Origin of the sequence: Cognatiluteimonas telluris (assembly GCF_011320095.1) — a bacterium.
Lineage (GTDB): Bacteria > Pseudomonadota > Gammaproteobacteria > Xanthomonadales > Xanthomonadaceae > Cognatiluteimonas > Cognatiluteimonas telluris.
Genome location: NZ_JAANOY010000005.1, coordinates 1 through 109,740 on the forward strand (window position 1 = coordinate 1; position 109,740 = coordinate 109,740).

Genomic DNA, 109,740 nt, shown 5'->3' on the forward strand with positions numbered 1-109,740 from the left:
CGCTGCCGCCAGCGTGCGCCGAGCCGCCGGCGGCGACGCGCCGGCGCGTGTCCGCGCGCGCATCGGCGCGACTGAGCGTGGCCCGGTCGCGGGCGACGACGTCGAAGCGGCCTTCGGCGGCCGGCTGCAGCACCTCGGCCATGCGGTTGAGCGACAGCGCCGACAGCGCGCCGATGTCCAGGCCTGCGAAGGTCACCGACAGCGCCTCGCGCTTGAGCCGCTTGCCATCGCATACCGGGCAGGTGCTGCCGACCATGTAACGGGCGACGCGTTTTTTCATCAGCGCGCTCTGGGTGGTCGCAAACGTGTGCAGCACGTAGCGGCGCGCGCCCATGAAGGTGCCCATGTAGGCGGGTTCTTCCTTGCGCCGCACGGCCGCGCGCGTCTGCGCCGGGGTGAAGCCGGGATACACCGGCACCGTCGGCTGCTCCTCGGTGAACAGGATCCAGTCGCGCACCTTCTTCGGCAGCGTGCGCCAGGGGCTGTCGACGTCGTAACCGAGCGTCACCAGGATGTCGCGCAGGTTCTGTCCATGCCAGGCCGGCGGCCACGCCGCGATCGCGCGTTCGCGGATCGACAGCGACGGGTCCGGCACCATCGACGCCTCGGTGACTTCGTACACATGGCCCAGGCCATGGCAGTGCGGGCAGGCGCCCTGCGCGGTGTTGGGCGAGAAGTCCTCCGCGTACAGCATCGGTTGTTTCGGCGGATAACTGCCGGCGCGCGAATACAGCATCCGCACCAGGCTCGACAAGGTCGTCACGCTGCCGACCGACGAACGCACGCTGGGCGTGCCACGCTGCTGCTGCAAGGCGACCGCCGGCGGCAGCCCTTCGATCGAATCCACGTCGGGCACGCCGACGTGGTCGATCAGCCGGCGCGCATACGGCGCCACGGATTCGAAATAGCGCCGCTGCGCTTCGGCGTACAGGGTGCCGAACGCCAGCGACGACTTGCCCGATCCGGACACGCCGGAGAACACCACCAGCGCATCGCGCGGGATGTCGACGTCGACATCCTTGAGGTTGTGCTCACGGGCGCCGCGCACGCGCACGTAGCGCTCCAGTGGATGCGCGCTGTCGGCGAGCGCGGACTTGGGCATGCGTTTCAAGCGGTCTGGACCCGGAAGCGGAGACAGTGGTGTAGCCAGGGCGGCCGGCACGGCCGGTGAAGGTTGCGCGGCGCGGCCCGCCGCACCTCAGGGAACGCCCGGCGGTCCCTTGAGTTCGACGAGGTTGCCTTCGGGATCGAACAGGTATTGCGAAGGCCCTTCGCCCTCGGCGCCATAGCGCGAACCGAACTCCCCCAGCCGCACGCCATGGGCCACCAGGTGCGCGGCCAGCCCATCGCGGTCGAATGGCGCGATGCGCAGGCAGAAGTGATCCATGTTGCGTCCCTCGGCGCCTGGCGCCGCGCCGCCGGCGCGCCCGAGCGGGCCATCGACCGCGACCAGGTCGATCAGCGACGTGCCGGCGCGCAGCTGCAGCAGTCCGATCGGCTCCTGCCGCCGCTCGACCGTGCAGCCGAGGACCGTGCAGTAGAACGCCTGCATCGCGTCGACATCGCCCACGCGCAGGACGACGTGGTCGATGCCGTGAAGCGCAAACGGTGGCATGGCAGGGGACCTCCGGGACCATGCGCATCGTAGCGGGCCCGGCGCGGCGGTGGCGCCCTGGTCGCCGCACGGCCGCCTTCGGCCCACGCCCCCCGGGCGCCACTGGCCCCACCGCCCGTCGATGCATTAGGCTCGGGTGCGCGCCGCACCTGCCAACGGGCACGTGATACGCGCGACGGGGGATATCGATCACCGATGGATGCATTGACTGCGGCGGTCGCGCTCGTCATCGCGCAGTCGTGCATCGCGCTGGTGATGACGGGCGCCCATTTCGCCACCCGCCCGGAGCGCTGCACGGCATACTGGGCCCTGTCGACGATCCTCGTCGCCGCCGGCGTGCTGCTGGTGGTGCTGGGCAACAGCACCGGGCATGCCGCGCTGCCATGGCTGGGCAACAGCTGCCTGGTGGCCGGTGCAATCCTGCAGCTTTGGGGCATCCAGGTGTTCTACGGCGCGCGCCGCGGCGTGTCTGGCTGGGTGATCGGCGGCACGTTCGCCATCGCGCTCACGCTGCTGCACCTGCTCGATGCCTCGATCTACAACCGCATGCTCCTGCTGTCGGCCACGCTGATGCTGTTGCTGCTGCTGAGCTGTCGCGCCCTGCTGATGGGCATCGGCTCGCGCTGGAGCTTCGGCAGCGTGCTCACGCTGGGCGCCCTCGCGCTGCTCATGCTCAACAACCTGGTCCGCATCGGGGCATCCATCGCGCTGGCACCCGACTTCCTGCCGATGACCCGGTCGCCGGGCGTGGTCTCGATCCTCTACCTGGTCCCGCTCGGCGGGATCTTCCTGTACACGACCGGCTTGTTGTTGCTGTACTTCGAGCGCCTGGTCGAGCGCAAGAACCACCTCGCCATGCACGACGACCTGACCGGCCTGCTGAACCGACGCGCGATCGTCGCTGGCGGGCATCGCGAGGTCGAGGTCGCGATCCGCAATCGCAAGCCGCTGACCGTGGCTTTCGTCGACATCGACTTCTTCAAGCAGGTCAATGACAACCTCGGCCACGAGGCCGGCGACCGCGTGCTCGCCGACGTGGCGCGACGACTCGAGGAAGTCTGCCGCACGGTCGACCTGGTCGGCCGCCAGGGCGGCGAGGAGTTCTGCCTGGTGTTCCCGGGCGCCGGCGCCGACTGCGCGCCGATCCTGGGCGAGCGGCTGCTGACCGCGATCCGCGATCGGCCGTTCGAAGGCAAGCGCCAGCTCACGATAAGCGTCGGTTTCGCCTCGCTTTCCGCCACTACCGGCGAACGCTCGTGGGCGAACCTCGTCCATGGCGCCGATCTCGCGCTTTACCAGGCCAAGCAGCTCGGGCGCGATCGCTTCTGCCTTGCTGCCCAGGCCGAGGGCGCGGATGGATGCGACGGCGCAACCCCGCCCGCACGCCCGCCGACCTCCGCGCGCTGAGCCGGCGCACTGGCCCGCTGCGGGTCGCGCCCGCTCAGCGTCGCGCCATGCAGTGTTCGAAGCGCGCTTCGACCCGGCCGGTGTACCACGCGGTCGACAGCTTCCGGCTGAGCTTGGGCCCATGCAGGGTGATGTCGGGGATGCGTGCACGCGCCAGTGGGCCATGCGCCCGTGCTTCGGCCAATGCAAAGACGCTGCGATAAAGGTCGGTGTCCTCGAAGCCGATGCGGTCGCTCGCCTGCAGGTCGTGGCGGATCACCGCATCATCCATGCCCAGCACCGGCCCCAGTCGGCGCAGCGCGGCTTCGGTCGCGCCGGGCGCGTCGATGGGCGCGCGCGGACGCACCAGGTCGCCATCCAGCGCCAGCGTGGTTCGGTCCGCGATCGCGACCGCGCGCTGGAACGCGGCATTGCGGCTGGCGTACCAGCCGGCATTGAAATCGGCGAAGCGATAGCGCATGCGGTTGTAATGGGTCGGATAGCCCAGCAGGTGCGCGATGCCGAAATACAGGCCGCCGCGACGGGTGAACACTTCCTGCCGGATCGAGCCTGCGACCGGATACGGATACCCGCGCGCGTGGGCCTGTGCGAAGGCGATGCCCACCTGCATCGGCCCGGCGGTATGCACCGGGTTCAAGCCGGCGAGCAGGTGCCGGCCCAGCGGGACGCGGTCGATCATCTCCTCGAACAGCGCGCTCAGGTCCTTCTCGGTACGGACCCGTTGCAGGTGTTCGGCATACGTCCTGCCATCGGGCGCGTGCACGCGCAGCGCGGCGTCGACCACGAAGGCGGGCACGTGCAGCGACGCCGCGCGCCGTTCGATCTCCGCACGCGCGATGCGCGGGAGGCCGGGCACGGGCGGATCGGCGCGATAGGTGGATTCCTGCTCGATCACCGCAAGCACGGCACAGACATGCGCGATGGTCGGATCGATCCGCTGGGTCGCGAAGGCTGCCTGGATGTCCCGTGCCCAGCCGGCACGGTCGGCGACGGTCGCCGGGATCCTGCGCGCGACCCGCGCACGCACCTCGGCCGGCGTCGGCCCATGCTGCGGATGGCAACCGAACACCGAGGCCAGCAGCAGGCCCACCAGCAGGTGGCGATGCGGCTTCATCCGGCGTGGCGCCCGCGTGCAGGCGCCATCGCCATCGCGGGAACCGTCACCGCGGGCCTGCGTCCGCGGCACCGTCCGTGGCCGCCGCGATCCGGCGCAGTGCCTGCTCGAAGACCTCGACCGGCTGGCCGCCGGAGATCAGGTGCTTGCGATCGATGATCACCGCGGGGACGCCCTGGATGCCGTGCTGCAGGAAGAACTGCTCGATCGCGCGCACCTCGTCGGCATGGGTGCCGGACGCGAGGACCGCGCGTGCGCCGTCCGCGGACAGGCCGGCGCCGGCGGCGATGTCGACCAGCGTGGCATGGTCGGAGACATCGCGCCCTTCGGTGAAATAGGCGCGCAGCAGCGCATGCTTGAGTGCGCGCTGGCGGCCTTCGCCTTCGCCTTCGGCCCAGTGCAGCAGCCGATGCGCGTCGAAGGTGTTGTGGATCCGGCGCCGGCGCTGCATGTCGAAGGTGAAGCCCAAGGCAGCCCCGCGCTGGCGGATCGCCTCTTGGTTGGCCGCGACCTGGTCGGCGGACATCCCGTACTTCTGCTGCAGGTGCGCAACCGCATCGTCGCCCCGGAGGCCGAGCTGCGGATTCAATTCGAACGGCTGGAAATGGATCTCCGCCTCGACCTCGCCGCGCGTCCGGTCCAGCGCCTGCTCCAACGCCGCCAGCCCGATCGCGCACCACGGGCACATCACGTCCGACACGAAGTCGATGCGAAGGCGGGTCGGCGTTGGCGCATGTTCGGTCATGTCGGTCCGTCACGGCGGTGGGCGGACTTCGACTCCGATCGCAGTCCCGCGGCCGCCACGCGGTCGGGGTCGCGGCGGGCTGCAAGCATAGGCCACCCGTGGGTTGCGCGGCGTCGATCCACCGGCTGCCGCCGTCGGCTTGCACGCCGCCGCAGCTGGCCTGGCTGGCGCTGTCCACCGGTGCCTCGGTGCTCCGCGGCCTGGCGCCGTCGCCGTGGATCCTGGTGGCCGCCCGCGCGGCGCAGGGGGCCAGGGCGGCGGTGCTCATGGCACTGACCCTGGCATTCGTCGGCGCCCCCGGGGCGCACGGGACCGGACGGCTGGCCGCCGGCGGCAGCACCATCGCGATAGCCAGGCCGCTCGCGATCGCGCGCCGCGTGCAGGCGACCTGCCCGGTCGCCACCGTGCTCGATGCTGGGGGCGCTCATGCTCGCGTTCGCCGCCAGGGATCCACGTCCATGCCTGCTGCCGGCGCCGTCATGATGACCCGCGCGCGGATATCGCGTTGACGCCTTCGCCCGGGCGAAGCCATGACCTGGCGCATGCCTGCCGCGCCCGCCCGCCCGCCGGCCGAGCCACGGCCGCGGCCGATCGGCCAGAAAACGCATGCGGGCGCCCGTCTGGCATCATCGGCGGATTCCTTCCGACCAGGAGAGCGCCATGGCGATCCGTCCCCGTTGGCTGTTGATGCTGTCGTTGCTGGCCTGCGTCGCCTGCAAACCGAACCAGCCCGAAGCCGTCGCAACCACGCCTGCCGGACAACCCGCCGTCGCCGCGCCATCCGGCGACACCCCCCGTGCCACGCCGGACAGCGGTTTCGTGCTGACCATGGACAAGGTCGATGCGTATTACGCGACCATCGCCAAGCTCTCCACGATGGCTGGCAGCGACGACGACGCCGACGATGTCACCGCCATGGACGCCGATGAGAGCGTCGACCAGTACATCGCCCGCATCCAGGCCGATCCGAAGGCCGCCGCGCTGATCACGTCGGCCGGCATGTCGGTCAGCGATTACGCGCATACCAACGAAGCGATGCTCGCCGGAACCATGACCGCGGGCGCGCTGGAGTCGGGCGCCCTGAAGAAGATCCCCGACGGCGTCAACCCGCAGTACGTCGAGTTCGTCCAGGCCCACAAGGCCCAGCTCGCCGCGAAAATCGCCGCATTGCAGAAGCAGTTCGGCGGATAGAGCGTGGGCAACGCCGGGGAGCAGCGGTGGCGCCTTTCGCTGCGCCGCCTTCCCGGTGACACGTCCGGCGCCAGACCCGCGCGTAACGAGATCGCCCGGACAATGGGGCGAGCCGCCCTCGCCGCCCACCCAGGAGCCACCGATGCCGACCCATGCCTACGGCGCCAACGCCGCCGACCAGGCCCTGCAGGCGATGCAGATCGAGCGCCGGACGCCGGGTCCGCACGATGTGCAGATCGACATCGCGTTCTGCGGCGTCTGCCACTCGGACCTGCACACGGTGCGCTCGGAATGGGGCGGCACCAGGTACCCCTGCGTGCCGGGCCATGAAATCGTCGGCCATGTCAGCGCGGTCGGCTCCGATGTCACCGGCTTCCGCATCGGCGACACCGTCGGCGTCGGCTGCATGGTCGACAGCTGCCAGCACTGCAGCGCCTGCGCCGAGGGCCTCGAGCAGTACTGCCAGAACGGCTTCGTCGGCACCTACAACGGCAAGACCGCCGATCCGCCGGGGCACACGCTCGGCGGCTATTCGCAACGGATCGTCGTCGACGACAGGTTCGTGCTGAAGATCCATCATCCCGAAGACCAGCTCGCGGCGGTGGCGCCATTGCTGTGCGCCGGCATCACCACGTATTCGCCGCTGCGGCACTGGAACATCGGACCGGGCAAGAAGGTGGGCATCGTCGGCATCGGCGGGCTCGGCCACATGGGCATCAAGCTGGCGCATGCAATGGGTGCGCACGTGGTTGCGTTCACGACCTCGCAGGGCAAGCGCCAGGACGCGCGCGACCTCGGCGCCGACGAGGTCGTCGTCTCGCGCATCCCGGCCGAGATGCATGCCCACGGGGGCAGCTTCGATTTCATCCTCAACACCGTCGCCGCGCCGCACGACCTGGACGCCTTCACCGCCCTGCTCAAGCGCGACGGCACCATGTGCCTGGTGGGGGTGCCGGCCAGCCCGCATCCCAGTCCCAACATCGGCCAGCTCATCTTCGGCCGCCGCTCGATCGCCGGCTCGCTGATCGGCGGCATCGCCGAAACCCAGGAGATGCTCGACTTCTGCGCAGGACACGGCATCGTGTCGGACATCGAGATGATCCCGGTGCAGCACATCGACCAGGCCTACGAGCGCATGCTGCGCAGCGACGTGAAGTACCGCTTCGTGATCGACAGCGCGTCGCTGGCCTGAGCGCGGCGCGACCAGCCTGCGGAAACCCGCACAACGAACATCTTCGGGAAGCTGTCCGCGGCCGCGCCGGCCCGCCGTTCCATCCGACGGACACAGGAGCCGTGCATGTCGAGCCAGTCCGAACCCATCGTCTCGATCCGCAACGTCGGCAAGACCTACGCCTCCGGCTTCCAGGCGCTCAAGGACGTCAGCCTGGACATCCGTCGCGGCGAAATCTTCGCGCTGCTCGGGCCCAACGGCGCCGGCAAGACCACCCTGATCAACATTGTCTGCGGGATCGTGAATGCGAGTTCCGGCACCGTCGTGGCCGACGGCCACGACATCGTCCGCGAGTCGCGGGCGGCGCGCAGCAAGATCGGGCTGGTGCCGCAGGAGCTGTCGACCGATGCCTTCGAAAGCGTGTGGGCGACGGTGCGTTTCAGCCGCGGCCTGTTCGGGCGGCCCCCGGATCCGGCGCACCTGGAAAAGGTCCTGCGTGCGCTCTCGCTGTGGGACAAGCGCGACAGTCGGATCATGGCCCTGTCCGGCGGCATGAAGCGCCGCGTGCTGATCGCCAAGGCGCTGGCGCACGAGCCCCGGATCCTGTTCCTCGACGAGCCGACGGCCGGCGTCGACGTCGAGCTGCGGCGCGACATGTGGCAGATGGTGCGCGAGCTGCGCGACGGCGGCGTCACCATCATCCTGACCACGCATTACATCGAAGAGGCCGAGGAGATGGCCGATCGCATCGGCGTCATCCGCAAGGGCGAACTGGTCGTGGTCGAGGACAAGCACGTGTTGATGCGCAAGCTCGGCAAGAAGCAATTGACCCTGCAGCTGCAGGCCCCGCTCGAGCGTATTCCCGAAGCGCTGGCCGGTGAACCGCTGGCGCTGGCCGACGACGGCCACGCGCTGGTCTATACCTTCAATACCCAGTCCGATCGCACCGGCATCGCCGCCCTGCTGCGACGACTGGCCGAGCACGGCATCGACTTCAAGGACCTGCACTCGAGCGAGAGTTCGCTGGAGGACATCTTCGTCAGCCTGGTGCATTCCGATGCGCCGGCTCCCGCCCAGGTGCGCGCATGAACGTCCCAGCCTTCAACATCCATGGCATCGGCGCGATCTACCGCTTCGAGATGGCGCGTACCTTCCGCACCCTCACCCAGAGCATCGCCTCGCCGGTGCTGTCGACGTCGCTGTACTTCGTGGTGTTCGGCGCGGCGATCGGTTCGCGCATGGGCCAGGTCGACGGCGTGAGCTACGGCGCCTTCATCATCCCCGGCCTGCTGATGCTATCGCTGCTCAACGAGAGTATCTCCAACGCGTCCTTCGGCATCTACATGCCCAAGTGGGCCGGCACCATCTACGAGCTGCTGTCCGCGCCGGTGTCGCCGCTGGAGGTCGTCATCGGCTACGTCGGGGCCGCGGCCACCAAGTCGGTGCTGCTGGGCGCGCTGATCCTGGTCACCGCGCGGCTGTTCGTGCCGTACCACATCGCGCATCCGGTGTGGATGCTGTGCTTCCTGTTGCTGACCGCGGTGAGCTTCAGCCTGTTCGGTTTCATCATCGGCCTGTGGGCGGATGACTTCCAGAAGCTGCAGGTGGTGCCGTTGATGGTCGTCACCCCGCTGACCTTCCTCGGCGGCGCGTTCTATTCGATCAGCATGCTGCCGCCGCTGTGGCAGAAGATCACGCTGTTCAACCCGGTCGTGTATCTCATCAGCGGGTTCCGCTGGAGCTTCTACGGCATCTCCGACGTCGATGTCGTGGTCAGCGCCGGGATGACGCTCGGCTTCCTGCTGCTGTGCCTGTTGGCGGTGTGGTGGATCTTCCGGACCGGTTACAAGCTCAAGGCCTGATCCAGGCGACCTTCCGCGGCCCCATGCAGGAACCCTGGCATGGCTGTTCAGGCCGCCACGGGCGGCGGATGACCAACCGATACCCTGACGATGGTCATTTGTCGGCCCCACCGGTCGTCGCTAGTATCACTGCGCACACCTTCGCAATGGCGCCATGCGCCTTGGGAGCGGATGCCAACAATTCGGCTCAACCCGCGCCAGGCTTGCGTTCCCGGTGCGGCGAGGTCGCCATCGGGACCAACCAGAGCAAGGAGTGCTTCAATGAACCGCCCAATTTCCCGCCTCGTGCTGGTGTTCTGCCTGGTCGCGGGCGGCGCCGCGTTGACCACGTTTTCCAGCGCGGCCTCGTCATCGAACGACGCCAGGGTCCTGATCGATGCGCTCGAAGACCGGGGCGTCGCTGCCGTGGCGAAGCTGGTGCATAAGGGAGCCGACATCAATGCCGCCTCCTCAGGCGATGGCACGGTACTGATCGTTGCGGCCAAGCGGGGCGATCTGGCCGCGGTCGAGCAGCTGCTCGCGCTGGGCGCCGACGTCAACATCATCGCTGACAACGACGGCACCGCCTTGATCGCCGCCGCGGGGCGAGGGCACCTGTCCGTGGTCGAACGCCTGGTGGCGGCCGGTGCGAACGTCGATGCGGTCACCCCGCATGACGAAACCGCGCTGATCACAGCGTCGCGCAAGGGCCAACTGGACGTTGTCCGGTTCCTCGTCGGACACAAGGCCAACGTCAACCTGGGCGTCAGCACCTGGACCGGTCAATGGCGCACCCCGCTCAACCAGGCGCGCACGTCGTCCATCAAGGCGTACCTGAGCGCTCACGGCGCAAGCGACACGCGCGGCTGAGTCAATCCGCGGGGCAGGCTGCAGCGGGACGCCGCCCGGCAACGGCTGCGCAAACGAGGAAGCGTCGCACCGCCAGTGCATGGCTGTCTGCCTATTGCAACGCGAATTCCACCTGCTCGTGCTCGAGCTGTCGGGCGTCGACCCAGTACATGCTGCTGCTTGGCGTCTGCGCCGCGCGCAAGGCGAGCGCCGGGGAGAATCCCGCATCCAGGAAGGTGCGTACGTTGGCCCGGTCGTTGCGGCGTTCCACCCACGCACGCAGGGGCCCTGGCAGGTGCACTGCCCATTTGCTGCGATGCAAGCCCAGCCTGGCGCCAGTGGCCAGTTCGCGCCGTTGCGTCGCCGCCCACATCACGGCGCACGCGCTGGCGCAGCGATCCTCGGCGCGCAGCTTGATTCCGCGCGCATTGAGCACGACGGCAAGCTTGCGCGCTTCATGCAACAGCCCGCCGCGGCTGCGCACGATGAGCACGTCGACCTGCGGATGGGTCGCCAGGGCTGCCCGTACCGTGTCGGCGAAACCGGCTTCGATGGAACCGCGCACCAGCAGCGCATGCCCGTCGCGCTCCAGCGTGATCCGCAACGACTCGCCGGCGTTGGCCGTGCCGAGCGCCATTGCAACTGCCAGCACCAGTCCCCACCACCCACGCCACGCCATTATTGCGAACTCCCCCGTGCATCGGGCCAGCACCCAGCGCGCGGCACCGGATCGAACCTTCCCCATGCAGCGACGTTAGCCGCGGCAGGCCGACCGGCGCTGTGACGCCCACCGAGTTGTCGGGTCGTCCCTTGCAGATGAATGCGACACCAGAAACGTCTTCCGTGCGACCACGACCAACACGAAAGTCGAAGTCGCAGGCGGGCCCCGTTGCGCTCAGGCCATCGCCGACGCCTGCTGCCGATGGCGCTCACTCAACCGGCAGCGACACACCCGCCAGGTCGATCACCCATCGGGGTGTCCGGGGCTCTCCGAAGTAGAACGTCTCCGGCCGGCCTTGCGTCCTGGCCCAGCGGAAGATCCAGCTGGTGCCGAGCGCTCCGGTGTAGCGGTCATCGAGCCGATACGCAGGGTCGGACGTCGCCTCGTCGAGGGTGACGAAACGATATCCGCGCGCACGGAAGGCGGCGAGCAGGTCGGTGCAGCTGTCGGCGTTGATCTCGCTGGCGTGGAGCAGGATCACCTGCGGAATCTCACGGCCCACCAGGGCCACCGAATGCCGCTCGTAGAATGCCAGCTCCGACTTCATGTAGAGGATGTAGGCATCGCGCAGGCGCTGCAGTGTCTTCTCCGGCGCCTGTGCGGCGAGGGCGCGCCGATAGGCCAGCGCGAATACCCATTCGGAGCTGTTGAACGTCACTGGCGCGACGCGATAGCCGTGCCCGGCGAGGAAAGCTTCGACATCCGCCTTGTCGGCGAGCGTCGTCCCCGTGCGCAGGTAGGGATGGCGGAACCACCGCGGCGCGAGTCCACGCTTGGCGAGCAGGGGACGCAGGATGCGTTCGCCATCGACGATGCCCGATTCGAATGCCGCCACGCCCACGGCGTTCAGGTCGCTGTGCCAGCGCGTGTGGTTGCCCAGCTCGAACCCGGCATCGAGCCAGTCCTCCAGCATCCGCACCCGCTGTGGCTGCAACTCGTTCCCCGAGTACAGCAGGCCTTCGTTGACGAAGCCGATCACCGGCACGCCGGCCTGCTTGAGCGAGGCGACCAGGCGCGCCTGCTCCGCGCCCATGCCAGCCGGCGGCGCGTCGCGCAACATCACCCAGGGCAGGTCGTCGAAGGTGATGGCGATGCGGCGATCGACCGTCGTGGTCGATGGCGCGGCAACGCTCGCGACGACGCCCGGCGCATCGCCGGCGGCGCCACGCAGGGGACACATCACCAGCGCAGCCAGCACCAGGCCGGCAAGCCTGCGCGTGATCGGGCCATTGCAGGAGGTCATCGTTGGCGCCTGGGCCGGTGAACCGGCTTCGAGTGAAGACGAATCAAAGGGCAAACCTGCTCGAAACGCAACACGCCCGGTCCGCTCCAAGCATCACCAGTGACTGTGCGCCTGGCCGGTGCTCCGACATCGGGTTAACAGGTCCACGCCCAGAGTGCCCTTCCGCCACTTGGGTGACGCATCAAGGAGCCGCGACGTGAGCACTTACCAGGTCGGATATTTCATCGGAAGCCTGTCTTCCACGTCGATCAACCGCCTGCTTTGCAAGGCGCTGATCAAGCTTGCCCCCAGGGAGCTGGCGTTCACCGAGATCGCCTTCGCCGACCTGCCGCTGTACCGGCCGGAATTCGACGCCGACTATCCGCCGCCGGCGCGCAGGTTCAAGGAAGCGATCGCAGCCGTGGATGCGGTGTTGTTCGTGACGCCGGAATACAACCGGTCGATCCCGGGCGGACTGAAGAACGCGATCGACTTCGCCAGCCGTCCGTATGGCAGCAACTCGTTCACGCGCAAGCCTTCGGCGGTGATCGGCGCCTCGCCCGGCGCGATCGGCACGGCCATTGCCCAGCAGCACCTGCGCAGCCTGCTGGGCTACTGCAACTCGCCGCAGATGAATTCCCCGGAGGCGTACATCCAGTTCAAGCCGGGGATGATCACCGGGGACGGCGACGTCACCAATCCCGATACCGAGGCCTTCCTGCGCAACTACATGCGCGAGCTGCACGCCTTCATCGTGCGGGTGATGACGGTGCATCCGCGCGTGGCGTGAGGGGTGCGGTGCGGACGGGCGGAGACGATGTCGCCAGGCTGCGATGCAGGTGTTCGCCGGGGCTGCGCGGGCGCTGCGATCCTGGCGCCGATTCCGGCGCCGTGCACTCAGCGCTGCAATCCGGCAACGATCTCCGACACGCTGAGTCCGAGCTCCAGCTGGACCCGCACGTATTCGCGCTCCTTGCGCGACAGGCTGCGGCCCACGGCGATGCGGACATCCTCCGCATCCAGGATGCGCATGATCCTGGGCAGCGCCGAGCCGATGGCGTCTTGTCCGTAGCCCGCTTCGCGCAATGCGGCGCTGATGAGCGCTTCGACGTCCATGGCCATCCAGATTGACAGTAGTTGCGACGCATCCTAGCCCGGGTCAGCGAAGCGCACCCGGGGCCTGTCTTCCGCCCCGCGCACCGGCACGCCTGCGCTGGCTCGACGCACCCACCTGAGCGGTCGAGTCCACCGCCGAGCCGCAGGCCCCGCTACGCAGCGCGCCGCGGGATCTGCATGCCGCGCTTGACCGCCGGCCGCGCCATGCCCCGGTCCAGCCACGCAACGACGTGGCGGAAGCCGTCGAACGCCACCAGCTCGCGCGCCTCGTAGAACGTCACCAGGTTGTCGACCCAGCCGAGCGTGGCGATGTCGGCGATGGTGTACTCCGCGCCCATGATCCAGTCGCGACCGGCGAGCCGCTCGTCCAGCACGCCGAGCAGGCGCTTCGACTGGTCGACGTAGTGCTGCAGCGGGCGCTTGTCCTCGATCTGCGTGCCGGCGTATTTGTTGAAATACCCGACCTGCCCGAACATCGGGCCGATCGACGCCATCTGGAAGAACACCCACTGGATCGTCTCCCAGCGGCGCGTGGGATCCGACGGCAGGCCGAAGCCGGTCTTCCCGGCGAGGTACAGCAGGATCGCCCCCGATTCGAACAGCGCCAGCGGCCTGCCATCCGGCCCGTCGGGATCGAGGATCGCCGGGATCCTGCCGTTGGGATTGAGCGACAGGAATTCGGGCGTGCGCTGCTCGCCCTTGCGCAGGTCGACGGCATGCGCCTCGTACGGCAGCCCGGACTCCTCCAGCAGGATCGACACCTTCACCCCGTTGGGCGTATCGAGCGAATACAGCTGCAGGCGATCGGGATGTGCTGGCGGCCAGCGCCGCGTGATCGGGAAAGCGGAAAGATCGGTCATGTCGCACCCGTGCGAGCGGAATGCGCAACGTAGTGCGTGGTCCGGAACGGGTCAACGCAGATGCTGGCGTGCTGCCCTGTCGGCCCCGGCTGCGGCCGTTGGCTTGAACCGACCATTCGGGCTGCGCTCCCAACGCGCGACATCAATGCCTGCGCGGGACGTTCTTTCGCCGGACGCCGGCATCGCGTCCAACGGAAGAGCCTGGTACCCGGCAAGCGACACCCGGCTACGGCTCGTGCGCCGTGTGCGGTGCCGTCCAGCGAATCTCCACCACAACGTGGCCGTCGTCCCGCCTGCGGCGCGTTCCAACACTCGCCGGGTGCCCACCCGGCGGCGTGCCACCGGGGATGGCCGCCTGGTGACAACAGGAGCGCACCATGTCCACGTCCAAGACCCTCTCCACCACCCTGACCGCCGTGTTCGCACTAGTGGCAGCCCATGCCGGCATCGCCGCCGACAAGCCCGCGCCGCCGGCCGACGAAGCCAAAGCGACCCGGAACGATCCGCAGCTGATCGCCAGCGCGATGCAGGCCGCGCCCGAGCGGGTGGCGGCCACGGCCACCATCGTCGAGCCGCAGGCCGACGGCAGCATGCGTACCGTCCGCGCCGGCAGCAACGGATTCACATGCATGGCCGACAACCCGACCACGCCCGGCCCCGACCCGATGTGCATGGACGCCGCCGCCGCGCAGTGGGCGGGCGCCTGGATGGGGCACAAGGTCCCGACCACCGGCAAGGTGGGATTGATGTACATGCTGGCCGGCGGTACCGACGCCAGCAACACCGATCCCTACGCGACCGCGCCGACCGGTGGCAACCACTGGATCAAGACCGGCCCGCACGTGATGGTGGTCGGTGCCGACGCCGCCTTCTACGACATGTATCCGAAGGCCGCCGATCCCGACACTGCGGCGCCCTATGTGATGTGGCCCGGCACGCCGTACCAGCACCTGATGATCCCGATCAAATAAGGGGCCTGCGGCGCGCGTCGTCCCGCGCCAAAAGGGACCGCCAGAAGGGGACGGAGTAATCAACGAGTCTTAATTACTTCGGTCCCCTTTGTTCCTTGGTCAAGGATCGCGACGAATGGAGTTAACAAAAGAAACGAGTTCGCCTGTTGAAAACTCTGCTTGGCCAAGACTCTTTCTGTTCCAGCGATCAATGAGCTCACTTTCCTTGCCGTTCGGCTGTCGACCGCCTCCCCTGCCGCCACCTGCGCAGCCGCCCGACGAGAGCGAGATGTCGACATCTGCGGTATTGATCCTGACACGAACACAAACTGGGCCTTCGTGCTTCCGCCCATTGAGCTGAGATGCGATCCACGCCGAATCCGCGTCTTTTAATTCCTTCGTGGCGCTGCCGATCGTGATGGTGCTTTCGCTCATCCCAGTCTCCGTCTAGGTGCCGGCGTATTCCGGCACCTAAGAGCCTCGACTTACTGCGTCGCAACAACTGATACCTGGGTCCAGTCGACGGAGCTGGCCGTATGGCGGTAAGGCGGGTTAAAACCCGCCCTACTAGGGAGAGGAATGTCGGACAAACCGGTGGATCGTCGAACACGGCCAGTCCTGCGTGTGGGCGACATGGCCATGCTTCACCGGATTGAAGTGGATGTAAGCCACATGCGCGGCAAGGTCGTTGTCGTCGCGGATCAGGTGTTCCCAATACCGTCTCTGCCAGATTCCGCGTTCGCCCTTCACCAAGCGGCGCGGGGAGCGCCGCTCGTCGGCAGGCAACGATCGCGAGAACGCTGCCTTAATGGCGCTCCAGCGTGTTGCATTATCGGCATCGCCATCCGGCAGTCGCCATACGCAATGCAGATGGTCCGGCAACACCACCGCCGCGATGACCTCGAACGGCCGGGTCGCGCGCGTCTGCGCGAACGCCACGCGCAGACGGTCCACATGCTCCACCAGCAACCACCGGTTCCGCTCGAGCAGGTTGACCGTAAAGAAATACGTGCCACCAGGCACCCATGCGCGGCGATAGTTCGACATCCACCAAGCATGTCGATCGCAGGAGCGACGCCCAGTCGGTCATCTCCGGCGATCGTTGTCGGAAAACCCCAAGGCCGGCGGGTCGAGACCCGCCCTACGTTCCCATCGTCGTAGAGCGGGTTTTAACCCGCCTTACGCGCGTTGCCGCAAGTCACGGCTCCTCCGCTGCACGCATGCAATGCGAAGAATCCATCCGCGCCATTGCGTGCTGGGGACCTGATCCCGTTCCTATCGATGCACGGTCGACACACCGTAGCCCGGGTAAGCGAAGCGCACCCGGGACCTCACGCCCGCTCCGCGAAGGCCAGCGGCCTTGCCTGGAGGATGCCTTCAGATCGCCACGAAATCCCTGCCCGCCAGCGATGCCACGAAGCCCTCGTGCGCTTCATGCACCGCATTCCAGTGCGGCAGCGCCTTCATCCGGCCGATCCAGCCACGGACATTGGGATAGTCCTTCAACGTGCAGCCCACCAGCTCGCCGAGGGTCACCATCTCGATGCCCACGTAATCGGCCAGGGAGATGCTGTCGCCGCAGAGGAACGCGTTGTCGCGGCCGAGCACGTGCGTGTCGAGCACATCCAGCCAACGCAGCGACTGCCTGCGGCCCCACTCGATGGTTTCGGCGTGGCCCGCGTCGGTCGGGCGCCGGTGGTGCGGGAACAGCTGCGGATAGACCAGCCCGTAGGCGTAGTCCTTGTAATAGTTGCCGTAGAACCAGGCCATCGCCTCGTCCACCCGCGCCCGCGGCTGCAGGTCCGTCGGATACGCACGCGATGCGGTCTTGCCTGCCAGGTAGCGCAGGATCGCGCTGCTCTCGGTCAGCACGAAGCCGCCGTCGTCCAGCACCGGCACCAGCGCGTTGGGATTGATCGCCTTGTATGCGGGTTGGTGGTGCGCCCCGGTCATCAGGTCGACGAGCACGTAGTCCAGCGCAATCCCCTCCTCCGCGGCGAACAGCATCACGATGCGGCTGACGGTGGAGGCCGGGTGGTAGTAGAGCTTCATGGCGGGTGCCTCGGGTGTCAGAGCGGACGGGCGCACGATGGTGCTACTGCGAAGGACGACGAGCAAGCGCGGTCGTGTTCCAAACAGGAGAGACGGGATGGGCCTTGATTACCTCTGCCCATTTATTGGCGCGGCGACCCAAGGACGAAACTGTAGAGAAGTGAACCTGACCCCGTTACTAGTGGACCCCGTTACTAGTGCAGCTGGGCGGCGGGGTGCATGGAGGCGATGCGCAGCGCCTCGTCGAGGCTGCCCGCCTCGACGAGGAACAGGCCGCCGACCACTTCCTTCGACTCGGTAAAAGGCCCATCGGTGACGTGCGTCTTGCCGCCGCGCGGGCGCAGCGTCCGCCAGCCCTCCAGATCGCCAAGCGACGCAGACACCAGCATCTTGCCGGTCGCGCGCATCTTCTCGTCGAGTGCCGGGCATTGGCTCACCAAGGCCTTGACGTCGTCTGGCGCCATCGCGGCGAATTTTTCGGGGGTGAAGTAGGCCAGGCCGACGTATTTCATGGGAGCTCCAGGGTGGGATGCCATGACGACGAAGCAGAGGCCAGGAAATCGACAATTGCAGCGACGGCGCCGGTCAGGTCAGGTCAGGTCAGGTCAGGTCAGGATGCCGCCGAAGCGTCGTTGCGAGCCGAACCCGCGCCGCCGAGCGTTTGCATCAGCAGTGGCCGTAGGATGTGGTGAGCGAAGCGAACCGCATCCATCGCGAGCCGCCAACCGGCATGCGCGAGTGATGCGGTTCGCTTCGCTCACCGCATCCTACGGGCCCTTGACGGATGGAGCGCGGGCGCGATCGACCGGCTCAGGGTGTCGTGACCGCCGTTGGTGGCCGGTATTCGAATCGAATTTCCCGCATGCCCTCGGCGACGACCGGCTCGGCGGGCTCGTTGCCTTCACAACCATCGTACATCCGGTCCTGCAGTGCCATGCCAATCAGCGCGGCAGCCTTGGCTCCGGTTGATGTCGGATCCTTCGCAAGGACGCGATCGGCGAACACATACTCGGTGGTGACACCATCGGTCTGCATCGACATGGAGGAGCCTTCCGGAACCGGCTTGCCTGCCTCCAGCTGCTCGATGGGCAGCGGAGACCAGCACGTCCCGTAACTCGAGATTTCGAGCTTGGGTACCAGCGCCTCGGTGAAGTCTTCCAGCTCCTTCCGAGCTTGCGTGCGCTTGCCGTCTTCGGGGATGTCGTAACGCGCCTTCACCATGTAAAGCCGGTCGAACACCACCACCATGGCCGAACTGCGAGGCGCGCCTTTCACGTCGTAGGCGAGGTCCAACGAATAGGCGTGACGCTTGTTGGCGTCGTCGCCACTGCCCCAAGTGATGTCGTAAGGGCGCAGGTCGCCGATGGCGTCCTTGGCTTCGGAATTCTGTAGATGGGCGTCGATCAGGCCTTGGCGCTCAGTGATTGCCTCCGCGTCCAGGTCCTTGTCGCTCAACGCACCAACCGGATAAAAGTAGGCGTCGATCCATCGGCCGCTCCTGTCGTCGGCGTAACGCACTGAGACTCCGGCCTCCTGGCTGTCGTAGCGATGCTCGTCGGCCGCCTTCCAGTGACCGATGGCGAGCGGATACTGGATGCTGGATCCCTTGATGAAGCCGCCGAGGAAAGGCGACGACGCCTCGGCAGCTGGAGCAGCCGTTCCGGCGACAGCTGTTGCCGAGAGCAACAGGCTCGTCGATGCCGCCAAGCAAACTTTGGCGATTGCGTACCCGATGCGGAAATTTTTGTTCATGGGCAAAGCTTATCGGATCCACGTGAGCGCGATTCAATTCCACCGCAGGCCTGTAGGGTCGGTTTCAACCCGCCTGCCCTTCAGCTCCGTGCACGCGGAAGGCGGGTGAATCCCGCCCCACTTCCGAAGCGATCGCATCATCCACCCTACCAATCGTCCGGCTAGGTGCCGTCGCGCACACCGGTGAAACGACGGATTCAGCCAACTACGGTGGCGAGGCTAGTACAAAAAACCTACCGCCGTTCTACGAACCAAGCATTGGAAGGTTGAGCCCCATCTCCCTCGCACACTTCTTCGCTTCCCCATACCCCGCATCCGCATGCCGCATCACGCCGGTGCCGGGGTCGTTCCACAGCACCCGCGCAATCCGCTTGTCGGCTTCGACGCTGCCATCGCACACGATCACCACGCCCGAGTGTTGCGAGTAGCCCATGCCGACGCCGCCGCCGTGGTGCAGCGACACCCAGGTCGCGCCGCCGGCGACGTTCAACATCGCATTGAGCAGCGGCCAGTCGCTGACGGCATCCGAGCCGTCCTTCATCGATTCGGTTTCGCGGTTGGGTGAGGCGACGGAGCCGGAGTCGAGGTGGTCGCGGCCGATCACGATCGGGGCCTTGAGTTCGCCGTTGCGCACCATCTCGTTGAAGGCCAGGCCAAGCTTGTCGCGCAGGCCCAGGCCCACCCAGCAGATGCGCGCGGGCAGGCCCTGGAAGGCGATGCGTTCGGCGGCCATGTCGAGCCAGCGGTGCAGGTGCTTGTCGTCGGGGATGAGTTCCTTGACCTTGGCATCGGTCTTGGAGATGTCCTCGGGATCGCCGCTGAGCGCGACCCAGCGGAACGGGCCGATGCCGCGGCAGAACAGCGGGCGCACGTAGGCGGGGACGAAGCCGGGGAAGTCGAAGGCGTTCTTCAGGCCTTCGTCGAACGCCATCTGGCGGATGTTGTTGCCGTAGTCGAAGGTGGGGATGCCCTGCTCCTCGAACGCCAGCATCGCTTCGACGTGCACGCGCATCGACTTCTTGGCTTCGTCGCGCACGCGCTCGGGATTGGCTTTTTGTTCGGCGAGCCACTGCTCGACGCTCCAGCCGATCGGCAGGTAGCCGTGCACCGGATCGTGCGCGCTGGTCTGGTCGGTGACGGCGTCGGGTCGCACGCCGCGGCGGACGAGTTCGGGGAGGATTTCGGCGGCGTTGCCAAGCAGCGCGATCGATTTCGCCTGCCCTGCCTGGGTGTACTTGGCGATGCGCGCGAGGGCGTCGTCGAGATCGCTCGCCTGCTCGTCGACGTAACGCGTGCGCAGGCGCATGTCGATGCGCGACTGCTGGCATTCGATGGTGAGGCTGCATGCACCGGCGAGCGATGCGGCCAGCGGCTGCGCGCCACCCATGCCGCCCAGCCCCGCGGTGAGGATCCATTTGCCGGTGAGGTCGCCGTTGTAATGCTGGCGGCCCATCTCGACGAAGGTTTCGTAGGTGCCCTGCACGATGCCCTGCGAGCCGATGTAGATCCACGAGCCGGCCGTCATCTGGCCGTACATCATCAAACCTTTCTTATCTAGCTCGTTGAAGTGTTCCCACGTTGCCCAGTGCGGGACGAGGTTGGAGTTGGCGAGCAGCACGCGCGGTGCGTCGGCGTGCGTGGGGAAAATGCCGACCGGCTTGCCGGACTGGATCAGCAGGGTTTCGTCGTCGCGAAGATTCTTCAGCGATTCGAGGATGGCGTCGAAGCATTCCCAGTCGCGCGCGGCGCGGCCAATGCCGCCGTAGACGACGAGCTCGGCGGGGTTCTCGGCCACGTCCGGGTCGAGGTTGTTCTGGATCATCCGGAACGGGGCTTCGGTGAGCCAGGACTTGCAGCTGAGCTGGGTGCCACGCGGGGCGCGGATGGTGCGGCTTGGGTCTTTGCGAGTCGACATGAGGCGGGTCCCGTGAGCGATCGGGGGATTATCGCATCGGGGGTTTTGGCGGGCCGGGGCGCCAAGCCAGGTAGTGGCACGCCGGGGTGGGGCCTGCTAGCGTCGGCGTCCCCTCGCCGTCCACAGGAGTGCGCCATGAAACGGTTCGCCACGTCCGCCCTGAGTTTCGCCATCGCCGGGCTGTTGATGTCTCCCGCATTCGCCCAGGCCCCCGCCAGCCACGACATGGCGTCGATGCCGGGCATGGAAGGCATGCACGACATGCCCGCGCCGCAGGTGCCCGCCGCGATCGCCGCCGCCGTCGCCGATCCGGGCCGCGCCGAGGACGTGAAGATCGATGCGCGCCGCCATGGCGCCGAGCTGGTCGCTTTTTCCGAAGTGAAGCCGGGCGACACGGTGCTCGAGCTGGTGCCGGGCAGCGGCTACTTCACGCGCATCTTCAGCAAGGTGGTCGGCGACACCGGCCACGTGTACGCCATCGTGCCGACGCCGATGGAGAAGTATTCGGACAAGACCAAGCTGCTGCCGCAGAGCTATCCGAACGTCGAGGTGCTGCTGCAGCCGGCCGACAAGCTGACGACGCCGCAGCCGGTGGATGTCGCCTTCACCTCGCAGAACTACCACGACTATCCGGACAAGTTCATGGGGCCGACGGATCCGGCGATTTTGGACAAGGCCGTGTTCGCCGCGCTCAAGCCGGGCGGCACCTACATTGTCATCGACCATGTCGCCGAGGCCGGCTCCGGGGCGCGCGACACCGAAACGCTGCACCGGATCGATCCGGCGCTGGTGAAGCAACAGGTGGAAGCGGCGGGATTCGAATTCGTCGCCGAGAGCCACGTGCTGCACAACGCCGCCGATGACCACAAGGCGAAGGTATTCGACGACGCCATCCGTGGGCATACCGACCAGTTCGTCTACAAGTTCCGCAAGCCCGCCCACCCGCACTGACGGCGCGCGCGCCAAAAAAAGCCCGGCATCGCCGGGCTTTTTTTCGAGCTGGCGGCCGATCAGCGGACCGCGGGATCCAGCCGTCGCAACGCATCGGCCAGGTCGATGGCGCCGGTGCCCTGGATGTCGTCACGGTCGTAGGCGCGGCCGAAGCTGGCGCAATGCACCTCCACCGTCGGGGCCTTGCGGGCCTGGGCCGCGCGCCGCGCGCGCTGGTTCTTGATGCTGGTGATGCGCGACCCGGTATCGCTCAGGCAGGTGTGGTCGCGGATGTCGCGTGCGGTGACGTTCGAATGGACGTCATCATGGGCGGTCGGCTGGGTCGCCACGCCGACGGTGGACTGGGCGGATGCCGCGAATGCAAGGCCCGCGAGCACGCTGGCAAGCAGTAAACGTTTCATGGGCCGCCTCCGAGGGTTCCGACACTGGTTTATACGCCGCGCGGCATGTACCGGCCGCGACCGCCGGGGGCGTGTTTAGGCAGCCGTCAGCCGCGGCCAGACCGGCGTCATTGGGGGCAGATGGCTGTCTGGCCGGTCTTGAAAGCCGCCGCCTCGGCCTCGGTCGCCGCGACCGGGCGCTGGCCGCCGCCGTCGAACATGACCCGCCAGGTCGCATCCGGCCCGCGGTGCCAGACCGAGTGGAAAGTGCCGATGCGGTAGTGCTGCCTGGCCCCCGGCCGGGTGTCCTCGACCAGCACCGGACCGGCCGACGAGGCGATGTCGGCGGTGCCCGCGATGGTGGTGCGGGTGGGATACCAGCTCAGCAGCACGTCTGTGCCGTGGATGATGCCGTCCCACTCGCGGGTAATCGCGTCCCGGCCGCGCAGGGGCTCGGGCGCCTCGACCGAAAACGCGGCATCTGGCTCCAGGTGCGCGGCGAAGGCGGCCGCGTCGTGGTCGGCCACCGATTGGGCGAAACTCAGTTCGCGCGCCCAGACCTCGCATTCGGCGGCGCTCATGCGGGCCTGCGGCGGCGCCGGCGACGGTGGGGCATCGGCGGCCGCGGCCGCGGCCAGCAACGGAGCCGACGCCAGGACGACGGACAGGACGCTCGATCGGATGGGCATGGGTCGCTCCCCGGGCGGAATGCCGGTGCCCGATTTTGCCGCTAGCCTGTGCCCATGCACCAGATCCGGATGGCCTCCCCCGTCGGCAGGTTGCGGCTGGCTTCGAATGGCGCGGCGCTGTGCCTGGTCGAGTTCGAAAACCCGCGCCGTCCGCATCGGGCCGACGGTGACTGGCAGGACGGCGGGGACGCGGTGCTGGACGAGGCGCGCCGGCAGCTGGACGCGTACTTCGATGGCCGGCGGCAGGCGTTCGAACTGCCGCTGGCACCGCGCGGCACCGTCTTCCAGCAACGGGTGTGGCTGGCGCTGCGCGACATCGCCTACGGCGACACCATCAGTTATGGGCAACTGGCCGCCCGGCTCGGGATGCCGACGGCGACGCGCGCGGTCGGCGCCGCCAATGGCCGCAATCCGCTGCCGATCGTGCTGCCCTGCCATCGCGTGGTCGGCGCCGATGGCAGCCTCACCGGGTTCGGTGGCGGCTTGCCGGTCAAGCGCCGGCTGCTTGAACTGGAAGGAGCGTTGCCGGCGAACGACCTGTTCACGGCCGCCGTGCCGCGAGGGCCTGCGGCTGCCGGCGCCTGACGAGGTGCGTGGCAGCGCTTGCGGGTACCGCCGCTCGCGCGAAGCGGCAAGGCTCGCGCCCTAGGCAAGCAGCTTCGACATCGCCCTGCGGTAATCCGCGGCGACGGCTTCGCGATCGCGATGGCGGCCTCCGGCAACGACCTTGATGCCGGCGACGTCGACATCGCGCACGAGGTTCCGATTGCCGCTGAAGATCCAGCGGTCCACCGCGTCATGGGAGGTCATGCCTGCGAATTGCGCCGCGGCGGCATCCAGCGTGACGAGGTCATCGCCGACGGCGGGATTTCCGGTCGCGTTGCGCGCGCTGGAGAGCGCGCCATGCAGCAGCGTTTCGCCGACGCTGTCGCAATCCGGGCGCACGGCGATGTTGCGATGGTGGGTGGCCAGGCGCTGGCCGTATTCGAGCCAGCGCAGTTCCTCGACCGGCGACACCGAGATCTGCGAATCCGAACCGATGCCCCAGGCGCCGCCGGCGTCGAGGTACGCGCGCAACGGGAACAGGCCGTCGCCGAGGTTGGCTTCCGTCGTCGGACAGATCGCCACGGTGGCAACGCTGCGGGCGATGGCCTGCACTTCGGCGTCGTTGAGATGGGTGGCGTGCACCAGCGTCCAGTGCCGGTCGACCGCCGCGTGCCCGAACAGCCATTCGACCGGCCGCGCGCCGCGCAGGTTGAGGCAGTCCTGCACCTCGCCCAGCTGCTCGGCGATGTGGATGTGAATCGGCGACTGCGCCGGCAACGCGGCCAGCACGTCGCCCATCGGGTCGGCCGGCACCGCGCGCAGGCTGTGCAGCGCGCAGCCGATGCGCAGCATGTCGCCCTGTTCCGCGCGCAGGCGCTCGAGCAGCGCGAGGAAACCGTCGACATCGTGGCCGAAGCGGCGTTGTCGCTCGCCCAGCGGGCGGCCGTCGAAGCCACCGCTCATGTACAGCACCGGCAGCAGCGTCAGCCGGATGCCGGTGGCGCGCGCGGCGGCGACCAGTGCCTGCGACATCGCCGCCGGATCCGCGTACGGACGGCCATCGGGTGCGTGGTGCAGGTAATGGAATTCGCAGACGCTGGTGTAGCCGGCCTCCAGCATCTCCACGTACAGCTGCGCGGCGACCGCATGCAGCGTGTCGGGATCGAAGCGCGCGGCGAAACGGTACATGGTCTCGCGCCAGGTCCAGAACGAGTCTTCCGGGTTCGTCTGCCGCTCGGCCAGGCCCGCCATCGCACGCTGGAAGGCATGCGAATGCAGGTTGGCGATGCCGGGCACGCGCCAACCCGCGCCGCTGTCGTCGGCCTGCCAGCCCGAGGGGGTCCACCGCATCGAGGTCGTTTCCATCCGCGCATTCTGCGGCAGGCGCGCGGGCGACGCATGCGAGAATCCGCCGATGGCCCACCACGACGAACCCAAGGCCGGACTGGCGCTGCTGCTGTCGGGCGAACACTGGAAGCGCCGGTTCGCGCTGTGGGGCGGCGGCATCGCGGTGGCCCTGGCGGCGATCGTGTTCGCCAAGGCCAGCGATGCCGCGTTCTCGGTCTTCCGCGGCGTCGTCGCGCATTCGCCTTGGTGGGCGTTGCTGCTGACGCCGGCGATGTTCTCGCTGCTGGCCTGGATCACCACGCGCGGCCTGCAGACCACCCGCGGCAGCGGCATCCCGCAGGTGATCGCGGGCCTGGACCTGCCGGAAGACTGGCGCATGCGCAACCTGTCGCTGCCGGTGGCGGTGTCGAAGATGGCGCTGACGGTGTTCGGCCTGCTGGGCGGCGCGTCGATCGGCCGCGAGGGGCCGACCGTGCACGTGGGCGCGGCGATCATGCATTCGCTGGGCGCGCGTTTCGGCTTCCGCGATCCGGAGCAGAGCGCGCGCTTCCTGCTCGCCGGTGGTGCGGCGGGCATCGCGGCGGCGTTCAACACGCCGCTGGCGGGGGTGGTGTTCGCGATCGAGGAACTCAGCGGTGCGTTCGAACACCGCTTCTCCGGCACGCTGCTGACGGCAGTGATCGTCGGCGGCGTGGTGTCGCTGGGACTGCTGGGCAACTACACCTACTTCGGCACCGTCTCGACCGGGTTGCCACTGGGCCAGGGCTGGCTCGCGGTGCTGGCCTGCGGCGCGCTGTGCGGCCTGGCCGGCGGTATGTTCAGCCGCCTGCTCCTGCTGGCGATGGAAGGCCGCCCGCGTTGGCTGGGACGCCTGCGCCAGCGGCATCCGGTGCTGCTGGCCGCGGCGTGCGGAGTGGTGCTGGCGCTGCTGGGCATCACGCTCGGCGCGGGCGCCTTCGGCACCGGTTATGCGCAGGCGCGCGAACTGCTGCAGGGGCACGCGACGGTCGGCGCTGGCTTTGGCGTGCTCAAGTTCGCCGCCAACCTGGTGTCCTACCTGGCGGGGATTCCCGGCGGCCTGTTCTCGCCGGCACTGGCGGTGGGTGCGGGGCTGGGCCACAACATCGCCGCGTTGCTGCCGGGCGTGGATCCGACGGCGGTGGTGCTGCTGGGCATGTGCGGCTATCTCACTGGCGTGACCCAGGCGCCACTGACGTCCGCCGTGATCACGATGGAACTGACCGACAACAGCGACATGATGCTGCCGATCCTGGCGACGGTGCTGCTCGCGCGCAGCGCGTCGTTGCTGGTGTGCCACACGCCGGTGTACAAGGAGCTCGCGTTGCGGCTGCTCGCCGCTGAAGGCGTGCCCATGCCTGTCGCCGACGACAAGGAAACGAGATGAGCGGGTTCCGCTACGACGGCATCGCGGTGGGGGCCTGCCTGGCGACGGTCGCTGCGGATGACGGTTACGGCGCCATTGAGGACGCGGCGATGGCATGGCGCGATGGGCTGCTCGCTTATGTCGGTCCGCGCAGCGGGCTGCCGGATGCACCTGCAACGCTGGCTGCGGAAGTCGTCGACTGCCATGGCGGCTGGATCACGCCGGGCCTCGTCGATTGCCATACGCACGTGGTGTTTGCGGGCAACCGCGCGGTCGAGTTCGAGCAGCGGCTGCGGGGCGCGAGCTACGAGGAGATCGCACGTGCCGGTGGCGGCATCGTGTCGACCGTGCGCGCGGTGCGTGCCGCGAGCGAGGACGCGTTGCTGGCGCAATCGCTGCCGCGGGCGCAGGCGCTGCTGCGTGACGGCGTCACCACGCTGGAAATCAAATCCGGTTACGGGCTGGACTTCGACAACGAACGCAAGATGCTGCGCGTCGCGCGCCGGATCGGCGAGCAGTTGGGCATCGGCGTGCGCACCACCTTCCTTGGCGCGCATGCGCTGCCGCAGGAATTCGCCGGCGATGCCGACGGCTATATCGCCGCGGTGGTCGACTGGCTGCCGCGGCTGCACGCCGAAGGGCTGGTCGACGCGGTGGATGCCTTCTGCGAAGGCATCGGCTTCACGCCGGCGCAGACGCGGCGGGTGTTCGAGGCCGCGCGCGCGCTCGGACTGCCGGTGAAGCTGCATGCCGACCAGCTGAGCGACCTCGGCGGCGCGGCGCTGGTGGCGGAATTCGGCGGCTTGTCGGCGGACCACATCGAGCACACATCAGAAGCTGGCGTGCGCGCGATGGCGCAGGCGGGCACGGTGGCGGTGCTGCTGCCCGGCGCGTTCCATGTGCTGCGCGAAACGGTGTTGCCGCCGCTGGACCTGCTGCGCGCGCACGGCGTGCCGATGGCGATCGCGACCGATTGCAATCCGGGGACGTCGCCGTTGCTGTCGCTGCGGCAGGCGATGCAACTGGCGTGCACGCATTTCAGGATGACGCCCGAAGACAGCTTGCGCGGCGCCACCCGGCATGCCGCGCGCGCGCTGGGATTGCACGATCGCGGCATGTTGCGCGTGGGCCTGCGCGCGGATTTCGTGCACTGGCGGATCGATGCCCCGGCAGAGCTGGGCTATTGGCTGGGCGGGCAACTGGCGACCACGGTCTTCGCAGGCGGCAGGCGCCTGGTGTGAACGAGCGGCTGATCCGGCAGGAGCCAGGCTGCAATCGGAGTGACCCCCAACAAAAAGCCCCGCGCTGGCGGGGCTTTCGATCACGCCTGGGCGCGATGCTTACTTGGCGGCGGCCTTCTTGGCCACGACCTTCTTTGCCGGTGCCTTGGTGGCGGTCTTGGTCGCGGTCTTCTTCACCGCCGGGGCGGCGTAGCTGCCGGTCGCCTTGGGCGCCGCGTGGGGACGCGCGTTGCCGTAGCTGGAGGTGGCGCGCTTGCCCTTGGCCGTCTTGCTGTCGCCCTTGCCCATCGAACTGACTCCTGGATCATGTGGTCCGCACGCGATGCCGCGTGCGCGAAGTTGCGGATTCTACCGTGGATCGACGCTCGAAGCGGCCGCCCGGACCGCGGCGGCGGCCCGGTCGTTGCCGCTGGACGCTTTCGACCCGTCGCGCTGGCCAATGCGCCGGTGCCGCCTTGGCATCCCTGCCCGTCCGGCGCCGCTCAACGCAGCCGCGCCAGCATCCCGTGCCCGCAGGTGGCGCTGTGGACGTGCCCGTCGCGGCGCGAGAACCGGTTGTTGAGGCGCAGGTTGGCCAGGTGCGCCAGGCCCACCAGCGTGCCGCCGATAGTCATCGTCACGGCATGGGCAAACGTCGCGTGGTGCAGCGGCGCGTACAGCACCCCCAGCCACAGCGCCGCCAGGCCCGGCGCCAGCAGGCCCAGCGCCCGCACCACGCGGTGCCGGCGATAGCCCCAGGCCAGGGTGAACACGCCGAGCAGGGTCGCGAAGGTGACGAACCCGCGTTCGAAATCCTCCCCCAGCCACGCGGCGATGCCGAACGACGGCAGCAGCGCGATCAGCAGCGGCAGCAGCGCGCAATGCACGGCGCAGACCAGCGACCCCGTCGCGCCAAGGCGATCGAGCAGCGGGTGCGGTGCATGTCCGGCAGGCCGGAACCGCGGGCGGACTTCATCCTTCATGCGTTATATTGTAACACTCGACCGCCGCGATTCCGGTGTGAAGGCTCAGGCGTCGAAGACCACTTCCGGCGCGACATGCGCCGGATGCGAGCGCCGCACCACCGGCACCAACTGCGCCAGCAGCGCGCAACCGGCGAGCGTCCACACGATCAGCGCGCCGCTGGGCAGGTCCAGCACCGCCGACAGCACCAGTCCGGTGACATAACCCAGGGCGCCGACGATGTAGGCCGCGGCGAGCCGACCACGCCCACGCATCCCGGCCGTGGCCAACGCCGGCACGATCAGGCTGGCGAACACCAGGTACACCCCGACCAGCTGCACCGAGGCGGTGATTGCCAGCGCGAACAAGCCGTAGAACAGCATCCCGGTCAGCCGCCCCTGCCGCAGCCACAGGAAGCCCAGCAGCACCACCGACAGCACTGCCGCCGGGATCAGCTGCGCATAGCTGACCCAGAGGATCTGCCCGACCAGCAGGTCCTTCAGGTGTTCGCCGCCCTGCGGGTTGTTGGCCAGCAGCAGCAGGCCACCGGTCGCCGCGAGCACGAACAGGGTGCCGATCAGCGGCTCCTGGTATTCGGGCCAGCGACGATCGGTCCACGACAGCAGCGCCGCACCCAGCAGCGCGGCGACCGCGGCCGCCAGTTGCACGGCGTACCCCTGGTCGCCGAAGCCGAGGAACTGCGCGAGGATCACGCCGAGCCCGGCGATCTGGGCGATCGCAAGGTCGATGAAGATGATCCCGCGCGACAGCACCTGCTTGCCCAGCGGCACGTGCGTGGACAGCACGATCAGTCCGGCGACGCAGGCCGGGCCGAGGATGGAGATGTCGAGGCCTTCCCAGTTGAGCGTCACTTCGCCGCTCCCGCATGGGTCGCCGCGAGCAGCTTGGCGATCGTCGAATCGAACAGGCCGAACAGATCCTTCGACTGCGCGTCGCCGCCCACGGTGAAGGGCAACGTCACCGCCGGCACGCCGGTGCGCTCGCTCAGCCATTCGGCGGGCTTGCGGTCCTGGTAGGCGGCGTTGACGATCGCCAGCGTGTTGCTGGCCTTGGTGGTGGCGATCAGGCTCGACATGTGCGCCGCGGTCGGCGGCACGCTCGGCTTGGGTTCCAGCGCGCCGATCTCCTGCATGCCGAGCCAATCCCACAGGTATACCCAGCTGACGTGGTGCACGACGACCTTGCGTCCGCGCAGCGGCGCGGCCTGCGCCTTCCACTTGGTCATGGCCGCCAGCCAGCGCTTGTCGAAGTCGTCCAGCCGCTGCTGGTAGGTGGCGGCATTGGCCGGATCCATCTGCGCGAGGCGGGCTTCGAGCGCCTTGGAAATCACGTAGATGCGGCGCGGATCCATCTGCACGTGCGGATTGCCGTCGGGGTGGACGTCGCCGTTGGCGCGATCGACCGCGGACGGCTTCTCCAGCAGCTTGACCTGCGAATCGGCCATGAAATAGCCCGGTGTGCCCGGCGCGATGTTGGTATTGCCGGCCTGGCGGATCAGCATCGGTAGCCAGCCGATCTCGAGCTCGGCGCCGGTGCAGACGACGAGGTCGGCCGAGCGCACCTGCGCGATCAGGCTCGGCCGCGCTTCGACCACATGCACGTCCTGCAGTGCGGACGTGGCGACCTTGACGTCGACCTTGTCGCCGGCGATCTCATGCACCAGCGAACCCCACTCGGGCTCGCAGGCAAACACCTTGAGTTGCGCATGCGCCGGGGCGGAGAAAACGCCGGCGGCAAGCAGCAGCGCGGGGATGGCGAAGAGCTTCATTTCATTACCTCGTCTCGCGAATCGAATCTGGTTGGTCGTTTGCTTTCGTCAGTCCCGCCTGCGCGGGAGCGAAGCGCCCTAGAACTTGTGCGCCCCGTGCGCACCGATCGCGGTCTGGTATTGCAACGTCACCGCATTGTCACTGTCGACGGGGTTGGGCTTGTCGTGGCTCAGCTGCAGGCGCACCAGGCTGAACTCGCTGTTGCGCCAGGTGATCTCCGCGCTGTGGCGATAGGGATCGAAGCCATCGTTACCCGCGACGAAAGGATTGCCGTCATCCGACCACAGCCGGTCGTAGCGGTAGCCGATGTCCCAGCTGCGGTTGAGGCGATAGACGCTTTCCAGGTAGGCGCCGCGGCGCTGCCCGTTCCACAGCGTGCTCACCGACGGATCGGTCGGATCGGCGAAGGCGCCATCGCGGTTGTCGACGAAATACTCGCCGCGCAGGGTCATGCCGCCATCCTTGGTATTGCCGTTGGGCGCCCACTTCCAGGTGCCGTCGGCGATGTAGAGCGTGGTGTCGCCAGTAAAGCCATCCTCGGCGCCGGCCGCCTGCGTGCGCAGCATCGACACGCCCGCCAGCCACGAATTGTTGGTGCCCACGTCGCCGCCGACGTGGGCGAACAGCGTGCGCGCACCGATGCCGCCGTCCTGCGCGCCGCCACTGGGATAGTTCGCACCGCGGAACATCTCGCCGCCCAGCTCCAGGAACATCGACGTCGGCGCGACCCAGCGCAGCTGCACGCCATCGTCGCCGTACTGGTTGCCGAGGAACGCCTGGTAGGGCAGCGGGCGATCGAAGAAGTTGTCGGTATGCGCGTGGTGGCTGTTGAGGTAGCCGATGTTGGAATAGAAGCGGCCGGCGCGGACGCTGAGGTTGTCCGGCAGCGAGGTCGTCTCGATGAACGCTTCCTCGACGCCGACGTGATCCGCGCCGTCCTCGCTCTCGGCGGTGAAGGTCAGCTGGCCGAAGAATTTGTCGTCGATGTTGGACGCCAGCGACAGTTCGCTTTCGCCCAGTGAAATGCCCTTGGCGCTCGGCGCGCCCTCACCGGCCAGCGGAAAGCCGGTGCGCTGGTAGCCCGCCGGATCCAGCGAGTGGTGCGAGTAACTGCCGTTGAGGATGACGCTGATCGCGGGGTTGAAGGCGTTGGCATTGCTGTCGCCACCGCCCGCGGACGGCGCGGCGACCTGGGCGGTGTCACTGGCGGCCGCGTCCTGCGGACTGGCGGCAAGCGCATCGAGTTCGGCGGCGGTGGAATCGGATCCGGTGGTCTCGGATCCGCTGGTGTCGCCAGCCGGCGCCGTTGCCGCCACGGCGCTGGCGGCGGCCTCCTCGCTGCCTGCGGCCGGGGCCTGGACGACCGTGACGGCCCCCGCCTTCATCGACTCCAGCTCGGTCTGCAAGGCCTGGACCTGGGCTTCCAGCGCCGCGATCCGTTGCGCCTCGGTGCGGGCCGGAGCACCGGCGGCGTAGACGGGGGATGCCAGTGCCGACAGTAGGCACAGGCCAAGCACGGTTCTCTTCATCGGGCCGGATCCATTCAGGAAGGTTATAACATAACACCCAAGAACGCCGCGCTCCACATGACCAATGGCACCCGTGCCGTGGGCCAGGACCGTAAACGCCTGGCGGAAACGGGCATCCTGCGGGCTTCTTCGATCATTGGCGCAGAGCCCCGGGTGCGCTGCGCTTACCCGGGCTACGCAGCCCAGCGGCAGTGGGCGGGGATGACCCGACGGCTCAGGAACGTAGCCGGGGTGAGCAAAGCGCACCGGGGAGCGCCGGGCGGAAATCGGCACCGGCGGGCTTCTCCGTCATTGGCGGAAAGCCCCGGGTGCGCTGCGCTTACCCGGGCTACGTTCGCCGACGTGCTGCGGCGATGGGAACGCCGCGAGCCGGACGGTTCAGCCGCTGCAGCGCGCGCACAGGCCGTGGACTTCTAGCGTCTGCGCCTGCGGCACGAAGCCCAACGCGCGGGCACGTTCGTCGAGTGCGGCGACGACCTGGGCGTCTTCGAGTTCGACCGCCGAATGGCAGCGATCGCAGATCAGGAACGGCACCGAATGCTGCGCGGTGCTCGGATGGTGGCAGGCGACGAAGGCGTTCACCGATTCGAGCTTGTGGATGAAGCCGTTGGCCAGCAGGAAGTCCAGCGCGCGATAGACGGTCGGCGGCGCAGCCGCGCCGGCACCCTCGCCATCGCGCACCTGGTCGAGCAGGTCGTAGGCCTTGAGCGGCCGCCCAGCTTCCGCGATCAGGCCGAGCACGCGCGCGCGGATCGGCGTCAATCGCAGCCCGCGCTCCAGGCTCGCGCGCTCGACGGCCGCCACGAATCCGGAGGCGTCGTGGACGTGGTGCAGGGGATCGATGCAGGCGTGGCCTTTCATGCAGCGATGATGGTGTTTGGCGTACCCAGACTCAAGCGCCGGTTGCCTTTTCTGCGGCAAATCCCGCAAAACGTGGTTGCCGGCGGGTTTGCGATGCGCGTCCGTTCATCGAACACAGCATCGTCCCGCGCAAGGCTGCATGGCGCCGGAGTTCAATCCGGGAAAATCGACCCGGCGCGATCTGGCGGCATCAGGAATAAAGCGCGATCTCGAGCGCGATCAACCTGGAATTCGCGCCAATGCCGCATCGATGCGCTTGAGCGCCTCGCCCTGCCCTGCGAGATAGACGGTCTGCGCGATGTCGGGGCTGACCTGGGTGCCGGTGATCGCCACCCGCAGCGGTTGCGCGACCTTGCCCATGCCCAGCCCCAGCGCTTCGGCGGTCGCGTGCAGGGCGGTGCTGACGTTTTCCGCGGTCCATGCAGCCAGCTGCGCCAAGCGCCCGCGCGCATCGGCCAGCGGCGCCTGCGAGGCCGGCGTCAGGTGCTTGGCGACGGCGACTTCGTCGTAGGTCTGCAACGGCTGGAACCACACCGCCGCGCGTTCGGCCATGTCCTTGAGCGTCTGCACGCGATCGCGCAGCGCGATGACGATGTCCGCAGGCGCCGGGCCCGCGGCCAGGTCGTAGCCGCAGTGCTGCAGGTGCCACACCAGGTGCCTGCCGACTTCGGCCGGGTCGTCGTTCTTCAGGTACTGCTGGTTGAGCCAGCCGAGCTTGGCCGGATCCAGCCGGGATGCTTTCGCGTTGACGTCCTTGAGGTCGAACAGGGACGTCATCTCGGCGATCGAGAATATCTCCTGGTCGCCATGCGACCAGCCCAGCCGCACCAGGTAATTGAGCAGCGCGTGCGGCAGGTAGCCGGCGTCGCGGTACTGCATGACGTCGGCCGCGCCGGTGCGCTTGGACAGCTTCGCGCCTTCGGGGTCGAGGATCATCGGCAGGTGCGCGAACTGCGGGACGTCAGCGCCCAGTGCGCGATAGATGTTGATCTGGCGCGGGGTGTTGTTGACGTGGTCATCGCCGCGCACCACGTCGCTGATGCGCATGTCCAGGTCGTCGACGACGACCGCGAAGTTGTAGGTCGGATAGCCGTCGGAGCGGAAGATGACGAGATCGTCGAGCTCGCTGTTGGCGATCTCGATCCGGCCCTTGACCTTGTCGTCCCAGGCGACCGTGCCGTCGAGCGGATTGCGGAAGCGGATGACGCGATTCGGGTCGTCGCGGAACCCAGCGTTGGCATCGCGATACGCGCCGTTGTAGCGCGGCTTCTCGTTGGCGGCCATCGCCGCCTCGCGCATCGCCTCCAGCTCGGCTTTGGTCTCGTAGGCGTAGTAGGCATTGCCGGCGGCGACCATCTGCTCGGCGACTTCGCGGTAACGCGACAGGCGCTGGGTCTGGTAGACCGGGCCTTCGTCGTAATCCAGCCCCAGCCATTCCATGGCCTGCAGGATGGCGTCGATCGCCGCCTGCGTGCTGCGCTCCTGGTCGGTGTCCTCGATCCGCAGGATGAACTGACCGCCGCGACGGCGCGCTTCCAGCCAGCAGTAAAGCGCCGTGCGCGCACCGCCGATATGCAGGTAGCCGGTAGGACTGGGCGCGAAACGGGTGCGGCAGGACATGCGGTGGGATCCGTCAAAACGCGGATTTTATCGCAGGAAGCGGCGGCGGCCGCGGTGGCCGGCAATCGCGGCCGGCGACCGCTTTACAATGGAGCGATGACGACGCTTTTCATTTCGGACCTGCACCTGGACTCCGAACGTCCGCAGATCACCGAGTTGTTCGGTCGCTTCATCGATGACGAGGGGCATTCGGCCGAGGCGTTGTACATCCTGGGCGACCTGTTCGAAGCCTGGGTGGGTGACGACGATCCCTCGCAGGCCGGGGAATTGGTCGCAGGCAAGCTGCGCGGCCTGGCCGATGCCGGGGTGCCGGTGTACTTCATGCGCGGCAACCGCGACTTCCTGCTCGGTGATGCCTACGCGCGTCGCGCCGGGATGACGATCCTCAACGATCCCGCCGTCGTGACGCTGCATGGCACGCCCACGTTGCTGATGCACGGCGACACCTTGTGCAGCGACGATGTGGCCTACCAGCAGTTCCGCGCACAGACACGCGATCCGGCGTGGCAGCAGCAGTTCCTGGCCCAGCCCTTGCCCGCGCGGCTGGCGTTCGCACAACAGGCACGCGCGGCGAGCCAGGGGCGACAGTCGGAACTGAAGGCGCAGGGCGCGATGGACGCGATCACGGATGTCACCCAGGACACGGTCGAAGCGACGTTCGCGCGCTTTGGCGTGGATCGGATCATCCACGGCCACACGCATCGTCCAGCGGTGCATGCGCACCGGGGCGGGACGCGGATCGTGCTGGGGGACTGGTATGAACAGGGCTCGGTGTTGCGGGTCGATGCGGATGGCGCACGGTTGTCGTCGCTCTAGCGTCCATGGTTCGCAGGCCCGGATCGCGACCCTGCCGTGCAACAGCGCCCGTCCTAGCCCAACCCTTCCAGCATCTCCAGCTCACCCGCGTCGAAGCCCGCTGCAAGCCGGGCATCGCGATTGAATGGCCCACGCAGGCTTCCATGGGCGTACTCGTCCAGTAATTGCCGGAACCGCACGCTGGGGTCGACGCCGGCGCATTCGCAATACCAGCGGAACCAATGCGAGCCCGCAGCGACATGGGCGACTTCCTCGCGCAGGATGAGCTCGAGGATGCCGGCGGTCTGCTCGTCGCCGAGGGCGCGAAGCTTGAGGATCATCGCCGGGGTGACGTCCAGCCCGCGCGCTTCGAGCACGCGCGGCACCAGCGCCATCCGCGCCAGGCCGTCATGCGCGGTTTTTTCGGCCATCTCCCAGAGGCCGTTGTGGGCATCGAAGTCGCCGTACCCATGGCCGAAATCACCCAGGCGCGCGCGCAGCAGCTGGAAATGCCGGGCTTCGTCGGCGGCGACGCCGACCCAGTCGGCAAGGAACCGTTCCGGCAGGCCGCGGAAGCGGTACACGGCGTCCCAGGCCAGATCGATCGCATTGAGTTCGATGTGCGCGATCGAATGGATGAACGCCGCGCGGCCTTGCGGCGAGCCAAGGCCGCGCTTGGACAGCTCGCGCGGATGCACCAGGCGCGGCAGTGCCGGCCGACCGGGCATGCGGATGGGCTCGGGAAGCGGATCGTCGACGCCAACCGCCAGCGCACCGCGCGCATATGCGTCGGCGGCGGCGAACGTCAGCGCGATCTTGTCATCAGGTGCCGAAGCCGACAGGCAGGCATGGGCAGCGGCGTAGAGGGAGTCCACGGATTGCAAAGGGTGCCGTCGGTTGCGCGCTCCCGCTGCGACTACGACGCGCGCCGGGTCTTCTTCGCCTCGTCCGACCGCAGCTGCTGGATGCGCTCGAAGTAGCCCGGCTCGATCCCGGTCACGTATTCGCCGTCGAAGCAGGAGGAGTCGAAGCGCTCGATCAGTTTCTTCGGGCCCGACACCGCGTCCTCCAGGTCCTTGAGGTCCTGGTAGATCAGCCAGTCGCAGCCGAGGATCTGCTGGATTTCGTCCTCGCTGCGGCCGTGCGCGACCAGCTCGTCGACCGACGGCATGTCGATGCCGTAGATGTTGGGGTGGCGCACCGGCGGCGCCGCGGAGGCCAGGTACACCTTCTTGGCGCCGGCGTCGCGCGCCATCTGCACGATCTGCCTGGACGTCGTGCCGCGGACGATGGAGTCGTCGACCAGCAGCACCACCCGGCCCTTGAACTCCAGCGGGATCGGATTGAGCTTGCGCTTGACCGACGCGGCGCGTTCGCCCTGCCCCGGCATGATGAACGTGCGGCCGACGTAGCGGTTCTTGATGAAGCCCTCTCGGTACTTCACGCCCAGCACGTTGGCGATCTCGAGCGCGGCGTCGCGCGAGGTGTCGGGGATCGGTATGACGACGTCGATGTCGTGGTCCGGGCGCAGGCGCAAGATCTTCTCGCCGAGCTTGACGCCCATGCGCATGCGCGCCTTGTGCACCGAGATGTCGTCCATCATCGAATCCGGACGCGCGAAATAGACGTACTCGAAGATGCACGGCGCGTGCTGCTGCGGCTGCGCGCACATCTGCGCGAACAGCTCGCCGCGCGCGGTGGCGACGATGCCCTCGCCCGGCTCGACGTCGCGCACGCGCTCGAAGCCAAGGATGTCCAGCGCGACGGATTCCGATGCCACCGCGTATTCGTCGCCATTGGGCGTGCTGCGCTTGCCAAGCACCAGCGGGCGGATCCCATGCGGATCGCGGAACGCGACCAAGCCGAGTCCAAGCACGGTGCACACCACCGCGTAACCGCCCTTGGCGCGGCGGTTGACGCCTTCGATGGCGCGAAAGGCGGCTTCCGGACTCAGCGTCTTCTGGGTATCGAGCTCGTGGGCGAAGACATTCAGCAGCACTTCCGAATCGGACTCGGTGTTGACGTTGCGCCGGTCCTGCTCGAACACCTCGCGCCGCAGCGCGTCGGTATTGATCAGGTTGCCGTTATGCGCGAGCGCGATCCCGTAGGGCGAATTGACGTAGAAAGGCTGCGCTTCGTCCGACCCCTCGCTACCGGCGGTGGGGTAGCGGCAGTGGGCGATGCCGACACGCCCGGGCAGCAGGCTCATCGCTTTGCTGTCGAAGACGTCGCGCACCAGGCCGTTGCCCTTCTGCACGTGCAGGTGCGCGCGGTCGGCGGTGGCGATCCCGGCCGCGTCCTGGCCGCGGTGCTGCAGCACGGTGAGGCCGTCGTACAGCGCCGCCGCGACGTCGGTGTTGCCTGCAATGCCGATGATGCCGCACATGTCGCTGCTCCGGGGACGCCTCAGGCGCCTGGTTGCGGCAACGCAAATGCGTTGCCGGACTCAATGGAATATGGCGTCGAACCGCCGAAGTCAACCCGCGCCGCGGCCCAGCCAGGCAGCCAGCCGCGCAGCCATTGCGCGCCCGGCAGCAGCACCGGAACCACGCGCGAGCGCTGCCATCCTGCTTCGCGCGGCAGCGCGGTGAAGCCCATCAGCAGCACCAGCAGGCAGGCGACGAAGCCGCCGCGCGCCAGTCCCAGCGCCGCGCCCAGCGCGCGATCCATGCCCGACAAGCCGACTGACTGCAGCAGCTTGCGCAACAACCAACCGATCAGGCCGACGAACACCAGCACGCCCAGGAAACTGACCCCGTAACCGGCGAGCAGTTGCGTCGGCCCGGGGGTCGCGCCGCCGGCCAGCAACAACGCCAGTCTTGCGCCGAAGCGAAACGCCGCCCACACCGCCAGCGTCCATGCCGCCACCGACGCCAGCACGCCGACGAAGCCACGCAGCAGTCCGAGCAACGTCGACACCGCGATGATCGCGAGCAGCAGCAGGTCGGTGGCGTTCATCGCGGCGCGCCCGGTCGCTAGGGATGCGGCCGCACGACGCCGTCCAGGCCGAGCTTGGCTTTCACTTCATCCTTGAGCAGGGTCGCGTCGGTGCGCGTGGCGACGGGACCGACACGCACGCGCGTCAACGCTCCCTTGTCCGTGCGGACAGTTTCGGTGAAGGCGCTGAAGCCGGCGGCGCGCAGGCGATCGCGCAACGCGTTGGCATCCTCGGGCTTGCTGTAGGCCGCCAGTTGCAGCGCGAAACCGGTGGTGTGGGTGGTGATGCCCGGCGCGGCGGTCGTCACGGGCTTCGCGGCCACGGTGGCGGGCTTCGCGGCGGATGGCTTGCTCGTTGCCGGTGGCGTGCTGGCGTCCGGCGCGACGTCACCGGCCGCATCCAGGGTCACGACCTGCGCGCCGAGATCGTCGCGCACGTGGGTCGCGCGCAGGCGGGCGGACTCGGCTTCGGCGCGGGTGGCATAGGGCCCGATGCGCACGCGCCAGGCCGGTTTTCCGTTGGCAGTCGTCGCTTGGCGAAAGCCCGGCAGCTGCGCGCTGCGTAGCGCCGCGACGATCCTGTCGGCCGCCGCGATCGTGGAAAAACTGCCGAAGGCGACGGCGTAGTCACCAGCCGCCGTGGTTGCCGGCAGCGCCGCCGCGGCGGAGCGCACGGACGTCGCCGGCGCGGTTGCAGGCGCTGCGGCGGTTGTTGCCGGGGGCGTCGTGGCGGTGGTCGCGGGCGAAGCGATCGAGGACGCCGCTGCGGGCGCCGACGATGCGGCGGTCGTGGCGGGCGCCGTGGCCATGCCGACAGCGCCGCCTTCGGGCGCCTGGCCCGGCGCGACCAGCGGCAGGTCGCGGGTTTCCACGTCGACGCGCGGCGTGTCCGGCATCGACAGCGGGACGTTGGACACGCCGCTGTCCGGCGCCGGCCCCTGCACCAGCATCGGCAGGAAGATCACCGCCAGGGCGACCAGCACCGCGGCACCGACCAGGCGCTGCTTCAATCGGGAATCCATCGGCGCTCACGGTCAACGGAAGGCCGCGAATTATACCGTGGCGCGCCCTGCCCCTGCCCGGCCGCCAGCCGGGCGTGCAGCCTTCAGACAGGCGCCTGCAACGCCCGCAACGCGGCGCCGGCGGTGTGGAAGGAGCCGAACACCAGCACCCGATCGCCCGCACGTGCCTGTGCCAGGGCCGCGTCGAGCGCCCCCTCGACCGTGGCGAATTTTTCGCCATGCGCCGCGGCGGTCGCCTGCAGGCGGGCGGCGAAGTCGACGACGGCCAGTCCACGCGGACCGTCGAGGCCGCCCAGGTACCAGGCGTCCACCGCCGCGGCCATCGCATCGACGATCCCGGCGGCATCCTTGTCGCCGAGTGCGGCGAACACGCCCAGGGTGCGGCCGCTGGCGGGCACCTGCCCGCACCAGGCGGCCAGTTCACGCGCGGCCTGCGGGTTGTGGGCCACGTCGATGATGATTTCGACCTCGCCGCGCCTGACGCGCTGCAGGCGTCCCGGGAGCCGCACCTGCGCGATGCCGTGGGCGAAGGCTGCGTCGTCGATGTCCGCGTCCAGCGCGCGCAGGGCGGCAATCGCGCAGGCGGCATTGCGCAGCTGCGCCGGGGCAGCCAGGCGCGGCAAGGGCAGTTCCAGATCGAAACCTACTTCGCGCCACTGCCAACGTGCATCGCCGAGCGGCTCGAAGAAGAAATCGCAACCGGCGCGGATCGCCGACGCGCCGATCGCGTAGGCATGTCCCAGCACGCTCGATGGCGGATCGTCATCGCCGATGACCAGCGGGCGGCTGGCACGCGCGATACCGGCTTTTTCGCGGCCGATCGCCTCGCGATCCGCACCGAGCCAATCCATGTGGTCCAGGTCGACCGTGGTCACCACGGCGACATCGGCATCGATGAGGTTGACGGCATCCAGGCGTCCGCCGAGGCCGACTTCGAGCACCGCCAGGTCCAGTCCGCTGCGCTCGAACAGCCACAGCGCCGCCAGCGTGCCGTATTCAAAATAGGTCAGCGCGATGTCGCCGCGCGCGGCCTCGACCGCCGCGAAGGCATCGACGAGTGGTGCATCGCCGACGTCGTGGCCATCGATGTGCACGCGTTCGTTGTAGGCCAGCAGGTGCGGCGAGGTGTAGGCGCCGACGCGCCAGCCTTGCGCGCGGGCGATCGCTTCGATGAATGCGACGGTGGAACCCTTGCCATTGGTGCCGCCGACGGTGATCACGCGGCGCGCCGGCCGCTGCAGTCCCATCCGCGTGGCGACATCGCGTACACGGTCGAGGCCGAGTTCGATGTTGCGTAGATGCTGGCGCTCGATGTAATCGAGCCATTCTGCGAGCGATTTCGGCATGTCGCTATTGTAGGGCGGGCCCTGGCCCGCCTCGGCTGTCGCGCACGGAGCTGGGGGCTTGAGCCGGCTTCGGCTGCGCGCAGGCGCGCAGGAGCTGGCGGGCTTGAGCCCGCCCTATAGGGCGCGATGCACCGCTTCGCCGAACAGCGGCGTGTGGTGGGCGCAGTCGTTCAGCCGCACCAGCTCCAGGTGATCGACATCGGGGCCTTCGAGCAGGTTGAGCGTGGTCGGCGCCTGCCGGAACGACCACAGCCGCGACAGCGGCAGTCCCATCACCCGGGACAGCAGCACGCGGTTGACCGCGTCGTGGGCCACCACCAGCAAGGTGTCGTCATCGCCCAAGCCGTCGCAGGCGCGTGCGAGCGCCGGCCACGCGCGCTCGAGCACCTGCGGCAGCGATTCGCCCTGCGGCATCAGCACCTCGTGCGGCGCCTCGCGCCACGCGCGCAGGCGTTGGGGATCGCGCGCGCGGATCTCGCTGGAGAGCAGGCCTTCCCAGTCGCCATGGGCGATTTCCATCAGGCCGGCGTCGGTGTGCAGCAAGTCACTGCGGCCGGGGCCCAAGGCCAGCTGCGCGGTGCGCAGCGCGCGCGACAACGGCGAGGCGACGGCGCGGTCGACGCGCACGTCGCGCAGGCGCTCGCCCAGGGCACGCGCCTGGCCTTCGCCGACCGGCGACAGCGCGATGTCTTCCTGGCCCTGGTAGCGGCCTTCGGCATTCCACGCGGTTTCGCCGTGGCGGGCGAGCAGGATGCGCATCAGAGCGTCTCCAGCGACAGCACGCCGGGGATGCTGCGCAGCGCCACCAGTTGCGCGTCCGGTACCGCGCGATCGACAGTGATCGCCGCCAGCGCCTCGCCATCGCCCTTGGAGCCGAGCGAGAAGTTGACGATGTTCACGCCCGCCGCGCCCAGGTGCGAACCAACCAGGCCGATGATCCCGGGGCGGTCCTCGTTGCGCATCAGCAGCAGGTGCGATTGCGGATCGAATTCGATTTCGACGCCGTCCAGGCGCACGACACGCGGGCCGCGATGCAGCGTGGCCTCGATCTCGCGCGCGGGTCCGCGGCCGTCCTCGACCCGCAACCGCAGCAGGCGGTCGAAACCGTCGCCATCGCCGCCGACGGTTTCGGCGACGGTCAGTCCGCGCGCGCTGGCTTCCTGCAATGCGTTGACCGGCGTCACCCGGCCCGACGCGGTGCCGAGCAGCGCGGCCACCAGCAGGCGCGTCAGCGGACGCGGATCGAGCGCTTCGCTGTCGCCCGCATAGGTCACGTGCAGGCGTTCGGGCGCCGGCACCAGGCGCGCGCACAGCTTGCCCAGCGCCGACATCAGCGGCATCCACGGCCCGACTTCGCGCGCGGCCTCGGCCGACAGCGGCGGCAGGTTGACGCAGCCGGCAACGGCGCCGGTCGCGAAATAATCCAGGACCTGGCGCGCGAGGATCGTGCTCACCGCCTGCTGCGCCTCGCCGGTGGACGCGCCCAGGTGCGGGGTGAGCACGAGGTTGGGATGCGCGCGCAGCGGCGAATCGGCGGGCAGCGGCTCGGTGGCGAAAGTGTCGAGTGCAGCGCCGGCCAGGCGGCCGCTGTCCAGCGCGTCGAGCAGAGCACCTTCGTCGATGAGCCCGCCGCGCGCGGCGTTGATCAGGTACGCCCCTGGCTTCATCCGCGCCAGCGTGTCGGCGTTGAGCAGGTGCGTGGTGTCCTTGGTGCGCGGGATGTGCAGGCTGACGACGTCGGCCCAGGCGAGCAGTTCATCCAGCGTCTTCAACGGCACGCTGCCATGGCCCGCGGCGGCCGGCGGCAGGAACGGATCGAAGGCGGCCACGTCCATCCCCAGCGCGCGCGCCTTGCGCGCCACCGTGCCGCCGATGCGGCCCAGGCCGATGACGCCGAGCTTCTTGCCTTCCAGCTCGAAGCCGGTGAGCCCGGCCTTGGGCCACTGCCCGGCCTTCATGCCGGCATCGGCGCGCGGCACGTGGCGGGCGAGCGCGAACAGCAGCGACAACGCATGTTCGGCCGCGGCCAGGGTGTTGCCGTCGGGTGCGTTCATCACCGCGATGCCGCGCGCGGTGGCGGCGTCGACATCGATGGTATCGACGCCGGCGCCAGCGCGGCCGATCACGCGCAGGGCGCCGGCGTGTTCGAGCGCGGGCGCGCCAACCGCGGTGGCCGAGCGCACCAGCAGCGCATCGACGCCGGACAGCGCCTTCGCCAATGCGGCCGGATCCTTCAGCGGGTCGGAGATTTCGACGTCCCAGCCGGCGTCGCGGAACAGCGCGAGCCCGTCGTCGTGGATGCCATCGCAAGCCAGCACTTTCATCGCATGCTCCAGTGGTCGGGGACCACGGACACGCACGCCGCCGGCAGAACGTCAGGCGCCGCGAAACGGCAGCGCAGTGCGATCGGGAGACGGGGCCGGCTGGCATGGGAATCCGCGATTGGCGGCCAGCCTAGCAGAGGCGCGCGGCGACGCAAGCTGGCATCTCGGCAGCCGGCACGACACCATGGCGGCCCCGATCACAGGCGAAGACCGATGCCGCAGGCCAAGGGCGAATTCGAAGTCAACCGCAGCGACGAGCCGGCCTGCGACATGGGCGGCGGCGCGAGCGCGGGCCATTACCGCTTCGACAAACGATTCCACGGCGCGCTCGACGCCACCAGCGTGGTGCACATGCTCGCCGTGGGCACCGACACGCCCGGGTCGGCGGCCTACGTCGCGATCGAGCGGCTCGAGGGTCGCCTGGACGGGCGGGCCGGCGCCTTCTTCCTGCAACACAACGGAATCATGGAGCGCGGCGCGGCCACCCTGTCGCTGACCATCGTGCCCGACTCGGGGCGCGAGGAGCTTGCCGGCATCAGCGGCCGCATGGCGATCGAGATCGCCGACAGCAAGCACTTCTACACGCTGGATTACAGCCTTCCCGAAAACTGAGGCCGGGGCGCGGGTCACGGGCCGTCCTGCGACCGGCGCGTATAATTCGCGGCCTCCCAGGCGACGCGGCGGCGATGGCTCAGACGATGAAGGCGTTGGTGAAGCGCGAGCCCGGCAAGGGCATCTGGATGGAAGACGTGCCGGTGCCCGCTCCCGGCCCGAACGAAGTCCTGATCAAGGTCGAAAAAACCGCGATCTGCGGCACCGACCTGCATATCTACCTGTGGGACGAGTGGAGCCAGCGCACGATCAAGCCGGGGCTGGTGATCGGCCATGAGTTCGTCGGCCGCATCGCCGAACTCGGTGCCGGCGTCACCGGCTACAGGGTCGGCCAGCGCGTCAGCGCCGAAGGCCATATCGTCTGCGGCCATTGCCGCAACTGTCGCGGCGGCCGCCAGCACCTGTGCCCGAACACGGTCGGCATCGGCGTCAACCGCAACGGCGCGTTCGCCGAATACATCGTGATGCCGGCGACCAACCTGTGGCCGATCCCCGACCAGATCCCGAGCGAGCTGGCGGCGTTCTTCGATCCCTATGGCAACGCCGCGCATTGCGCGCTGGAGTTCGACGTCGTCGGCGAGGACGTGCTGATCACCGGCGCAGGGCCGATCGGGATCATCGCCGCCGGCATCTGCAAGTTCATCGGCGCGCGCAACGTGGTGGTCACCGACGTCAACGATTTCCGCCTCAAGCTCGCCGCCGACATGGGCGCGACGCGGGTCGTCAACGTCAGCAATACCTCGCTCAAGGACGTGATGGCCGACCTGCACATGGAAGGCTTCGACGTCGGCCTGGAGATGAGCGGCAACCCGCGCGCGTTCAACGACATGCTCGACTGCATGTACCACGGCGGCAAGATCGCGATGCTCGGCATCATGCCCAAGGGCGCCGGCGCGGACTGGGACAAGGTCATCTTCAAGGGCCTCACGCTGCACGGCATGTACGGCCGGCGCATGTACGAGACCTGGTACAAGATGACGCAGCTCGTGCTGGGCGGCTTCCCGCTGGGCAAGGTGCTCACCCACCAGCTGCCGATCGATGCATTCCAGCAGGGCTTCGACCTGATGGAAGCAGGCAAGGCCGGCAAGGTCGTGTTGAGCTGGAATTGACCGCTCCGCCGTTCACGCGCCAGCGGGACCCCGTGGACGTTCCCGTCCTGCTGCATCCGAACACCGCAATCAACGTCCCTGCATTCCCGCTTGCGCGGGAATGACGAGCAGAGAGAAGTCGCATGTCCCTGACCCAACGCTACGCCGACACCCTCGACGAGATCCGCGACGCCGGGCTGTTCAAGTCCGAGCGCATCATCACCTCGCCGCAGGCGGCCGAGATCACGCTCGAGGACGGGCGCACGGTGCTCAATTTCTGCGCCAACAACTACCTCGGGCTCGCCGACCATCCGGCGATGATCCAGGCGGCGAAGGACGCGCTGGATACCCACGGTTTCGGCATGGCGTCGGTGCGCTTCATCTGCGGCACCCAGGACATGCACAAGCAGCTGGAACGCACGATCGCGGCGTTCTTCGGGACGCAGGACACGATCCTGTACGCCGCCTGCTTCGATGCCAACGGCGGGCTGTTCGAGCCGTTGCTGGACGAGAAGGACGCGATCATCTCCGACGCGCTCAACCACGCCTCGATCATCGACGGCGTGCGCATGTGCAAGGCCAGGCGCTACCGCTACGCCAACTGCGACATAGCCGACCTCGAGAAGCAGCTGCAGCAGGCCCGGGCGGATGGCGCACGCACCATCCTGATCACCAGCGACGGCGTGTTCTCGATGGACGGCTTCATCGCGCCGCTGGACGAGATCACGCGCCTGGCGAAGCAGTACGACGCGCTGGTGCATATCGACGAATGCCACGCGACCGGGTTCCTCGGGGCAACCGGCCGCGGCTCGGCCGAGGTCAAGGGCGTGATGGACCGGATCGACATCTTCACCGGCACCCTTGGCAAGGCGATGGGCGGCGCGGTCGGCGGCTTCACCACCGCGCGGCGCGAGGTGATCGAGCTGTTGCGCCAGCGTTCGCGCCCGTACCTGTTTTCCAACTCGTTGCCGCCGCACGTGGTCGCGGCCGGGATCAAGGCGTTCGAGATGCTCGATGCCGCCGGCGAGCTGCGCGAGCGCCTAGCGGAAAACACGCGCTACTTCCGCGAGCGGATGACCGCCGCCGGCTTCGACATCAAGCCCGGCGTGCATCCCATCAGCCCGGTGATGCTGTACGACGCGCCATTGGCGCAACGCTTCGCGCAGCGCCTGCTGGAAGAAGGGATCTATGCGATCGGCTTCTTCTTCCCGGTGGTGCCGCAGGGGCAGGCGCGCATCCGCACCCAGCTGTCCGCGGCGCATACGCGCGAGCAACTGGATCGGGCGATCGATGCGTTCGTGAAGATCGGGCGCGAGCTGGGCGTGTTGAAGGGCTGACGGGGTGATTGCGCGGGCGGCGCGGTTCGATGCGAGGCGGGCGGGGAGCTCGCGGCTGAAGCCGCTCCTACGAACGTCCATTCCGGGGCGCTGGCGCTGCGCGCGGTCGCGCCAGCGCGTTGGCCTCGTCGTCCGTGAGCTTCCGCCAGCCACCCTTGGGCAACTCGCCCAGCGCCAGCCCGCCGATGGCCACCCGCACCAGCCGCAGCACGCCGACATCCAACGCAGCCAGCAGCCGCCGGATCTGGCGGTTGCGGCCCTCGTCGAGGACGATTTCCAGCCATGCATTGCGATCGCCGCTGCGCAGCAGCCGCGCCGCGCTCGCGCGCAGGAAGCCTTGGTCGCTGTCGACGCCGGTGCGCAGCGCCGCAAGCAGCGTGTCATCGGGCAGGCGATCGATCTGGACGTGGTAGGTCTTGTCGGGACCCGTCGCCGGGTCGGTGATGCGCGCGGCCCATTCCGGATCGTTGCTCAGCAGCAGCAAACCCTCGCTGGCCTTGTCCAGGCGCCCCACCGGGGCGAGCCATGACAGGTCCGCACCATCCAGGCAGCGATAGACGGTGTCGCGACCCCGCTCGTCGCTGGCCGTCGTCACCAGCCCGCGCGGCTTGTTGAGCGCGATGTAGATCCTGTCGGTGCGTGGCAGCGATGCGCCATCGACCTGGATGCGGTCCCCATCCCGCGTGGGATGGTCGGGGTCGAGGACGATGCGGCCATCGATCGCCACCCGGCCGGCGGCAATCCAGCGCGCGGCCTCGCTGCGGGAGCACACTCCGCGCTTGGAGAGGATGCGCGCCAGTCCGTGTCGCGGCGCCAGCATGCGGGTCATCGGCGTGGGGCGCTCAACACATGCCCGAGAGGGCTGACAGGTCCAGGGATGAAAGCGGCGGCTGCCCGTGGCTGTGGTGGTGGCTGGTGCTGGCCCCGTTGTCCGCCAGACTCCCGCAGGGATCAGGGTTTGACCGGCGGTTCCGGCGTCGAGGATGCCGGCTCGGTGGCAGGTGGCACGGCGTCGTTCGCCGGGGCGGCGACGGAAGCCCCCGCGCCACGCGCCACGCGCACGCCACGCGACTTCATCCACGCGCTGAATTCATCGGCCGTCATCTTCTTGCCGTTCTGGCTCATGTTGAATCGCCACGGCGTGTTGTCGAACTGCGTGCGCGGCTTGTAGGCCGCCGGATCGTTCGGATTGACTGCCCCGGGTGCCGGCGTCGCGTTGGCCACCTGGCTGCAGCCTTCGATGCGGATGCGCAACAGGACTTCGTCCACCGATTCGTTGGCGGCCGTGTTTTGCGAGAGCACGCCATTGGGCGCGCCCAGCAGGCTGTCGACCGCGGCAAGCTCACTGGAGACCGGTGCCAGCAACGTCGGGCGCAGCGGCTCGACCGGATTGGGCGCGGGGCAGGTGGACGCCAGCGCCAATCCCGACAAGGGGAACGTGGCGACCACCAGCATTGAAAGACGAAGCGACTGCATCGCGCGCATGGTGGATTTCCCGCCTGCAATATCGATGTTTCGAGTGTAGGTGGCGACACCGCGGGCGACAAGCGCAACCTCATGGATGCCGTTGCTGAATGCGTTCGAACGTGAATGGCGACCTGCCCAAGTGCCCCGGGTCGGACCACCGCAACCGTCGCAAAAAGAAAAGCCCGGCACGAGGCCGGGCTTTTCCGTGTTGCTGGAGCAGTCGCTCCGGCGAAACGTCCGCTTACTGGTTCTGGACGTTCAGCTCGGTACGACGGTTCTGCGCGCGGCCTTCCGGATTGTCCGAACCATCCGGGTTGGTGTTCGGCGCGATCGGACGGCTCTCGCCGTAACCGGTCGGACCGACCAGGCGACCGGCGTCGACGCCGTTGCTGGTCAGGTAGTCGTACACCGTCTTGGCGCGACGCTCCGACAGGGTCTGGTTGTAGGCGTCCGAACCGATCGAGTCGGTGTGACCGGCCACTTCAACCTTCAGGTCGGGATAACGCTTCAGGATCTCGATCGCCTCGTTGAGGATCGACACCGCGTCAGGACGCAGGGTCGCCTTGTCGAAGTCGAAGTTGACACCCTTCAGGTCGATCGACACCGGCACCGGGCAGCCGTCCGGACCGATGGTCTGGCCAGCCTGCGAACCGGGGCACTTGTCGTCGCAGTTGTTGACGCCGTCACCGTCGTCGTCCATGTCGGTGCAGTTCGGTGCCACCGGAGCCGGAGCGACGGGCGCCATCGGCGCGGCGCCCAGCGGGATCACGACGCCGACCGAAGCCAGCAGGTCCACGAAACCGGACGAATTGAGGTCGTTGCCACGGGCATCGACCGCATTGCCATCGGAAGCGTAACGCGCAGCAAGCTCGGTGCGGATGCCAACCCGGCCCAGGTCACCCTGGAGGCCCACGCCGACCTTGGCCGTGACGCTGTCATCCTTGCGCTGGCCCGGGGAATCGGGGTTCGGGAAGTTGTCGAATTCTTCTTCGACACGCTCGTAGCCGACGCCAACAAGGGCATACGGGTGCCAGCTGTGATCCACGAAGAAGTGGCGGCGCACGTCAAGCGAGACCCCGTACTGGCTCCAGTTGAGGTCTTCGTTGTCGTTTTGCTTCGGGTTCTGCCAGTTCAGCTGGCCGTCGACCGACCAGTTGGGATTGATGAACTTGCCCAGGCCAACGGCGCCGAACATCGCATTTTCGGTGTTGCGGTCGTTGTCCTGGTAGTTGTAGCCGATGTCGCCGGTGACATACCAACGGCCGTCGAAGTCGCCGCTAGTCGCAGCGGCGGGGGCCGTGTCAGTCGTCGTGTCGTCCTGGGCGAACGCAACCTGCGCCACGCTCAGACCGCTCAACAATGCAACACAGAGGAGTTTCTTATTCATGCTCAGCTCCTTGATCAGATAAAGAAATGCGGTAAAGCGTGATTTGTGGGACGGCCTATTCATCCACGCCATCCCGAACAGACTAATGTCGGCCCCGTGAAGGACTTGTTAACGCTACCATAACAGTTGAGCTGAGGCCACCGGGCCGGCCCGCCGCAATCTTACACGCGATACAGATTCATGAACTGATCGATGGGGGTCGCTTCCAGCCTGGCCGGGTCCGCCGCCAGGGCCATGATCCGGTCGACCTGCCCACCCGCCAGGTTCGCCCGCAGGGCCGCCTCGCACTTGGCCATCAGCACCGGGATGCCTTCGGCCCGGCGCTTGCGATGGCCGATCGGATAATCGATCGAGACCTTGCCGGTGCTCGAGCCGTCCTTGAAGAAGACTTCCACCGCATTGCCGATGTAACGCTTGTCGGCGTCGAAGTAGTCGCGGGTGAACTGCGGGTTCTCGCTGACGGTCATCTTCGCGCGCAGGGCGTCGATGCGCGGGTCGGCGGCGATGTCGTCGTTGTAGTCCGCGGCGGTCAGGCGGCCGAAGATCAAAGGCACCGCCACCATGTACTGGATGCAGTGATCGCGGTCGGCGTAGTTGGCCAGCGGGCCGGTCTTGTCGATGATCCGCACACCGGCTTCCTGGGTCTGGATCTCGATGCGCTCGATGTCGGCGATCCGGTCCTTGACCAGCGGATGCAGCTGCATCGCGCATTCCACCGCCGTCTGGGCGTGGAATTCGGCCGGAAAGCTGATCTTGAACAGGACGTTCTCCATGACGTAGCTGCCGAACGGGCGCTCGAAGGCGAACGGCTTGCCGCCGAAGGCGACGTCGTAGAAGCCCCAGGTCTTGGCCGACAGCGCGCTCGGATAGCCGACCACGCCCTTGTCGGTGGCGTTGAGCGCGTGGATCACGGCGCGCCGGCAGGCATCGCCCGCGGCCCAGGACTTGCGCGGCCCGGTGTTGGGGGCATGGCGGTAGGTGCGCAGCGCCCCGTTGTCGATCCACGAGTGCGAGACGGCGTTGACCACCTGCTCCTTGCCGCCGCCGAACATCGCGGTCGCGACCGCGGTCGAGGCCAGGCGCACCAGGATCACGTGGTCCATGCCGACGCGGTTGAAGGAATTCTGCAGTGCGTACACGCCCTGGATCTCGTGTGCCTTGATGGCCCAGGTGAGCACGTCGTGGACGGTCAGCGGCTTGCCGCCGTCACGCAGTTCGCGGCGGCTGAGGTAATCGGCGACGGCCAGGATGGTGCCGAGGTTGTCCGACGGATGGCCCCATTCGGCGGCGAGCCAGGTGTCGTTGAAATCCAGCCAGCGCACCTGGGTGCCGATGTTGAAGGCGGCCTGGGCCGGGTCGAGCTCGAAGTTGGTGCCGGGCACGGTCGCGCCGCCAGGCAGGATCGCACCGGGGACGAGCGGGCCGAGGTGCTTGACGCAATCCGGGAATTTCATCGCCAGCATTGCGCAGGCCAGTGAGTCGAGCAGCATGTAGCGGGCGGTGTCGTAGGCCTCCTGCGAGTCGATCCGGTAATCGACCACGTAGTCGGCGATGTCGACCATCGGCTGGTCGGGCTGCGGGCGGGCGGCGGAACGGACGTCGAAGTGGCTCATGGGGGCTGCCGGATGGGGTAGCCGGGTATTTTGCCGCGTTGCGCGGTGGGTAGCGAACGCAGCTTGGCCTGGCTCCCGGCCATCGATCGGCTGGGGGTGGCCGGAGCGGGTGGCGCGCTGGGCCGCAGCCTCCGGCATGCGGTGCGTAGTCATCCGCATGGACACCCTGCGCGACGCCGATGGCCAGTGGTCGTGCGCAGCAACGAGGCGCGACTGGCGCCTGCAGGCATTGCCGCCCCGGTCGGGCCACCCTTCGGTATTGCATTCGCACGCCGCGGCGCCATCGTGAGCGCATGAACACGTCGCGCTTGCCTTCCCTCTTCCTTTCCCACGGCTCGCCGATGCTGGCGATCGAGGACTCGCCGGCTGGGCGCTTTCTTGATCGCCTGGGCGGGCAACTGCCGAGGCCGCGGGCGGTCGTCATCGCGTCGGCCCACTTCATGGCACCGCAGCCGGTGGTCGGCGCGGCGCCGCACCCGGCGACGATCCACGATTTCCGCGGCTTCCCCGAGCCGCTGTACCGGATCGACTATCCCGCGCCCGGGGACCCGGGCCTCGCGCGGGCCGTCGCTGAGCTGCTGGGCGATGCCGGGCTGCCGGCGACCTTGCGCCTGGACCAGGGACTGGACCATGGCGCCTGGGTGCCGCTGCGGCGGATGTATCCCGATGCCAGCCTGCCGGTCGTACCGGTTTCGGTCGATCCCGGAGACGCCGCCCACCACCTCGCCATCGGCCGGGCCTTGGCGCCGCTACGCGAGGATGGCGTGCTGGTGATCGGCTCGGGCGGCTTCGTCCACAACCTTGGCGACCTGGAATGGACGGACCGCGAGGCCCCGGTTCCCGCCTGGGCGGCGGCGTTCTCCGGCTGGATGCGCGAACGGCTCGCCGCCGGCGACACCGGCGCGCTGCTGGATTGGGAACGCTTGGCGCCGCACGCACGGCGGGCGCACCCGACGGTCGAACATTTCATGCCGCTGTTCGTCGCGCTGGGTGCGGCGGGGCCGCAGGCGTCGGTCCGGCAACTGCATGCGTCTGCCGAATTCGGTTCGCTTGCGCTGGACGCTTTCGCGTTTGCCTGAGCCCCTTGGCGCAATGCAGCGCCAATGAAATCAACAGCTTCCTGAATCCCATTCAGCTGGCGTTGGGCTTTGCGCCGTTAGGGTGCGCGCACTTTCGGAGTGCCTGAATAGGCAACCCACCGGCGCTGCCCGCACTTCCGCGGGATTTGCGGCGCCCGGGCTCAAGGCCGCCGCAGAGCTGCCGCCCTCCCCAGTACGCCATCCCGGATCGTGAATGCACGCCCCGCCCACATCGGCGACGGCAGCATCGCGGCCCGGCGCAACGGAGCAAGGAGTCGCCATGAAACTGGCCTGGATCCTCTGGCTGGCGCACGTGTTGCCCCAGCCGGCCGCCGATTCGCTGTGCCTGAGCACCACCGTCTACCTCGAAGCGCGCGACCAGTCGGTCCGTGGACAGGAAGCGGTGGCCGAAGTCGCCCTGCGCCGGCTGGACAGCGGCCTGTACGGGCAGAACCTGTGCGAGGTCGTGACGGCGCGCCGGCAGTTCGCGCCGTCGCTGGTCTCGCCGAACACCAACCTCGCCAACCCGCGCGCCTGGGCGATGGCGGTGGACGTGGCCCTGGATTCGGAACGCAACTGGGCCCTGCCGCCCGGGCAGCGCCACGAGATCGTGCCGGGTGCGAGCCACTTCGCCGCCACCGCGATCGCGTCGCCCAGCTGGCGCAACGCCTACCAGGTGGCGACCATCGGCGACCATACCTTCTACCGCGTGCAGAATCTCAAGCCGCATAAATCGTGACGCTCCGTTGCGCGGGGCGTGATTGATGCATTGATGGCCTGGCGCACATAGTCGCCTCCTCGTCGATTCGCGGAGGCATCCATGAAGCTTTACTACTCGCCCGGCGCCTGCTCGCTGGCCGATCACATCGCGCTGGAATGGACCGGGCAGCCCTATGAGGCCCGGCGCATGTCGGGCGATGATCGCCGCTCGCCCGGGTACCTCGCGCTGAACCCCGCCGGCGCGGTGCCCGTGCTGGAAGACGGCGGCTGGGCACTGACCCAGAACTCCGCGATCCTCAATTACATCGTCGACAAGTACCCGCAGGCGGCGCTGGGCGGCGACGGCACGCCTCGCAGCCGCGCCGAGGTCAACCGCTGGCTGGGGTTCCTCAACTCGGACGTCCACCCGGCGTTCAAGCCGCTGTTCGGCGCCACCCGCTATCTCGAGGATGCCCTGACCGTCGCCAGGACCCAGGCGCATGCCCGGGCCCAGCTGCGCGGGTTGTTCGCACGCGCAGACCAGCAACTGCTGGGGCGGGAGTTCATCGCCGGTCCGCGCTCGATCGCCGATCCGTATCTGTTCGTCGTCACGCGATGGGCGAAAGCCAGCGGCGTGGACCTGACGGGATTCGACAACCTCGAGCGTCATTTCCACCGCATGGGCGAGGATCCGGCCGTGCGCCGGGTGCTGGCGGACGAAGGCCTGGACTGACAGGCCATGCTGGCAGGCTCTTCGTAGGAGCGGCTTCGGCGCGAGCGCTGTCCTGCATCTGCAGGAACGCCCACGGTGACGTCGCCGGAGAAGCGCTCGCGGCTGAAGCCGCGCCTGCCGATGGCGGCAGCTCCCCCAAGAAGAAGGCCGCGCAATTGCGCGGCCTTCTTCTTGCGACGGGATCGCTCAGCCGCGCTTGTCGACCGGCACGTACTCACGATCCTCGGGGCCGACGTAGGTCGCGCTCGGGCGGATGATCTTGCCGTCCTCGCGCTGCTCGATCACGTGCGCGCTCCAGCCCGAGGTGCGGGCGATGACGAACAACGGCGTGAACATCGGCGTCGGGATCCCCATCATGTGGTACGCGCTGGCGCTGTACCAGTCGAGGTTGGGGAACATCTTCTTGGTGTCCATCATCAGCTTCTCGATGCGCTCGGACACATCGAACAGCACCTGGTTGCCGCCTTCGCGGCAAAGCTTGCGCGACAGCTCCTTGATGATCGGGTTGCGCGGATCGCCGATGGTGTACACGGGGTGACCGAAGCCGATGACGATTTCCTTGCGCTCCATGCGCGCGCGAATGTCGGCTTCGGCTTCGTCGGGGGTCGCGTAGCGGGAGATGATGTCCATCGCCACTTCGTTGGCGCCGCCGTGCTTGGGCCCGCGCAGCGCGCCGATCGCGCCGGTGATGCAGGAATGGATGTCGCTGCCCGTTCCGGCGATCACGCGCGCGGTGAAGGTCGACGCATTGAATTCATGCTCGGCGTAGAGCACCAGCGACTTGTCCAGCGCCTCGGCGTGCAGCGCGCTCGGCGGCTCGCCGTGCAGCAGGTGCAGGAAATGCGCGGCGATCGAGTCGTCGTCGGTCTCGCAATCGATCCGCCGCCCGTTGCGGGTGAAGTGCCACCAGTACAGCAGCATCGAGCCGAAGCTCGCCATCAGCTTGTCGGCGATGTCGCGCGCTTCGCTGGCCGGGTGGGTGTCGCGCTCGGGCAGCACCGTGCCCAGCACCGAGCAGCCGGTGCGCAGCACATCCATCGGGTGGGCGTTGGCCGGGACCAGCTCCAGCGCTTCGGCCACGATCACCGGCAGGCCGCGCAGGCGCTTGAGCTTGGTGCGGTAGGCGGCCAGCTGCGATGCGGTCGGCAGCGTGCCGTGCACGAGCAGGTGCGCGACTTCCTCGAACGAGGATTTCGTTGCCAGGTCCTTGATGTCGTAGCCGCGGTAATGCAGGTCGTTGCCGCTGCGGCCGACGGTGCACAGCGCGGTATTGCCGGCCGGCGTGCCGCTCAGCGCGACGGACTTCTTTGCTTTGGCCGGAGCCGGATTGGTGTCGCTCATGCTGGTTCTTCCTTCGCTCATGGGCCGGCGGGCAAGCCCGTCGCCTGCAATCCCGGCCGGGCGACGCGCCCGGCCAACGGTTACTTGCCTGAAAACAGGGCGTCGAGCTTCTGCTCGTAGCCGTGGTAGCCGAGGAAATCGTAGAGCTCCTCGCGCGTCTGCAGCTGGTCGATGATGTGCTTCTGGGTGCCCTGGCTGCGCACGGCCTGGTAGAAATTCAACGCCGCCTTGTTCATCGCCCGATAGGCGCCGCAGCAGTACAGCGCGATGTCGACCTTCGCCTCGCGCAGCTCATCCACGGTGAAGAAGGGCGTGCTGCCGAACTCGGTCAGGTTGGCCAGGACCGGAACCTTCACCGCGGCCTTGAAGCGGCGGTAGTCGTCCAGCGTCTTCATGGCTTCGGGGAAGATCATGTCGGCACCCGCCTCGACATAGGCGCAGGCGCGATCGATCGCCGAATCGATGCCCTCCACCGCCGCGGCGTCGGTGCGCGCCATGATCACGAAGCCGGCATCGGTGCGGGCATCGACGGCGGTCTTCACCCGATCGACCATTTCGTCCTTCGTCACCACTTCCTTGCCGGGCCGGTGGCCGCAACGTTTCTGGCCGACCTGGTCCTCCATGTGCACCGCGGCGACGCCGATGCGCTCGAAGTTTCGGATGGTGCGCGCGATGTTGAACGCCCCCCCCCAGCCGGTATCGATATCCACCAGCAACGGCATCTGCGTTGCCTCGACGATCCGGCGTGCATCGGTGAGCACGTCTTCCATCGTGCTGATGCCCAGGTCCGGCATGCCGAGGGAGTTGGCGGCGACGCCGCCGCCGGACAGGTACAGCGCCTTGTAGCCGACGCGCTTGGCCATCAATCCGGCATAGGCGGTGATCGCGCCCATGACCTGGAGCGGCGATTCGGCGGCGACGGCATTGCGGAAATGCGTACCGGCAGACAGTTGGGACATGACACTCCCCCGTATCTCGAACCGTCATCCCCGCGGAGGCGGGGATGACGAGCCAAACTGGACTCCCGCCTGCGCGGGAATGGCGGGCCAAAACGACGAAGGCGACGCGGGTCGCCTTCGAACGGGTTACAGCAGGTGCGCCACGCCCGCGCGCTCTTCCTCGAGCTCGGCCAGGGTCTTGTCCATCCGCTCGCGGCTGAAGGCGTCGATCGGCAGGTCGGCGATGCGGGTGTATTCGCCGTTGGCGGTGGTCACCGGCACCCCGTAGATGACGCCTTCGGGAATGCCGTAGCTGCCATCGGACGGCACGCCCATCGTCACCCACTTGCCGCCGGTGCCGAGCACCCAGTCGTGGATGTGGTCGATGGCGGCATTGGCAGCCGAGGCGGCCGACGACAATCCGCGCGCTTCGATGATCGCGGCGCCGCGCTTGCCGACCGTGGGGATGAACACGTTCGCGTTCCAGTCCGGGTCGTTGATCGTGTCCTGGAGCGACTTGCCGTTGGCGGTCGCGAAACGGTAGTCCGGGTACATCGTCGGCGAGTGGTTGCCCCACACGACCAGCTTGTCGATGTCGGCGACGGCCACGCCGGCCTTGGACGCCAGCTGCGACAGCGCGCGGTTATGGTCCAGGCGCAGCATCGCGGTGAAGTTCTTCGCCGGCAGCGACGGCGCGGACTTCATCGCGATGTAGGCGTTGGTGTTGGCCGGGTTACCGACCACGAGGACCTTGACGTCGCGCGAGGCGACGTCGTTCAGCGCCTTGCCCTGCTCGGTGAAGATCTTGGCGTTCTCCAGCAACAGGTCCTTGCGCTCCATGCCCGGGCCGCGCGGACGTGCGCCGACCAGCATCGCGATGTCCGCATCCTTGAACGCGACGCGTGGGTCATCTGTGCCGACCATGCCGGCGAGCAGCGGGAACGCGCAGTCCTCCAGCTCCATCATCACGCCCTTGAGCGCGGCTTGGGCTTTCTCCAGCGGCAGCTCGAGCATCTGCAGGATGACCGGCTGGTCCTTGCCGAGCATCTCGCCCGAAGCAATGCGGAACAGCAACGCGTAACCGATCTGGCCGGCCGCGCCGGTGACGGCAACTCGGAGGGGTGACTTCATCGTGGGCTCCTGTAGGGCGGGTCTTGACCCGCCAACGCTAGTCAAAGGATGGAATGGAGGGCGACCCACCGACTCGCACGTGCGGGGAGCGGGTCGATTCGCCAACGGGCGTTCATGGCGACGCCATGGCGGGTCAAGACCCGCCCTACGACAGTTCGGCGAAAAACTCCTGGAACCGCTGCAGCCCCGGCGCCAGCTGCGGCGTCGGGCAGGTGTAGCTGATGCGCAACGCGCTCGGCGCGCCGAAGGCCGACCCCGGCACGCAGGCAACGCCCTTGGCCTCGAGCAGCGCGCTGCAGAAGTCGACATCGTTGGTGACTTTCAGCCCCGTCGGCGCGTGGGCCTTGCCGAAGGCGACGCTGATGTCGGGGAACACATAGAACGCACCCTGCGGCCTGGGGCAGACGACGCCGGGAATCGAATCCATCACCGCCATCACCTGGTCGCGCTTGCGCTGGAATTCGGCGCACTTCTCGCGGGTGATGTCCTGCGGGCCCGACAATGCGGCGACCGCGGCGGCGGTGACGACTTCCGGCAGATTGGTGATGTGGTTGGAGTTCATCGTCACCACCGCCTGCGCGACCGCTTCGGGACCGGCCATGAAACCCACGCGCCAGCCCGGCATGCCGTAGGTCTTGGACAGCGAATCGATGAAGATCACGCGGTCGCGCAACTCGGGGCGCGCGTGCACGAAGTTGTGGTAGCCGATGCCGTCGAACACCATCCGGTTGTAGATGTCGTCGGTGATGATCCAGGTGTCGGGGTACTTCACCAGCACGTCCGCCAGCGCGTCGATCTCGACCTTGGAATACACCATGCCGGTCGGGTTGGACGGGTTGTTGAACAGGAACACGCGCGGCTTGCGCGCCATCGCCGCGTCGAGCTGCGCTGGCGTGAGCTTGTAGTCCTGCTCGGCCGGGCACGGCAGCAGGTCGACCTTCGCGTTCACGATCTCGGCGATGTCGAGATAGCTGGTCCAGTACGGCACCGGGAACGCGATCGTGTCGCCCTCGTCCAGCAGTGCCTCGGCCAGGTTGTAGATCACGTGCTTGGCGCCGACGCCGGTGGCGCAGTTGGCGCGCGTGTAGCCGGTCAAGCCGATCTCGCCGATGTGCTGGAGGAAGGCGTCCAGCAACGCGTCGCTCCCGCGGTTGCTGCCGTACTGCCCCGAGTCGTGAGCCAGCGCGTCCCGCGCAGCCGCATAGACATGTTCACCGGGGAGGAAATTCGGCACCCCGATCGAAAAACTGATGATGTCGCGGCCTTCGGCCTTCAGGCGCTTGGCTTTTTCGGCGACCTGCATGATCGCGCTGGGCTTGGCACGGCCGACCCGGCGGGCAAGCTGCTGCATCGGGATTCCTCGTCACGGCGGCGCCTTGGCGGCGCGGGGAACTGCGGATTTTATCACGCAGGCCCACGCCGGCCGGCGCGCGGGAGGCGCCGGCGGCGGGACCAGGCCCGGCTCAGGCGGCCAGGATCTTGTTCCACTCGGCGACGCGGTCGGCCTTGGCGGCCAGCGCGGCGTCGGCATCGCCCTCGATCTTCACCGACTTGATCTTGTCGCCCTGGGCGACCTTGTCCACCACGTCCAGGCCATCGACGACCTTGCCGAAGACCGTGTGCTTGCCGTCCAGCCACGGGGTGGCGACGTGGGTGATGAAGAACTGGCTGCCGTTGGTGTTGGGGCCGGCATTGGCCATCGACAGCACCCCGCGCTCATGGCGGACGCCGTTGTTGGCCTCGTCCTCGAACTTGTAGCCCGGGCCGCCGGTGCCGGTGCCCTGCGGGCAGCCGCCCTGGACCATGAAATCCTTGATGACCCGGTGGAAGTTCAGGCCGTCGTAGAAGCCGCGTTTGGCCAGGTTCACGAAGTTGGCGACGGTCAGCGGGGCCTTGTCCGGGTAGAGCTCGACACGGACGGGGCCACGGTCGGTATCGAAGTTGGCGTATAGGGACATTGGGGGCGTCCTCAAGAGCGGCGGCTGCCGGGACCGGCTATAATACCCGGCTTCCTTGCCAGCCTTCGCGCCGCCCTGGTGCGCTTTCCGCATGTCCATTGAACAGCTCCGCAACATCGCCATCGTCGCCCACGTCGACCATGGCAAGACCACGCTCGTCGACTGCCTGCTCAAGCAGTCCGGCACCTTCAACGAACGCGTGGTCACCACCGAACGGATGATGGACAGCAACGACCAGGAAAAGGAACGTGGCATCACGATCCTGTCCAAGAACACCGCCATCAACTGGAACGGCAACCGCATCAACATCGTCGATACGCCCGGGCACGCCGACTTCGGCGGCGAGGTCGAGCGCGTGCTGTCGATGGTCGACTCGGTGCTGATCCTGGTCGATGCGATGGACGGCCCGATGCCGCAGACGCGCTTCGTGACCCAGAAGGCGTTCGCGATGGGTTTCAAGCCGATCGTCGTGGTCAACAAGATCGACCGCCCCGGCGCGCGCCCGGACTGGGTGATCGACCAGGTGTTCGACCTGTTCGACAAGCTCGGCGCCACCAACGAGCAGCTTGACTTCCCGATCGTCTATGCGTCCGCGCTGCATGGCTACGCGAGCCTGGACGACAGCGCCCGCTCGGGCGACATGACGCCGCTGTACGAGGCGATCATGAAGCACGTCGATGCGCCCACCGTCGATCCGGACGGCCCGTTCCAGATGCGCATCAGCCAGCTGGACTACAACAACTTCGTCGGCCTGATCGGCGTCGGCCGCATCCAGCGCGGCAAGGTCCGCACCAACATGCCGGTGAGCGTGGTCGACCGCCACGGCAAGAAGCGCCAGGGCAAGGTGCTGCAGGTGCTGGGCTTCCTGGGCCTGGAACGCATCGAGGTTCCGGAGGCCGAGGCCGGCGACATCATCGCCATCTCCGGCGTCGCCGACCTGAGCATCTCCGACACCATCTGCGCGCTCGATGCGCCGGAAGCGCTGCCCGCGCTGACGGTCGACGAGCCGACGATCAGCATGACCTTCCAGGTCAACAATTCCCCGTTCGCCGGCAACAAGGACCTCAGCGGCGGCAAGTTCCTCACCAGCCGCCAGCTGCGCGAGCGCCTGGAGCGCGAGACGCTGCACAACGTGGCGCTCAAGGTCGAGGAAGGCTCGGATCCGGACAAGTTCCTGGTCTCCGGCCGCGGTGAGCTGCACCTGTCGGTGCTGATCGAGACGATGCGCCGCGAGGGGTTCGAACTGGCGGTGTCGCGCCCCGAGGTCATCATCAAGGAAATCGACGGCCAGCCGATGGAGCCGGTCGAGCAGCTCGTGGTCGACATCGAGGAGCAGCACCAGGGTGGCGTGATGGAGAAGCTCGGCATCCGCAAGGCGCAGCTGAAGAACATGGAACCCGACGGCAAAGGTCGCGTGCGCCTGGATTACATGATTCCCGCGCGCGGCCTGATCGGCTTCCAGAACGAGTTCCGCACCCTGACCCAGGGTTCGGGCCTGCTGTTCCACGTGTTCGACCATTACGGCCCGAAGGAAGCCGGCGCGATCGCCAAGCGCCAGAACGGGGTGATGATCGCCAATGCGCCGGGCGTGACCCCCGCCTATTCGCTCGGACCGCTGGAAGAGCGCGGCAAGCTGTTCGCCGCCGAAGGCGACAACGTGTACGAGGGCCAGCTGATCGGCATCCACTCCAAGGACAACGACCTGACGGTGAATGCGATCAAGACCAAGCCGCTGACCAACATGCGCGCTTCGGGCAAGGACGATGCGATCAAGCTGACGCCGGCGATCAAGTACACGCTGGAGCAGGCGCTGGACTTCATCGAGGACGACGAGCTGGTGGAAGTCACGCCGAAGGAAATCCGGCTGCGCAAGAAGTTCCTCACCGAGACCGATCGCAAGCGCGCCTCGCGGGCGGCCTGACCCGGCTTCGTCAGTCGACGCCGATGGGCGCGCCGGGTTAGCCTGCGCGCCTCATGCGCCCCCGCCTCCGACCATCGCGCCCAGAACCTTCGGTTCTCCAGTCCTTCCCGGACGCGTCGCGCCTGGATCCTTCACACCCGCACTACAACCCCGATCCGCATGCGCATCCGGGGCTGCACATCATCGCGCTGGTGGAAGGAATCAAGGGCGGCCTGGCCGTCCTCGCGGCGAGCGGGTTGGCGATCCTCGGCCCGACGCCCCTGCAGCACTGGGTGCATGTGCTCATCGCACGCTTCGAGCTCGATCCGGAGCATGGCGCACTGGCGTTGTTCGCCGAGAAGATCAGCCAGGGCGCGGTGCACTGGGCAGCGGCGCTGGTAACGATGTACGGCGTCCTCCATCTGCTCGAAGCCTGGGGGCTCTGGCGCGCGCGCGTCTGGGGCTCGTGGCTGGGCTGCGTCACCGCCTCGCTGTACCTGCCGCTGGACGTGTACGCGCTGATCCGCCATCCCGGCTGGCCGACGGTGGCGCTGCTGGTGTTCAACGTGATCGTGGTCTGGGTGCTGGCGCGCGACATCCTGCGCCGCCGTTTCTGAGTCGCGCTGGGCTCGTCGCCCGGTCTTGACCCGCCATGGCGTCAGGCCGCGGTCGCGGGCATGAGCCGGTTCTGCTGGCGCACGATCAGCATCGCGATCTCCAGCGCCTGCTCGTAATTCAGGCGTGGATCGACCGCCGAACGGTAGGCGCGCGCCAGGTCGGTTTCGGTGAGCTCACGCGCACCGCCCAGGCATTCGGTCACGTCCTCGCCGGTGAGCTCCAAGTGCACCCCGCCCAGCCGCGTACCGGCCGCGGCATGGAGTTCGAAGGCCTGCTCCACTTCGCTGCGGATGTTGCCGAAGCGCCGCGTCTTGTAACCGTTGCCGGTGGTCTCGGTGTTGCCATGCATCGGATCGCAGATCCACAGCACGCGGCGGCCTTCGCTGCGGATGGCATCGAGCAACGGTGGCAGCTTCGCGGCGATGTTGCCCGCGCCCATGCGATGGATCAGGGTCAGCCGGCCCGGCTCGTCGCCTGGGTTGAGCACGTCGACCAACCGCAACAGCTGGTCCGGCGTCACCGTCGGGCCGACCTTGAGCGCGACTGGGTTGCGGATGCCACGCATGTATTCGACATGGGCGCCGTCGAGCGCGGCCGTGCGCATGCCGATCCACGGGAAGTGCGTGCCTAGGTTGAACCAGCCCCACTGCCGCGGCACTTCGCGCGTCTGCGCTTCCTCGTAGGGCAGCAGCAGCGCTTCGTGCGAAGTGTAGAAGTCGACCCGGTTGAGGTTGTGTACCTGCGACCCGGACAACGTCTCCATGAAGCGCACCGCGTCGCCGATGCCAGCCACCATGTGCTGGTATTCGTCAGCCAGCGGCGAATGCCCGACCCAGCCCAGGTCCCAGTATTCCGGGTGGTGGAGGTCGGCGAAGCCGCCGTCGATCAACGCGCGCACGAAGTTCATCGTCATCGCCGAGCGCGCGTGCGCCTTGATCATCCGGCGCGGGTCGGGCGTGCGCGCCCCGACGGTGAATTCCGGCGCATTGACGATGTCGCCGCGATACACCGGCAGCGTCACGCCATCGATCGTTTCGTTGTCGGCCGAGCGCGGTTTGGCGTACTGGCCGGCGAAGCGGCCCACGCGCACCACCGGCAGGCGCAGGCCATGCACCAGCACCAGGCTCATCTGCAGCAGCACCTTGAGCCGGTTGGAGATCACCTGCGAACTGCACTCGCGGAAGCTTTCCGCGCAATCGCCACCCTGCAGCAGGAAGCGCCGGCCCTCCTGCGCCTCGGCCAGCTGCTGCTTGAGGGCCAGGATTTCCCACGACGTGACCAGCGGCGGCAAGGCATGCAACTCCGCCTGCACTTCGGCCAGTGCGGCGGCGTCGGGATAGATCGGCTGCTGCATCGCCGGCCGCTGGCGCCAGCTGTCCAGCGCCCAGTGTTGCGGAAGCGTCACGGCCTGCAGGTTGCGTTCAGTGCTGTTCATGGTTGCGACGTTCGAAAGCGATCTGCATCGTGACAGATCGCGCCTGCACCGCAATCGCTCGGCGGCGCAGGCCCACCCTCATGCGGCCAGGCGCTGGCGATGCAGCAGCAACCACGAGGCCCACAAAGCCAGCAGCACGAACCACACCAGCCCCCATTCGGCCATCGACAGGCCCAGCAACGTCCAGTCCACGCGCGCGCACTCCCCCGAGCCCGTCAGCACCTTGCGGATCACGCTGGTCATCGGCAGCAGTTCGCGCATGTAATCCAGGCCCGGACCACAGGACGGCACCTGGTCCGGCGGCAGGTGCTGCAGCCAGACATGGCGGCCGGCGATGCCGACGCCGACACCGGCAGCGATCAACGCCAGCGCCGCATACAGGCGCTGCCCCCACCGTGCGCGCGGCGCATGCAGCCCGGCAACGAGGAAAAGGACGCCGGTCGCGGTGAAGGCGATGCGCTGGAAGATGCACAGCGGGCACGGGACCAGGCCGCCCCTGAGTTGCAGCGTCAGTGCGATCGCCAGCAGGCCTGCGCAGGTGACGAAGGCCAGCAGGCATTGGGCGCGGAACGTCATGCGGAAAGGATTCACCGAAGGATCCAGCGAGGGGCAGACCCGCATTCTGCCGTGCTTCACGGCAAAGGACATCCATCGCGCCGGTATCGACTGCTGGCAGCCAGCGTTCCTGCGCCTGTACGCCGGATGTCGCCGGGCGCGAAAACGTAGCCCTGCCAAGCGAAGCGCACCCGGGGACCCTCGGGCAACCTTGGCGTCGGCGTCACCGGGGCTTCCGAGGCCCCTGAACCTTGCTGCTGCAGCGACCAAAGGCGCTGGATCCCGGCCTTCGCCGGGATGGCGGGCAAGGATGGAATCTTCGGTCGTGGACGCCAGCGCGCTCCACCGCAGGGAGGTTGCAGTCGCGCGATGCCGGCAGGGGAGCAGGTCACTGCATGCCGCGCATCGCGTGCCACCCCAAAAACAAAAGCCCCGGCGCGAACCGGGGCTGTCGTGTACTGCGATGGCGGCACGCTTATTCGGCAGCCGCCTCGGGGCGATCGACCAGCTCGACATACGCCATCGGCGCGTTGTCGCCGGCGCGGAAGCCGCACTTGAGGATGCGCAGGTAACCGCCGGGGCGGGCCTGGTAGCGCGGGCCGAGTTCGACGAACAGCTTGCCGACGGCCTGCTTGTCGCGCAGGCGCGCGAAGGCGAGGCGGCGGTTGGCGACGCCGTCGATCTTGCCCAGGGTGATGAGCGGCTCGGCGACGCGGCGCAGCTCCTTGGCCTTGGGCAGGGTGGTCTTGATCAGTTCGTGCTTGATCAGCGACGCGGCCATGTTCTCGAACATCGCCTGGCGATGTGCGCTGGTGCGGCTGAACTTGCGTCCGGATTTCTGGTGGCGCATGGCGTTGGATTCCTGTGTGAATGCTGGAACTGCTGGGGATCGCTGTCGCCCTCGTGGCGTTGAACGTGGACTGCGCTGGTCCGGACCGGCCATCCTGGCCGGCGCGCCGCGGGTCTATGACCCGTCGGCGATGTGTTGCCTTGTCACGAGGAAGCCGCGACTTCCATCGCGGCTTCCCTTTCCCGCTTGCCGTACCGGGCAGTCGCCCGAAACGCACGGCATGCCAGGATTTGCTTAGCCCATCATCCCGTGGGAGGCGATGCCGGCCGGCGGCCAGTTCTCGAGCTTCATGCCGAGCGACAGGCCACGCTGGGCGAGGACTTCCTTGATCTCGGTGAGCGACTTCTTGCCCAGGTTCGGGGTCTTGAGCAGCTCGACTTCGGTCTTCTGGATCAGGTCGCCGATGTAGTAGATGCTCTCGGCCTTGAGGCAGTTGGCCGAACGCACGGTCAGCTCGAGGTCGTCGATCGGGCGCAGCAGCACCGGGTCGACGCCGGTGGCGACGGTCTTGGCCGCACCGCGGTCGCGGTGGGTGAAGTCGCCGAACACCGACAGCTGGTCGCTGAGGATGTCGGCGGCGGTGCGCACGGCTTCCTCGGCGTCGATCGTGCCGTTGGTCTCGATGTCCAGGACCAGCTTGTCCAGGTCGGTGCGCTGCTCGACGCGGGCGGATTCGACCGCGTAGGCGACGCGGCGGACCGGCGAGAACGAGGCATCGATCATCAGGCGGCCGATCGCGCGGGTTTCTTCATCCGGGCGGCGACGGGCGGCGGCGGGCTGGTAGCCGAACCCGCGCTCGATCTTCAACCGCATGTTCAACGCCGTGTCCTTGGTCAGGTGGGCGATGACGTGCTGCGGGTTGAGGATCTCGACGTTGTGGTCGGTCTTGATGTCGCCGGCGGTGACCACGCCGGGACCCTGCTTGGCCAGGCTCAGGGTCGAGCTTTCGCCGGTGCCCATGCGGATGGCGATGTCCTTGAGGTTGAGCAGCACCTCGAGCACGTCTTCCTGCAGGCCTTCGACCGTGGTGTATTCGTGCAGCACGCCGTCGATCTCGACCTCGGTGATCGCAAAACCCGGGATCGAGGACAGCAGCACGCGGCGCAGCGCATTGCCGAGGGTGTGGCCGTAGCCGCGCTCCAGCGGTTCGATCACGACCTTCGCGCGGTTGTCGGCGAGGCGTTCGATCTGCGGGCCGCGCGGGCGCAGCACTTGGTTGGCGGTAACCGTCATTGTGGGGCGTCTCCTGCGAATTCCCGGCGGACCGGGAATCCATTGCTGTGGATTACTTCGAGTACAGCTCGACGATCAGCGCTTCGTTGATGTCGGCAGGCAGGTCGGCGCGATCCGGCACGGCCTTGAACACGCCGGCGAACTTCTTCGAATCGACCTCGACCCAGCCCGGCGACAGGTCCATCTGCGCCGACACGGTCAGCGATTCCTGCACGCGCAACTGCTTCTGCGCGCGCTCGGACAGCGCGATCGCGTCGCCCGCCTTCACGGCGTACGAAGGCAGGTTGACCGGCTTGCCGTTGACGGTGACGCCACGGTGGCTGACCAGCTGGCGGGCGGCCGGACGCGTCACCGCGAAACCCATGCGGTAGATCACGTTGTCCAGCCGGGTCTCCAGGAGCTGCAGCAGGTTCTCACCCGTGTTGCCCTTCTTGGTCGACGCCTTCTTGTAGTAATTGCGGAACTGGCGTTCCAGCAGGCCGTAGATGCGCTTGACCTTCTGCTTCTCGCGCAGCTGGGTGGCGTAGTCCGACAGCTTGCCCTTGCGGGTCATGGTGGCGCCGTGCTGGCCGGGCTTCTGCTCCAGCTTGCACTTGGAATCGAGCGCGCGCGCCGGCGACTTCAGGCCGAGGTCGGCGCCTTCGCGGCGGGCGAGCTTACAGGTGGGACCGATGTAACGAGCCATTTTCTATCGCCCCCTTAGACGCGACGCTTCTTCGGCGGGCGGCATCCGTTGTGCGGGATGGGCGTCACGTCGATGATGTTGGTGATCTTGTAGCCGACGTTGTTCAACGAACGCACGGCCGATTCGCGACCCGGGCCCGGGCCCTTGATCCGCACTTCCAGCGACTTCACGCCGTAGTCGAGTGCGACCTTGCCGGCCTTCTCGGCGGCGACCTGCGCGGCGAACGGGGTCGACTTGCGCGAGCCGCGGAAACCGGCGCCGCCCGAGGTCGCCCACGAGAGCGCGTTGCCCTGGCGGTCGGTGATCGTGATGATCGTGTTGTTGAACGAAGCGTGGACGTGGGCGATGCCGTCGGTGACGACACGCTTGATCTTCTTCTTGACTTTCGCAGCTGCTGGCTTGGCCATGTGGGTTCCTTACTTCTTGATGGCCTTGCGCGGACCCTTGCGGGTGCGTGCGTTGGTCCGGGTGCGCTGGCCGCGCAGCGGCAGGCCGCGGCGGTGGCGCAGGCCGCGATAGCAGGCCAGGTCCATCAGGCGCTTGATGGCGACGCCGACTTCACGGCGCAGGTCGCCCTCGACCGCGAACTTGCCGATCTCGGCGCGCAGGCGCTCGACTTCGGGCTCGGACAGGTCGCGGATCTTGGTCACCGGCGAGACGCCGGCGGCTTCGCACACCTGGCGGGAACGGGTCCGCCCGATGCCGAAAATGCTTTGCAGGCCGACCCAGGCTTGTTTCTGGGCAGGCAGGTTGACGCCGGCAATACGCGCCATCAGGCGGTTCTCCAAACGGTTGGCGGCCAAGCCCAACGGGCTTGGCGGAGTGAACTGGAAATTTTAACAGGATCTCGACGTACTAGGAAGTACCGGCCCCGAGGACCGCTACCCGGCATGGGGAGTGTGCCCATGCTCCGGCGACGGGTCCGGACTGGCGGGGCCTGGCGCCGGGACGCTTGCGCGCCCTGCCGTCCTGCCCTGCCCCGCGCGCTACTCTGGCGCGCGGAACGGTCCTGACCCACCCACGCTCGAGACCGCCGCGCGGGTCGCCCATCCTGGTGGCCGGCCTTCCGCCGGCGACACCGTGTGAATCCTTTGAAGCTCAGCCGCGCGACAGACCGCGCGAACCGCCCTTCAGGTTGGCTTTCTTCAACAGGCTCTCGTACTGGTGCGACATCAGGTGCGCCTGGATCTGCGCGATGAAGTCCATCACCACCACCACCACGATCAGCAGCGAGGTGCCGCCGAAGTAGAACGAGGCACCGAGCTTGCTGCGCATCAGCTCCGGCAGCAGGCAGACCAGCACGAGGTAGGTCGCGCCGGCGGCCGTCAGCCGCGTGAGCACCTGGTCGATGTAATCCGCGGTCGCCTTGCCCGGACGGATGCCCGGGATCAGCGCGCCGGACTTCTTCAGGTTGTCGGCGGTTTCCTGCGAGTTGAAGACCAGCGCGGTGTAGAAGAACGTGAAGCCCGCGATCAGCGCCGCGTACAGGATCATGTGCAGCGGCTCGCCCGGCGACAGCGACTGGGTGATCTTCTGCATCGTGGTCTGGAAGCTGGAGCTGCCGGTCTGCCCGAACCAGGTGGTCGCGGTCGCCGGGAACATGATGATCGATGAGGCGAAGATCGGCGGGATCACGCCCGACATGTTGAGCTTGAGCGGCAGGAACGAGGACTGGTTCATGTACGCGCTGCGGCCACCCTGGCGGCGCGCGTAATTGACCGTCACCCGGCGCTGCCCGCTTTCGACGAACACCACGAAGTAGGTCGCCAGCAGCACCACCGCGGCGATCACCATCACCGACAACGCGGAGATGTCGCCATTGCGCGCCTGCTCCAGCGTGCCGAACACGGCGGCGGGCAGGCCGGCGACGATGCCGGCGAAGATGATCAGCGACACGCCGTTGCCGACGCCGCGCTCGGTGATCTGCTCACCGACCCACATCAGGAACATGGTGCCGGCGGTGAGCGCCACCACGGCGGTCATCACGAAACCCATGCCAGGGGTGTAGACCACCGGGATGCCATTGCTGGCACCGGAATTCTGCAGCGCGATCGCGATGCCGGCCGACTGGAAGATCGCCAGCGGGATCGCACCCATGCGGCCCCACTGGGTGATCTTGCGGCGTCCGGATTCGCCTTCCTTCTGGATCGCCTTCATGCTGGGCAGGATCTGCACCAAAAGCTGGATGATGATCGAGGAGGAGATGTACGGCACGACGTTCAGTGCGAACAGGCTGAAGCGCTGCAGCGCGCCACCGGAGAACATGTTGAACATGTCCACGATGGTGCCCTTCTGCTGCTCCATCAACTGCAGCATCGCCTCGGGATTGACGCCCGGGACGGGGATGTAGCACCCCAGGCGATAGACGATCAGCGCACCGACCACGAACAGCAGGCGCTGTCGCAGTTCGGTGAACTTGCCGGCGCCGCCGAGGGCGCCGGTCGCATTGCCGCTTCGCGCCATGCGCTGCTTACTCCTGGCCCGCGGCCGCTTCGAGCTTGCCGCCGGCGGCTTCGATCGCCGCCTTTGCGCCGGCCGTGGCCAGCAGGCCGCTGAGCACGAACTTCTTGGTGATGTCGCCCTTCTTCACGATCTTCGCCTGCTTGGCGCTGCTCGGCACGAGTTTGGCGGCGCGCAGCGCGGCGAAGTCGATGGTGCCGGCGTCCAGCTTGTCCAGCTGGTACAGCAGCACTTCTGCGACGTCGAGCGCGCGCTTGGAGCGGAAGCCGATCTTCGGCAACCGGCGCTGCATCGGCATCTGGCCGCCTTCGAAGCCGGCCTTGATCTTGCCCTTGCCGCTACGCGCGAACGAGCCCTTGTGGCCGCGACCTGCGGTCTTGCCGAGGCCAGAACCGATGCCGCGACCGACGCGCTTGCGATCCTGACGCGCACCGTCGGCGGGCTTGAGTGTGTTCATCTTCATGGCTTAGTCCTCGACCTGTACCAGGTAATGCACCTTGTTGATCAGGCCGCGCACCTGGGGGCTGTCCTTGAGTTCGCGCACGCTGTTCAACTTGCCCAGGCCCAGCGCCTTGACCGACAGGCGATGGATTGCCTTGCAGCCGCGCAGGCCCTTCACCAGGCGCACCTTGACGGTGCCGGTGTTCGCAGCGTTTTCGTTCTTAGCCATGTTTCAGATCCTCGACCTTCTTGCCGCGCTTGGCCGCGATGGCGGATGGCGAGTGCATTTCCGACAGGCCGCGCAGGGTGGCGCGCACCAGGTTGATCGGATTGCGCGAACCCACCGCCTTGGCCAGCACGTTCTTGACGCCGACTGCTTCGAGCACGGCGCGCATCGCGCCACCGGCGATGACGCCGGTACCTTCGGACGCCGGCATCATGAACACGCGAGCCGCGCCGTGGCCCGACTTCACCGCGTGCCACAAGGTGCCATTGTTGAGTTCGACGCGCATCATGCCGCGGCGCGCCTGTTCCATCGACTTCTGGATCGCGACCGGCACTTCGCGCGCCTTGCCGTAACCGAAGCCGACCTTGCCGTCGCCGTCGCCCACCACCGTCAGCGCGGTGAAGGTGAACTGGCGGCCGCCCTTGACGGTCTTGCTGACGCGATTGACCGCGATGAGCTTCTCGACCATGCCATCGTCGACTTCCTCGCGGCGGTCACGATCGCGGCCCCGCGGTGCACGTTGTTCGTCTGCCATATCAATGATTCCGTGGTTGAAGAGGATCTGCGGCGTGGCCGCTTATGGTTGTGATGTGGAGCTGGTGCCTCGACCGCCGCCAGAACTGGCGACGTCGCCCGATGCGGCCCGCATCGGCAGGTACTGCTGGGTGGGGCCGGAACCCCATGTTTCAATCAGAACTGCAGGCCGCCTTCGCGCGCGGCATCGGCCAGCGCCTTGATGCGGCCGTGGTAGCGGTAGCCGGAGCGGTCGAACGCGACCTTCTCGACACCGGCGGCCTTGGCCTTTTCGGCGATCGCACGGCCGACCTTGGTCGCGGCGTCGGTGTTCTTGCCGTTCTTCAGGCCTTCGCGCACGTCGGCCTGGGTGGTGCTGGCCGAGGCGAGCACCTTGGAGCCATCGGCGCTGAACAGCTGCGCGTACAGGTGCTGGCCGGTGCGCAGCACCGACAGGCGCGGCACGCCGAGTTCGCGGATGTGCGCGCGGGTGGACTTGGCGCGGCGCAGGCGGGCAATTTTCTTGAGCATGGTCTGGGTCTCCGAAAGCTGAAGGACGCGTTTGGTTCCTGGCGTGGCTGGACGCCCGGAATTACGCCTTCTTGGCTTCCTTGCGGATGATGTTTTCGCCGGCGTACTTAACGCCCTTGCCCTTGTAGGGCTCCGGCGGACGGAAGCCACGGATCTTCGCGGCCACTTCGCCGACGCGCTGCTTGTCGGCGCCGCTGACCAGGATCTCGGTCTGCGTCGGGGTGGTGATGGTGATGCCGGCCGGGGCCTTGAACAGCACCGGGTGCGAGAACCCGAGCGCGAGGTTCAGGTCCGAACCCGCCATCGAGGCGCGGTAGCCGACGCCAACCAGCTCGAGCTTGCGCACGAAGCCTTCGGAGACGCCCTGCACCATGTTGGCGAGGATCGCGCGCAGGGTACCGGCCATCGGCACCAGCGACGCATCGGCGGTCGACATCTGCGCCTGGCCGTTTTCGATGACGACGTCCACGCCCTCGGGCTTGGCGATCGACAGGGTGCCCTTCGGCCCCTTGACGTTGACGGTGCCGCCCTGGACGTTGATCTCGACGCCCTTGGCGATCGCAACCGGCTTTTTGGCAACTCGGGACATGATCGTTACTCCCTTACGCCACGAAGCACAGGACTTCGCCGCCGACGCCCTGCTGGCGCGCCTGCACGTCGGTCATGATGCCCTTGGAGGTGGAAATGATGGCGACGCCGAGACCGCCGAGCACCTTGGGGATCGCGTCCTTGCCACGGTACTGGCGCAGGCCCGAGCGCGACACGCGCTGCAGCTTCTCGATGACCGGCTTGCCTTCGTAATACTTCAGCACGATCTCCAGTTGCGCCTTGGCGCCGTCTTGGGTCACGCGCGAATCGGCGATGTAGCCTTCGTCCTTGAGGACGCCGGCGATCGCCACCTTGATCTTGGACGACGGCATCGACACCGTCGGCTTGCCGACCGCGGCCGCATTGCGAATGCGGACGAACATGTCGGCGATGGGATCAGTCATGCTCATTGAATGTCACCTTTGAGTGCACCGATATCCGCTGGATTGCGAATTTCGAATTGGCCGCCGCGACACCTGCCGCGACGGATGGAACATTTGCTTACCAGCTCGCCTTGCGCAGGCCCGGAACGTCGCCGCGCATGGTCGCTTCACGCAGCTTGTTGCGGCCCAGGCCGAACTTGCTGTAGACGCCGCGCGAGCGGCCGGTCAGGGCGCAACGGTTGCGCTGGCGCGCCGGCGAGGAGTCGCGCGGCAGCTTCTGCAGCTTCACCGCCGCTTCCATCTTCTCTTCGAAGCTCGCGGACTGGCTGCTGACGGTCTTCTTCAGCGCTTCGCGGCGGGCGGCGAACTTCTTCGCCAGCTTCGCGCGCTTCGTCTCGCGGTTGACCATCGAGGTCTTTGCCATTGTGTGCGTCCTCTCGGGATCAGTTGCGGAACGGGAAGCGGAAGGCCTCGAGCAGGGCCTTGGCCTCCTCGTTGGTCCGCGCCGTGGTGGTGATGGCGATGTCCATGCCGCGGATCGCGTCGACCTGGTCGAAGTCGATCTCCGGGAAGATGATCTGCTCCTTCACGCCCATGTTGTAGTTGCCACGGCCGTCGAACGAACGCCCGGACACGCCGCGGAAGTCGCGCACGCGCGGCAGCGACACGTTGACCAGGCGATCGAGGAACTCGAACATCTTCGAGCGGCGCAGGGTCACCTTGCAGCCGATCGGCCAGCCGTCGCGGATCTTGAACGAAGCCACCGACACGCGGGACTTGGTCACGATCGGCTTCTGGCCCGCGATCTTCGCCATGTCGGCGGTCGCGTTCTCCAGGATCTTCTTGTTCGTCGCCGCCTCGCCCACGCCCATGTTGAGCGTGATCTTGGTCAGGCGCGGGACCTGCATCGGGTTGGTGTAGCCGAACCGCTCCATGAGCTTCGGCACCACTTCGGACTTGTAGAACTCTTCCAGACGGGTCGTCATTTCATATTCCTCTTCTGAAGCCGGGCCCAGGGGCTCGGCGTCAGACGGCTTCACCGCTCGAGCGGAACACGCGCAGGCGGGTTCCATTCTCGAGGACCTTGGTTGCGATGCGCTCGCCCTTGCCGGAGGCAGGGTTGAACAGCATCACGTTGGATGCATGGATCGGCGCTTCGCGCTCGATCACGCCGCCCGGCTGGTTGGCCTGCGGGTTCGGCTTGGTGTGGCGCTTGACGATGTTGACGTTGGAGACGACGACCTTGTCGCCCATCACGCGCACGACATCACCGCGCTTGCCCTTGTCCTTGCCGGCGGTGACGATCACCTCGTCACCCTTCTTGATGCGATTCATAACTTTATTCCCAGTAGGGCGGGTTTCAACCCGCCATCATTGGCATGCGGCGGGCCAAGGCCCGCCCTACAGCACTTCGGGTGCGAGCGAGACGATCTTCATGAACTTCTCGGAACGCAGCTCACGGGTAACAGGCCCGAAGATGCGCGTGCCGATCGGCTCGTGCTTGTTGTTCAGCAGCACGGCGGCGTTGCCGTCGAAGCGGATCAGCGAACCGTCCGGGCGACGCACGCCCTTGCGGGTGCGGACCACGACGGCGTCGTAGACGTCGCCCTTTTTGACCTTGCCGCGCGGGATCGCGTCCTTGACGGTCACCTTGATGATGTCGCCAATGTGTGCGTAACGGCGCTTGGAGCCGCCGAGCACCTTGATGCACATCAGTTCCTTGGCGCCCGAGTTGTCGGCGACGTCGAGGTAGCTCTGCATCTGGATCATGAGTCAGGCCTCCCCGTTATTCGGCTGCGCGGGCGAGGATCTCGACCACGCGCCAGTTCTTGGTCTTGGACATCGGCGCGCATTCGGCCACGCGCACGACATCGCCGGTGTTGCAGCTGTTGTCGGCATCGTGGGCGTGCAGCTTGGTCGAGCGGCGGATGTACTTGCCGTACAGCGCGTGCTTGACCTGGCGCTCGACGAGCACCGTCACCGTCTTGTCCATCTTGTTGCTGACGACGCGGCCTTCGACCGTGTGCAGCTTCTTTGTCGTTTCGATCATGTCGGCCATCCTTACTTCTTCGCGCCGAGCAGGGTGTTGACGCGCGCGATCTCGCGGCGCACCCGGCGGGCGTCGTGGGTCTTGGCGAGCTGACCGGTGGCCTTCTGCATGCGGAGCGAGAACTGCTCCTTGTGCAGGTCGACCAGGTGGGACTTCAGCTCGTCCGCCGACTTGGATTTGAGTTGCTTGAGTTCCATCAGCGCACCGTCCGCGCAACGAAAGTGGTGGTGACCGAAAGCTTGGCCGCGGCCAGGCGGAACGCCTCGCGCGCGGTGGCTTCGTCGACGCCTTCGATCTCGTAGATCATCCGGCCCGGCTGGATCTGCGCGACCCAGAACTCGACGTTGCCCTTGCCCGAGCCCATGCGGACTTCGATCGGCTTCTTGGTGATCGGCTTGTCGGGGAACACGCGGATCCACATCTTGCCGCCACGCTTGACGTAGCGGCTGATGGAACGACGCGCGGCTTCGATCTGGCGCGAGGTCAGCTGGCCGGTCGCGGTCGACTTCAGACCGAACTCGCCGAAGCTGACGGCGTTGCCGCTCCACGCCAGGCCGTCGTTGCGGCCCTTGTGCATCTTGCGGAATTTGGTGCGCTTTGGTTGCAGCATGGTTTAGTCCCTCGCTTCGCTGCGGTCATTGCGGTCGCGGCGTGGCGGACGCGGACGGTCGCTGCGCTCGTTGCGGTCGCTGCGCGGCGTGTCGTCCTGCTTTTCCTGGCCGATCTGGGAGAAATCGAAGATCTCGCCCTTGTAGACCCACACCTTGATGCCGATGATCCCGTAGGTGGTCTTGGCTTCGGCAAATCCGTAGTCGACGTCGGCGCGCAGCGTGTGCAGCGGCACGCGACCTTCGCGGTACCACTCCGAACGCGCGATCTCGGCGCCGTTGAGGCGGCCGGCGACGTTGACCTTGATGCCCAGCGCGCCCAGGCGCATCGCGTTGCCGACGGCGCGCTTCATCGCGCGGCGGAACATGATGCGGCGCTCGAGCTGCTGCGCGATCGACTCGGACACCAGCTGCGCGTCGAGCTCCGGCTTGCGGACCTCGGTGACGTTGATGTGCGCGGGGACGCCCATCAGGTTGCTGACGTCCTTGCGCAGCTTCTCGATGTCCTCGCCGCGCTTGCCGATCACCACGCCCGGGCGGGCGGTGTGGATCGTGACGCGCGCGTTGTTGGCGGGACGCTCGATCAGGATCTTGGAGATACCAGCCTGCGCGAGCTTCTTGCGCAGCATCTCGCGGACCTTGATGTCGGCGATCAGGTAGTCGGCGAAATGCTTCTTGCCGGCGTACCACTTGGAGTTCCAGTCCTTGGAGATGCCAAGGCGGATACCGGTCGGATGTACTTTATGGCCCATTTATTTGCCCTCGCCGACAACGACGGTGATGTGGCTGGTGCGCTTGAGGATGCGCGTGCCGCGACCCTTGGCGCGCGCCATGAAGCGCTTCAGCGACGGACCTTCGTCGACCATGATGGTGGTGACCTTCAGCGCGTCGACGTCGGCGCCCTGGTTGTTCTCGGCATTGGCGATCGCCGACTCCACGACCTTGCGGATCATGTGGGCGGCTTTCTTGTCGGAGAACTTCAGCAGGTTGACGGCGCGCTCGGCGGTCAAGCCACGGACCTGGTCGGCGACCAGGCGGGCCTTCTGCGGGGAGATGCGGGCACTGCGCAGGACCGCGCGTGCGCCATTTTCGATAGGCATGCTCATCTCCTTACTTCCCGGCCTTCTTGTCGCCGCCATGACCCTTGAACGTGCGGGTCAGGGCGAACTCGCCAAGCTTGTGGCCGACCATGTTCTCGTTGACCAGCACCGGGATGTGGTTCTTGCCGTTGTGGACGGCGATGGTGTAACCGACCATTTCCGGCAGGATCATCGAACGGCGCGACCAGGTCTTGATCGGCTTCTTGTTGCTCGTCGCGGCTTCCACCTTCTTGATCAGGTGGTGGTCGACGAACGGACCTTTCTTCAGTGAACGTGGCATCTCGATCAGCTCCTGCGGTCGCGAACGATGAACTGCTGCGTGCGCTTGTTGTGTCGGGTCTTGTAACCCTTGGTCGGGACGCCCCACGGGGTGACCGGATGCGGGTTGCCCTGGCCGGCCTTGGCTTCACCACCGCCGTGCGGATGGTCGACCGGGTTCATCGCCGCGCCGCGGACGGTCGGCTTGATCCCGCGCCAGCGGCTGGCGCCGGCCTTGCCCAGCTTCTCGAGGTTGTGCTCGACGTTGCCGACTTCACCGATGGTGGCGCGGCACTCGGACGGCACGCGGCGCATCTCGCCCGAACGCAGGCGCAGGGTGGCATAGACGCCTTCGCGGGCGACCAGCTGCACGCCGGCACCGGCGGCGCGCGCGATCTGCGCACCCTTGCCCGGCTTCATCTCGATGCAATGCACGGTCGAGCCGACGGGGATATTCCGCAGCGGCAGCGTGTTGCCCGTCTTGATCGGCGCATCCGAACCCGCGATCACCTGCTCGCCGGCCTTCAGGCCCTTGGGCGCGATGATGTAGCGGCGCTCGCCGTCGACGTAGCACAGCAGCGCGATGTGCGCGGTGCGGTTCGGGTCGTATTCGATCCGCTCGACGCGCGCCGGGATGCCTTCCTTGTCGCGCTTGAAGTCGATGATGCGGTAGTGCTGCTTGCTGCCGCCGCCGATGTGGCGGGTGGTGATGCGGCCGTGGTGGTTGCGGCCACCGGACTTGCTCTGGCTCTCGACTAGGGCCGCGTGCGGCGCACCCTTGTGCAGATCCGGCGTCACCACGCGGACCGCGGAACGGCGGCCGGGCGAAGTGGGTTTGAAAGTCATCAATGCCATGGGTCTTTCCTCAGGCCTTGGCCATCACGTCGATCGACTGGCCATCGGCCAGCTTCACGTATGCCTTGCGCCAGTCGCCACGGCGACCGTTGCGGTTCTTGAAGGCTTTCTGCTTGCCCTTCACGTTGACCACGTTCACGGCTTCGACCTTGACGGCGAAGATCGTCTCGATCGCGCCCTTGATGTCGGCCTTGGTGGCGTCGGTGGCGACTTCGAACACGTACTGGTTCGACACTTCCTGCAGGCGGGCGGTCTTTTCGGACACGCGCGGGGCGCGGATCACGTTGTACAGCTTGGCCTCGTTCATGCCAGCCACTCCTCGATCTTCTTGACGGCGTCGGAGGTCATCACGACGGTATCGGCGCCGACCAGCGAAACCGGGTCCAGGCCCTGCACGTCACGCACTTCGACGTAGCGCAGGTTGCGCGCGGACAGGTACAGGTTCTCGGTCGCCTCCTCGGTGACGATCAGCGGACGATTGCCGACGTTGAGATCCTTGAGCTTGGCGATCAGGCCCTGGGTCTTCGGCGCGTCGACGTCGAACCCGTCGACGATCGTGATGCGGCCCTGGCGGTTGAGCTCGGACAGGATCGACGACATCGCCGCGCGGTACATCTTGCGGTTGACCTTCTGCGCGAAGCTGCGCGGCTTGGCCGCGAAGGTCACGCCGCCGCCGACGAAGATCGGAGCCGTCAGCGCGCCATGTCGCGCACCGCCGCCCTTCTGCTTCTTCGACTTTTTGGTCGTGCCGTTGACTTCCGAACGCGTCTTCTGCGCCTTGGTACCGGCGCGGCCCGCGTTGCGGTAGGCGACGACGACCTGGTGGACCAGGTCTTGGCTGAACTCGCGGCCGAAGATCGCGTCGGAGACCGACAGCGTCTTGCTGCTGTTGTTGATGGTCAGTTCCATCGTCAGACTCCCTTGCTCGTCGGGCGCACGATCACGTCGCCGCCCGGTGCGCCCGGCACCGCGCCGCGGATCGCGATCAGGCCGCGGTCGGCGTCGACCTTGACCACCTGCAGGCGCTGCGTGGTCTGCTGCACCGAACCCATGTGGCCTGACATCTTCTTGCCCGGGAACACCCGGCCCGGCGTCTGGCGCTGGCCGATGGAGCCCGGCGCGCGATGCGACAGCGAGTTACCGTGGGTGGCGTCGCCCATCTTGAAGTTCCAGCGCTTGATCGTGCCCTGGAAGCCCTTGCCCTTGGTCACGCCCTCGACGTCGACGATCTGGCCGACCTCAAAGATGTCGGCCTTGATCTCGCCGCCGACTTCGAAGCCCGCGATCTTGTCGGCCTCGACGCGCAGCTCCCACAGGCCGCGACCGCCTTCGACCTTGGCCTTGGCCAGGTGGCCGGCGGACGGCTTGTTGATCAGCGCGGCGCGCTTGGTGCCGACGGCGACCTGCACGGCGCTGTAGCCGTCGGTCTCGACCGTCTTCACCTGGGTGATGCGGTTCGGGGTGGCCTCGATCAGCGTCACCGGCACGGACTTGCCGTCCTCGGTGAACAGCCGGCTCATGCCGGCCTTGCGACCGACGATCCCCAACGAATATTTCTTCGTCATGGTCGTATGCCTCAGGTCAGCTTGATCTGGACGTCGACGCCAGCCGCGAGCTCGAGCTTCATCAGCGCGTCCACGGTCTTGTCGTTGGGGTCGACGATGTCGAGCACGCGTTTGTGCGTGCGGGTCTCGTACTGGTCGCGCGCGTCCTTGTCGACGTGCGGCGAGACGAGAATGGTGTAGCGCTCGATCTTGGTCGGCAGCGGGATCGGGCCGCGCACCTGCGCGCCGGTCCGCTTGGCCGTTTCGACGATCTCACTGGCCGAACGGTCGATCAGGCGATGATCGAACGCTTTGAGCCGGATCCGGATTTTCTGGTCCGCCATGACGGAATTCCTCGTTATAAAGAGCGACAGGCCGGCGGCTGGGTGCGCCGAACCCCAAAAATTCGTGAAGCGTGCTGCTGCGATCCATGCCTGAAAAACAAGGCAGGCCGGTTGCCCGGTCTGCCCAGATGGAAACTGCGAACGCGAAAAGACGCCCCGCCATGAGTGTCCCGAAGAGCTTCGGGACGGGCGGAGCACTTGCCGCGCGACATGTTCCCTGTCTGGCGAAAACGACGCACGTCCTGCACGTCATTTCGCTGGTTGGCGACCCCTGATGCAGCCAAGGGGGCGCCGAGCCGCACATTCTAGCCGGGTGTGCAGAGGATGTGCAAGCACAATCCTTTGGCCCGGCCGTCCCTGAATTATCCGGCCGGAAGGCCGGATGAATTCAGGACTTAAATAAAGCGCATGCGCCTTATTTAATGATCTTCGCCACCACGCCGGCGCCGACGGTGCGGCCGCCTTCGCGGATCGCGAAGCGCAGGCCCTCGTCCATTGCCACCGGGTTGATCAGGCTCACCACCATCTTGATGTTGTCGCCCGGCATGACCATTTCCACGCCTTCGGGCAGGGTCACGGCACCCGTGATGTCGGTGGTGCGGAAGTAGAACTGCGGGCGGTAGCCCTTGAAGAACGGGGTGTGGCGGCCGCCTTCGTCCTTGCTCAGGACATACACCTCGGCCTCGAACTCGGTGTGCGGGGTGATCGAGCCGGGCTTGGCCAGCACCTGGCCGCGCTCGACGTCGTCACGCTTGGTGCCGCGCAGCAGCAGGCCCGCGTTGTCGCCCGCCTGGCCCTGGTCCAGCAGCTTGCGGAACATCTCCACACCGGTGACCACGGTCTTCTGGGTCGGGCGGATGCCCACGATCTCGATTTCGTCGCCCACCTTGATCACGCCGCGCTCGATGCGCCCGGTCACCACCGTGCCGCGACCGGAGATCGAGAACACGTCTTCCACCGGCATCAGGAACGGCTTGTCGATCGCACGCTCCGGCTGCGGGATCCAGGTGTCCAGCGCCTCGACCAGCTTCAGGATCGACGGCACGCCGATGTCCGACTGGTCGCCTTCCAGCGCCTTGAGCGCCGAACCGTGCACGATCGGGGTGTCGTCGCCCGGGAACTCGTACTTGGCCAGCAGCTCGCGCACTTCCATCTCCACCAGCTCCAGCAGCTCGGCGTCGTCCACCATGTCCGCCTTGTTCAGGTAGACCACGATGTACGGCACGCCCACCTGGCGCGCCAGCAGGATGTGCTCGCGCGTCTGCGGCATCGGGCCGTCGGCGGCCGAGCACACCAGGATCGCGCCGTCCATCTGCCCCGCACCGGTGATCATGTTCTTCACGTAGTCCGCGTGCCCCGGGCAGTCGACGTGCGCGTAGTGGCGGTTCGGGCTTTCGTACTCGACATGCGCCGTCGAGATCGTGATCCCGCGCGCCTTCTCTTCCGGCGCCGCGTCGATCTGGTCGTAGGCCTTGAACTCACCGCCGAAACGCTCCGCACCGATCTTCGTCAGCGCCGCCGTCAGCGTCGTCTTGCCGTGATCCACGTGGCCGATCGTGCCCACGTTCACGTGGGGCTTGGTGCGCTCGAATTTACCCTTTGCCATTGTCTTGATCCCTTGAGAATTTAGTTGAATCAACCTTTCTTGATCACCGCTTCGGCGACGTTGGTCGGCGCTTCGGCGTAGTGATCGAATTCCATCGTGAAGGTCGCGCGACCCTGCGACATCGAGCGCAGGCTGGTCGCGTAACCGAACATCTCGCCCAGCGGCACCATCGCATTGATGGTCTTGCCCGACGGGGTGTCGTCCTGGCCCTGCAGCAGGCCGCGACGGCGACTGACGTCGCCCATAACGTCACCGACGTAGTCTTCCGGGCTCACGATCTCGACCTTCATGATCGGCTCGAGCAGGACCGGATCGGCCTTGCGGAAGCCCTCCTTGAAGGCCATCGACGCGGCCAGCTTGAACGCCATTTCCGACGAGTCGACGTCGTGGTAGGAACCGAAGACCAGCTTGGCCTTGACGCCGACCACCGGGAAGCCGGCAAGCGGACCGCTGGTGATGGTCTCGCGCATGCCCTTCTCGACCGCGGGGATGAACTCCTTCGGGATCACGCCACCGGTGATGTCGTTGATGAACAGGAAATCGTTCTTGACGTCCGGATTGGCCTTGTCCTCGTCGGTCATCGGCGACAGCTCGATCACGACGTGGCCGTACTGGCCCTTGCCGCCCGACTGCTTGGCGTGCTTGTAGTCGCTCTTGACGTCCTTCTTGCGGATCGTTTCGCGGTAGGCGACCTGCGGCTTGCCGACGTTGGCTTCGACGTTGAACTCGCGCTTCATGCGGTCAACGAGGATGTCCAGGTGCAGCTCGCCCATGCCGGCGATGATGGTCTGGCCGGATTCCTCGTCGGTATGCACGCGGAAGGACGGATCCTCCTGCGCCAGCCGGCCCAGCGCCATGCCCATTTTTTCCTGGTCGGACTTGGTCTTGGGCTCGACCGCCATCGAGATGACGGGTTCCGGGAAGACCATCCGCTCCAGGGTGATGACGTGGTCCTGCGAGCACAGGGTGTCGCCGGTGGTGACGTCCTTCAGGCCCACCGCTGCGGCGATGTCGCCCGCGCGCACTTCCTTGATTTCGCTGCGCTCGTTGGAGTGCATCTGCAGGATGCGGCCCACGCGCTCCTTCTTCGACTTGACCGGGTTGTAGACCGCGTCGCCCGAATTGAGCACGCCGGAATAGACGCGGAAGAACGTGAGCGAGCCCACGAACGGGTCGGTCATGATCTTGAACGCCAGCGCGGAGAACGGCGCGGAGTCAGTGGCCGGGCGCGAGTCTTCCTTCTCGTCTTCGTCGATGCCCTGCACCGGCGGACGATCGGACGGCGACGGCAGCAGCTGGATCACGCCATCGAGCATGGCCTGCACGCCCTTGTTCTTGAAGGCCGAGCCGCAGAACACCGGCACGATCTCCACCTTCAGGGTGCGCGTGCGCAGGCCTTCGATGATCTCGGCTTCGGACAGCTCGCCCTCGTTGAGGTACTTGTCCATCAGCTCTTCACTGGCTTCGGCGGCGGCCTCGACCATGAAGCTGCGCGCAGCCTCGGCCTTGACCTGCAGCGCGGCCGGGATATCGCGATATTCGAAGATGGTGCCCTGCGAAGCGGTGTCCCAGTGGATCGCCTTCATCTTCAGCAGGTCGACCACGCCCTCGAAGCCATCCTCGGCGCCGATCGGCACCTGCATCGGAACCGCATAGGCACCCAGGCGCGACTTCAGCTGCTCGATGACCTTGTCGAAGTTGGCGCCGGTGCGGTCCATCTTGTTGACGAACGCCATGCGCGGCACGGAGTACTTGTTGGCCTGGCGCCAGACGGTCTCGGACTGCGGCTGCACGCCGCCGACCGCGCACAGCACGAACACCGCGCCGTCGAGCACGCGCAGCGAACGCTCGACTTCGATCGTGAAGTCGACGTGCCCGGGGGTATCGATGATGTTGAAGCGGTGCTGCGGCATGGACTTGTCCATGCCCGACCAGAACGCGGTCGTGGCGGCCGACGTGATGGTGATGCCGCGCTCCTGCTCCTGCTCCATCCAGTCCATGGTGGCGGCACCGTCATGCACTTCACCGATCTTGTGGCTGACGCCGGTGTAGAACAGGATGCGCTCGGACGTGGTGGTCTTTCCGGCGTCGATGTGCGCCATGATGCCGAAGTTGCGGTAACGCTCGATGGGAGTGGTGCGAGCCACGGCTTTCTCTCTTGTTTGATGCTGCGGACGATGTCCGGAAGGCCGAACGCCGCCCGAGGGCGGCATCGGATTCGTCGTGCGCCGACCCACATGCGGGCAGGCCGGGCGCGGGCGGCGCGGCCGCGACGGGCAGCAGGCGCCGCGATGGCCCCGTTACCGGAGCCGGGGTGCAACAGTGCTTACCAGCGGTAGTGCGCGAACGCCTTGTTGGCTTCGGCCATGCGGTGGGTTTCTTCGCGCTTCTTGATCGCGCCACCACGGTTTTCCGAAGCGTCCATCAGCTCACCGGCCAGCTTGCGCGGCATGGTGTTCTCGCCGCGCTTGCGCGCCGAGTCGATCAGCCAGCGCATCGCCAGCGCCATGCGGCGCGACTGCCGAACTTCGACCGGCACCTGGTAGGTGGCACCACCGACGCGGCGCGACTTGACCTCGACCGACGGCGAGATGTTGCCCAGCGCCTTCTCGACCACTTCCAGCGCATTCGGGTTCTTTTCCCCGATCACGTCCATCGCGCCGTAGACGATCTTCTCGGCGACCGACTTCTTGCCGCTGTACATGACCATGTTGATGAAGCGCGCGATCGTCTCGCTGCCGTGCTTGGGATCGGGCAGGACGGAACGCTGCGGGGTATTGCCTTTACGCGACATGTTCGATGTTCCTAAGGAATGCTTTCAGATGTGGTCGCAGCCGCGACGATCAGGACTTCGGACGCTTGGCGCCGTACTTCGAGCGCGACTGGCGGCGCTTGGCGACACCGGCGGCGTCGAGCGAGCCGCGCACGGTGTGGTAGCGCACGCCCGGCAGGTCCTTGACGCGACCGCCGCGGATCAGCACCACCGAGTGCTCCTGCAGGTTGTGGCCTTCGCCGCCGATGTACGAGATGACCTCGTAACCGTTGGTCAGGCGCACCTTGGCCACCTTGCGGAGCGCCGAGTTCGGCTTCTTCGGGGTGGTGGTGTACACGCGCGTGCACACGCCGCGACGCTGCGGGCAATTCGCCAGCGCGGGCGAGGTGCTCTTGTAGGTCTCGGGGTTGCGCGGCGTGCGCACCAGCTGGTTGATCGTTGCCATCTTGCTTGGGGCTCTTTAGGTGGTCAGGCCGGCCTGTAAGGCATGCCTTCGTTAACGGGTTCTGTAAAAGCAGGAAGCAGGCCCCTACAACCCGGCCTGCAAGACAGAAAAGTATAGCCCGCGCCGGACGCAAGCGTCAACGCGAGGTGAGGCCGGGACAACGGGCAAGCGCCCGGTTTCCCGATGGTTCCCGCCCTGCCCTGGGCCGAAAACGAGGCGCTCCCTGCGCCTCATTTCGTGATCTGGGACGGCCCGGAGGCCGTCGCTAACTTGTCGCTTTTCCCTTCTCCCACCGGGAGAAGGTGCCCCGCAAGGGGCGGATGAGGGTACGCAATCCTTGAACCTCCAAGGCCACGGCCTCACCCCACCCCTCTCCCGCCGGGAGAGGGGCTACCGCACTCAGCCCAGGATCTCGCCGTCGCCGGATTCGGCTTCCACCGTTTCCGGCTCCGCCGAAGCCGACCCGGTCAGCGCTTCCATCTCCGACTCGGTCAGGCCCGAGGCGTTGCGGCGGCGGGCCGTATGGTACGCCAGACCGGTACCGGCCGGGATCAGGCGGCCGACGATCACGTTCTCCTTCAAGCCGCGCAGGCCATCGCGGGTGCCGCGTACGGCCGCCTCGGTCAGGACACGGGTGGTTTCCTGGAAGGACGCGGCCGAGATGAACGACTCGGTCGCCAGCGACGCCTTGGTGATGCCCAGCAGGACCGGGTCGAACTTTGCCGGCAATTCATTGCGCACGGCGAGCTTGACGTTCTCCTCGATCACGCGCTGGCGCTCGGCCTGCTCGCCATGGAGGAACTTGCTGCCGCCCTGGTCGGTGATCTCCACCTTGCGCAGCATCTGGCGAATGATCACCTCGATGTGCTTGTCGTTGATCTTGACGCCCTGCAGGCGGTAGACGTCCTGGATTTCCTTGACCAGATAGGCCGCCAGCGGCTCGACCCCGAGCAGGCGCAGGATGTCCTGCGGGCTCGGCTCGCCGTCCACCACGGTCTCGCCCTTCTCCACGTGCTCGCCTTCGAACACGATGATCTGGCGGTACTTGGGGATCAGCTCTTCGTGATCGTTGCCGTCGGCGTCCTTGATGATCAGGCGCTGCTTGCCCTTGGTGTCCTTGCCGAACGAGACGATGCCCGAGACCTCGGCCAGTACCGCCGGATCCTTCGGCTTGCGCGCCTCGAACAGGTCGGCCACGCGCGGCAGGCCACCGGTGATGTCGCGGGTCTTCGACGCTTCCTGCGGGATCTTCGCGACCACGTCGCCGATGCCGACCTGCGCACCATCCTGCAGGTTGACGATCGAGCGCGGCGGCAGCAGGTACTGCGCCGGCAGGTCGGTGCCCGGGATGTTGAGGTCCTTGCCCGCCTTGTCGACGATGCGCACGATCGGGCGCAGGTCCTTGCCCATCGAGCCGCGACGCTTGGGATCGGTGATCTCGCGCGACGCCAGGCCGGTGAGTTCGTCGGTCTTCTCGATCACGGTCACGCCATCGACGAAGTCGACGAAGCGCATGAAGCCGGCGACTTCCGACACGATCGGATGGTTATGCGGATCCCACGAGGCGACCGTCTGCCCGGCCTTGATGGCCGCGCCGTCCTGCACCAGGATCGTCGCGCCGTACGGCAGTTTGTAGCGCTCGCGCTCGCGGCCGTGGTTGTCGAGCACCGACAGCTCACCCGAACGCGACACCGCGACCAGGTGGCCGTTGGCGTGCGAGACGTGCTTGAGGTTGTTGAACTTCACCGAGCCGGTGGTCTTGACCGTCACGTTGTCGATCGCGGCCGCACGCGATGCCGCGCCACCGATGTGGAACGTACGCATCGTCAGCTGGGTGCCGGGCTCGCCGATCGACTGCGCGGCGACCACGCCCACGGCCTCGCCGTGGTTGACCGTGTGCCCGCGGCCGAGGTCGCGGCCGTAGCAGTACGCGCAGACGCCGAACGCGCTTTCGCAGGTGATGGTCGAACGCACCTTGATCGCCTGCACGCCGGCATCTTCGATCTGCTGCACCCAGGCTTCGTCGAGCAGCTGGTTGCGGGTGACGAACGGATCCTCGTCGTTGCCCGGCAGGAACACGTCCTCGGCCACGATCCGGCCCAGCACGCGGTCGCGCAGCGGTTCGACGACGTCGCCGCCTTCCACGATCGGGGTCATGGTCAGGCCTTCGCGCGTGCCGCAGTCGGTCTCGGTGATGACCACGTCCTGCGCCACGTCGACCAGGCGACGGGTGAGGTAACCGGAGTTGGCGGTCTTCAGCGCGGTATCCGCCAGGCCCTTGCGGGCGCCGTGGGTCGAGATGAAGTACTGCAGGACGTTCAGGCCCTCGCGGAAGTTCGCGGTGATCGGCGTCTCGATGATCGAGCCGTCCGGCTTGGCCATCAGGCCGCGCATGCCGGCCAGCTGGCGGATCTGCGCCTGCGAACCACGCGCGCCGGAGTCGGCCATGATGAAGACCGAGTTCATCGACTTCTGCGCGACCTTCTCACCCTTGGCATTCGTGACCGTCTCGGTGCCGATCGCGTCCATCATCGCCTTGGCCACGCGCTCGTTGGTGCGCGACCAGATGTCGACGACCTTGTTGTAGCGCTCGCCGGCGGTCACCAGTCCCGACTGATACTGCTGCTGGATTTCCAGCACTTCGGACTCGGCCTCGTCGAGGATGCCCTTCTTCTCGCCCGGGATGATCATGTCGTCGATGCCGATGGACACGCCGGCGCGCGTGGCGTACGCGAAACCGGTGTACATCAGCTTGTCGGCGAACACGACCGTGTCCTTCAGGCCGAGCATGCGGTAGCAGGTGTTGATCAGGCGGCTGATGTTCTTCTTGGTCAGCTCGGTGTTGACCAGCGCGAACGGCAGGCCGTCCGGCAGGATTTCGGCCAGCAGCGCGCGGCCGACGGTGGTGTCGATGATCGATGTCTGCTTCTGGCGGCTGCCGTCGTCCTGCAGCACGTTCTCGGTGATGCGGACCTTGGCCTTGGCGTGCAGCGCGACGACACGGTTGTCGTAGGCGCGCTTGACCTCGGCGACATTGGCGAAAGCCATGCCCTCGCCCTTGGCGTTTTCCAGCGCGCGGGTCATGTAGTACAGGCCGAGTACGACGTCCTGCGACGGCACGATGATCGGCTCGCCGTTGGCCGGCGACAGGATGTTGTTGGACGCCATCATCAGCGCGCGCGCTTCCAGCTGGGCTTCCAGGCTCAGCGGGATGTGCACGGCCATCTGGTCGCCGTCGAAGTCGGCGTTGAACGCGGTGCAGACCAGCGGGTGCAGCTGGATCGCCTTGCCCTCGATGAGCACCGGCTCGAACGCCTGGATGCCGAGGCGATGCAGGGTCGGCGCGCGGTTCAAGAGCACCGGATGCTCGCGGATGACTTCTTCCAGGATGTCCCAGACTTCCGCCTCTTCACGCTCGACCAGCTTCTTGGCGGCCTTGATCGTGGTGGCAAGACCACGGCGCTGCAGCTTGGCGAAGATGAAGGGCTTGAACAGCTCCAGCGCCATCTTCTTCGGCAGGCCGCACTGGTGCAGCTTGAGGTACGGACCGACCACGATGACCGAACGGCCGGAGTAGTCGACGCGCTTGCCGAGCAGGTTCTGGCGGAAGCGGCCCTGCTTGCCCTTGATCATGTCGGCCAGCGACTTGAGCGGGCGCTTGTTGGTGCCGGTGATGGCGCGGCCGCGGCGGCCGTTGTCCATCAGCGCATCGACCGACTCCTGCAGCATGCGCTTCTCGTTGCGCACGATGATGTCGGGCGCGTTGAGCTCGAGCAGGCGGCGCAGGCGGTTGTTGCGGTTGATGACGCGGCGATACAGGTCGTTCAGGTCGGACGTCGCGAAGCGGCCGCCATCCAGCGGCACCAGCGGACGCAGGTCCGGCGGCAGCACCGGAAGCACCGTCATCACCATCCACTCGGGACGGTTGCCGGACTCCAGGAACGCTTCCACCAGCTTGATGCGCTTGGTGAGGCGCTTGAGCTTGGTTTCCGAACCCGTGGAGGCGATGTCCTCGCGCAGCTGCACCATCTCGGCCTGCAGGTCGATCGTGCGCAGCAGGTCGAACACCGCCTCGGCGCCCATCGCGGCGTCGAAGTCGTCGCCGTGTTCCTGGCGCATGGTCATGAACTGCTCTTCGTTGAGCAGCTGGCCGCGCTCGAGCGGGGTCAGGCCCGGCTCGGTGACGACGTAGGCTTCGAAGTACAGGATGCGCTCGATGTCACGCAGGGTCATGTCCAGCATCAGGCCGATGCGCGAGGGCAGCGACTTGAGGAACCAGATGTGCGCGACCGGCGAGGCCAGGTCGATGTGGCCCATGCGCTCGCGGCGCACCTTGGCCAGCGTGACTTCCGTGCCGCACTTCTCGCAGACCACGCCGCGGTGCTTCATGCGCTTGTACTTGCCGCACAGGCACTCGTAGTCCTTGATCGGGCCGAAGATCGCGGCGCAGAACAGGCCGTCGCGCTCGGGCTTGAACGTGCGGTAGTTGATCGTCTCGGGCTTCTTGACTTCGCCGTAGGACCACGAGCGGATCAGGTCCGGCGACGCCAGCGCGATCTTGATCGCATCGAAGTCGAGCGCCGGGCGCTGCTGGTTGAACAGGTTCAGTAGATCTTTCATTTCTTTCTCCGAAGAGGAGTAATGCGTCGATGGCGGAGGTGTTCGTGCGAAGGCCGGACGGCGCGTGGCGCCGGTCCGGCAGCCGGGTCGTTACCTCTCTTCCAGCTCCATGTTGATCGCGAGCGAGCGGATTTCCTTCACCAGCACGTTGAAGGACTCCGGCATGCCCGCGACGATCTCGTGCTCGCCATCGACGATGTTCTTGTACATCTGGTTGCGGCCCTGCACGTCGTCGGACTTCACCGTCAGCATTTCCTGCAGGGTGTAGGCCGCGCCGTAGGCTTCCAGCGCCCAGACTTCCATCTCGCCGAAGCGCTGGCCGCCGAACTGCGCCTTGCCGCCCAGCGGCTGCTGGGTGACGAGCGAGTACGGACCGGTCGAACGCGCGTGCATCTTGTCGTCGACGAGGTGGTTGAGCTTGAGCATGTGCATGTAGCCGACGGTGACCGGGCGCTCGAACGCCTCGCCGGTACGGCCGTCGTGCAGCATGGTCTGGCCGCTGGTCGGCAGGTCGGCGAGCTCGAGCATCAGCTTGATCTCGGACTCGGCCGCGCCGTCGAACACCGGCGTCGCCATCGGCACGCCGTCGGTCAGGTTGCGTGCGAGCGCCAGCAGTTCGTCATCGCTGAACTGCTTGAGGTCGACGCGCTGCTCGGCCGTGGCACTGTCGTGGTTGTAGATCTGGTCGAGGAACTTGCGCAGGTCGGCGACCGCGGCTTGCGCCTTGAGCATCCGGTCGATCTTGTGACCGAGGCCCTTCGCCGCCCAACCCAGGTGCGTCTCGAGGATCTGGCCGATGTTCATTCGGCTCGGGACGCCCAGCGGGTTGAGCACGATGTCGACCGGCTCGCCGTTGGCCATGTACGGCATGTCCTCGACCGGCACGATCATCGACACGACACCCTTGTTGCCGTGGCGGCCGGCCATCTTGTCGCCCGGCTGGATGCGGCGCTTCACGGCCAGGTAGACCTTGACCATCTTCAGCACGCCCGGTGCGAGGTCGTCGCCCTGGGTGATCTTGCCGCGCTTGTCCTGGAAGCGACGCTCGAACTCCTTCTCGTGCGCGTCGATCTGCTTCTGCGCGCGCTCGATCGCCTCGTTGGCGTCGTCGTCCTTCATGCGCAGCTGGAACCAGTCGGCCTTCTTCAGCCCGTCGAGCACCAGCGACGACACGGTGTCACCCTTCTTCAGGCCCGGGCCGCCGTTGGCGACCTTGCCCAACAGCTGCGAGCGCAGGCGCGCGAAGATCGCGCCCTCGAGGATGCGGAACTGGTCGTCGAAGTCCTTCTTGACGCGCTTGATCTCGGATTCCTCGATCTGGCGCGCGCGCTTGTCCTTCTCGATGCCGTCGCGGGTGAAGACCTGCACGTCGATGACGACGCCGTCCATGCCCGGAGGCACGCGCAGCGAGCTGTCCTTCACGTCCGACGCCTTCTCGCCGAAGATCGCGCGCAGCAGCTTCTCTTCCGGCGTCAGCTGCGACTCGCCCTTGGGCGTGACCTTGCCGACCAGGATGTCGCCTGCACGCACTTCCGCGCCGATGTACACCACGCCAGACTCATCGAGGCGGTTCAAGGCCTGCTCGGAGACGTTCGGGATGTCGGCGGAGATCTCCTCCGGCCCGAGCTTGGTGTCGCGGGCCTGCGCGGTGAGCTCTTCGATGTGGATCGTGGTGTAGCGATCCTCCTCGACCACGCGCTCGGAGAGCAGGATCGAGTCCTCGAAGTTGTAGCCGTTCCACGGCATGAACGCGACCAGCATGTTCTGCCCGAGCGCGAGCTCGCCGATGTCGGTCGAGGGACCGTCGGCCAGCACGTCGCCGCGCGCGACCACGTCACCGACGTTCACCAGCGGAGTCTGGTTGATGCAGGTGTTCTGGTTGGAGCGCGTGTACTTGATCAGGGTGTAGATGTCGACGCCGGCATCGGTGCCGCCGCCGATCTCGTCCTCGTTGACCTTGACCACGATGCGGCCGGCGTCGATCTGTTCGATCACGCCGCCACGGCGCGCATTCACCGTCACGCCCGAGTCGCGCGCCACGGCGCGCTCGATGCCGGTACCGACCAGCGGCTTCTGCGCCTTCAGCGTCGGCACCGCCTGGCGCTGCATGTTGGCGCCCATCAGCGCACGGTTGGCGTCATCGTGCTCAAGGAACGGCACCAGCGCCGCGGCGACCGACACGGTCTGCATCGGCGAGACGTCCATGAAGTGGATCTCGGCCGGCGGCTTGAGCAGCGATTCGCCCTGGTAACGGCAGGCGACGAACTGCGCGGTGAGGTTCTTCTTCTCGTCCTGCGGCGCGTTGGCCTGGGCAATGACGTACTCGTTCTCTTCGATGGCCGACAGGAACTCGACGTCGTCGGTGACCTTGCCGTCCACCACCCGGCGGTACGGCGTCTCGAGGAAGCCATACTTGTTGGTGCGCGCGAACACGGCCAGCGAGTTGATCAGGCCGATGTTCGGGCCTTCCGGCGTCTCGATGGTGCAGACGCGGCCGTAGTGGGTCGGATGCACGTCGCGCACTTCGAAACCGGCGCGCTCGCGGGTCAGGCCGCCCGGCCCGAGCGCGGAGACGCGACGCTTGTGCGTCACTTCCGACAGCGGATTGTTCTGGTCCATGAACTGCGACAGCTGCGAGGAGCCGAAGAACTCCTTCACCGCGGCCGCAACCGGCTTGGCGTTGATGAGCTCCTGCGGGGTCAGGCCGTCGGCCTCGGCCATGGTCAGGCGCTCGCGCACGGCGCGCTCCACGCGCACCAGGCCGACGCGGAACACGTTCTCGGCCATTTCACCGACGCTGCGCACGCGGCGGTTGCCCAGGTGGTCGATGTCGTCGACCGTGCCGCGACCGTTGCGGATCTCGGTCAGCACGCGGATCACGTCGAGGATGTCGGAGGTCTGGCCCAGCTGCTCGCGCAGGCGGATCGATTCCTCGTCCTTGCGCTCGGCGTAGTACTTGGCGTCATACAGCACCGAGGCGCCGGTGACTTCCTTGCGGCCGATGCGGCGGTTGAACTTCATCCGGCCCACGCCCGACAGGTCGTAGCGCTCGAAGGTGAAGAACAGGTTGTGGAACAGGTTCTGCGCCGCGTCCTTGGTCGGCGGCTCGCCGGGACGCATCATCCGGTAGATCTCGACCAGGGCTTCCAGCTGGGTCTTGGTCGAGTCGATGCGCAGCGTGTTCGACAGGTAGGCGCCACGATCCAGGTCGTTGACCCACAGCGTGCCGATCGCGTCGATGCCGGCCTTGCGGAACGCGGCCAGGTGGTCTTCGGTGAGCTCGTCGTTGGCGGTCGCCAGCAGTTCGCCGGTCTTGGCGTCGACGACGTCGTGCGACAGGATCCGGCCGACCAGGTACTCGTCCGGCACGGCCAGCGCGGCGACGCCGGCCTGCTCGAGTTGGCGCACGTGGCGCGAGGTGATGCGCTTGCCGGCCTCGACGATGACGTTGTCGCCATCGGCCAGGTCGAAGTTCAGCGTCTCGCCACGCAGGCGCTCGGGGACCAGCACCAGCTGCACGCCTTCCTTGGGATCGATGTGGAAGGTGTTGATCTCGAAGAACTCGTTGAGCATTTCTTCGTTGTTGTAGCCCAGCGCACGCAGCAGCACCGACACCGGCAGCTTGCGGCGGCGGTCGATGCGGGTGAACAGCGCGTCCTTCGGGTCGAACTCGAAGTCCAGCCACGAGCCGCGGTACGGGATGATGCGGGCGCTGTACAGCAGCTTGCCCGACGAATGCGTCTTGCCACGGTCGTGGTCGAAGAACACGCCCGGCGAACGATGCAGCTGGGAAACGATGACGCGCTCGGTGCCGTTGACGATGAAGGTGCCGTTCTCGGTCATGAGCGGGATCTCGCCCATGTAGACCTCCTGCTCCTTCACGTACTTGATCGCCTTGTTCGACGACTCACGGTCGTAGATCACCAGGCGAACGGTCACGCGCAGCGGTGCGCCGTAGCTGAGGCCGCGGTTGCGGCACTCGCGCTCGTCGAACACCGGGTCGCCGAGCTTGTAGCCGACGTATTCCAGCGCGGCATAACCGTTGTAGCTGACGATCGGGAACACCGACTTGAGCGCGGCGTGGAGGCCACGGTCCTCGCGCTTGTTGGGGTCGATGTTTTCCTGCAGGAATTCGCGATAGGAATCCACCTGGATCGCGAGCAGGAAGGGGACTTCCAGGATCGAGCGGCTCTTGCCGAAGTCCTTGCGGATGCGCTTCTTCTCGGTGAACGAGTAAGGCGCGACTTTGGACATCTTGTGCGATGTGGACGCTGTGGTCATGGGGAGCTGTCGCCTCGTTTGCTTGTGTCCCGCAGCCATCTGGACGACTGGGGCAGACCGCGGAGCGGTCCGGGGGAACGAAATTCGGGATCTCAAATTGCCAGTGGGAAGTCGCTGGTATTGCCGGCACCAGCACGCCTTCTCCCGCTACTTCCAACTGCCAACTCGGTGTTTCGTGCTTCTGGAACGACCTCTGCGCTACAACGGCCAAAGGCCGGGGGCTTTCGCCCCCAGCCTCGGTGCATCGCCGTGCAGCTGGCGATGCAAGGACTGCTTACTTGACTTCGACGGTCGCGCCTGCGGCCTCGAGGTCCTTCTTCATCTTCGCGGCGTCGTCCTTCGACGCGCCTTCCTTCACGACACCGCCGGCCTCGGTGAGGTCCTTGGCTTCCTTCAGGCCCAGGCCGGTGATGGCGCGCACGGCCTTGATGACTTCGACCTTCTTCTCGCCAGCCGACTTGAGGATGACGTTGAACTCGGTCTGCTCCTCGACCGGTGCGGCGGCAGCGGCGGGGCCGGCAGCCATGACCGGAGCGGCGGCGGAAACGCCGAACTTGTCCTCGATGGCCTTGACCAGCTCCATCACTTCCATCAGCGTCTTGGTGGCGATCGACTCGACGATCTGTTCGGTGGTAAGGGACATTGTGTTGACCTCTGGATATGTTTTAGGAAATTGAACGATTCGATCGTCGGGCTCAGGCCGGTTCGGCCTGAGCCTCGGTGGCCACTTCGGGAGCGGCTTCGCCGCCACCCTGCTGGTCGGCCACGGCCTTGACGGCGCGGGCGAACATGGTCACCGGCTCGTTGAGCACGCGGGCGAGCATCGCCAGCGCCTGCTCGAGCGTCGGCAGCGAGGCCAGCACGTCGACATGGCTGGCCGGATACAGCTGGCCACCCACGGCGACGACCTGGGCCTTGAGCTTGTCGTTGCCCTTGGCGAACTCCTTGATCAGCCGCCCGGCAGCGCCGGGTTCCTCGGTCGAGAACGCGTACAGCAGCGGACCGACGAGCTTGTCCTGGACAACCTCGAATTCGGTTCCGGCGACCGCGCGCGATGCCAGCGTGTTCTTGACGACACGCAGGTACACGCCGGATTCGCGTGCCTTCTTGCGCATCGCCGTCATCTGGCTGACGGTGGTGCCCGCGTACTCGGCTGCGATCAGGGAGTGGGCAGTGGCGGCGACGCTCGACAGCTCGGCGACGACTTCCTGCTTTTGGGACAGATTGAGAGCCATTAGCACTCCTCCAATTGAATTCCGCTCACGGCTCCTGCCGCTTGCGGTCCTGGGCGACGCCGTCCTGGCGTCGGGGACGCTCGCGCGTCCCGGTGGTGGCCTGACTCTGAAACTGGTTTCCCAGACAACTTTCCAGAGGGGCGCCCATCTACGCAGGCCGAACTCCTTGCGGACTTCGATTAAGCGATCCCGCTGGCGATGACGGCGATTCCCTGCCAGTGCGAGCCTCCCTGCCCGTCGTCATCGCGCGCTGACCGCACCTGCGGTCTTTGACGGCGATCGCGTCGGGATGGATTCCTTCGCGATGCCCTCAAAACTTGCTTGCTTCCCCCTCTTCCGCTCGCGGGAGAGGGACGGGGTGAGGGCGCTCGTGGCGCAAGTCCCCTCATCCGCCTTCGGCACCTTCTCCCGCAAGCGGGAGAAGGGAAAAACGATTACTTCAGCGCCAGCGTCGACGGGTCCACGGTCACGCCGGGGCCCATCGTCGAGCTGATCGACACCTTCTGCAGGTACTGGCCCTTGGCGGTGGACGGCTTGGCCTTGATCAGGTCGAGCAGCAGCGCCTGCAGGTTGTTCTTCAGCGAGTCGGCGTCGAAATCCGCCTTGCCGATCGTGCAGTGGATGATGCCGGCCTTGTCGGTGCGGTAACGCACCTGGCCGCCCTTGGCGTTCTTCACCGCTTCGGCCGGGTTCGGCGACACGGTGCCGACTTTCGGGTTCGGCATCAGGCCGCGCGGACCGAGCAGCTGGCCGAGCTTGCCGACCACGCGCATCGCGTCCGGCGTGGCGATGACGACGTCGTAATTCAGGTCACCGGCCTGCATCTGCTCGGCCAGGTCGTCCATGCCGACGGCTTCGGCGCCGGCGGCGCGGGCTTCGTCAGCCTTCGCACCGGCGGGCGCGAACACCGCCACGCGCACGGTCTTGCCGGTGCCGGCGGGCAGCACGGTCGAACCGCGCACCTGCTGGTCGGACTTCTTCGCGTCCACGCCCAGGCGCACGGCAACGTCGACGGCTTCGACGAACTTCGCCTTGCTGTTGTCCTTGACGATCTTCAGTGCTTCGTCGATCGCATACGCCTTGCCGGGCGTCACGGCGGCCTGGATGGCCTTCTCTCGCTTGGTCATTGCCATGATCTCAGCCCTCCACCGTCAAGCCCATCGAGCGGGCGGAGCCCGCGATCGTCCGCACCGCCGCGTCCAGGTCGGCCGCGGTCAGGTCGGGTTCCTTCGCCTTGGCGATGTCCTCGAGCTGCTTGCGGGTGACCTTGCCCACCTTTTCGGTGTTCGGGCGCTTGGAGCCGGACGTGATGCCTGCCGCCTTCTTCAGCAGCACCGTCGCCGGCGTGCTCTTGGTGATGAAGGTGAAGGTACGGTCCGAGTACGCGGTGATGATGACCGGGGTCGGAAGACCCGGCTCGAGCTTGGAGGTCGCGGCGTTGAATGCCTTGCAGAACTCCATGATGTTCAGGCCGCGCTGGCCCAGTGCGGGACCGACCGGCGGCGACGGATTCGCCTGCCCGGCCTTGACCTGCAGCTTGATGTAACCGACGACTTTCTTTGCCATTTTGCTGCTCCTGCGAGTTCAAGCGCCTGCACGTCGACGACTGCGTGGCTCCTCGCTTTACTTGCCGGTGCGAACCACTCGCCCCAGCGAATCTGTGTGCCTCTCGGGCTTACGCCTTCTCGACCTGGCCGAACTCGAGCTCCACCGGGGTCGAGCGGCCGAAGATCAGCACCGCCACGCGCACGCGGCTCTTGTCGTAGTTGACTTCCTCGACCACGCCGTTGAAGTCGTTGAACGGGCCGTCGACCACGCGGACCATCTGGCCCGGCTCGAACAGCACCTTTGGGCGCGGCTTCTCGACTCCTTCCTGGACGCGGTTGAGGATCGCGGCGGCTTCCTCGTCCTTGATCGGCAGCGGCTTGTCGGCGGTGCCGCCGATGAAGCCCATGACCTTGGGGGTTTCCTTGATCAGGTGCCAGCTCTCGCTGTCGATGCGCGGGATGCCGGCCTCGTCCTGGGTCGCGATCTGCACCAGCACGTAACCCGGGAAGAACTTGCGCTCGGAACGGCGTTTCTGGCCGGAGCGCATCTCGATCACTTCCTCGGTCGGGACCAGCACGTCGCCGAAACGCTCTTCCATGCCGTTGCGCACGATGCGGTCGCGCAGCGCCTGCGCCACCGACTTCTCGAAGCCCGAATAGGCATGCACGACGTACCAGCGCTTGTTCACGCCTGCGCTACCCGTGTTTTCCGTCTGCGTTTCCATCAAGCCTGCGACTCCCTCGAGCATTGCATCAACGCGCCAGCAACCACTTGACGCCAAACTGGATGATCACGTCGAACAGCGCGAGCGTCAGGCTCAGCGCGATCACCATCGCGATCACGACCCAGGTCGTTCGCATCGTTTCCTGCCGTGTCGGCCAGACCACCTTGCGCAGTTCAAAACGCGACTCGGCGAGGAACTCGCGGGTCTGCCCGCCCTTGTCCGTGGTCAGGAACACCAGCGTCGCGGCGACAAGCCCGGCAACGACAGCGAGCACCCGCAACGAACCCGCCCACTGGCCGTCGAACCAGTAGAAGACGAAGAGACCGGCGGCCACCAGCAGCAGCGACGCCGCGTACTTGCCGATATCGCCTGCCGATCCTGTGGTCTTGCTTGGTTGCAGCTTGCTGTTCATCCGCGCCTTTCGATGGATCTGTACGGCGACCGCGAACGGTCGGTGGCACGCCAGGAGGGACTCGAACCCCCAACCTGCGGTTTTGGAGACCGCTGCTCTGCCAATTGAGCTACTGGCGTATCGAACTTTTGCGCTATTCCCTTAGACGGCAATGGCGAGTCGTCTCCGACTCGCCGGTTGGCTGTTTGTTCCCTGTGGACACCAAGAGCCAGTCGCCGCCCCGGCGTTATCCGGCCCAAGGGCCGGATGAACGGCGGGAACAAGTGCGGCGCAGGCGCCGCACTCGTCTTACTTGATGATCTTCGCCACCACGCCGGCGCCGACCGTGCGGCCGCCTTCGCGGATCGCGAAGCGCAGGCCCTCGTCCATTGCCACCGGGTTGATCAGGCTCACCACCATCTTGATGTTGTCGCCCGGCATGACCATTTCCACGCCTTCGGGCAGGGTCACGGCACCCGTGATGTCGGTGGTGCGGAAGTAGAACTGCGGGCGGTAGCCCTTGAAGAACGGGGTGTGGCGGCCGCCTTCGTCCTTGCTCAGGACATACACCTCGGCCTCGAACTCGGTGTGCGGGGTGATCGAGCCGGGCTTGGCCAGCACCTGGCCGCGCTCGACGTCGTCACGCTTGGTGCCGCGCAGCAGCAGGCCCGCGTTGTCGCCCGCCTGGCCCTGGTCCAGCAGCTTGCGGAACATCTCCACACCGGTGACCACGGTCTTCTGGGTCGGGCGGATGCCCACGATCTCGATTTCGTCGCCCACCTTGATCACGCCGCGCTCGATGCGCCCGGTCACCACCGTGCCGCGACCGGAGATCGAGAACACGTCTTCCACCGGCATCAGGAACGGCTTGTCGATCGCACGCTCCGGCTGCGGGATCCAGGTGTCCAGCGCCTCGACCAGCTTCAGGATCGACGGCACGCCGATGTCCGACTGGTCGCCTTCCAGCGCCTTGAGCGCCGAACCGTGCACGATCGGGGTGTCGTCGCCCGGGAACTCGTACTTGGCCAGCAGCTCGCGCACTTCCATCTCCACCAGCTCCAGCAGCTCGGCGTCGTCCACCATGTCCGCCTTGTTCAGGTAGACCACGATGTACGGCACGCCCACCTGGCGCGCCAGCAGGATGTGCTCGCGCGTCTGCGGCATCGGGCCGTCGGCGGCCGAGCACACCAGGATCGCGCCGTCCATCTGCGCCGCACCGGTAATCATGTTCTTCACGTAGTCCGCGTGCCCCGGGCAGTCGACGTGCGCGTAGTGGCGGTTCGGGCTTTCGTACTCGACATGCGCCGTCGAGATCGTGATCCCGCGCGCCTTCTCTTCCGGCGCCGCGTCGATCTGGTCGTAGGCCTTGAACTCACCGCCGAAACGCTCCGCACCGATCTTCGTCAGCGCCGCCGTCAGCGTCGTCTTGCCGTGATCCACGTGGCCGATCGTGCCCACGTTCACGTGGGGCTTGGTGCGCTCGAATTTACCCTTTGCCATGGCGGTGTCTCGGTTGCTGGTACGAAGTGATGGGAACTTGCCGGTCCTGCGATGCAGGCTTGGAACATGGTGCTCACGAATGGAATCGAACCATCGACCTCCTCCTTACCAAGGAGGTGCTCTACCGACTGAGCTACGTGAGCGAAGCTTGGGTTTTGACAGCGTGTCCTGGCGAATTCAGCGTGGGGCGTTCAATGGAGCGGGAGACGGGAATCGAACCCGCACAATCAGCTTGGAAGGCTGAAGTTCTACCATTGAACTACTCCCGCGCCGGAACGCCTGGGCTGAAGCTTGCGAGCTGGTGGAGGGAGGTGGATTCGAACCACCGAAGGCGTAAGCCAGCAGATTTACAGTCTGCCCCCGTTGGCCGCTTGGGTATCCCTCCGGTCGCTACGCCTGGAACGTCGAAACAGCCCGCGATTTTGACGTGCTCGGGGCAGGGTGTCAACGCGACATGACGCCCGATGCGCTCCGCGGGGTCAACCAGCCCTCCGCCAGATCACGCCGCTGGGGCCAAACGCGACAGCCCGCCGGCGGATCGGGCTGGCGCGCGGCGGGGCGGCGGAGCTCCCCACGTCCGTCCTCCTCCTCCGCGGCGCGCCTACACGTTGAAGCGGAAATGCAGCACGTCGCCTTCCTGAACGCGGTAGTCCTTGCCTTCCAGCCGCAGCCGGCCGGCGTCGCGGGCCCCCGCCTCGCCCTTGAGGCGGACGAAGTCGTCGAAACCAATCGTTTCGGCCCGGATGAAGCCCTTCTCGAAGTCGGTGTGGATGACGCCGGCCGCCTGCGGGGCGGTCGAGCCGGCCTTCACGGTCCAGGCGCGGACTTCCTTCACCCCGGCGGTGAAGTACGTCTGCAGGCCCAGCAGCTTGTAGGCGGCGCGGATGACCCGGTTCAGGCCGGGCTCGTCCAGGCCAAGGTCGGCGAGGAAGGCGTCGCGGTCCTCGTCGTCGAGCTGGCTGAGCTCTTCCTCGATCGCGGCCGAGACCGGCACCACCTCGGCGCCCTCGCCCGCGGCCCGGGCGCGGACGGCATCCAGGTGCGGATTGTTCTCGAAGCCGTCCTCCAGCACGTTGGCCACGTACATCACCGGCTTCAGGGTCAGCAGGAACAGGTCCCGGACCTGCGCCTTGTCCTCCTCCGACAGTGCCAGCGATCGGGCCGATCTGCCTTCGTTGAGGGCGGCACTGATCCGCGCCAGCACCTCCACCCGCGCCTTGGCCTCCTTGTCGCCGGTCTTGGCCGCGCGCTCGGCGCGCTGCAGGGCGCGGTCGACGCTGTCCAGGTCGGCCAGCGCCAGCTCGGTATCGATGGTGTCGATGTCGGCGAGCGGGTCGACCTTGTTGTTGACGTGGATGACGTCGTCGTTCTCGAAGCAGCGCACCACGTGGGTGATGGCGTCCACCTCGCGGATATGGGCCAGGAACTTGTTGCCCAGTCCCTCGCCGCTCGCCGCGCCGGCGACCAGGCCGGCGATGTCGACGAACTCCACTGCCGTGGGGATCACCTTCTGCGGCTTGACGATGTCGGCAAGCGCCTTCAACCGCGGGTCCGGCACCGGCACCACGCCGACGTTGGGCTCGATCGTGCAGAAGGGGAAGTTGGCCGCGGCGATGCCCGCCTTGGTCAGCGCGTTGAAGAGGGTCGACTTGCCGACGTTCGGCAGGCCGACGATGCCGCATTTGATGCCCATGGGAACTCCGTGAAGCGGGACTCGAAAGCCGGGTGCCGGCATCCGAAGGGCCTTGCCTTCCGACGCCCGACGGCCGGCCAGCGGTCCTTAAGTGGGGGTGTGCAGGCGCTTCATCGCTTCGTTGAAATCACCGGCGACGGCGAGCGGCAGCACGTGGATGGCGTCGTCGATCGCGCGTTCGATCGCCGCTTCGTCGTCGCGACCGGCACGTCCGAGCACCCACGGGGTGACGCGATCCTTGTGGCCGGGATGGCCGATGCCGATGCGCAGGCGGTGGAAGCGCCCGTGGCCGAGCAATTGCATGGTGTCGCGCAGGCCGTTCTGACCGCCGTGGCCGCCGTCGAACTTCAGCCGAGCGGTGCCCGGCGCCAGGTCGAGCTCGTCGTGCGCGACCAGCGTTTCTTCGGGTTCGATCTTCCAGTAGCGCAATGCCGCGGTGACGGACTTGCCGCTGAGGTTCATGTAGGTCGCCGGCTTGAGCAGCCACAACGACCGTCCGTCGATCTCGATTTTGGCGGTTTCGCCGAACAGCTTGGATTCCAGCCCGAAGCGCGCGCCTGCCTGTTCGGCGAGCACGTCCACAAAACGGAACCCGGCGTTATGCCGGGTCCGTGCGTGTTCGGCACCGGGATTGCCCAGTCCGACGATGAGGCGCAGTCCAGCCATCGATGACGCGTCTCCGGCGCGCCCGCGAAGGCACGCCGGAGGACGCGATTACTTGGCTTCGCCTTCGCCCGCGGCCGGCGCTTCGGTGCCTTCCGCCGCGGCTTCCTCGACGCGGCCCATGCGGGCGACGACGACAGCCACGTCGTGGTCGGCGCCGAGCTTGAGCTCGGGCACTTCCACGCCCTGCGGCAGTTTGACCTGCGACAGGTGGATGGTGTCGCCGGCATTCAGGCCCGACAGGTCGACCTCGATGAACTCCGGCAGGTCCTTGGGCAGGCAGCTGACGTGGATCTCGTTGAGCTCGTGGGTGACCACGACGTCCGCGGCCTTGCCGGCCGGCGATTTCTCGACGTTGACGAAGTGCAGCGGCACGGCGGCGCGCAGCGCTTCGTTCTCGCTCACGCGCTGGAAGTCCAGGTGCATGATCTGCTGCTTGAACGGATGGCGCTGCATGTCGCGCAGGAGCACGCGCTCGACGCTGCCATCGATGTCCAGCGACAGGATCGACGAGTAGAACCACTCGCTCTGGCTGGCGATCCAGGTCTTCTCATGCTCGAGCTGGATGGACTTGGGTGCGGCGTTGCCGCCGTAGACGACGGCCGGGATCCGGGCGGCACGACGCAGGCGGCGGCTCGCACCTTTCCCCTCGTCCTTGCGGCCGGTGGCCTGGATGGAATGATCTGCCATTTGTATTTACTCACTCTGTTGCAGTAGGTCGCCTCGCGGCGATGTGGAGACTCACCCGCGACCAGGTGAGCCGTTGGAACATGGTGGCGATGGGAGGCTCGAAACGTTTCGAAACACCCGTCGCCGTGACCGCTCAGTCGACGTACAACGAACTCACCGATTCGCCGAAGGCGATCCGGCGGATCGTCTCGGCCAGCAGTTCGGCGACGCTGAGCTGACGGATCTTGCTGCAGTTGCGGGCGGCTTCCGACAGCGGAATGGTGTCGGTGACGACCAGTTCGTCGAGCTGGGAGCGGCCGATGTTGTCGATCGCCGCGCCCGACAGCACCGGATGGGTGCAGTAGGCGACGACCTTGACGGCGCCGTTCTCCTTCAGCGCCGCCGCCGCCGCGCACAGGGTGCCGGCGGTATCGACGATGTCGTCGACCAGCACGCAGACCTTGCCGGTGACGTCGCCGATGATGTTCATCACGGTGGCGACGTTGGCCTTCGGGCGGCGCTTGTCGATGATCGCCAGGTCGGCGTCGTCCAAGCGCTTGGCGATCGCGCGGGCACGCACCACGCCACCGACGTCGGGCGATACCACGATCACGTTGTCGGTGCCGTGCGCGCGCCAGATGTCGGCCAGCAGCAGCGGCGAGGCGTAGACGTTGTCGACCGGGATGTCGAAGAAGCCCTGGATCTGGTCGGCGTGCAGGTCGACCGTGAGCACGCGGTCGGTATGCACGGTGTTGAACATCTGCGCCGCGACCTTGGCGGTGATCGGCACCCGCGCCGAACGCGGCCGGCGATCCTGGCGGGCGTAGCCGAAGTACGGCACCACCGCGGTCACACTGGACACCGATGCGCGCTTGAGCGCGTCGATCAGCACCAGCAGTTCGACCAGGTTCTCGGCGCTGGGCGCGCAGGTCGGTTGGATGACGAAGACCTCCTGCCGGCGCACGTTCTCCTCGATCTCGACCTGCACCTCGCCATCGGAGAAGCGTCCGATCTGCGCCTTCCCCAGCCGGATCCCGAGTTCCTTGCACACGGCCTCGGCCAACGGCCGGTTGGCGTTGCCCGTGAACACCAGCAATTTGCGATCGTCCTGCATGTGCGCCATTGGAGTCCGAGGGCTGGAGGCTGGAAGGCGCGATGCGATCCAGGTCGATGGTTGACGCGAATTCCCGTGTGCGATCAACGGTCCAATAACGACAACGGGCCGTGCATCCATCTGGCAGGGGCGGCAGGATTCGAACCTGCGGATGCCGGGATCAAAACCCGGTGCCTTGGGCCACTTGGCGACGCCCCTGCATGAGTCAATTGTCCCGTCCCGCCTGCCATGCCTCCAGCGCCAGATGCAGCGACGACCGCGCGGCCCCTGCCGCAAGCCACGCACGCATCCCCACGGGCAGCCGTCCCTGCTGCAAGCGGTCGAGCGCCGTCCGTGCCTGGGCAAGGTCGGTGAACTCGGCGAAACAGGCGCTGCCGCTGCCGGTCAGCCTTGGCCGGCCGACCTGCGCGAGCGCCATGAAGGCCGCCTCGACCGCCGGTTCGCGCCGACGCAACACCGGCTCGAAGGCATTTTCGAGCGCGGCACCGGAAACGAAGTCGGCTATTGTCGCGGGCGCCGCATTGCGGGTCAAATCATGGGCTTGGAACGCGCTGCCGGTCGCGGCGTGGACGCCGGGGTCGACCAGCAGGTACCAGGCCGGCGGCAGCGCCAGCGGCACCAGCCGCTCACCCACCCCTTCGGCCCAGGCATTGTCGCCATGGACGAAGACCGGCACGTCGGCGCCCAGCTGCAAGCCCAGGTCGGCCAGTGCCTCGAGCTCCAGGCCGGTCCGCCACAGGGCGTTCAGGGCCACCAGGATCGTCGCGGCGTCGGACGACCCCCCACCCAGCCCCGCACCCGCAGGCACGATCTTTTCGACGCTGATGTCGACACCTTGACTGCACTTGGCGGCGTTTTTCAGCAATGCCGCGGCACGCACGACCAGATCGTCCGCGGCGTCGACCCCCGGCGCCGAGGCGCCCACACGCTGGATCGCGCCATCCGCGCGCACCCGCAGCCGCAGGCGGTCGCCCCAGTCGAGGAGCCGGAACACGCTCTGCAGCTCGTGGTAACCGTCGGCGCGGCGACCGGTGATGCGCAGGAACAGGTTGAGCTTGGCCGGCGCGGGCCAGGACGACCACGCCTGCTCGCCGCCCCCCCCCGCCGCCGCGCTCACGGACCCGCGGCGCCGGGCTGCCAGGCATCGACCACCAGGCGGACCCGGGCAGTGTCGCGCACGGCCGTCAGGCGCCCGGGAAGTTCGGTGCCCAGTTCCGGATCGGGCTGCCAGTCGGCGTAATCGATCGCCCAGCCCGCCTGTTCGAGCCTGGCCAAATGGCCATCCAGACCGTACTGCAGGCGCGCGGCCGGCAGGCCGGGGGCGGCGGCGCCACGCACCCACGAAGCCAGGGCGGCGACCGGGATCGTCCAGCCGGTCGCGTCATGCAACAGGGCCTGCGGATCGGCTCCGCTGCGGGTGCCGCCGGCCAGGCCTTCGAGCATCGCGGCCTGCCCGTCGCCACTCAGGCGCCAGCTCTGGCGGGTGATCGGAGCGCTGAGGGCGACGTCGTAGCGGGCGCCGTCCTGGCGCCAGTCGATCCGCCCGCTGCCGCCTTCGCGGCCATTGGACAGGGCGACGCGGCCCTGCAAGCTCCAGCGCGGATGCGCGGCCAGCAGCGCCACGCGCGCGGCCTGTGCCTGCTGCTGCGCCGCGGTCGGCGCCAGCAGCGGCGTCTCGCGGACCGGTTGTCCCGCGCATGCCGCCAGCAGCAGGGCCAGGGCCGCGGTTACGGCACGGCCCCAGCCGGCGCGCCGCATCGATCCGCGCGGCTGTTGCGCCATCGCAGGAGAAGGCACCGGCCAGGCCGCGTCTACCGTCGCTGGGCCGCTCATACCTTCAGCTTGGCCAGCACGCGCTGCAGGGAGCGGTTGTCGGGGTCGAGCTTGCGCGCTTCGTCCAGCACCTTGCGCGCCTGCGCGTGGTCGCCGGTGACCCACAGCACCTCGCCCAGGTGGGCGCCGATTTCCGGGTCCTTCTGCAGCATGAAGGCGCGCCGCAGCTGCGTGAGGGCTTCGTCGGTCCGCCCGAGCCGGTAGAGCACCCAGCCATAACTGTCGATGATGGCCGGATTGCCGGGATCGGCGACGCGCGCGCGATCGATGAGTTGCAGCGCTTCGGCATAGCGCGTCGTGCGATCGGCCAGCGTGTAGCCCAGCGCATTCAAGGCAGCGACATTGTCCGGCTCGGCGACCAGCACCTTGCGCAGGTCGGCCTCCGCGCGGGGAATGTCGTCGCGGCGCTCCCAGGCGAGCGAGCGTGCATACAGCAGTGCGCTGTCGTCCGGGAAAGCGGCCAACCCGCGTGCGAACGCGTCCATTTCACCGGCGGCGGCGTCGTCCTTCTGCCGCAGGTCGGCTTCGAGCAGGTAGGCGTCGCGGCGTGCGTCCTGGTCGGCGTCGGCATCGGCCTGCAAGGCGCGCAGGTCGGCGAAGGCTTCGCGATCGCGCTTGAGTTCATGCAGGACGTTCGCCGCGCGCAGCCGCGCCTGCCAGCGCTGCGGCCCGCCGGGCACGCTGCGATACCAGGCCAGCGCTTCGTCCATGTGCTTGAGGAATTCCGCGGTCTGCCCCAGCAGCAGGCGGCGCTGCGGATCGGGCCGGCTGGAGTCGCCCTGCAACTGCGTGTAAAGCGCCTGCAGCGCGGCCTTGTCTTCGGCTTTCGCCAGCAGCGACGCCCGCAGGCTGTAACTGTCGTTGTCCTGCGGCCCGAGCGCGACGACGGCCGCGGCGGCTTCCGGATCGCCGAGCGCATCGTATTCCGCGGCCACCGCCAGCCGCATGTCCTGGTCGCTGCGCGTCTGCGGCGCCAGCCCGTCCAGGACCTGGCGCGCCTGGTCGAACTTGCCGGCCTCGCGCAACTGGCTGGCGCGCAGCAGCGCCACCCGCGGCTCGCTGGGGAAGCGCGCGACCACTTCATCGACGATGCGCGCGGCCAGCCCGTCCTGGTCGAGCTTCTGTGCCAATCCGCCGAAGGCCAGCCAGGCCTGCAGCACGCCGGGGATCGCCTTGTCGTCCACCAGTCGCGCAAGCACGTGGGCGGTCACCCGCGGATCCTTGGCACCACCGCCCAGCGCCGACAGCGCATAACGCCAGCCATCCCCGCGGTCGCGCAGCAGCAACTCCAGTTGCCGCACCGCGGCGCCGGCATCGTTGCGGCGCAGCGACAGGCTGGCTTCGGCCGCGCGCATGGGCAGCGCGCCGGGCGCGCGCGCGCGCCACAGGGCCAGGGCTTCGGCGGCGCGTTTGCCGTCGCCGGCGAGCAGCGCAATCCGGGTCGCCCGCTCGGCCAGGCCGGCGTCGTCACTGGATTGGCGCGCCGCGTCCAGGTACCACCGCGCGGCGTCGTCGAGCTTGCCGGCCTGCAGCGCGAATTCACCCGCCATCGTCGCGGCCAGGGCGTCCCCGGGTGCGCGGCTGGTTGCGCCGGCGAACGAGGGAAGGACGCTTGCCACCAGCAGCACCAGCAGTGCGGCGCGGCACCGCGCGCGGGGCAAACACGAGCATGAATGCATCGGGACGGACATCGGGCGCAGCCGGGCCGTAAAATGGCGGCCCCATTGCGCCGGAAGCTTAACGCAAGCGGCTGAACGCCCTGTCGTCCCGATGACCCTGCTCGCACTCGGCCTCAACCACCAGACCGCGCCGGTCCACCTGCGCGAACGGGTGGCGTTTGCCGATGACATCCTCGCGCCCGCGCTGGCGTCGCTCAAAGCATTGCCGTCGGTGCAGGAAGTGGCATTGCTGTCCACCTGCAACCGCACCGAGCTGTATGCCGTGGCCGACGACGAAGGTCGCGCGCTGGGTGAGTGGCTCGCGCGCCACGACGACGGCGCCGCCGAGCTGCAGGCCTACCTCTACTGGCATTACGACGCCAATGCCGTGCGCCATCTGTTCCGGGTGGCGACCGGGCTGGATTCGCTGGTGCTGGGCGAGCCGCAGATCCTGGGCCAGGTGAAACATGCCTGGGCCGCGTCGCGCGCCGCCGGCACCTTGGGCGGGCAGCTGGATCGGCTGTTCCAGCAGGCCTTCGTCACCGCCAAGCGCGCACGCACCGACACCCGCATCGGCGCCAACCCGGTGTCGGTCGCCTCGGCCGCGGTGCGCCTGGCACAGGGCAGTTTCGCGCGTCCGGAGGATTCTTCGGTGCTGCTGATCGGCGCGGGCGAAACCATCGAGCTGGTCGCCCGCCACCTGACCCAGGCGCGGGTCAAGCGCCTGCTGGTGGCCAACCGCACGCTGTCCCATGCGCAGGCGCTGGCCAGCCGCCACGGTGGCGTCGCGGTGCCGCTGGCCGAGATCGATCGCCACCTGGGCGACGCCGACATCGTGTTTTCGGCCACCGCCAGCCGCGCGCCGGTGCTGCACAAGGCGCATGTCTCCGCGGCGCTGGCGCAGCGACGCCACCGCCCGATGATGCTGCTCGACCTGGCCGTGCCGCGCGACATCGCCGCCGACGTCGCCAGCCTCAAGGACGTTTTCCTCTACACCGTCGACGACCTCGAGCGCGTGGTCGAAGACAACCGCCGCAGCCGCCGCGAGGCGGCCGAAGCTGCCGAGGCGATCGTCGAACTGCAGGTGTCGCGTTTCGTCGAAACCATGGCCGCGGGCACCCGCAACGCGCCGCTCAAGCGCCTGCGCGCGCATGGCGACAGCGCGCGCGTCGAAGTGCTGGCCAAGGCGCGCCAGCAGCTGGCCGGCGGGCAGGATCCGGAGGCGGTGCTGGAGTTCCTTGCGCACACGCTGACCAATCGCCTGTTGCATGCACCGACGATCGCCCTGCGCGAGGCCGCGGTGACCGGCGACGGCGAACTGGCGCGGGCGGCCGAGAAGTTGTTCCCGGCCGAAGCGGGAGCGGAGACGAGCGAACCGGGCATCGCCGAAGGCTCGCTGCTGGTCCGCGGTGACGAACGTTAGCGAAGCCGTTCGCTGGCTGTGTCGCCTGCTGTCCGCTCCCTCCTACCGGTTCCCCCATGCATCCGTCCCTGCGTCGCAAGCTCGAAGCCCTGATCGAACGCCGCGAGGAACTCGAGCGCCTGCTCGCCGATCCGGGCGTGATGTCGGACAACGAGCGCTTCCGCACTCTTTCGCGCGAGTTTTCGCGGCTGGAACCTCTCGCGCAGGGACTGGCTGCTGAAGCCCGGGCGCGCCAGGATCTCGCCGCGGCCGACGCGATGCGCAGCGATCCGGAACTGCGCGAACTGGCCGACGAGGAAATCGCCGCCGCCAGCGCGCGCCTGGGGGCCCTCGATGCGCAGCTGATGGCGCAGCTGGTGCCGAAGGATCCGCGCGATGACGGCAACCTCTACCTGGAAGTGCGCGCCGGCACCGGCGGCGACGAGGCGGCGATCTTCGCCGGCGACCTGTTCCGCATGTATGCGCGCTACGCCGAGCGGCAGGGCTGGAAGATCGACGTCGAATCGGCCAGCGACGGCGAGCACGGCGGCTACCGCGAGATCGTCGCCCGCGTCGAAGGCCGCGGCGCGTATTCGAAGTTGAAATTCGAATCCGGCACCCATCGCGTCCAGCGCGTGCCGGAAACCGAATCGCAGGGCCGCATCCACACCTCGGCGGCAACGGTGGCGATCATCGCCGAGGACGGCAGCGACATCGCGATCGACATCAATCCCGCCGACCTCAAGGTCGACACCTTCCGCTCCTCCGGCGCTGGCGGCCAGCACGTCAACAAGACCGAATCGGCGATCCGGATCACCCACGTCCCCAGCGGCGTGGTGGTCGAGTCGCAGACCGAGCGCAGCCAGCACGCCAATCGCGACAAGGCGATGAAACGGCTCAAGGCCATGCTCATCGAAGCCGAAACGGCGAAACGCGAATCAGCGCAGGCGCAGGACCGCAAGCTGCAGGTCGGCAGCGGCGACCGCAGCCAGCGCATCCGCACCTACAACTACCCGCAGGGGCGCATCACAGACCACCGCGTCGAGGGCCTGACCGTGTACGACCTGCCGAACGTGCTGCAGGGCAATCTCGACGCCCTGGTCGAACGGCTGGCGCGCGAGCACCAGGCCGATGAACTGGCGCGCCTGGCGGCGGGCGCATGATTGCTGCTGCCCGCCGATAAACTGCAGACTGGTGGCGGCGGGCGGCAGCACCCCGCGCTGCGGCCGTTCGCAGGAGCCGGCTTCAGCCGCGAGCGGTCGATTGCTGCATGCTGCGCGACAAGCTCGCGGCTCAGGCCGCTCCTACCGAGGGTGCATGACCGTTTCGATCCACCGCGCGCAGCTCGTCGACCTCGATGCGGTCGCTCCCCTGTTCGACGCCTATCGCCAGTTCTACGCGCAACCATCCGATCCGCAACGCGCACGCGACTGGCTGGAGGCACGCCTGCGGGGCAGCGAATCCGTCGTCCTGGTCGCAACACGCGACGGGATCGCCGTCGGCTTCACCCAGCTCTATCCGATGTTCTCCTCGGTGCGCACCGCGCGGCTGTGGATCCTCAATGACCTGTTCGTCGCCAGCGATGCGCGCCGCAGCGGCGTCGCCCGCGCGCTGCTCGACGCGGCGGCCGGTTTTGCCCGCGACGATGGCGCCGCGGCGATCATGCTCGAGACCGGTCGCGACAATGCGGGTGCCCGCGCGCTGTATCGCGCGGCCGGCTGGTCAGAGGATGAGAGCCAGTGGTATTCGTTGCCGCTTCCCTGCCGGTCGTCGGTGCAATCTGCGGCGGGTTGAAACCCGCCCTACACTGTCGCGCATGACCTCGACCGCCGCCTTCCTCCCGCTGCGCATCTGCGTGCTCACCGTCTCCGACTCGCGCACGCTGGCCGAGGACAGCTCGGGCGATTACCTCGCCGCCGCATTGGCCGAAGCCGGGCATCTGCTGCACGAGCGCGCGCTGCTGCCAGACGATCGCTACCGGCTGCGCGCGCTCGTCTCGCGATGGATCGCCGATGCGGCGGTCGACGGCATCCTCGTCACCGGCGGCACCGGCTTCACCGGCCGCGATTCGACCCCCGAAGCCCTGCTGCCGCTGCTGGACAAGACCATGCCGGGCTTCGGCGAGATCTTCCGCGCGATTTCGTTCGAGGAGATCGCCACGTCCTCGCTGCAGTCGCGCGCCTTCGCCGGCCTGGCCAACGGCACGTTCGTGTTCGCGCTGCCTGGTTCGACATCGGCCTGCCGCACCGCCTGGGAACGCATCGTGCGTGCGCAGCTCGACGCCCGCACCCGCCCGTGCAACCTCGCCACGCTGCGTCCACGCCTGAAGGAGTGAACTGGCGCGGTGAAGAAAAAGCATTACAAGAAGCTGCTCGAACCGATGCAGCTGGATTTGGTCGCCGCGGCGCGCTGGGTCCAGGCGACCGGGCAGCGGCTGGTGGTGCTGTTCGAAGGCCGCGATACGGCGGGCAAGGGCGGCACGATCAATGCCATCCGCGAGCACCTGAACCCGCGCCAGTGCCATGTCGCCGCGCTGCCGACGCCCACCGGGCGCGAGAAGACGCAGTGGTATTTCCAGCGTTATGTCGCGCACCTGCCGGCGGCGGGCGAGATCACGCTCTTCGATCGCAGCTGGTACAACCGCGCCGGCGTGGAGCGGGTGATGGGCTTCGCCACCCAGGCCGAGGTCGATGCCTTCCTGCGCCAGGCGCCGTTGTTCGAGAAGCTGCTGGTCGACGACGGGATCCTGTTGTTCAAGTACTGGCTGTGCTGCGACCAGGCCGAGCAGGAGGAGCGGTTCGCCGAGCGGCTCGACGATCCGCTCAAGCGCTGGAAACTTTCACCGATCGACCTGCAGGCACGCCAGCATTACGCCGACTACACCCACGCGCGCGAAGCGATGCTGCGTGCCACCCACACCAACGATGCGCCATGGACCCTGGTTGACTTCAACGACCAGAAGCGCGGCCGGCTCACGCTGATCCGCAACCTGCTCGATCGCCTGCCCGACACCTGCGTCGCGGAAAAAACCACCGACTTCCCGCCGCTGGCGGGCGAGCCGCTGAAGGAACATTTCGACGTGGTCGCGCCGCTGGCGCCAATCGCCGGCTGACGACTTCCGACGGGCGACGCGCGCGATCAACCCGCCACAGGCGCCGGCGACATATCCTCCAGCAACGGCAGCGTCACCACGAACCGGCTGCCCCGATCACTGCCCCGGCTGCTGGCGACCACGCTGCCGCCGTGCGCCTCGACCAGCTCGCGCACGACGGTCAGGCCGATGCCGAGGCCAAACCCATTGAAGCCCGTGGCGTGCGCGTCCTGCACGAAGGGATCGAACACCTTGGGCAGGCTCTCCGGGCTGATGCCGATGCCTGTGTCGCAGACGCTGAGCACCAGCATGCCATCGGACGCCACCACCGACAGTGCGATCTCACCGCCGTCGGGCGTGTACTTGGAGGCGTTGTCGAGCAGGTTGGACACCACCTGCACCAGCCGGACCGGATCGCCGTCGACCGGCAGCGCGCGCGCCGGCACCAGCACCCCGAAGTGCTGCAGCCGCACGTCCATCGCCGGCCGGCAGATGGCGATGGCCTCGTCGATGATGGCAGCCATGTCGACGCGCTGGCGCTCCAGCCGCAGCTTGCCGGTGCTCACCCGCGAGGCATCGAACAGGTCGCTGATCAACCGCGACATGTGGGTGACCTGGCGCTCGATGATGGCCTGCATGCGTGGAAGTTCGTCGGAACCCACGTGGCTGAGCAGGGCCGCGGCCGTGCGGATCGGCGTCAACGGATTGCGCAGTTCGTGCGCGAGCACCGCCAGGAACGCGGTCTGCTGCTGGTGCGCGTGTTCGGCGGCGGCACCGAGCTCGCGCGCATCCAGCGCGGCCAGGATCAGCTGCTCGTTGGCATCGCGGATCTGGCCGTGCCGGCGTTCGTGCTCAGCCAGCGAGTGGCCGAAATGCGCCAGCGGTTTGTGCAGCGAATCCAGCGTCGGCGCGCCGCTGCGCTGGCCCAGCATGTCCTCGCCGTGGAAGGCGCAGCTGCCCACGCCGTGTTTCCTGGCCCGCGACATCGCCGCGCCGGCGCGCGCGATCAGGGTGTCCGGATCACGGCCGTCCTCGGGATAGACGCTGATGCCGATGCTGGCGGTGAGCCGGATCACATGGTCGCCGACACGATGGGGGCCCCGAGCGCCGCGATCACCTTCTCGGCGACCAGTGCCGCGTCGTCGGCCTGCGAGACTTCGGTCAGCAGGATCAGGAATTCGTCGTCGCCCTGGCGGCTGGCGGTATCTTCGCCGCGCACGGCGGAGACGAAGCAGTCCGCCGCCCGTCGCAGCACGTCGTCGCCCACGGCACGGCCGAGCGTGTCGTTGATCTGCCTGAAGCCGTTGAGGTCCAGCAGGAGCAGCGCGAGCATCGCATCGTGCCGTTTGGCCGCAGCGATCGCCTGCACGAAACGATCCCTGAGCAGCAGTCGGTTGGGCAGCCTGGTCAACGCGTCGTGCCCGGCCTGCTGGCAGGCCTCCTCCAGCGCGCGTTCGGCCGACGCCACGTCCGAGCGCGCCTGCAGCGACGACACCACCAGCTGCTCGTTGGCTGCCATCGCCAATTGCGTTGCTTGGCCGGCGTCGAGCACCTGCTCGGCCTCGGCAATGGCGGCGCGCAGGCGGCCGAGCCGGTCGCTGGCCTGCTGGATCTGCGCCTGCAACTGGCCCAGTTCGACCACCCCCTCTGGGGCAGGATCGCGCGGTGGGCCCGGAATGGGTTGCACGCCGGTGGGCCTAATCGCCGAC

The 109,740-nt window shown here is 67.4% G+C and carries 116 protein-coding genes, 5 tRNA genes and 2 pseudogenes (1 of these 123 only partly in view); 27 read left to right on the forward strand and 96 right to left on the reverse strand.

Annotated features, from left to right (window positions below; translation table 11 throughout):
- Together G7B67_RS04890 and G7B67_RS04895 are read right to left on the reverse strand one after the other, a co-directional pair.
- A pseudogene (locus G7B67_RS04890) lies at positions 1–1,102 on the reverse strand (excinuclease ABC subunit A); the annotation flags it as partial.
- Between the two features lie 96 nt (positions 1,103–1,198).
- Positions 1,199–1,615, reverse strand: a complete 417-nt coding sequence (locus tag G7B67_RS04895; protein ID WP_166208798.1) for a VOC family protein — start codon at positions 1,613–1,615, stop codon at positions 1,199–1,201.
- Between the two features lie 195 nt (positions 1,616–1,810).
- On the opposite strand from G7B67_RS04895, the gene G7B67_RS04900 reads away from it, so the two are divergent.
- Entirely contained in the window at positions 1,811–3,022 is a 1,212-nt protein-coding gene (locus tag G7B67_RS04900) for a GGDEF domain-containing protein (protein ID WP_166208801.1), read from the forward strand.
- A 34-nt stretch (positions 3,023–3,056) separates the two neighbouring features.
- Here G7B67_RS04900 and G7B67_RS04905 read toward each other — a convergent pair whose 3' ends face one another.
- Positions 3,057–4,136: a DUF1615 domain-containing protein gene (locus G7B67_RS04905; protein ID WP_166208804.1), complete on the reverse strand. Its 1,080-nt coding sequence runs from the start codon at positions 4,134–4,136 to the stop codon at positions 3,057–3,059.
- Between the two features lie 46 nt (positions 4,137–4,182).
- Positions 4,183–4,881, reverse strand: coding sequence for a DsbA family oxidoreductase (locus G7B67_RS04910; protein WP_166208807.1), 699 nt, complete (start codon positions 4,879–4,881; stop codon positions 4,183–4,185).
- 266 nt (positions 4,882–5,147) lie between these two features.
- On the opposite strand from G7B67_RS04910, the gene G7B67_RS04915 reads away from it, so the two are divergent.
- From G7B67_RS04915 to G7B67_RS04940, 6 genes are all read left to right on the forward strand, one after another.
- On the forward strand, positions 5,148–5,390 hold the full coding sequence (locus G7B67_RS04915) for a hypothetical protein (RefSeq protein ID WP_166208792.1): 243 nt from the start codon (positions 5,148–5,150) through the stop codon (positions 5,388–5,390).
- A gap of 151 nt (positions 5,391–5,541) precedes the next feature.
- Positions 5,542–6,072 carry a hypothetical protein gene (locus G7B67_RS04920; RefSeq protein WP_166208810.1) on the forward strand — a complete coding sequence of 177 codons (531 nt, stop codon included), beginning with the start codon at positions 5,542–5,544 and terminating at the stop codon, positions 6,070–6,072.
- Positions 6,073–6,214: 142 nt separating this feature from the next.
- Positions 6,215–7,264 (forward strand): NAD(P)-dependent alcohol dehydrogenase, encoded by a 1,050-nt coding sequence (locus G7B67_RS04925; protein WP_166208812.1) that lies wholly within the window; start codon positions 6,215–6,217, stop codon positions 7,262–7,264.
- A 105-nt stretch (positions 7,265–7,369) separates the two neighbouring features.
- Positions 7,370–8,332 carry an ABC transporter ATP-binding protein gene (locus G7B67_RS04930; protein WP_166208815.1) on the forward strand — a complete coding sequence of 321 codons (963 nt, stop codon included), beginning with the start codon at positions 7,370–7,372 and terminating at the stop codon, positions 8,330–8,332.
- Positions 8,329–9,105, forward strand: coding sequence for an ABC transporter permease (locus G7B67_RS04935; RefSeq protein WP_166208817.1), 777 nt, complete (start codon positions 8,329–8,331; stop codon positions 9,103–9,105). The genes G7B67_RS04930 and G7B67_RS04935 overlap by 4 nt, the downstream gene beginning before the upstream one ends.
- Before the next feature lie 285 nt (positions 9,106–9,390).
- Positions 9,391–9,954: an ankyrin repeat domain-containing protein gene (locus tag G7B67_RS04940; RefSeq protein WP_166208819.1), complete on the forward strand. Its 564-nt coding sequence runs from the start codon at positions 9,391–9,393 to the stop codon at positions 9,952–9,954.
- A 91-nt stretch (positions 9,955–10,045) separates the two neighbouring features.
- Here the strand turns inward: G7B67_RS04940 and G7B67_RS04945 are convergent, their stop codons facing one another.
- Together G7B67_RS04945 and G7B67_RS04950 are read right to left on the reverse strand one after the other, a co-directional pair.
- Positions 10,046–10,585, reverse strand: a complete 540-nt coding sequence (locus G7B67_RS04945) for a hypothetical protein (protein WP_166208822.1) — start codon at positions 10,583–10,585, stop codon at positions 10,046–10,048.
- 277 nt (positions 10,586–10,862) lie between these two features.
- Complete coding sequence (locus G7B67_RS04950) at positions 10,863–11,897, reverse strand: polysaccharide deacetylase family protein (protein WP_166208825.1); 1,035 nt, start codon at positions 11,895–11,897, stop codon at positions 10,863–10,865.
- Between the two features lie 196 nt (positions 11,898–12,093).
- On the opposite strand from G7B67_RS04950, the gene G7B67_RS04955 reads away from it, so the two are divergent.
- On the forward strand, positions 12,094–12,666 hold the full coding sequence (locus G7B67_RS04955) for an NADPH-dependent FMN reductase (RefSeq protein WP_166208828.1): 573 nt from the start codon (positions 12,094–12,096) through the stop codon (positions 12,664–12,666).
- Between the two features lie 107 nt (positions 12,667–12,773).
- Here G7B67_RS04955 and G7B67_RS04960 read toward each other — a convergent pair whose 3' ends face one another.
- On the reverse strand, positions 12,774–12,992 hold the full coding sequence (locus tag G7B67_RS04960; protein ID WP_166208831.1) for a polyprenyl synthetase: 219 nt from the start codon (positions 12,990–12,992) through the stop codon (positions 12,774–12,776).
- A 152-nt stretch (positions 12,993–13,144) separates the two neighbouring features.
- The gene (locus G7B67_RS04965) at positions 13,145–13,852 is read right to left on the reverse strand and encodes a glutathione binding-like protein (RefSeq protein WP_166208834.1); all 708 of its coding nucleotides are present in this window, start codon (positions 13,850–13,852) and stop codon (positions 13,145–13,147) included.
- Positions 13,853–14,229: 377 nt separating this feature from the next.
- Between G7B67_RS04965 and G7B67_RS04970 the strand changes: the two genes are divergently transcribed.
- Positions 14,230–14,823 carry a hypothetical protein gene (locus G7B67_RS04970; protein WP_166208837.1) on the forward strand — a complete coding sequence of 198 codons (594 nt, stop codon included), beginning with the start codon at positions 14,230–14,232 and terminating at the stop codon, positions 14,821–14,823.
- A gap of 99 nt (positions 14,824–14,922) precedes the next feature.
- Here G7B67_RS04970 and G7B67_RS04975 read toward each other — a convergent pair whose 3' ends face one another.
- The 6 genes from G7B67_RS04975 to hutU all read right to left on the reverse strand — a co-directional run bounded on the left by G7B67_RS04975 (position 14,923) and on the right by hutU (position 20,521).
- Entirely contained in the window at positions 14,923–15,237 is a 315-nt protein-coding gene (locus G7B67_RS04975; protein WP_166208840.1) for a hypothetical protein, read from the reverse strand.
- Between the two features lie 132 nt (positions 15,238–15,369).
- On the reverse strand, positions 15,370–15,849 hold the full coding sequence (locus tag G7B67_RS04980) for an REP-associated tyrosine transposase (RefSeq protein ID WP_166208843.1): 480 nt from the start codon (positions 15,847–15,849) through the stop codon (positions 15,370–15,372).
- Between the two features lie 330 nt (positions 15,850–16,179).
- Positions 16,180–16,854, reverse strand: a complete 675-nt coding sequence (locus G7B67_RS04985) for a glutathione S-transferase family protein (RefSeq protein ID WP_166208846.1) — start codon at positions 16,852–16,854, stop codon at positions 16,180–16,182.
- A gap of 194 nt (positions 16,855–17,048) precedes the next feature.
- A complete protein-coding gene (locus G7B67_RS04990; RefSeq protein ID WP_166208849.1) occupies positions 17,049–17,366 on the reverse strand; it encodes a YciI family protein in 318 nt (105 codons plus the stop codon).
- Between the two features lie 298 nt (positions 17,367–17,664).
- On the reverse strand, positions 17,665–18,606 hold the full coding sequence (locus G7B67_RS04995; protein WP_166208852.1) for a hypothetical protein: 942 nt from the start codon (positions 18,604–18,606) through the stop codon (positions 17,665–17,667).
- Positions 18,607–18,850: 244 nt separating this feature from the next.
- Positions 18,851–20,521 (reverse strand): urocanate hydratase, encoded by a 1,671-nt coding sequence (gene hutU / locus G7B67_RS05000; protein WP_166208855.1) that lies wholly within the window; start codon positions 20,519–20,521, stop codon positions 18,851–18,853.
- A 225-nt stretch (positions 20,522–20,746) separates the two neighbouring features.
- Here hutU and G7B67_RS05005 point away from each other — a divergent pair, with 225 nt between their 5' ends.
- Positions 20,747–21,472 carry a class I SAM-dependent methyltransferase gene (locus G7B67_RS05005; protein WP_166209154.1) on the forward strand — a complete coding sequence of 242 codons (726 nt, stop codon included), beginning with the start codon at positions 20,747–20,749 and terminating at the stop codon, positions 21,470–21,472.
- Positions 21,473–21,531: 59 nt separating this feature from the next.
- Here G7B67_RS05005 and G7B67_RS05010 read toward each other — a convergent pair whose 3' ends face one another.
- Positions 21,532–21,873, reverse strand: coding sequence for a hypothetical protein (locus G7B67_RS05010; RefSeq protein ID WP_166208858.1), 342 nt, complete (start codon positions 21,871–21,873; stop codon positions 21,532–21,534).
- 107 nt (positions 21,874–21,980) lie between these two features.
- Positions 21,981–22,541: a YybH family protein gene (locus tag G7B67_RS05015; protein ID WP_166208861.1), complete on the reverse strand. Its 561-nt coding sequence runs from the start codon at positions 22,539–22,541 to the stop codon at positions 21,981–21,983.
- 54 nt (positions 22,542–22,595) lie between these two features.
- Between G7B67_RS05015 and G7B67_RS05020 the strand changes: the two genes are divergently transcribed.
- Positions 22,596–23,126: a methylated-DNA--[protein]-cysteine S-methyltransferase gene (locus tag G7B67_RS05020; protein WP_166208864.1), complete on the forward strand. Its 531-nt coding sequence runs from the start codon at positions 22,596–22,598 to the stop codon at positions 23,124–23,126.
- 60 nt (positions 23,127–23,186) lie between these two features.
- Here the strand turns inward: G7B67_RS05020 and G7B67_RS05025 are convergent, their stop codons facing one another.
- The gene (locus tag G7B67_RS05025; protein ID WP_166208867.1) at positions 23,187–24,452 is read right to left on the reverse strand and encodes a formimidoylglutamate deiminase; all 1,266 of its coding nucleotides are present in this window, start codon (positions 24,450–24,452) and stop codon (positions 23,187–23,189) included.
- Positions 24,453–24,501: 49 nt separating this feature from the next.
- Between G7B67_RS05025 and G7B67_RS05030 the strand changes: the two genes are divergently transcribed.
- Together G7B67_RS05030 and hutI are read left to right on the forward strand one after the other, a co-directional pair.
- Positions 24,502–25,839, forward strand: a complete 1,338-nt coding sequence (locus tag G7B67_RS05030) for a chloride channel protein (protein ID WP_166208870.1) — start codon at positions 24,502–24,504, stop codon at positions 25,837–25,839.
- Positions 25,836–27,059, forward strand: coding sequence for an imidazolonepropionase (gene hutI / locus G7B67_RS05035; RefSeq protein WP_166208873.1), 1,224 nt, complete (start codon positions 25,836–25,838; stop codon positions 27,057–27,059). Before G7B67_RS05030 ends, hutI begins: the two co-directional genes overlap by 4 nt.
- A gap of 99 nt (positions 27,060–27,158) precedes the next feature.
- Here the strand turns inward: hutI and G7B67_RS05040 are convergent, their stop codons facing one another.
- The 7 genes from G7B67_RS05040 to gltX form a co-directional block, all read right to left on the reverse strand.
- Positions 27,159–27,347: a 30S ribosomal protein THX gene (locus G7B67_RS05040; protein ID WP_166208876.1), complete on the reverse strand. Its 189-nt coding sequence runs from the start codon at positions 27,345–27,347 to the stop codon at positions 27,159–27,161.
- A 194-nt stretch (positions 27,348–27,541) separates the two neighbouring features.
- Positions 27,542–28,021 carry a MerC domain-containing protein gene (locus G7B67_RS05045; protein ID WP_166208879.1) on the reverse strand — a complete coding sequence of 160 codons (480 nt, stop codon included), beginning with the start codon at positions 28,019–28,021 and terminating at the stop codon, positions 27,542–27,544.
- A gap of 45 nt (positions 28,022–28,066) precedes the next feature.
- Entirely contained in the window at positions 28,067–28,873 is an 807-nt protein-coding gene (locus G7B67_RS05050) for a metal ABC transporter permease (protein WP_166208795.1), read from the reverse strand.
- A complete protein-coding gene (locus G7B67_RS05055; RefSeq protein ID WP_166208882.1) occupies positions 28,870–29,790 on the reverse strand; it encodes a metal ABC transporter substrate-binding protein in 921 nt (306 codons plus the stop codon). Before G7B67_RS05055 ends, G7B67_RS05050 begins: the two co-directional genes overlap by 4 nt.
- A gap of 78 nt (positions 29,791–29,868) precedes the next feature.
- A complete protein-coding gene (locus tag G7B67_RS05060; protein WP_166208885.1) occupies positions 29,869–31,320 on the reverse strand; it encodes a carbohydrate porin in 1,452 nt (483 codons plus the stop codon).
- Between the two features lie 378 nt (positions 31,321–31,698).
- Positions 31,699–32,181, reverse strand: coding sequence for a transcriptional repressor (locus tag G7B67_RS05065; RefSeq protein ID WP_166208888.1), 483 nt, complete (start codon positions 32,179–32,181; stop codon positions 31,699–31,701).
- Positions 32,182–32,400: 219 nt separating this feature from the next.
- Positions 32,401–33,801 carry a glutamate--tRNA ligase gene (gene gltX, locus G7B67_RS05070; protein WP_166208891.1) on the reverse strand — a complete coding sequence of 467 codons (1,401 nt, stop codon included), beginning with the start codon at positions 33,799–33,801 and terminating at the stop codon, positions 32,401–32,403.
- A 96-nt stretch (positions 33,802–33,897) separates the two neighbouring features.
- On the opposite strand from gltX, the gene lpxH reads away from it, so the two are divergent.
- Complete coding sequence (gene lpxH / locus G7B67_RS05075) at positions 33,898–34,617, forward strand: UDP-2,3-diacylglucosamine diphosphatase (RefSeq protein WP_166208894.1); 720 nt, start codon at positions 33,898–33,900, stop codon at positions 34,615–34,617.
- 53 nt (positions 34,618–34,670) lie between these two features.
- On the opposite strand, the gene G7B67_RS05080 is transcribed toward lpxH, so the two are convergent.
- From G7B67_RS05080 to serA, 7 genes are all read right to left on the reverse strand, one after another.
- A complete protein-coding gene (locus G7B67_RS05080) occupies positions 34,671–35,480 on the reverse strand; it encodes a ferritin-like domain-containing protein (RefSeq protein ID WP_166208897.1) in 810 nt (269 codons plus the stop codon).
- A 32-nt stretch (positions 35,481–35,512) separates the two neighbouring features.
- On the reverse strand, positions 35,513–36,982 hold the full coding sequence (gene purF / locus G7B67_RS05085; protein ID WP_166208900.1) for an amidophosphoribosyltransferase: 1,470 nt from the start codon (positions 36,980–36,982) through the stop codon (positions 35,513–35,515).
- Positions 36,983–37,002: 20 nt separating this feature from the next.
- The gene (locus G7B67_RS05090; RefSeq protein ID WP_166208903.1) at positions 37,003–37,554 is read right to left on the reverse strand and encodes a CvpA family protein; all 552 of its coding nucleotides are present in this window, start codon (positions 37,552–37,554) and stop codon (positions 37,003–37,005) included.
- Between the two features lie 17 nt (positions 37,555–37,571).
- Entirely contained in the window at positions 37,572–38,555 is a 984-nt protein-coding gene (locus tag G7B67_RS05095) for an SPOR domain-containing protein (RefSeq protein ID WP_166208905.1), read from the reverse strand.
- Between the two features lie 83 nt (positions 38,556–38,638).
- A complete protein-coding gene (folC, locus tag G7B67_RS05100; protein WP_166208908.1) occupies positions 38,639–39,901 on the reverse strand; it encodes a bifunctional tetrahydrofolate synthase/dihydrofolate synthase in 1,263 nt (420 codons plus the stop codon).
- A gap of 114 nt (positions 39,902–40,015) precedes the next feature.
- Entirely contained in the window at positions 40,016–40,660 is a 645-nt protein-coding gene (locus G7B67_RS05105) for a histidine phosphatase family protein (RefSeq protein ID WP_166208911.1), read from the reverse strand.
- A complete protein-coding gene (serA, locus tag G7B67_RS05110; protein ID WP_166208913.1) occupies positions 40,660–42,225 on the reverse strand; it encodes a phosphoglycerate dehydrogenase in 1,566 nt (521 codons plus the stop codon). The genes G7B67_RS05105 and serA overlap by 1 nt, the downstream gene beginning before the upstream one ends.
- A gap of 213 nt (positions 42,226–42,438) precedes the next feature.
- On the opposite strand from serA, the gene G7B67_RS05115 reads away from it, so the two are divergent.
- The 3 genes from G7B67_RS05115 to kbl all read left to right on the forward strand — a co-directional run bounded on the left by G7B67_RS05115 (position 42,439) and on the right by kbl (position 45,262).
- Complete coding sequence (locus G7B67_RS05115; protein ID WP_166208916.1) at positions 42,439–42,837, forward strand: DUF3224 domain-containing protein; 399 nt, start codon at positions 42,439–42,441, stop codon at positions 42,835–42,837.
- Positions 42,838–42,911: 74 nt separating this feature from the next.
- Positions 42,912–43,946, forward strand: a complete 1,035-nt coding sequence (tdh, locus tag G7B67_RS05120) for an L-threonine 3-dehydrogenase (protein WP_166208919.1) — start codon at positions 42,912–42,914, stop codon at positions 43,944–43,946.
- 122 nt (positions 43,947–44,068) lie between these two features.
- A complete protein-coding gene (gene kbl, locus G7B67_RS05125) occupies positions 44,069–45,262 on the forward strand; it encodes a glycine C-acetyltransferase (RefSeq protein ID WP_166208922.1) in 1,194 nt (397 codons plus the stop codon).
- Between the two features lie 67 nt (positions 45,263–45,329).
- Here the strand turns inward: kbl and G7B67_RS05130 are convergent, their stop codons facing one another.
- From G7B67_RS05130 to G7B67_RS05145, 4 genes are all read right to left on the reverse strand, one after another.
- Positions 45,330–46,091 carry a pseudouridine synthase gene (locus G7B67_RS05130; protein WP_166208925.1) on the reverse strand — a complete coding sequence of 254 codons (762 nt, stop codon included), beginning with the start codon at positions 46,089–46,091 and terminating at the stop codon, positions 45,330–45,332.
- A gap of 122 nt (positions 46,092–46,213) precedes the next feature.
- The gene (locus G7B67_RS05135; RefSeq protein WP_166209157.1) at positions 46,214–46,717 is read right to left on the reverse strand and encodes a hypothetical protein; all 504 of its coding nucleotides are present in this window, start codon (positions 46,715–46,717) and stop codon (positions 46,214–46,216) included.
- A gap of 253 nt (positions 46,718–46,970) precedes the next feature.
- A complete protein-coding gene (locus G7B67_RS05140) occupies positions 46,971–48,116 on the reverse strand; it encodes an OmpA family protein (protein ID WP_166209160.1) in 1,146 nt (381 codons plus the stop codon).
- Between the two features lie 161 nt (positions 48,117–48,277).
- Positions 48,278–49,729: a bifunctional 2-methylcitrate dehydratase/aconitate hydratase gene (locus G7B67_RS05145; protein ID WP_166208928.1), complete on the reverse strand. Its 1,452-nt coding sequence runs from the start codon at positions 49,727–49,729 to the stop codon at positions 48,278–48,280.
- A gap of 293 nt (positions 49,730–50,022) precedes the next feature.
- Between G7B67_RS05145 and G7B67_RS05150 the strand changes: the two genes are divergently transcribed.
- The 3 genes from G7B67_RS05150 to G7B67_RS05160 all read left to right on the forward strand — a co-directional run bounded on the left by G7B67_RS05150 (position 50,023) and on the right by G7B67_RS05160 (position 52,240).
- On the forward strand, positions 50,023–50,808 hold the full coding sequence (locus G7B67_RS05150) for a DODA-type extradiol aromatic ring-opening family dioxygenase (RefSeq protein ID WP_166208931.1): 786 nt from the start codon (positions 50,023–50,025) through the stop codon (positions 50,806–50,808).
- 280 nt (positions 50,809–51,088) lie between these two features.
- Positions 51,089–51,547, forward strand: coding sequence for a cell wall hydrolase (locus tag G7B67_RS05155; RefSeq protein WP_166208934.1), 459 nt, complete (start codon positions 51,089–51,091; stop codon positions 51,545–51,547).
- An 81-nt stretch (positions 51,548–51,628) separates the two neighbouring features.
- Positions 51,629–52,240, forward strand: coding sequence for a glutathione S-transferase family protein (locus tag G7B67_RS05160; protein ID WP_166208937.1), 612 nt, complete (start codon positions 51,629–51,631; stop codon positions 52,238–52,240).
- 186 nt (positions 52,241–52,426) lie between these two features.
- On the opposite strand, the gene prpC is transcribed toward G7B67_RS05160, so the two are convergent.
- From prpC to G7B67_RS05185, 5 genes are all read right to left on the reverse strand, one after another.
- On the reverse strand, positions 52,427–53,581 hold the full coding sequence (gene prpC / locus G7B67_RS05165) for a bifunctional 2-methylcitrate synthase/citrate synthase (protein WP_166208940.1): 1,155 nt from the start codon (positions 53,579–53,581) through the stop codon (positions 52,427–52,429).
- 80 nt (positions 53,582–53,661) lie between these two features.
- A complete protein-coding gene (gene prpB / locus G7B67_RS05170) occupies positions 53,662–54,540 on the reverse strand; it encodes a methylisocitrate lyase (protein WP_166208943.1) in 879 nt (292 codons plus the stop codon).
- Between the two features lie 126 nt (positions 54,541–54,666).
- Positions 54,667–55,650, reverse strand: coding sequence for a malate dehydrogenase (locus G7B67_RS05175; protein ID WP_166208945.1), 984 nt, complete (start codon positions 55,648–55,650; stop codon positions 54,667–54,669).
- 145 nt (positions 55,651–55,795) lie between these two features.
- A complete protein-coding gene (locus G7B67_RS05180) occupies positions 55,796–57,001 on the reverse strand; it encodes a pyridoxal phosphate-dependent aminotransferase (RefSeq protein ID WP_166208948.1) in 1,206 nt (401 codons plus the stop codon).
- Positions 57,002–57,113: 112 nt separating this feature from the next.
- Complete coding sequence (locus G7B67_RS05185; RefSeq protein ID WP_166208951.1) at positions 57,114–57,608, reverse strand: peptidylprolyl isomerase; 495 nt, start codon at positions 57,606–57,608, stop codon at positions 57,114–57,116.
- Positions 57,609–57,699: 91 nt separating this feature from the next.
- On the opposite strand from G7B67_RS05185, the gene typA reads away from it, so the two are divergent.
- Both typA and G7B67_RS05195 read left to right on the forward strand, forming a co-directional pair.
- A complete protein-coding gene (gene typA / locus G7B67_RS05190; protein WP_166208954.1) occupies positions 57,700–59,529 on the forward strand; it encodes a translational GTPase TypA in 1,830 nt (609 codons plus the stop codon).
- A gap of 53 nt (positions 59,530–59,582) precedes the next feature.
- Positions 59,583–60,125 (forward strand): DUF2127 domain-containing protein, encoded by a 543-nt coding sequence (locus G7B67_RS05195; protein ID WP_166208957.1) that lies wholly within the window; start codon positions 59,583–59,585, stop codon positions 60,123–60,125.
- Positions 60,126–60,166: 41 nt separating this feature from the next.
- Here the strand turns inward: G7B67_RS05195 and G7B67_RS05200 are convergent, their stop codons facing one another.
- The 54 genes from G7B67_RS05200 to G7B67_RS05465 form a co-directional block, all read right to left on the reverse strand.
- Complete coding sequence (locus G7B67_RS05200) at positions 60,167–61,561, reverse strand: class II 3-deoxy-7-phosphoheptulonate synthase (protein WP_166208960.1); 1,395 nt, start codon at positions 61,559–61,561, stop codon at positions 60,167–60,169.
- A 78-nt stretch (positions 61,562–61,639) separates the two neighbouring features.
- Complete coding sequence (locus G7B67_RS05205; RefSeq protein ID WP_166208963.1) at positions 61,640–62,152, reverse strand: disulfide bond formation protein B; 513 nt, start codon at positions 62,150–62,152, stop codon at positions 61,640–61,642.
- A 439-nt stretch (positions 62,153–62,591) separates the two neighbouring features.
- On the reverse strand, positions 62,592–62,966 hold the full coding sequence (gene rplQ, locus G7B67_RS05210) for a 50S ribosomal protein L17 (protein WP_166208966.1): 375 nt from the start codon (positions 62,964–62,966) through the stop codon (positions 62,592–62,594).
- 234 nt (positions 62,967–63,200) lie between these two features.
- A complete protein-coding gene (locus G7B67_RS05215; RefSeq protein WP_166208969.1) occupies positions 63,201–64,199 on the reverse strand; it encodes a DNA-directed RNA polymerase subunit alpha in 999 nt (332 codons plus the stop codon).
- Between the two features lie 52 nt (positions 64,200–64,251).
- A complete protein-coding gene (gene rpsD, locus G7B67_RS05220) occupies positions 64,252–64,884 on the reverse strand; it encodes a 30S ribosomal protein S4 (protein ID WP_166208972.1) in 633 nt (210 codons plus the stop codon).
- 14 nt (positions 64,885–64,898) lie between these two features.
- Positions 64,899–65,291, reverse strand: coding sequence for a 30S ribosomal protein S11 (gene rpsK, locus G7B67_RS05225; protein ID WP_166208975.1), 393 nt, complete (start codon positions 65,289–65,291; stop codon positions 64,899–64,901).
- 9 nt (positions 65,292–65,300) lie between these two features.
- Positions 65,301–65,657: a 30S ribosomal protein S13 gene (gene rpsM, locus G7B67_RS05230; protein ID WP_166208978.1), complete on the reverse strand. Its 357-nt coding sequence runs from the start codon at positions 65,655–65,657 to the stop codon at positions 65,301–65,303.
- Between the two features lie 325 nt (positions 65,658–65,982).
- Positions 65,983–67,347 (reverse strand): preprotein translocase subunit SecY, encoded by a 1,365-nt coding sequence (secY, locus tag G7B67_RS05235; RefSeq protein WP_166208980.1) that lies wholly within the window; start codon positions 67,345–67,347, stop codon positions 65,983–65,985.
- Between the two features lie 7 nt (positions 67,348–67,354).
- Complete coding sequence (gene rplO, locus G7B67_RS05240; RefSeq protein ID WP_166208983.1) at positions 67,355–67,807, reverse strand: 50S ribosomal protein L15; 453 nt, start codon at positions 67,805–67,807, stop codon at positions 67,355–67,357.
- 3 nt (positions 67,808–67,810) lie between these two features.
- Complete coding sequence (rpmD, locus tag G7B67_RS05245) at positions 67,811–68,014, reverse strand: 50S ribosomal protein L30 (protein WP_166208986.1); 204 nt, start codon at positions 68,012–68,014, stop codon at positions 67,811–67,813.
- On the reverse strand, positions 68,007–68,546 hold the full coding sequence (gene rpsE, locus G7B67_RS05250) for a 30S ribosomal protein S5 (protein ID WP_166208988.1): 540 nt from the start codon (positions 68,544–68,546) through the stop codon (positions 68,007–68,009). Before rpsE ends, rpmD begins: the two co-directional genes overlap by 8 nt.
- Positions 68,547–68,701: 155 nt before the next feature.
- Positions 68,702–69,055, reverse strand: a complete 354-nt coding sequence (rplR, locus tag G7B67_RS05255) for a 50S ribosomal protein L18 (RefSeq protein WP_166208991.1) — start codon at positions 69,053–69,055, stop codon at positions 68,702–68,704.
- A 61-nt stretch (positions 69,056–69,116) separates the two neighbouring features.
- Positions 69,117–69,644: a 50S ribosomal protein L6 gene (rplF, locus tag G7B67_RS05260; protein WP_166208994.1), complete on the reverse strand. Its 528-nt coding sequence runs from the start codon at positions 69,642–69,644 to the stop codon at positions 69,117–69,119.
- Positions 69,645–69,657: 13 nt separating this feature from the next.
- Positions 69,658–70,053, reverse strand: coding sequence for a 30S ribosomal protein S8 (rpsH, locus tag G7B67_RS05265; protein WP_166208997.1), 396 nt, complete (start codon positions 70,051–70,053; stop codon positions 69,658–69,660).
- Positions 70,054–70,144: 91 nt separating this feature from the next.
- Positions 70,145–70,450 carry a 30S ribosomal protein S14 gene (rpsN, locus tag G7B67_RS05270; protein WP_166209000.1) on the reverse strand — a complete coding sequence of 102 codons (306 nt, stop codon included), beginning with the start codon at positions 70,448–70,450 and terminating at the stop codon, positions 70,145–70,147.
- Between the two features lie 19 nt (positions 70,451–70,469).
- Positions 70,470–71,012 carry a 50S ribosomal protein L5 gene (gene rplE / locus G7B67_RS05275; RefSeq protein WP_166209003.1) on the reverse strand — a complete coding sequence of 181 codons (543 nt, stop codon included), beginning with the start codon at positions 71,010–71,012 and terminating at the stop codon, positions 70,470–70,472.
- 40 nt (positions 71,013–71,052) lie between these two features.
- Positions 71,053–71,361, reverse strand: a complete 309-nt coding sequence (rplX, locus tag G7B67_RS05280; RefSeq protein WP_166209006.1) for a 50S ribosomal protein L24 — start codon at positions 71,359–71,361, stop codon at positions 71,053–71,055.
- A gap of 66 nt (positions 71,362–71,427) precedes the next feature.
- Positions 71,428–71,796: a 50S ribosomal protein L14 gene (gene rplN, locus G7B67_RS05285; RefSeq protein WP_159016396.1), complete on the reverse strand. Its 369-nt coding sequence runs from the start codon at positions 71,794–71,796 to the stop codon at positions 71,428–71,430.
- 16 nt (positions 71,797–71,812) lie between these two features.
- A complete protein-coding gene (rpsQ, locus tag G7B67_RS05290; RefSeq protein WP_425482411.1) occupies positions 71,813–72,076 on the reverse strand; it encodes a 30S ribosomal protein S17 in 264 nt (87 codons plus the stop codon).
- A gap of 11 nt (positions 72,077–72,087) precedes the next feature.
- Positions 72,088–72,273, reverse strand: a complete 186-nt coding sequence (gene rpmC, locus G7B67_RS05295; protein ID WP_166209011.1) for a 50S ribosomal protein L29 — start codon at positions 72,271–72,273, stop codon at positions 72,088–72,090.
- Entirely contained in the window at positions 72,273–72,686 is a 414-nt protein-coding gene (gene rplP / locus G7B67_RS05300) for a 50S ribosomal protein L16 (protein WP_166209014.1), read from the reverse strand. Before rplP ends, rpmC begins: the two co-directional genes overlap by 1 nt.
- 3 nt (positions 72,687–72,689) lie before the next feature.
- Entirely contained in the window at positions 72,690–73,436 is a 747-nt protein-coding gene (rpsC, locus tag G7B67_RS05305; RefSeq protein WP_166209017.1) for a 30S ribosomal protein S3, read from the reverse strand.
- The gene (gene rplV, locus G7B67_RS05310; RefSeq protein ID WP_166209020.1) at positions 73,437–73,784 is read right to left on the reverse strand and encodes a 50S ribosomal protein L22; all 348 of its coding nucleotides are present in this window, start codon (positions 73,782–73,784) and stop codon (positions 73,437–73,439) included.
- A 10-nt stretch (positions 73,785–73,794) separates the two neighbouring features.
- Complete coding sequence (gene rpsS, locus G7B67_RS05315) at positions 73,795–74,064, reverse strand: 30S ribosomal protein S19 (protein WP_166209023.1); 270 nt, start codon at positions 74,062–74,064, stop codon at positions 73,795–73,797.
- Positions 74,065–74,069: 5 nt separating this feature from the next.
- Positions 74,070–74,897 carry a 50S ribosomal protein L2 gene (rplB, locus tag G7B67_RS05320; RefSeq protein WP_166209026.1) on the reverse strand — a complete coding sequence of 276 codons (828 nt, stop codon included), beginning with the start codon at positions 74,895–74,897 and terminating at the stop codon, positions 74,070–74,072.
- Between the two features lie 10 nt (positions 74,898–74,907).
- Positions 74,908–75,204 carry a 50S ribosomal protein L23 gene (rplW, locus tag G7B67_RS05325; protein WP_166209029.1) on the reverse strand — a complete coding sequence of 99 codons (297 nt, stop codon included), beginning with the start codon at positions 75,202–75,204 and terminating at the stop codon, positions 74,908–74,910.
- Positions 75,201–75,806 (reverse strand): 50S ribosomal protein L4, encoded by a 606-nt coding sequence (gene rplD / locus G7B67_RS05330; protein WP_166209032.1) that lies wholly within the window; start codon positions 75,804–75,806, stop codon positions 75,201–75,203. Before rplD ends, rplW begins: the two co-directional genes overlap by 4 nt.
- 2 nt (positions 75,807–75,808) lie before the next feature.
- Positions 75,809–76,462 carry a 50S ribosomal protein L3 gene (rplC, locus tag G7B67_RS05335; RefSeq protein ID WP_166209035.1) on the reverse strand — a complete coding sequence of 218 codons (654 nt, stop codon included), beginning with the start codon at positions 76,460–76,462 and terminating at the stop codon, positions 75,809–75,811.
- Positions 76,463–76,473: 11 nt separating this feature from the next.
- Positions 76,474–76,785 (reverse strand): 30S ribosomal protein S10, encoded by a 312-nt coding sequence (rpsJ, locus tag G7B67_RS05340; RefSeq protein WP_010341589.1) that lies wholly within the window; start codon positions 76,783–76,785, stop codon positions 76,474–76,476.
- 415 nt (positions 76,786–77,200) lie between these two features.
- Positions 77,201–78,391, reverse strand: coding sequence for an elongation factor Tu (tuf, locus tag G7B67_RS05345; RefSeq protein WP_166209038.1), 1,191 nt, complete (start codon positions 78,389–78,391; stop codon positions 77,201–77,203).
- A gap of 29 nt (positions 78,392–78,420) precedes the next feature.
- Positions 78,421–80,538: an elongation factor G gene (gene fusA, locus G7B67_RS05350; protein WP_166209041.1), complete on the reverse strand. Its 2,118-nt coding sequence runs from the start codon at positions 80,536–80,538 to the stop codon at positions 78,421–78,423.
- Between the two features lie 179 nt (positions 80,539–80,717).
- Positions 80,718–81,185 (reverse strand): 30S ribosomal protein S7, encoded by a 468-nt coding sequence (gene rpsG / locus G7B67_RS05355; protein WP_166209043.1) that lies wholly within the window; start codon positions 81,183–81,185, stop codon positions 80,718–80,720.
- Between the two features lie 49 nt (positions 81,186–81,234).
- The gene (gene rpsL, locus G7B67_RS05360; protein ID WP_166209046.1) at positions 81,235–81,609 is read right to left on the reverse strand and encodes a 30S ribosomal protein S12; all 375 of its coding nucleotides are present in this window, start codon (positions 81,607–81,609) and stop codon (positions 81,235–81,237) included.
- Positions 81,610–82,008: 399 nt separating this feature from the next.
- Positions 82,009–86,229 carry a DNA-directed RNA polymerase subunit beta' gene (gene rpoC, locus G7B67_RS05365; protein ID WP_166209049.1) on the reverse strand — a complete coding sequence of 1,407 codons (4,221 nt, stop codon included), beginning with the start codon at positions 86,227–86,229 and terminating at the stop codon, positions 82,009–82,011.
- A 90-nt stretch (positions 86,230–86,319) separates the two neighbouring features.
- A complete protein-coding gene (gene rpoB, locus G7B67_RS05370) occupies positions 86,320–90,483 on the reverse strand; it encodes a DNA-directed RNA polymerase subunit beta (RefSeq protein ID WP_166209164.1) in 4,164 nt (1,387 codons plus the stop codon).
- A gap of 301 nt (positions 90,484–90,784) precedes the next feature.
- A complete protein-coding gene (gene rplL, locus G7B67_RS05375) occupies positions 90,785–91,153 on the reverse strand; it encodes a 50S ribosomal protein L7/L12 (RefSeq protein WP_166209051.1) in 369 nt (122 codons plus the stop codon).
- A 52-nt stretch (positions 91,154–91,205) separates the two neighbouring features.
- A complete protein-coding gene (gene rplJ / locus G7B67_RS05380; RefSeq protein ID WP_166209054.1) occupies positions 91,206–91,745 on the reverse strand; it encodes a 50S ribosomal protein L10 in 540 nt (179 codons plus the stop codon).
- A 434-nt stretch (positions 91,746–92,179) separates the two neighbouring features.
- The gene (gene rplA, locus G7B67_RS05385) at positions 92,180–92,878 is read right to left on the reverse strand and encodes a 50S ribosomal protein L1 (protein WP_166209057.1); all 699 of its coding nucleotides are present in this window, start codon (positions 92,876–92,878) and stop codon (positions 92,180–92,182) included.
- A gap of 4 nt (positions 92,879–92,882) precedes the next feature.
- A complete protein-coding gene (rplK, locus tag G7B67_RS05390; RefSeq protein WP_166209060.1) occupies positions 92,883–93,311 on the reverse strand; it encodes a 50S ribosomal protein L11 in 429 nt (142 codons plus the stop codon).
- A 109-nt stretch (positions 93,312–93,420) separates the two neighbouring features.
- Positions 93,421–94,017 (reverse strand): transcription termination/antitermination protein NusG, encoded by a 597-nt coding sequence (gene nusG, locus G7B67_RS05395; RefSeq protein ID WP_166209063.1) that lies wholly within the window; start codon positions 94,015–94,017, stop codon positions 93,421–93,423.
- A 28-nt stretch (positions 94,018–94,045) separates the two neighbouring features.
- The gene (gene secE / locus G7B67_RS05400; protein ID WP_166209066.1) at positions 94,046–94,429 is read right to left on the reverse strand and encodes a preprotein translocase subunit SecE; all 384 of its coding nucleotides are present in this window, start codon (positions 94,427–94,429) and stop codon (positions 94,046–94,048) included.
- A gap of 43 nt (positions 94,430–94,472) precedes the next feature.
- Positions 94,473–94,548: transfer RNA gene (locus tag G7B67_RS05405), tRNA-Trp, on the reverse strand.
- Positions 94,549–94,717: 169 nt separating this feature from the next.
- Positions 94,718–95,908: an elongation factor Tu gene (tuf, locus tag G7B67_RS05410; protein ID WP_166209069.1), complete on the reverse strand. Its 1,191-nt coding sequence runs from the start codon at positions 95,906–95,908 to the stop codon at positions 94,718–94,720.
- A gap of 67 nt (positions 95,909–95,975) precedes the next feature.
- Positions 95,976–96,051, reverse strand: a tRNA-Thr gene (locus G7B67_RS05415).
- Between the two features lie 52 nt (positions 96,052–96,103).
- Positions 96,104–96,177: transfer RNA gene (locus G7B67_RS05420), tRNA-Gly, on the reverse strand.
- Positions 96,178–96,207: 30 nt separating this feature from the next.
- Positions 96,208–96,293, reverse strand: a tRNA-Tyr gene (locus tag G7B67_RS05425).
- A 216-nt stretch (positions 96,294–96,509) separates the two neighbouring features.
- A complete protein-coding gene (gene ychF, locus G7B67_RS05430; protein ID WP_166209072.1) occupies positions 96,510–97,601 on the reverse strand; it encodes a redox-regulated ATPase YchF in 1,092 nt (363 codons plus the stop codon).
- A gap of 87 nt (positions 97,602–97,688) precedes the next feature.
- The gene (gene pth / locus G7B67_RS05435; protein WP_166209074.1) at positions 97,689–98,267 is read right to left on the reverse strand and encodes an aminoacyl-tRNA hydrolase; all 579 of its coding nucleotides are present in this window, start codon (positions 98,265–98,267) and stop codon (positions 97,689–97,691) included.
- A 48-nt stretch (positions 98,268–98,315) separates the two neighbouring features.
- On the reverse strand, positions 98,316–98,954 hold the full coding sequence (locus G7B67_RS05440) for a 50S ribosomal protein L25/general stress protein Ctc (protein WP_166209077.1): 639 nt from the start codon (positions 98,952–98,954) through the stop codon (positions 98,316–98,318).
- A 133-nt stretch (positions 98,955–99,087) separates the two neighbouring features.
- On the reverse strand, positions 99,088–100,047 hold the full coding sequence (locus G7B67_RS05445) for a ribose-phosphate diphosphokinase (protein WP_166209111.1): 960 nt from the start codon (positions 100,045–100,047) through the stop codon (positions 99,088–99,090).
- Positions 100,048–100,168: 121 nt separating this feature from the next.
- Positions 100,169–100,245 (reverse strand) — tRNA-Gln (locus tag G7B67_RS05450).
- 7 nt (positions 100,246–100,252) lie between these two features.
- On the reverse strand, positions 100,253–101,164 hold the full coding sequence (gene ispE, locus G7B67_RS05455; protein ID WP_166209114.1) for a 4-(cytidine 5'-diphospho)-2-C-methyl-D-erythritol kinase: 912 nt from the start codon (positions 101,162–101,164) through the stop codon (positions 100,253–100,255).
- Positions 101,161–101,880 carry a lipoprotein insertase outer membrane protein LolB gene (gene lolB, locus G7B67_RS05460; RefSeq protein ID WP_243412257.1) on the reverse strand — a complete coding sequence of 240 codons (720 nt, stop codon included), beginning with the start codon at positions 101,878–101,880 and terminating at the stop codon, positions 101,161–101,163. Before lolB ends, ispE begins: the two co-directional genes overlap by 4 nt.
- Positions 101,877–103,559, reverse strand: coding sequence for a tetratricopeptide repeat protein (locus tag G7B67_RS05465; RefSeq protein WP_166209171.1), 1,683 nt, complete (start codon positions 103,557–103,559; stop codon positions 101,877–101,879). Before G7B67_RS05465 ends, lolB begins: the two co-directional genes overlap by 4 nt.
- Positions 103,560–103,650: 91 nt before the next feature.
- Between G7B67_RS05465 and hemA the strand changes: the two genes are divergently transcribed.
- The 5 genes from hemA (at position 103,651) to ppk2 (ending at position 108,052) form a co-directional block, all read left to right on the forward strand.
- Positions 103,651–104,961, forward strand: coding sequence for a glutamyl-tRNA reductase (gene hemA, locus G7B67_RS05470; RefSeq protein ID WP_166209116.1), 1,311 nt, complete (start codon positions 103,651–103,653; stop codon positions 104,959–104,961).
- Between the two features lie 56 nt (positions 104,962–105,017).
- Positions 105,018–106,103 (forward strand): peptide chain release factor 1, encoded by a 1,086-nt coding sequence (prfA, locus tag G7B67_RS05475; protein ID WP_166209119.1) that lies wholly within the window; start codon positions 105,018–105,020, stop codon positions 106,101–106,103.
- A gap of 154 nt (positions 106,104–106,257) precedes the next feature.
- A complete protein-coding gene (locus tag G7B67_RS05480; protein WP_166209122.1) occupies positions 106,258–106,734 on the forward strand; it encodes a GNAT family N-acetyltransferase in 477 nt (158 codons plus the stop codon).
- Between the two features lie 22 nt (positions 106,735–106,756).
- A complete protein-coding gene (moaB, locus tag G7B67_RS05485) occupies positions 106,757–107,275 on the forward strand; it encodes a molybdenum cofactor biosynthesis protein B (RefSeq protein WP_166209125.1) in 519 nt (172 codons plus the stop codon).
- A 9-nt stretch (positions 107,276–107,284) separates the two neighbouring features.
- Entirely contained in the window at positions 107,285–108,052 is a 768-nt protein-coding gene (ppk2, locus tag G7B67_RS05490; protein ID WP_279303953.1) for a polyphosphate kinase 2, read from the forward strand.
- 26 nt (positions 108,053–108,078) lie between these two features.
- Here the strand turns inward: ppk2 and G7B67_RS05495 are convergent.
- Positions 108,079–109,557 (reverse strand): annotated as a pseudogene (locus G7B67_RS05495) (sensor histidine kinase); the annotation flags it as partial.
- Positions 109,558–109,728: 171 nt separating this feature from the next.
- Positions 109,729–109,740: the 3' end of a DUF7125 family protein gene (locus G7B67_RS05505; RefSeq protein WP_243412259.1), read on the reverse strand. 1,461 nt of this gene lie beyond the right edge of the window; 12 of the gene's 1,473 nt are visible here — the last part of the coding sequence; its start codon lies off the right edge, out of view; it ends in the stop codon at positions 109,729–109,731.

What these genes read in the sequence shown, in the direction of transcription:
- G7B67_RS04895 (WP_166208798.1), bottom strand. Translation starts at nt 1,615, where the DNA reads ATGCCACCGTTTGCGCTTCACGGCATCGACCACGTCGTCCTGCGCGTG.
- G7B67_RS04900 (WP_166208801.1), top strand. Translation starts at nt 1,811, where the DNA reads ATGGATGCATTGACTGCGGCGGTCGCGCTCGTCATCGCGCAGTCGTGC.
- G7B67_RS04905 (WP_166208804.1), bottom strand. Translation starts at nt 4,136, where the DNA reads ATGAAGCCGCATCGCCACCTGCTGGTGGGCCTGCTGCTGGCCTCGGTG.
- G7B67_RS04910 (WP_166208807.1), bottom strand. Translation starts at nt 4,881, where the DNA reads ATGACCGAACATGCGCCAACGCCGACCCGCCTTCGCATCGACTTCGTG.
- G7B67_RS04915 (WP_166208792.1), top strand. Translation starts at nt 5,148, where the DNA reads ATGGCACTGACCCTGGCATTCGTCGGCGCCCCCGGGGCGCACGGGACC.
- G7B67_RS04920 (WP_166208810.1), top strand. Translation starts at nt 5,542, where the DNA reads ATGGCGATCCGTCCCCGTTGGCTGTTGATGCTGTCGTTGCTGGCCTGC.
- G7B67_RS04925 (WP_166208812.1), top strand. Translation starts at nt 6,215, where the DNA reads ATGCCGACCCATGCCTACGGCGCCAACGCCGCCGACCAGGCCCTGCAG.
- G7B67_RS04930 (WP_166208815.1), top strand. Translation starts at nt 7,370, where the DNA reads ATGTCGAGCCAGTCCGAACCCATCGTCTCGATCCGCAACGTCGGCAAG.
- G7B67_RS04935 (WP_166208817.1), top strand. Translation starts at nt 8,329, where the DNA reads ATGAACGTCCCAGCCTTCAACATCCATGGCATCGGCGCGATCTACCGC.
- G7B67_RS04950 (WP_166208825.1), bottom strand. Translation starts at nt 11,897, where the DNA reads ATGACCTCCTGCAATGGCCCGATCACGCGCAGGCTTGCCGGCCTGGTG.
- G7B67_RS04960 (WP_166208831.1), bottom strand. Translation starts at nt 12,992, where the DNA reads ATGGACGTCGAAGCGCTCATCAGCGCCGCATTGCGCGAAGCGGGCTAC.
- G7B67_RS04965 (WP_166208834.1), bottom strand. Translation starts at nt 13,852, where the DNA reads ATGACCGATCTTTCCGCTTTCCCGATCACGCGGCGCTGGCCGCCAGCA.
- G7B67_RS04970 (WP_166208837.1), top strand. Translation starts at nt 14,230, where the DNA reads ATGTCCACGTCCAAGACCCTCTCCACCACCCTGACCGCCGTGTTCGCA.
- G7B67_RS04975 (WP_166208840.1), bottom strand. Translation starts at nt 15,237, where the DNA reads ATGAGCGAAAGCACCATCACGATCGGCAGCGCCACGAAGGAATTAAAA.
- G7B67_RS04980 (WP_166208843.1), bottom strand. Translation starts at nt 15,849, where the DNA reads ATGTCGAACTATCGCCGCGCATGGGTGCCTGGTGGCACGTATTTCTTT.
- G7B67_RS04985 (WP_166208846.1), bottom strand. Translation starts at nt 16,854, where the DNA reads ATGAAGCTCTACTACCACCCGGCCTCCACCGTCAGCCGCATCGTGATG.
- G7B67_RS04990 (WP_166208849.1), bottom strand. Translation starts at nt 17,366, where the DNA reads ATGAAATACGTCGGCCTGGCCTACTTCACCCCCGAAAAATTCGCCGCG.
- G7B67_RS04995 (WP_166208852.1), bottom strand. Translation starts at nt 18,606, where the DNA reads ATGAACAAAAATTTCCGCATCGGGTACGCAATCGCCAAAGTTTGCTTG.
- hutU (WP_166208855.1), bottom strand. Translation starts at nt 20,521, where the DNA reads ATGTCGACTCGCAAAGACCCAAGCCGCACCATCCGCGCCCCGCGTGGC.
- G7B67_RS05005 (WP_166209154.1), top strand. Translation starts at nt 20,747, where the DNA reads ATGGCGTCGATGCCGGGCATGGAAGGCATGCACGACATGCCCGCGCCG.
- G7B67_RS05010 (WP_166208858.1), bottom strand. Translation starts at nt 21,873, where the DNA reads ATGAAACGTTTACTGCTTGCCAGCGTGCTCGCGGGCCTTGCATTCGCG.
- G7B67_RS05015 (WP_166208861.1), bottom strand. Translation starts at nt 22,541, where the DNA reads ATGCCCATCCGATCGAGCGTCCTGTCCGTCGTCCTGGCGTCGGCTCCG.
- G7B67_RS05020 (WP_166208864.1), top strand. Translation starts at nt 22,596, where the DNA reads ATGCACCAGATCCGGATGGCCTCCCCCGTCGGCAGGTTGCGGCTGGCT.
- G7B67_RS05025 (WP_166208867.1), bottom strand. Translation starts at nt 24,452, where the DNA reads ATGGAAACGACCTCGATGCGGTGGACCCCCTCGGGCTGGCAGGCCGAC.
- G7B67_RS05030 (WP_166208870.1), top strand. Translation starts at nt 24,502, where the DNA reads ATGGCCCACCACGACGAACCCAAGGCCGGACTGGCGCTGCTGCTGTCG.
- hutI (WP_166208873.1), top strand. Translation starts at nt 25,836, where the DNA reads ATGAGCGGGTTCCGCTACGACGGCATCGCGGTGGGGGCCTGCCTGGCG.
- G7B67_RS05040 (WP_166208876.1), bottom strand. Translation starts at nt 27,347, where the DNA reads ATGGGCAAGGGCGACAGCAAGACGGCCAAGGGCAAGCGCGCCACCTCC.
- G7B67_RS05045 (WP_166208879.1), bottom strand. Translation starts at nt 28,021, where the DNA reads ATGAAGGATGAAGTCCGCCCGCGGTTCCGGCCTGCCGGACATGCACCG.
- G7B67_RS05055 (WP_166208882.1), bottom strand. Translation starts at nt 29,790, where the DNA reads ATGAAGCTCTTCGCCATCCCCGCGCTGCTGCTTGCCGCCGGCGTTTTC.
- G7B67_RS05060 (WP_166208885.1), bottom strand. Translation starts at nt 31,320, where the DNA reads ATGAAGAGAACCGTGCTTGGCCTGTGCCTACTGTCGGCACTGGCATCC.
- G7B67_RS05065 (WP_166208888.1), bottom strand. Translation starts at nt 32,181, where the DNA reads ATGAAAGGCCACGCCTGCATCGATCCCCTGCACCACGTCCACGACGCC.
- gltX (WP_166208891.1), bottom strand. Translation starts at nt 33,801, where the DNA reads ATGTCCTGCCGCACCCGTTTCGCGCCCAGTCCTACCGGCTACCTGCAT.
- lpxH (WP_166208894.1), top strand. Translation starts at nt 33,898, where the DNA reads ATGACGACGCTTTTCATTTCGGACCTGCACCTGGACTCCGAACGTCCG.
- purF (WP_166208900.1), bottom strand. Translation starts at nt 36,982, where the DNA reads ATGTGCGGCATCATCGGCATTGCAGGCAACACCGACGTCGCGGCGGCG.
- G7B67_RS05090 (WP_166208903.1), bottom strand. Translation starts at nt 37,554, where the DNA reads ATGAACGCCACCGACCTGCTGCTGCTCGCGATCATCGCGGTGTCGACG.
- G7B67_RS05095 (WP_166208905.1), bottom strand. Translation starts at nt 38,555, where the DNA reads ATGGATTCCCGATTGAAGCAGCGCCTGGTCGGTGCCGCGGTGCTGGTC.
- folC (WP_166208908.1), bottom strand. Translation starts at nt 39,901, where the DNA reads ATGCCGAAATCGCTCGCAGAATGGCTCGATTACATCGAGCGCCAGCAT.
- G7B67_RS05105 (WP_166208911.1), bottom strand. Translation starts at nt 40,660, where the DNA reads ATGCGCATCCTGCTCGCCCGCCACGGCGAAACCGCGTGGAATGCCGAA.
- serA (WP_166208913.1), bottom strand. Translation starts at nt 42,225, where the DNA reads ATGAAAGTGCTGGCTTGCGATGGCATCCACGACGACGGGCTCGCGCTG.
- G7B67_RS05115 (WP_166208916.1), top strand. Translation starts at nt 42,439, where the DNA reads ATGCCGCAGGCCAAGGGCGAATTCGAAGTCAACCGCAGCGACGAGCCG.
- tdh (WP_166208919.1), top strand. Translation starts at nt 42,912, where the DNA reads ATGGCTCAGACGATGAAGGCGTTGGTGAAGCGCGAGCCCGGCAAGGGC.
- kbl (WP_166208922.1), top strand. Translation starts at nt 44,069, where the DNA reads ATGTCCCTGACCCAACGCTACGCCGACACCCTCGACGAGATCCGCGAC.
- G7B67_RS05130 (WP_166208925.1), bottom strand. Translation starts at nt 46,091, where the DNA reads ATGACCCGCATGCTGGCGCCGCGACACGGACTGGCGCGCATCCTCTCC.
- G7B67_RS05135 (WP_166209157.1), bottom strand. Translation starts at nt 46,717, where the DNA reads ATGCTGGTGGTCGCCACGTTCCCCTTGTCGGGATTGGCGCTGGCGTCC.
- G7B67_RS05140 (WP_166209160.1), bottom strand. Translation starts at nt 48,116, where the DNA reads ATGAATAAGAAACTCCTCTGTGTTGCATTGTTGAGCGGTCTGAGCGTG.
- G7B67_RS05145 (WP_166208928.1), bottom strand. Translation starts at nt 49,729, where the DNA reads ATGAGCCACTTCGACGTCCGTTCCGCCGCCCGCCCGCAGCCCGACCAG.
- G7B67_RS05150 (WP_166208931.1), top strand. Translation starts at nt 50,023, where the DNA reads ATGAACACGTCGCGCTTGCCTTCCCTCTTCCTTTCCCACGGCTCGCCG.
- G7B67_RS05155 (WP_166208934.1), top strand. Translation starts at nt 51,089, where the DNA reads ATGAAACTGGCCTGGATCCTCTGGCTGGCGCACGTGTTGCCCCAGCCG.
- G7B67_RS05160 (WP_166208937.1), top strand. Translation starts at nt 51,629, where the DNA reads ATGAAGCTTTACTACTCGCCCGGCGCCTGCTCGCTGGCCGATCACATC.
- prpC (WP_166208940.1), bottom strand. Translation starts at nt 53,581, where the DNA reads ATGAGCGACACCAATCCGGCTCCGGCCAAAGCAAAGAAGTCCGTCGCG.
- prpB (WP_166208943.1), bottom strand. Translation starts at nt 54,540, where the DNA reads ATGTCCCAACTGTCTGCCGGTACGCATTTCCGCAATGCCGTCGCCGCC.
- G7B67_RS05175 (WP_166208945.1), bottom strand. Translation starts at nt 55,650, where the DNA reads ATGAAGTCACCCCTCCGAGTTGCCGTCACCGGCGCGGCCGGCCAGATC.
- G7B67_RS05180 (WP_166208948.1), bottom strand. Translation starts at nt 57,001, where the DNA reads ATGCAGCAGCTTGCCCGCCGGGTCGGCCGTGCCAAGCCCAGCGCGATC.
- G7B67_RS05185 (WP_166208951.1), bottom strand. Translation starts at nt 57,608, where the DNA reads ATGTCCCTATACGCCAACTTCGATACCGACCGTGGCCCCGTCCGTGTC.
- typA (WP_166208954.1), top strand. Translation starts at nt 57,700, where the DNA reads ATGTCCATTGAACAGCTCCGCAACATCGCCATCGTCGCCCACGTCGAC.
- G7B67_RS05195 (WP_166208957.1), top strand. Translation starts at nt 59,583, where the DNA reads ATGCGCCCCCGCCTCCGACCATCGCGCCCAGAACCTTCGGTTCTCCAG.
- G7B67_RS05200 (WP_166208960.1), bottom strand. Translation starts at nt 61,561, where the DNA reads ATGAACAGCACTGAACGCAACCTGCAGGCCGTGACGCTTCCGCAACAC.
- rplQ (WP_166208966.1), bottom strand. Translation starts at nt 62,966, where the DNA reads ATGCGCCACCAGAAATCCGGACGCAAGTTCAGCCGCACCAGCGCACAT.
- G7B67_RS05215 (WP_166208969.1), bottom strand. Translation starts at nt 64,199, where the DNA reads ATGACGGTTACCGCCAACCAAGTGCTGCGCCCGCGCGGCCCGCAGATC.
- rpsD (WP_166208972.1), bottom strand. Translation starts at nt 64,884, where the DNA reads ATGGCTCGTTACATCGGTCCCACCTGTAAGCTCGCCCGCCGCGAAGGC.
- rpsK (WP_166208975.1), bottom strand. Translation starts at nt 65,291, where the DNA reads ATGGCCAAGCCAGCAGCTGCGAAAGTCAAGAAGAAGATCAAGCGTGTC.
- rpsM (WP_166208978.1), bottom strand. Translation starts at nt 65,657, where the DNA reads ATGGCGCGTATTGCCGGCGTCAACCTGCCTGCCCAGAAACAAGCCTGG.
- secY (WP_166208980.1), bottom strand. Translation starts at nt 67,347, where the DNA reads ATGGCGCGAAGCGGCAATGCGACCGGCGCCCTCGGCGGCGCCGGCAAG.
- rplO (WP_166208983.1), bottom strand. Translation starts at nt 67,807, where the DNA reads ATGAAGATGAACACACTCAAGCCCGCCGACGGTGCGCGTCAGGATCGC.
- rpmD (WP_166208986.1), bottom strand. Translation starts at nt 68,014, where the DNA reads ATGGCTAAGAACGAAAACGCTGCGAACACCGGCACCGTCAAGGTGCGC.
- rpsE (WP_166208988.1), bottom strand. Translation starts at nt 68,546, where the DNA reads ATGGCAGACGAACAACGTGCACCGCGGGGCCGCGATCGTGACCGCCGC.
- rplR (WP_166208991.1), bottom strand. Translation starts at nt 69,055, where the DNA reads ATGCTCAAGAAAATTGCCCGCCTGCGCCGCGCCAAGTCCACCCGCGCG.
- rplF (WP_166208994.1), bottom strand. Translation starts at nt 69,644, where the DNA reads ATGTCCCGAGTTGCCAAAAAGCCGGTTGCGATCGCCAAGGGCGTCGAG.
- rpsH (WP_166208997.1), bottom strand. Translation starts at nt 70,053, where the DNA reads ATGAGCATGACTGATCCCATCGCCGACATGTTCGTCCGCATTCGCAAT.
- rpsN (WP_166209000.1), bottom strand. Translation starts at nt 70,450, where the DNA reads ATGGCAAAGACCTCGATGGTCAACCGCGAGACGAAGCGCGCGAAGCTG.
- rplE (WP_166209003.1), bottom strand. Translation starts at nt 71,012, where the DNA reads ATGACGACCCGTCTGGAAGAGTTCTACAAGTCCGAAGTGGTGCCGAAG.
- rplX (WP_166209006.1), bottom strand. Translation starts at nt 71,361, where the DNA reads ATGAATCGCATCAAGAAGGGTGACGAGGTGATCGTCACCGCCGGCAAG.
- rplN (WP_159016396.1), bottom strand. Translation starts at nt 71,796, where the DNA reads ATGATCCAGATGCAGAGCTACCTCGACGTCGCCGACAACTCGGGCGCC.
- rpsQ (WP_425482411.1), bottom strand. Translation starts at nt 72,076, where the DNA reads ATGATCGAAACGACAAAGAAGCTGCACACGGTCGAAGGCCGCGTCGTC.
- rpmC (WP_166209011.1), bottom strand. Translation starts at nt 72,273, where the DNA reads ATGGAACTCAAGCAACTCAAATCCAAGTCGGCGGACGAGCTGAAGTCC.
- rplP (WP_166209014.1), bottom strand. Translation starts at nt 72,686, where the DNA reads ATGCTGCAACCAAAGCGCACCAAATTCCGCAAGATGCACAAGGGCCGC.
- rpsC (WP_166209017.1), bottom strand. Translation starts at nt 73,436, where the DNA reads ATGGGCCATAAAGTACATCCGACCGGTATCCGCCTTGGCATCTCCAAG.
- rplV (WP_166209020.1), bottom strand. Translation starts at nt 73,784, where the DNA reads ATGCCTATCGAAAATGGCGCACGCGCGGTCCTGCGCAGTGCCCGCATC.
- rpsS (WP_166209023.1), bottom strand. Translation starts at nt 74,064, where the DNA reads ATGCCACGTTCACTGAAGAAAGGTCCGTTCGTCGACCACCACCTGATC.
- rplB (WP_166209026.1), bottom strand. Translation starts at nt 74,897, where the DNA reads ATGGCATTGATGACTTTCAAACCCACTTCGCCCGGCCGCCGTTCCGCG.
- rplW (WP_166209029.1), bottom strand. Translation starts at nt 75,204, where the DNA reads ATGAACGAGGCCAAGCTGTACAACGTGATCCGCGCCCCGCGCGTGTCC.
- rplD (WP_166209032.1), bottom strand. Translation starts at nt 75,806, where the DNA reads ATGGAACTGACCATCAACAACAGCAGCAAGACGCTGTCGGTCTCCGAC.
- rplC (WP_166209035.1), bottom strand. Translation starts at nt 76,462, where the DNA reads ATGACGAAGAAATATTCGTTGGGGATCGTCGGTCGCAAGGCCGGCATG.
- rpsJ (WP_010341589.1), bottom strand. Translation starts at nt 76,785, where the DNA reads ATGGCGGACCAGAAAATCCGGATCCGGCTCAAAGCGTTCGATCATCGC.
- tuf (WP_166209038.1), bottom strand. Translation starts at nt 78,391, where the DNA reads ATGGCAAAGGGTAAATTCGAGCGCACCAAGCCCCACGTGAACGTGGGC.
- rpsG (WP_166209043.1), bottom strand. Translation starts at nt 81,185, where the DNA reads ATGTCGCGTAAAGGCAATACCCCGCAGCGTTCCGTCCTGCCCGATCCC.
- rpsL (WP_166209046.1), bottom strand. Translation starts at nt 81,609, where the DNA reads ATGGCAACGATCAACCAGCTGGTGCGCACGCCGCGCAACCCCGAGACC.
- rpoC (WP_166209049.1), bottom strand. Translation starts at nt 86,229, where the DNA reads ATGAAAGATCTACTGAACCTGTTCAACCAGCAGCGCCCGGCGCTCGAC.
- rpoB (WP_166209164.1), bottom strand. Translation starts at nt 90,483, where the DNA reads ATGTCCAAAGTCGCGCCTTACTCGTTCACCGAGAAGAAGCGCATCCGC.
- rplL (WP_166209051.1), bottom strand. Translation starts at nt 91,153, where the DNA reads ATGTCCCTTACCACCGAACAGATCGTCGAGTCGATCGCCACCAAGACG.
- rplJ (WP_166209054.1), bottom strand. Translation starts at nt 91,745, where the DNA reads ATGGCTCTCAATCTGTCCCAAAAGCAGGAAGTCGTCGCCGAGCTGTCG.
- rplA (WP_166209057.1), bottom strand. Translation starts at nt 92,878, where the DNA reads ATGGCAATGACCAAGCGAGAGAAGGCCATCCAGGCCGCCGTGACGCCC.
- rplK (WP_166209060.1), bottom strand. Translation starts at nt 93,311, where the DNA reads ATGGCAAAGAAAGTCGTCGGTTACATCAAGCTGCAGGTCAAGGCCGGG.
- nusG (WP_166209063.1), bottom strand. Translation starts at nt 94,017, where the DNA reads ATGGAAACGCAGACGGAAAACACGGGTAGCGCAGGCGTGAACAAGCGC.
- secE (WP_166209066.1), bottom strand. Translation starts at nt 94,429, where the DNA reads ATGAACAGCAAGCTGCAACCAAGCAAGACCACAGGATCGGCAGGCGAT.
- tuf (WP_166209069.1), bottom strand. Translation starts at nt 95,908, where the DNA reads ATGGCAAAGGGTAAATTCGAGCGCACCAAGCCCCACGTGAACGTGGGC.
- ychF (WP_166209072.1), bottom strand. Translation starts at nt 97,601, where the DNA reads ATGGGCATCAAATGCGGCATCGTCGGCCTGCCGAACGTCGGCAAGTCG.
- pth (WP_166209074.1), bottom strand. Translation starts at nt 98,267, where the DNA reads ATGGCTGGACTGCGCCTCATCGTCGGACTGGGCAATCCCGGTGCCGAA.
- G7B67_RS05440 (WP_166209077.1), bottom strand. Translation starts at nt 98,954, where the DNA reads ATGGCAGATCATTCCATCCAGGCCACCGGCCGCAAGGACGAGGGGAAA.
- G7B67_RS05445 (WP_166209111.1), bottom strand. Translation starts at nt 100,047, where the DNA reads ATGCAGGACGATCGCAAATTGCTGGTGTTCACGGGCAACGCCAACCGG.
- lolB (WP_243412257.1), bottom strand. Translation starts at nt 101,880, where the DNA reads ATGAGCGGCCCAGCGACGGTAGACGCGGCCTGGCCGGTGCCTTCTCCT.
- G7B67_RS05465 (WP_166209171.1), bottom strand. Translation starts at nt 103,559, where the DNA reads ATGCATTCATGCTCGTGTTTGCCCCGCGCGCGGTGCCGCGCCGCACTG.
- hemA (WP_166209116.1), top strand. Translation starts at nt 103,651, where the DNA reads ATGACCCTGCTCGCACTCGGCCTCAACCACCAGACCGCGCCGGTCCAC.
- prfA (WP_166209119.1), top strand. Translation starts at nt 105,018, where the DNA reads ATGCATCCGTCCCTGCGTCGCAAGCTCGAAGCCCTGATCGAACGCCGC.
- G7B67_RS05480 (WP_166209122.1), top strand. Translation starts at nt 106,258, where the DNA reads ATGACCGTTTCGATCCACCGCGCGCAGCTCGTCGACCTCGATGCGGTC.
- moaB (WP_166209125.1), top strand. Translation starts at nt 106,757, where the DNA reads ATGACCTCGACCGCCGCCTTCCTCCCGCTGCGCATCTGCGTGCTCACC.